The 113,032-nt window shown below is 64.6% G+C and carries 111 protein-coding genes, 3 tRNA genes and 4 pseudogenes (2 of these 118 cut by a window edge); 92 read left to right on the top strand and 26 right to left on the bottom strand.

Translation table 11 applies throughout. The annotated features are described in order from the left end of the window. The 3 genes from RMET_RS11270 to RMET_RS11280 all read left to right on the top strand — a co-directional run. Window positions 1–247: the final stretch of a diguanylate cyclase domain-containing protein gene (locus RMET_RS11270; protein WP_011516948.1), read on the top strand. It extends 1,034 nt beyond the left edge of the window; the window shows 247 of its 1,281 coding nt (coding positions 1,035–1,281); its start codon lies off the left edge, out of view; its stop codon occupies window positions 245–247. A 9-nt stretch (window positions 248–256) separates the two neighbouring features. Continuing rightward, complete coding sequence (locus RMET_RS11275) at window positions 257–760, top strand: OmpA family protein (protein ID WP_008651927.1); 504 nt, start codon at window positions 257–259, stop codon at window positions 758–760. Between the two features lie 285 nt (window positions 761–1,045). After that, window positions 1,046–3,598, top strand: a complete 2,553-nt coding sequence (locus RMET_RS11280) for an EAL domain-containing protein (RefSeq protein ID WP_049799742.1) — start codon at window positions 1,046–1,048, stop codon at window positions 3,596–3,598. Window positions 3,599–3,613: 15 nt separating this feature from the next. Here RMET_RS11280 and RMET_RS11285 read toward each other — a convergent pair whose 3' ends face one another. Together RMET_RS11285 and RMET_RS11290 are read right to left on the bottom strand one after the other, a co-directional pair. Then, window positions 3,614–3,889 (bottom strand): hypothetical protein, encoded by a 276-nt coding sequence (locus tag RMET_RS11285; protein WP_011516950.1) that lies wholly within the window; start codon window positions 3,887–3,889, stop codon window positions 3,614–3,616. A gap of 69 nt (window positions 3,890–3,958) precedes the next feature. Continuing rightward, entirely contained in the window at window positions 3,959–4,807 is an 849-nt protein-coding gene (locus RMET_RS11290; protein ID WP_011516951.1) for a D-amino acid aminotransferase, read from the bottom strand. A 360-nt stretch (window positions 4,808–5,167) separates the two neighbouring features. Here RMET_RS11290 and bcsB point away from each other — a divergent pair, with 360 nt between their 5' ends. The 16 genes from bcsB to RMET_RS11375 all read left to right on the top strand — a co-directional run bounded on the left by bcsB (window position 5,168) and on the right by RMET_RS11375 (window position 24,883). Beyond that, the gene (gene bcsB, locus RMET_RS11295; protein WP_029310056.1) at window positions 5,168–7,420 is read left to right on the top strand and encodes a cellulose biosynthesis cyclic di-GMP-binding regulatory protein BcsB; all 2,253 of its coding nucleotides are present in this window, start codon (window positions 5,168–5,170) and stop codon (window positions 7,418–7,420) included. A gap of 1 nt (window position 7,421) precedes the next feature. Next, on the top strand, window positions 7,422–8,585 hold the full coding sequence (gene bcsZ / locus RMET_RS11300; protein ID WP_011516953.1) for a cellulose synthase complex periplasmic endoglucanase BcsZ: 1,164 nt from the start codon (window positions 7,422–7,424) through the stop codon (window positions 8,583–8,585). Continuing rightward, complete coding sequence (locus tag RMET_RS11305; protein ID WP_011516954.1) at window positions 8,567–12,370, top strand: cellulose synthase subunit BcsC-related outer membrane protein; 3,804 nt, start codon at window positions 8,567–8,569, stop codon at window positions 12,368–12,370. Before bcsZ ends, RMET_RS11305 begins: the two co-directional genes overlap by 19 nt. A 28-nt stretch (window positions 12,371–12,398) precedes the next feature. Next, entirely contained in the window at window positions 12,399–14,147 is a 1,749-nt protein-coding gene (gene bcsE, locus RMET_RS11310) for a cellulose biosynthesis protein BcsE (protein ID WP_011516955.1), read from the top strand. A gap of 3 nt (window positions 14,148–14,150) precedes the next feature. Continuing rightward, on the top strand, window positions 14,151–14,351 hold the full coding sequence (locus RMET_RS11315) for a hypothetical protein (protein ID WP_011516956.1): 201 nt from the start codon (window positions 14,151–14,153) through the stop codon (window positions 14,349–14,351). Then, window positions 14,348–15,103: a cellulose biosynthesis protein BcsQ gene (gene bcsQ / locus RMET_RS11320; protein WP_011516957.1), complete on the top strand. Its 756-nt coding sequence runs from the start codon at window positions 14,348–14,350 to the stop codon at window positions 15,101–15,103. The genes RMET_RS11315 and bcsQ overlap by 4 nt, the downstream gene beginning before the upstream one ends. Next, window positions 15,100–17,673, top strand: a complete 2,574-nt coding sequence (bcsA, locus tag RMET_RS11325; RefSeq protein WP_011516958.1) for a UDP-forming cellulose synthase catalytic subunit — start codon at window positions 15,100–15,102, stop codon at window positions 17,671–17,673. The genes bcsQ and bcsA overlap by 4 nt, the downstream gene beginning before the upstream one ends. A gap of 27 nt (window positions 17,674–17,700) precedes the next feature. Further along, complete coding sequence (bcsG, locus tag RMET_RS11330; RefSeq protein WP_011516959.1) at window positions 17,701–19,263, top strand: cellulose biosynthesis protein BcsG; 1,563 nt, start codon at window positions 17,701–17,703, stop codon at window positions 19,261–19,263. Further along, complete coding sequence (gene bcsR, locus RMET_RS11335) at window positions 19,260–19,487, top strand: BcsR/BcsP family cellulose biosynthesis protein (protein WP_011516960.1); 228 nt, start codon at window positions 19,260–19,262, stop codon at window positions 19,485–19,487. Before bcsG ends, bcsR begins: the two co-directional genes overlap by 4 nt. 220 nt (window positions 19,488–19,707) lie before the next feature. Then, entirely contained in the window at window positions 19,708–20,883 is a 1,176-nt protein-coding gene (locus RMET_RS11340; protein ID WP_035821990.1) for a SpoIIE family protein phosphatase, read from the top strand. Window positions 20,884–20,918: 35 nt separating this feature from the next. Beyond that, entirely contained in the window at window positions 20,919–21,491 is a 573-nt protein-coding gene (locus RMET_RS11345) for a SiaB family protein kinase (protein ID WP_011516962.1), read from the top strand. Window positions 21,492–21,512: 21 nt separating this feature from the next. Further along, entirely contained in the window at window positions 21,513–21,902 is a 390-nt protein-coding gene (locus RMET_RS11350; protein ID WP_011516963.1) for a DUF1987 domain-containing protein, read from the top strand. Between the two features lie 26 nt (window positions 21,903–21,928). Beyond that, window positions 21,929–22,642 (top strand): GGDEF domain-containing protein, encoded by a 714-nt coding sequence (locus RMET_RS11355; RefSeq protein WP_011516964.1) that lies wholly within the window; start codon window positions 21,929–21,931, stop codon window positions 22,640–22,642. A gap of 103 nt (window positions 22,643–22,745) precedes the next feature. Next, complete coding sequence (locus tag RMET_RS11360) at window positions 22,746–23,009, top strand: hypothetical protein (RefSeq protein ID WP_029310057.1); 264 nt, start codon at window positions 22,746–22,748, stop codon at window positions 23,007–23,009. Window positions 23,010–23,070: 61 nt separating this feature from the next. Continuing rightward, window positions 23,071–23,161, top strand: a tRNA-Ser gene (locus tag RMET_RS11365). A 357-nt stretch (window positions 23,162–23,518) separates the two neighbouring features. Next, window positions 23,519–24,883: an O-antigen polymerase gene (locus RMET_RS11375; RefSeq protein ID WP_082219898.1), complete on the top strand. Its 1,365-nt coding sequence runs from the start codon at window positions 23,519–23,521 to the stop codon at window positions 24,881–24,883. Window positions 24,884–25,065: 182 nt separating this feature from the next. Here RMET_RS11375 and RMET_RS11380 read toward each other — a convergent pair whose 3' ends face one another. The 6 genes from RMET_RS11380 to acs all read right to left on the bottom strand — a co-directional run bounded on the left by RMET_RS11380 (window position 25,066) and on the right by acs (window position 33,526). Further along, complete coding sequence (locus RMET_RS11380) at window positions 25,066–25,293, bottom strand: hypothetical protein (protein ID WP_011516969.1); 228 nt, start codon at window positions 25,291–25,293, stop codon at window positions 25,066–25,068. 2 nt (window positions 25,294–25,295) lie between these two features. Continuing rightward, window positions 25,296–25,469: a hypothetical protein gene (locus RMET_RS33560; RefSeq protein ID WP_155877853.1), complete on the bottom strand. Its 174-nt coding sequence runs from the start codon at window positions 25,467–25,469 to the stop codon at window positions 25,296–25,298. A 484-nt stretch (window positions 25,470–25,953) separates the two neighbouring features. Continuing rightward, entirely contained in the window at window positions 25,954–27,450 is a 1,497-nt protein-coding gene (gene fliD, locus RMET_RS11385) for a flagellar filament capping protein FliD (protein ID WP_011516972.1), read from the bottom strand. A gap of 304 nt (window positions 27,451–27,754) precedes the next feature. Further along, a complete protein-coding gene (locus tag RMET_RS11390) occupies window positions 27,755–29,005 on the bottom strand; it encodes an IS256-like element IS1090 family transposase (RefSeq protein WP_011515352.1) in 1,251 nt (416 codons plus the stop codon). Between the two features lie 378 nt (window positions 29,006–29,383). After that, entirely contained in the window at window positions 29,384–31,435 is a 2,052-nt protein-coding gene (locus RMET_RS11395) for a sodium:solute symporter family protein (RefSeq protein WP_011516973.1), read from the bottom strand. Between the two features lie 108 nt (window positions 31,436–31,543). Continuing rightward, window positions 31,544–33,526 carry an acetate--CoA ligase gene (gene acs, locus RMET_RS11400; protein WP_011516974.1) on the bottom strand — a complete coding sequence of 661 codons (1,983 nt, stop codon included), beginning with the start codon at window positions 33,524–33,526 and terminating at the stop codon, window positions 31,544–31,546. Between the two features lie 296 nt (window positions 33,527–33,822). On the opposite strand from acs, the gene RMET_RS11405 reads away from it, so the two are divergent. The 4 genes from RMET_RS11405 to murI all read left to right on the top strand — a co-directional run bounded on the left by RMET_RS11405 (window position 33,823) and on the right by murI (window position 38,062). Further along, complete coding sequence (locus RMET_RS11405) at window positions 33,823–34,749, top strand: DMT family transporter (RefSeq protein ID WP_011516976.1); 927 nt, start codon at window positions 33,823–33,825, stop codon at window positions 34,747–34,749. A 93-nt stretch (window positions 34,750–34,842) separates the two neighbouring features. Then, complete coding sequence (locus RMET_RS11410) at window positions 34,843–35,397, top strand: TIGR00645 family protein (RefSeq protein WP_011516977.1); 555 nt, start codon at window positions 34,843–34,845, stop codon at window positions 35,395–35,397. 152 nt (window positions 35,398–35,549) lie between these two features. Beyond that, window positions 35,550–37,073 carry a fumarate hydratase gene (locus RMET_RS11415; RefSeq protein ID WP_008642400.1) on the top strand — a complete coding sequence of 508 codons (1,524 nt, stop codon included), beginning with the start codon at window positions 35,550–35,552 and terminating at the stop codon, window positions 37,071–37,073. Between the two features lie 176 nt (window positions 37,074–37,249). After that, on the top strand, window positions 37,250–38,062 hold the full coding sequence (gene murI, locus RMET_RS11420; protein ID WP_011516979.1) for a glutamate racemase: 813 nt from the start codon (window positions 37,250–37,252) through the stop codon (window positions 38,060–38,062). On the opposite strand, the gene RMET_RS11425 is transcribed toward murI, so the two are convergent. Beyond that, window positions 38,052–40,367, bottom strand: coding sequence for an AAA family ATPase (locus tag RMET_RS11425; RefSeq protein ID WP_011516980.1), 2,316 nt, complete (start codon window positions 40,365–40,367; stop codon window positions 38,052–38,054). The genes murI and RMET_RS11425 overlap by 11 nt on opposite strands. Window positions 40,368–40,823: 456 nt before the next feature. Here RMET_RS11425 and RMET_RS11430 point away from each other — a divergent pair, with 456 nt between their 5' ends. The 4 genes from RMET_RS11430 to hemP all read left to right on the top strand — a co-directional run bounded on the left by RMET_RS11430 (window position 40,824) and on the right by hemP (window position 43,249). Beyond that, on the top strand, window positions 40,824–41,483 hold the full coding sequence (locus RMET_RS11430; protein ID WP_011516982.1) for an energy transducer TonB: 660 nt from the start codon (window positions 40,824–40,826) through the stop codon (window positions 41,481–41,483). Window positions 41,484–41,536: 53 nt separating this feature from the next. Further along, the gene (locus RMET_RS11435; RefSeq protein ID WP_008642395.1) at window positions 41,537–42,268 is read left to right on the top strand and encodes a MotA/TolQ/ExbB proton channel family protein; all 732 of its coding nucleotides are present in this window, start codon (window positions 41,537–41,539) and stop codon (window positions 42,266–42,268) included. Window positions 42,269–42,300: 32 nt separating this feature from the next. After that, the gene (locus RMET_RS11440) at window positions 42,301–42,714 is read left to right on the top strand and encodes an ExbD/TolR family protein (protein WP_011516983.1); all 414 of its coding nucleotides are present in this window, start codon (window positions 42,301–42,303) and stop codon (window positions 42,712–42,714) included. 208 nt (window positions 42,715–42,922) lie between these two features. Then, complete coding sequence (hemP, locus tag RMET_RS11445; protein WP_011516984.1) at window positions 42,923–43,249, top strand: hemin uptake protein HemP; 327 nt, start codon at window positions 42,923–42,925, stop codon at window positions 43,247–43,249. A 210-nt stretch (window positions 43,250–43,459) separates the two neighbouring features. Here the strand turns inward: hemP and RMET_RS11450 are convergent, their stop codons facing one another. Beyond that, window positions 43,460–43,867, bottom strand: coding sequence for a heme-binding protein (locus RMET_RS11450; protein ID WP_008642389.1), 408 nt, complete (start codon window positions 43,865–43,867; stop codon window positions 43,460–43,462). A 247-nt stretch (window positions 43,868–44,114) separates the two neighbouring features. Next, window positions 44,115–44,441, bottom strand: a complete 327-nt coding sequence (locus RMET_RS11455; RefSeq protein ID WP_011516986.1) for a hypothetical protein — start codon at window positions 44,439–44,441, stop codon at window positions 44,115–44,117. 173 nt (window positions 44,442–44,614) lie between these two features. Here RMET_RS11455 and RMET_RS11460 point away from each other — a divergent pair. Next, window positions 44,615–44,700: transfer RNA gene (locus RMET_RS11460), tRNA-Leu, on the top strand. 8 nt (window positions 44,701–44,708) lie between these two features. On the opposite strand, the gene RMET_RS11465 is transcribed toward RMET_RS11460, so the two are convergent. After that, window positions 44,709–45,797: a YeiH family protein gene (locus RMET_RS11465; RefSeq protein ID WP_011516987.1), complete on the bottom strand. Its 1,089-nt coding sequence runs from the start codon at window positions 45,795–45,797 to the stop codon at window positions 44,709–44,711. A gap of 102 nt (window positions 45,798–45,899) precedes the next feature. Here RMET_RS11465 and RMET_RS11470 point away from each other — a divergent pair, with 102 nt between their 5' ends. Then, window positions 45,900–46,817, top strand: coding sequence for a LysR family transcriptional regulator (locus RMET_RS11470; RefSeq protein ID WP_011516988.1), 918 nt, complete (start codon window positions 45,900–45,902; stop codon window positions 46,815–46,817). Window positions 46,818–46,837: 20 nt separating this feature from the next. On the opposite strand, the gene ybaL is transcribed toward RMET_RS11470, so the two are convergent. The 3 genes from ybaL to RMET_RS11485 form a co-directional block, all read right to left on the bottom strand. Continuing rightward, on the bottom strand, window positions 46,838–48,064 hold the full coding sequence (gene ybaL / locus RMET_RS11475; RefSeq protein ID WP_011516989.1) for a cation:proton antiporter domain-containing protein: 1,227 nt from the start codon (window positions 48,062–48,064) through the stop codon (window positions 46,838–46,840). A gap of 392 nt (window positions 48,065–48,456) precedes the next feature. Continuing rightward, window positions 48,457–48,530: transfer RNA gene (locus RMET_RS11480), tRNA-Cys, on the bottom strand. Window positions 48,531–49,048: 518 nt separating this feature from the next. Next, complete coding sequence (locus RMET_RS11485; RefSeq protein WP_003098996.1) at window positions 49,049–49,549, bottom strand: DUF305 domain-containing protein; 501 nt, start codon at window positions 49,547–49,549, stop codon at window positions 49,049–49,051. Between the two features lie 450 nt (window positions 49,550–49,999). Here RMET_RS11485 and RMET_RS11490 point away from each other — a divergent pair, with 450 nt between their 5' ends. The 11 genes from RMET_RS11490 to RMET_RS11540 all read left to right on the top strand — a co-directional run bounded on the left by RMET_RS11490 (window position 50,000) and on the right by RMET_RS11540 (window position 60,310). Beyond that, entirely contained in the window at window positions 50,000–50,746 is a 747-nt protein-coding gene (locus tag RMET_RS11490; protein WP_003098991.1) for a hypothetical protein, read from the top strand. Window positions 50,747–50,864: 118 nt separating this feature from the next. Beyond that, the gene (locus tag RMET_RS11495; RefSeq protein ID WP_003090093.1) at window positions 50,865–51,077 is read left to right on the top strand and encodes an AlpA family transcriptional regulator; all 213 of its coding nucleotides are present in this window, start codon (window positions 50,865–50,867) and stop codon (window positions 51,075–51,077) included. A 42-nt stretch (window positions 51,078–51,119) separates the two neighbouring features. Continuing rightward, window positions 51,120–51,995 (top strand): ParA family protein, encoded by an 876-nt coding sequence (locus RMET_RS11500; RefSeq protein WP_003098988.1) that lies wholly within the window; start codon window positions 51,120–51,122, stop codon window positions 51,993–51,995. Further along, a complete protein-coding gene (locus RMET_RS11505) occupies window positions 51,979–52,248 on the top strand; it encodes a hypothetical protein (protein ID WP_003050422.1) in 270 nt (89 codons plus the stop codon). Before RMET_RS11500 ends, RMET_RS11505 begins: the two co-directional genes overlap by 17 nt. Continuing rightward, a complete protein-coding gene (locus RMET_RS11510) occupies window positions 52,241–53,920 on the top strand; it encodes a ParB family protein (RefSeq protein WP_004350508.1) in 1,680 nt (559 codons plus the stop codon). Before RMET_RS11505 ends, RMET_RS11510 begins: the two co-directional genes overlap by 8 nt. 14 nt (window positions 53,921–53,934) lie before the next feature. After that, entirely contained in the window at window positions 53,935–54,495 is a 561-nt protein-coding gene (locus tag RMET_RS11515; RefSeq protein ID WP_003090097.1) for a DUF2857 domain-containing protein, read from the top strand. Window positions 54,496–54,498: 3 nt separating this feature from the next. Then, window positions 54,499–55,737, top strand: coding sequence for an STY4528 family pathogenicity island replication protein (locus RMET_RS11520; protein WP_003116837.1), 1,239 nt, complete (start codon window positions 54,499–54,501; stop codon window positions 55,735–55,737). A gap of 429 nt (window positions 55,738–56,166) precedes the next feature. Further along, window positions 56,167–56,958 carry a PFL_4669 family integrating conjugative element protein gene (locus RMET_RS11525; RefSeq protein WP_003116836.1) on the top strand — a complete coding sequence of 264 codons (792 nt, stop codon included), beginning with the start codon at window positions 56,167–56,169 and terminating at the stop codon, window positions 56,956–56,958. After that, window positions 56,955–57,482 carry a DUF3158 family protein gene (locus RMET_RS11530; protein ID WP_003098978.1) on the top strand — a complete coding sequence of 176 codons (528 nt, stop codon included), beginning with the start codon at window positions 56,955–56,957 and terminating at the stop codon, window positions 57,480–57,482. The genes RMET_RS11525 and RMET_RS11530 overlap by 4 nt, the downstream gene beginning before the upstream one ends. Before the next feature lie 73 nt (window positions 57,483–57,555). Then, window positions 57,556–57,996: a single-stranded DNA-binding protein gene (locus tag RMET_RS11535; RefSeq protein ID WP_003098976.1), complete on the top strand. Its 441-nt coding sequence runs from the start codon at window positions 57,556–57,558 to the stop codon at window positions 57,994–57,996. A gap of 283 nt (window positions 57,997–58,279) precedes the next feature. Further along, window positions 58,280–60,310 carry a DNA topoisomerase III gene (locus tag RMET_RS11540; protein WP_003116834.1) on the top strand — a complete coding sequence of 677 codons (2,031 nt, stop codon included), beginning with the start codon at window positions 58,280–58,282 and terminating at the stop codon, window positions 60,308–60,310. A gap of 723 nt (window positions 60,311–61,033) precedes the next feature. Here RMET_RS11540 and RMET_RS11545 read toward each other — a convergent pair. After that, window positions 61,034–61,669 carry a cation transporter gene (locus RMET_RS11545; RefSeq protein ID WP_003098972.1) on the bottom strand — a complete coding sequence of 212 codons (636 nt, stop codon included), beginning with the start codon at window positions 61,667–61,669 and terminating at the stop codon, window positions 61,034–61,036. A gap of 384 nt (window positions 61,670–62,053) precedes the next feature. Between RMET_RS11545 and RMET_RS34155 the strand changes: the two genes are divergently transcribed. Both RMET_RS34155 and RMET_RS34160 read left to right on the top strand, forming a co-directional pair. Then, window positions 62,054–62,290 carry a hypothetical protein gene (locus tag RMET_RS34155; RefSeq protein ID WP_003098970.1) on the top strand — a complete coding sequence of 79 codons (237 nt, stop codon included), beginning with the start codon at window positions 62,054–62,056 and terminating at the stop codon, window positions 62,288–62,290. 24 nt (window positions 62,291–62,314) lie between these two features. Beyond that, on the top strand, window positions 62,315–62,677 hold the full coding sequence (locus tag RMET_RS34160) for a DUF3703 domain-containing protein (protein WP_196495817.1): 363 nt from the start codon (window positions 62,315–62,317) through the stop codon (window positions 62,675–62,677). A gap of 67 nt (window positions 62,678–62,744) precedes the next feature. Here RMET_RS34160 and cadR read toward each other — a convergent pair whose 3' ends face one another. Beyond that, entirely contained in the window at window positions 62,745–63,143 is a 399-nt protein-coding gene (gene cadR, locus RMET_RS11555) for a Cd(II)/Pb(II)-responsive transcriptional regulator (RefSeq protein ID WP_003098965.1), read from the bottom strand. A gap of 91 nt (window positions 63,144–63,234) precedes the next feature. Between cadR and RMET_RS11560 the strand changes: the two genes are divergently transcribed. The 9 genes from RMET_RS11560 to RMET_RS11600 all read left to right on the top strand — a co-directional run bounded on the left by RMET_RS11560 (window position 63,235) and on the right by RMET_RS11600 (window position 71,442). After that, a complete protein-coding gene (locus RMET_RS11560; protein ID WP_003098961.1) occupies window positions 63,235–66,147 on the top strand; it encodes a heavy metal translocating P-type ATPase in 2,913 nt (970 codons plus the stop codon). A gap of 3 nt (window positions 66,148–66,150) precedes the next feature. Beyond that, window positions 66,151–66,651, top strand: coding sequence for a signal peptidase II (gene lspA / locus RMET_RS11565; protein WP_003098955.1), 501 nt, complete (start codon window positions 66,151–66,153; stop codon window positions 66,649–66,651). A gap of 336 nt (window positions 66,652–66,987) precedes the next feature. Further along, window positions 66,988–67,299 (top strand): hypothetical protein, encoded by a 312-nt coding sequence (locus RMET_RS34495; protein WP_003108988.1) that lies wholly within the window; start codon window positions 66,988–66,990, stop codon window positions 67,297–67,299. A 337-nt stretch (window positions 67,300–67,636) separates the two neighbouring features. After that, window positions 67,637–67,849 (top strand): hypothetical protein, encoded by a 213-nt coding sequence (locus RMET_RS11575; protein WP_003116833.1) that lies wholly within the window; start codon window positions 67,637–67,639, stop codon window positions 67,847–67,849. Between the two features lie 21 nt (window positions 67,850–67,870). After that, the gene (locus tag RMET_RS11580) at window positions 67,871–68,263 is read left to right on the top strand and encodes a hypothetical protein (RefSeq protein ID WP_003116832.1); all 393 of its coding nucleotides are present in this window, start codon (window positions 67,871–67,873) and stop codon (window positions 68,261–68,263) included. Between the two features lie 182 nt (window positions 68,264–68,445). After that, a complete protein-coding gene (locus RMET_RS11585; RefSeq protein ID WP_003116830.1) occupies window positions 68,446–69,132 on the top strand; it encodes a hypothetical protein in 687 nt (228 codons plus the stop codon). An 83-nt stretch (window positions 69,133–69,215) separates the two neighbouring features. Beyond that, window positions 69,216–69,953, top strand: a complete 738-nt coding sequence (locus RMET_RS11590; RefSeq protein ID WP_003116829.1) for a DUF5983 family protein — start codon at window positions 69,216–69,218, stop codon at window positions 69,951–69,953. Window positions 69,954–70,050: 97 nt separating this feature from the next. Further along, on the top strand, window positions 70,051–70,329 hold the full coding sequence (locus RMET_RS11595) for a hypothetical protein (protein WP_003116828.1): 279 nt from the start codon (window positions 70,051–70,053) through the stop codon (window positions 70,327–70,329). A gap of 288 nt (window positions 70,330–70,617) precedes the next feature. Continuing rightward, window positions 70,618–71,442 (top strand): hypothetical protein, encoded by an 825-nt coding sequence (locus RMET_RS11600; RefSeq protein ID WP_003098941.1) that lies wholly within the window; start codon window positions 70,618–70,620, stop codon window positions 71,440–71,442. A gap of 261 nt (window positions 71,443–71,703) precedes the next feature. Here the strand turns inward: RMET_RS11600 and merR are convergent, their stop codons facing one another. Further along, the gene (gene merR / locus RMET_RS11605) at window positions 71,704–72,111 is read right to left on the bottom strand and encodes an Hg(II)-responsive transcriptional regulator (protein ID WP_003098939.1); all 408 of its coding nucleotides are present in this window, start codon (window positions 72,109–72,111) and stop codon (window positions 71,704–71,706) included. A 71-nt stretch (window positions 72,112–72,182) separates the two neighbouring features. Here merR and merT point away from each other — a divergent pair, with 71 nt between their 5' ends. The 25 genes and pseudogenes from merT to RMET_RS11725 all read left to right on the top strand — a co-directional run bounded on the left by merT (window position 72,183) and on the right by RMET_RS11725 (window position 91,932). Further along, window positions 72,183–72,533: a mercuric ion transporter MerT gene (gene merT, locus RMET_RS11610; RefSeq protein ID WP_003116827.1), complete on the top strand. Its 351-nt coding sequence runs from the start codon at window positions 72,183–72,185 to the stop codon at window positions 72,531–72,533. 12 nt (window positions 72,534–72,545) lie between these two features. Beyond that, window positions 72,546–72,833, top strand: a complete 288-nt coding sequence (gene merP, locus RMET_RS11615) for a mercury resistance system periplasmic binding protein MerP (RefSeq protein WP_003116826.1) — start codon at window positions 72,546–72,548, stop codon at window positions 72,831–72,833. 10 nt (window positions 72,834–72,843) lie between these two features. Further along, window positions 72,844–74,530: pseudogene (gene merA / locus RMET_RS11620) on the top strand (mercury(II) reductase). An 18-nt stretch (window positions 74,531–74,548) separates the two neighbouring features. Next, window positions 74,549–75,064, top strand: coding sequence for a Tn3 family transposase (locus RMET_RS34500; protein WP_003098931.1), 516 nt, complete (start codon window positions 74,549–74,551; stop codon window positions 75,062–75,064). Next, window positions 75,028–75,546 (top strand): annotated as a pseudogene (locus RMET_RS34505) (Tn3 family transposase); the annotation flags it as partial. The gene RMET_RS34500 and the pseudogene RMET_RS34505, both read left to right, overlap by 37 nt. A gap of 33 nt (window positions 75,547–75,579) precedes the next feature. Further along, a pseudogene (locus RMET_RS11630) lies at window positions 75,580–75,876 on the top strand (DUF3085 domain-containing protein); the annotation flags it as partial. 141 nt (window positions 75,877–76,017) lie between these two features. Next, window positions 76,018–76,468, top strand: a pseudogene (locus RMET_RS34170) (XF1762 family protein). Window positions 76,469–76,778: 310 nt separating this feature from the next. Beyond that, window positions 76,779–77,684, top strand: coding sequence for a DUF3577 domain-containing protein (locus RMET_RS11640; protein ID WP_003116825.1), 906 nt, complete (start codon window positions 76,779–76,781; stop codon window positions 77,682–77,684). Between the two features lie 145 nt (window positions 77,685–77,829). Beyond that, window positions 77,830–78,657 (top strand): DUF932 domain-containing protein, encoded by an 828-nt coding sequence (locus tag RMET_RS11645; RefSeq protein ID WP_003116824.1) that lies wholly within the window; start codon window positions 77,830–77,832, stop codon window positions 78,655–78,657. Between the two features lie 94 nt (window positions 78,658–78,751). Continuing rightward, window positions 78,752–79,441, top strand: coding sequence for a DUF3275 family protein (locus RMET_RS11650; RefSeq protein WP_003116823.1), 690 nt, complete (start codon window positions 78,752–78,754; stop codon window positions 79,439–79,441). A 94-nt stretch (window positions 79,442–79,535) separates the two neighbouring features. After that, window positions 79,536–79,877 (top strand): hypothetical protein, encoded by a 342-nt coding sequence (locus RMET_RS11655; RefSeq protein ID WP_003116822.1) that lies wholly within the window; start codon window positions 79,536–79,538, stop codon window positions 79,875–79,877. Window positions 79,878–79,981: 104 nt separating this feature from the next. Next, complete coding sequence (locus RMET_RS11660) at window positions 79,982–80,389, top strand: hypothetical protein (RefSeq protein WP_003116821.1); 408 nt, start codon at window positions 79,982–79,984, stop codon at window positions 80,387–80,389. Between the two features lie 16 nt (window positions 80,390–80,405). Then, a complete protein-coding gene (locus RMET_RS11665; RefSeq protein ID WP_003090124.1) occupies window positions 80,406–80,666 on the top strand; it encodes a hypothetical protein in 261 nt (86 codons plus the stop codon). A 76-nt stretch (window positions 80,667–80,742) separates the two neighbouring features. Next, window positions 80,743–81,390 (top strand): hypothetical protein, encoded by a 648-nt coding sequence (locus RMET_RS11670; protein ID WP_003116820.1) that lies wholly within the window; start codon window positions 80,743–80,745, stop codon window positions 81,388–81,390. A 40-nt stretch (window positions 81,391–81,430) separates the two neighbouring features. Beyond that, entirely contained in the window at window positions 81,431–82,564 is a 1,134-nt protein-coding gene (locus RMET_RS11675; protein ID WP_223224654.1) for a DUF6094 domain-containing protein, read from the top strand. A 50-nt stretch (window positions 82,565–82,614) separates the two neighbouring features. Further along, complete coding sequence (locus RMET_RS11680; RefSeq protein WP_003116818.1) at window positions 82,615–82,935, top strand: hypothetical protein; 321 nt, start codon at window positions 82,615–82,617, stop codon at window positions 82,933–82,935. Window positions 82,936–83,024: 89 nt separating this feature from the next. Continuing rightward, on the top strand, window positions 83,025–83,330 hold the full coding sequence (locus RMET_RS11685; RefSeq protein ID WP_003116817.1) for a hypothetical protein: 306 nt from the start codon (window positions 83,025–83,027) through the stop codon (window positions 83,328–83,330). Window positions 83,331–83,466: 136 nt separating this feature from the next. Continuing rightward, complete coding sequence (locus RMET_RS11690) at window positions 83,467–85,746, top strand: helicase-related protein (RefSeq protein ID WP_004350563.1); 2,280 nt, start codon at window positions 83,467–83,469, stop codon at window positions 85,744–85,746. A 138-nt stretch (window positions 85,747–85,884) separates the two neighbouring features. Next, on the top strand, window positions 85,885–86,484 hold the full coding sequence (gene pilL2 / locus RMET_RS11695) for a PFGI-1 class ICE element type IV pilus protein PilL2 (RefSeq protein ID WP_011516994.1): 600 nt from the start codon (window positions 85,885–85,887) through the stop codon (window positions 86,482–86,484). After that, window positions 86,481–87,125 carry a hypothetical protein gene (locus RMET_RS11700; RefSeq protein ID WP_003098888.1) on the top strand — a complete coding sequence of 215 codons (645 nt, stop codon included), beginning with the start codon at window positions 86,481–86,483 and terminating at the stop codon, window positions 87,123–87,125. Before pilL2 ends, RMET_RS11700 begins: the two co-directional genes overlap by 4 nt. Window positions 87,126–87,137: 12 nt before the next feature. Next, window positions 87,138–87,875 (top strand): TIGR03759 family integrating conjugative element protein, encoded by a 738-nt coding sequence (locus tag RMET_RS11705; RefSeq protein WP_003098886.1) that lies wholly within the window; start codon window positions 87,138–87,140, stop codon window positions 87,873–87,875. Beyond that, a complete protein-coding gene (locus RMET_RS11710) occupies window positions 87,857–88,447 on the top strand; it encodes a transglycosylase SLT domain-containing protein (RefSeq protein ID WP_003109780.1) in 591 nt (196 codons plus the stop codon). Before RMET_RS11705 ends, RMET_RS11710 begins: the two co-directional genes overlap by 19 nt. Further along, entirely contained in the window at window positions 88,444–88,992 is a 549-nt protein-coding gene (locus tag RMET_RS11715) for an integrating conjugative element protein (RefSeq protein WP_003109779.1), read from the top strand. Before RMET_RS11710 ends, RMET_RS11715 begins: the two co-directional genes overlap by 4 nt. Window positions 88,993–88,996: 4 nt before the next feature. Further along, window positions 88,997–91,186, top strand: a complete 2,190-nt coding sequence (gene traD, locus RMET_RS11720; protein ID WP_004350569.1) for a type IV conjugative transfer system coupling protein TraD — start codon at window positions 88,997–88,999, stop codon at window positions 91,184–91,186. Next, entirely contained in the window at window positions 91,183–91,932 is a 750-nt protein-coding gene (locus RMET_RS11725) for a TIGR03747 family integrating conjugative element membrane protein (RefSeq protein WP_003153644.1), read from the top strand. The genes traD and RMET_RS11725 overlap by 4 nt, the downstream gene beginning before the upstream one ends. A gap of 40 nt (window positions 91,933–91,972) precedes the next feature. Here RMET_RS11725 and RMET_RS11730 read toward each other — a convergent pair whose 3' ends face one another. Genes RMET_RS11730 through RMET_RS11765 form a run of 8 tightly spaced genes read right to left on the bottom strand, consistent with a single transcriptional unit; the run spans window position 91,973 to window position 99,211 of the window. Further along, complete coding sequence (locus RMET_RS11730; RefSeq protein ID WP_003153642.1) at window positions 91,973–94,597, bottom strand: AAA family ATPase; 2,625 nt, start codon at window positions 94,595–94,597, stop codon at window positions 91,973–91,975. A gap of 9 nt (window positions 94,598–94,606) precedes the next feature. Then, the gene (nucC, locus tag RMET_RS11735; RefSeq protein WP_003050273.1) at window positions 94,607–95,332 is read right to left on the bottom strand and encodes a CBASS effector endonuclease NucC; all 726 of its coding nucleotides are present in this window, start codon (window positions 95,330–95,332) and stop codon (window positions 94,607–94,609) included. Between the two features lie 38 nt (window positions 95,333–95,370). Then, window positions 95,371–96,273 (bottom strand): CBASS oligonucleotide cyclase, encoded by a 903-nt coding sequence (locus RMET_RS11740; RefSeq protein WP_003153640.1) that lies wholly within the window; start codon window positions 96,271–96,273, stop codon window positions 95,371–95,373. Next, window positions 96,273–96,773, bottom strand: coding sequence for a type III CBASS phage resistance system CD-NTase-associated protein Cap7 (gene cap7 / locus RMET_RS11745; RefSeq protein ID WP_003090159.1), 501 nt, complete (start codon window positions 96,771–96,773; stop codon window positions 96,273–96,275). Before cap7 ends, RMET_RS11740 begins: the two co-directional genes overlap by 1 nt. Continuing rightward, complete coding sequence (gene cap8 / locus RMET_RS11750) at window positions 96,770–97,240, bottom strand: type III CBASS phage resistance system CD-NTase-associated protein Cap8 (protein WP_003153638.1); 471 nt, start codon at window positions 97,238–97,240, stop codon at window positions 96,770–96,772. Before cap8 ends, cap7 begins: the two co-directional genes overlap by 4 nt. Next, entirely contained in the window at window positions 97,237–98,151 is a 915-nt protein-coding gene (cap6, locus tag RMET_RS11755; protein WP_003050256.1) for a CBASS system CD-NTase-associated protein Cap6, read from the bottom strand. The genes cap8 and cap6 overlap by 4 nt, the downstream gene beginning before the upstream one ends. A 17-nt stretch (window positions 98,152–98,168) precedes the next feature. After that, entirely contained in the window at window positions 98,169–98,744 is a 576-nt protein-coding gene (locus RMET_RS11760) for a PIN domain-containing protein (protein ID WP_003153636.1), read from the bottom strand. Continuing rightward, window positions 98,741–99,211: a helix-turn-helix domain-containing protein gene (locus RMET_RS11765; protein WP_003050245.1), complete on the bottom strand. Its 471-nt coding sequence runs from the start codon at window positions 99,209–99,211 to the stop codon at window positions 98,741–98,743. Before RMET_RS11765 ends, RMET_RS11760 begins: the two co-directional genes overlap by 4 nt. 203 nt (window positions 99,212–99,414) lie before the next feature. Here RMET_RS11765 and RMET_RS11770 point away from each other — a divergent pair, with 203 nt between their 5' ends. The 16 genes from RMET_RS11770 to RMET_RS11845 form a co-directional block, all read left to right on the top strand. Beyond that, entirely contained in the window at window positions 99,415–99,798 is a 384-nt protein-coding gene (locus RMET_RS11770; protein ID WP_003090167.1) for an integrative conjugative element protein, RAQPRD family, read from the top strand. Then, complete coding sequence (locus tag RMET_RS11775) at window positions 99,795–100,028, top strand: TIGR03758 family integrating conjugative element protein (RefSeq protein ID WP_003050225.1); 234 nt, start codon at window positions 99,795–99,797, stop codon at window positions 100,026–100,028. Before RMET_RS11770 ends, RMET_RS11775 begins: the two co-directional genes overlap by 4 nt. 16 nt (window positions 100,029–100,044) lie before the next feature. Next, the gene (locus RMET_RS11780; RefSeq protein WP_003153634.1) at window positions 100,045–100,404 is read left to right on the top strand and encodes a TIGR03745 family integrating conjugative element membrane protein; all 360 of its coding nucleotides are present in this window, start codon (window positions 100,045–100,047) and stop codon (window positions 100,402–100,404) included. Between the two features lie 12 nt (window positions 100,405–100,416). Next, window positions 100,417–100,815 (top strand): TIGR03750 family conjugal transfer protein, encoded by a 399-nt coding sequence (locus RMET_RS11785; protein ID WP_003153632.1) that lies wholly within the window; start codon window positions 100,417–100,419, stop codon window positions 100,813–100,815. Beyond that, window positions 100,812–101,504: a PFL_4703 family integrating conjugative element protein gene (locus tag RMET_RS11790; RefSeq protein ID WP_004350603.1), complete on the top strand. Its 693-nt coding sequence runs from the start codon at window positions 100,812–100,814 to the stop codon at window positions 101,502–101,504. The genes RMET_RS11785 and RMET_RS11790 overlap by 4 nt, the downstream gene beginning before the upstream one ends. Next, window positions 101,501–102,412: a TIGR03749 family integrating conjugative element protein gene (locus RMET_RS11795; protein WP_004350604.1), complete on the top strand. Its 912-nt coding sequence runs from the start codon at window positions 101,501–101,503 to the stop codon at window positions 102,410–102,412. Before RMET_RS11790 ends, RMET_RS11795 begins: the two co-directional genes overlap by 4 nt. Further along, the gene (locus RMET_RS11800; protein WP_004350605.1) at window positions 102,402–103,820 is read left to right on the top strand and encodes a TIGR03752 family integrating conjugative element protein; all 1,419 of its coding nucleotides are present in this window, start codon (window positions 102,402–102,404) and stop codon (window positions 103,818–103,820) included. The genes RMET_RS11795 and RMET_RS11800 overlap by 11 nt, the downstream gene beginning before the upstream one ends. Continuing rightward, window positions 103,801–104,241 carry a TIGR03751 family conjugal transfer lipoprotein gene (locus tag RMET_RS11805; protein ID WP_003149753.1) on the top strand — a complete coding sequence of 147 codons (441 nt, stop codon included), beginning with the start codon at window positions 103,801–103,803 and terminating at the stop codon, window positions 104,239–104,241. The genes RMET_RS11800 and RMET_RS11805 overlap by 20 nt, the downstream gene beginning before the upstream one ends. Next, window positions 104,241–107,132 (top strand): conjugative transfer ATPase, encoded by a 2,892-nt coding sequence (locus tag RMET_RS11810; RefSeq protein ID WP_011516996.1) that lies wholly within the window; start codon window positions 104,241–104,243, stop codon window positions 107,130–107,132. The genes RMET_RS11805 and RMET_RS11810 overlap by 1 nt, the downstream gene beginning before the upstream one ends. 24 nt (window positions 107,133–107,156) lie before the next feature. Further along, on the top strand, window positions 107,157–107,921 hold the full coding sequence (locus RMET_RS11815; protein WP_003149757.1) for a DsbA family protein: 765 nt from the start codon (window positions 107,157–107,159) through the stop codon (window positions 107,919–107,921). Window positions 107,922–108,096: 175 nt separating this feature from the next. Further along, entirely contained in the window at window positions 108,097–108,591 is a 495-nt protein-coding gene (gene radC / locus RMET_RS11820; protein WP_003149760.1) for a RadC family protein, read from the top strand. A gap of 164 nt (window positions 108,592–108,755) precedes the next feature. Further along, entirely contained in the window at window positions 108,756–109,202 is a 447-nt protein-coding gene (locus tag RMET_RS11825; protein ID WP_004350615.1) for a TIGR03757 family integrating conjugative element protein, read from the top strand. Beyond that, window positions 109,199–110,149: a TIGR03756 family integrating conjugative element protein gene (locus tag RMET_RS11830; RefSeq protein WP_004350617.1), complete on the top strand. Its 951-nt coding sequence runs from the start codon at window positions 109,199–109,201 to the stop codon at window positions 110,147–110,149. Before RMET_RS11825 ends, RMET_RS11830 begins: the two co-directional genes overlap by 4 nt. 9 nt (window positions 110,150–110,158) lie before the next feature. After that, on the top strand, window positions 110,159–111,553 hold the full coding sequence (locus RMET_RS11835) for an integrating conjugative element protein (protein ID WP_003149765.1): 1,395 nt from the start codon (window positions 110,159–110,161) through the stop codon (window positions 111,551–111,553). Next, window positions 111,550–111,906: a hypothetical protein gene (locus tag RMET_RS11840; protein ID WP_003149767.1), complete on the top strand. Its 357-nt coding sequence runs from the start codon at window positions 111,550–111,552 to the stop codon at window positions 111,904–111,906. The genes RMET_RS11835 and RMET_RS11840 overlap by 4 nt, the downstream gene beginning before the upstream one ends. Before the next feature lie 15 nt (window positions 111,907–111,921). Beyond that, window positions 111,922–113,032 carry the 5' portion of a conjugal transfer protein TraG N-terminal domain-containing protein gene (locus tag RMET_RS11845; RefSeq protein WP_004350620.1) on the top strand. It continues 437 nt past the right edge of the window, so 1,111 of the gene's 1,548 nt are visible here — the first part of the coding sequence; its start codon is at window positions 111,922–111,924; its stop codon lies beyond the right edge, outside the window.

The raw sequence follows: 113,032 nt of genomic DNA on the forward strand, positions 1-113,032 counted from the left end.
CCGCGCGCCCGAGGACGCGGTTCGCATCGCCGAGCACATCCTCAACGCCATGGCCACCCCTGTGTGTCTGGCCGATGGCACCACCATCTTCGCGCCGCTCAGCATCGGCCTGGCGGTCTACCCGCTGCATGCCCGCAACGGCACGGCGCTGCTCCATTCCGCCGATGCCGCGATGTACGGGGCCAAGCGCCAGTCCGGCGCCACCTGGCACAGCGCGGAGTCCGCGCCACCGGAGCCACATCTCTAGAGGCCGACCATGAGAGCGCCCAGCAGACCCCGCCGCGCTTTCCTGCTGACCACACTGGCCGGTCTGGGCGCGCTGGCGCTGTCCGGCTGCGCCAGCCCCGCCCACAAGCTGACACCCGCGCAAATTGCCGTGCTCAAGAACCAGGGGTTCATGCTGACTGGCAACGGCTGGGAACTTGTCATGCCGGACAAGGTGCTGTTCGGCTTCGACGACGACACGGTCTCGGCCGAGCAACAGAACGCCCTCGCCCGGGTCGCGCGCACGCTGCGGGATGCCGGCATCGACGCCTTGCGCGTGGACGGCCACACCGACAACGTCGGCACGATCGAGTACAACCAGCAACTCTCCATGCGCCGTGCCGAGGCTGTGGCGCGCGTGCTGCTCACCTGCGGTTTCGCACGCGATCATCTCGATGTGCGCGGATTCGGCAAGACCCGCCCCATCGCCGACAACGGCACGGCGCTGGGGCGCGCGGAGAACCGCCGCGTGGCGATCATTGTCACGGTCGAATAGACCCTGTTCCGAAGAAACACTCTAATTCTGGCGTGCCGAGACAATCAGGCCGCAGCGAAAGCGCCTTTCTCGCCCTTTGCCCATGTCCCCAGGCCCGCCCAGCCTTGGTTTGCGGTGGATCGGCCAACGACAGAAGGCCGGACAAACCCTGCCCACGGGCGCAGTGGAACGGTCGTACACTCGCGTGGTGTGCACGTCGATCAGTCGATCAGGTCGATGGGGAGAGACCAGGCAACACCTGGTCGCGCACGTAACACCCGACAAGAACGAGATAGTCAAAAAATAATGCGTACCCAGGCGCTGGAACAGGCGATCGATGCCGTGGTCGCGGTCGACGCACGCAACCAGATCACCCTCTTCAATGCCGCAGCGGAGGCATTGTGGGGTCTGGAACGAACCACCGTGCTAGGCCAGTGCGCGTCCGTCCTGGCGCTTGGCGATCTGCGCGTGGCCAATGGCCAGAGCGGTCAGAACCTCGCCATCGCACGCGCCGATGGCACCCTGCGTCATGTGCGGCTGCACATCGCCATCTTCGGCACGGACGGCGACTCCAACCCAGGAGCGCCTGCGAAGCAGTTCGCCGCTTTCCTGCATGACGACGCCAGCACCGGCAACGAGCCCGGCGCCACGTTGAGCCCGCCGGGGCTGCGTATGCTCTCGCTGTGCCTCGACCACGCCGAAAACCCGGTCATGATCACCGACGCCCACGGCACGATCTGCCACCTGAACGGTGGCTTCACGCGTCTGCTCGGCTACGCGAGGCATCAGGCGGTAGGCCGCCGCTGGCAGGATCTGCTAATGCCGATCAACGCGCGGCCGGAGCAGATCCCTTCGTTGCTGGCGCCGCTGGCGGCCGGCCTGCCGCTGCGCAATGAAGCACTGGTGCCCGACAAGAGCGGGCAGCCGCGCTGGCTATCGGTCGCGGTCAGTCCGATCATGGCGTCGACGCAAAGTGGCGGACTGGTCAACACGGTCTGGGTCCTGACCGACATCACGGCAACCAAGGTACGCGAATCGATCCAGCACCGCACGCTGGACGCCCTGGCGCGCGACCTGCCGACCGCGCAGATCATGAATGATCTGTGCCGTCGCGTGGAAAGAATGGCACCGGGCACGAAGGCCGCTGTCATGCGCGCCTCCAACGGCCATTTGCGGCTGGTGGCGATGCCATCGGCCACCCCCGATCTGCTTGCCGCATTCGACAGCCTGCAGATCGGCCTGCAGTCGGGCTCCTGCGGCGCGGCGGCTTTTCTCGGCCACGCCGTGGCCGTAGAAGACATCGCTCAGGATCCGCGCTGCGAAACGCTACGCGAAACGGCGCTTGCCGCCGGCATGGCCGCCACCTGGTCCACCCCCGTGCGTGCCGCCGACGGGCGTGTGCTGGGCACCTTCGCGCTGTGCTTCAACGAGCCACGCCTGCCGGACGGGTTCCACGAAAACCTTGTGGGTGTTGCCGCCGACCTCTGCGCGCTGGCGCTGGTGCGCGACCAGACGCAGGAGCGCATCCACCGCCTGGCGTACTACGACGCGCTGACCGGCCTGCCGAATCGCCAGTTGCTGCTGTCCCGCGCCGACGATGCCGTGGCGCGCGCCAACGCCCATGGCACCCCGCTCGCCCTGCTGTTCATCAATCTGAACAACTTCAAGCGCGTCAACGACGTGCAGGGTCACGGCGCCGGCGACCGCTTTCTGATCGAAGTGGCATCACGGCTGCAGTTCGCCACTGCCGAACACGCGCGGGATGCCACCGTCGGCCGGTTGTCAGGAGATGAGTTCGCCGTACTGCTACCGGGCCACGGACATGCCGAGGCCCTGGCCATCGCCGATGAGCTGCTGCGCGCGCTCGATCCGCCGATTACCGTCGCACACGGCCTGAGCCCTTCGCCTTCAGCCAGCATCGGCATCAGCATGCTGACCGAGCAGACGCGCGACCGAGAAACGCTGCTGCATCATGCCGACCTTGCGGTCTGCCAGGCCAGGAAGCGCAGTGGCCCGGACCTCGGCAACCAGATCTGTGTGTATGACACCGTGCTGGCGCGACGCCTTGGCGATCGGCGCATGCTCGAATGCGAGCTGCGCGAAGCCATCGGCAGTGGCCAGTTGCAGATGCGCTACCAGCCTCAGATCCATCTGGCTTCGGGCAACCTTTGGGCGGTGGAAGCGCTGGCGCGCTGGCCGCATCCGCACCGCGGCGACATCGCGCCCACGGTGTTCGTGCCGCTGGCCGAAGAATCCGGATTGATCGTGGCGCTCGGATACTGGGCCGTGCGCGAAGCATGTGCACAGCAGGCACGCTGGCGGCGGCGCGGCGCCGCGGTGCCGGCCATCTCCGTCAACCTCTCGCCGCTTTCGATCCGTGACCCAGCGCTGCCGGACGTGGTGGCGCAGGCCCTGCGAACGCACGCGCTGCCCGCCGGCGAACTGACCATCGAGATCACGGAAAGCGTGTTCCTCGATCACACCTCCGAAGCGGAAGCCACGATCGCAGCCCTGCGCAAGCTTGGCGTGCGCCTGTCGATCGACGATTTTGGAACGGGATTTTCGAGCCTGAGCCGGCTCATGCAATTGCCAGTCGACGAGATCAAACTCGACCGGAGTTTCCTGGTGGATCTGGAGACCAGCGAGGCCACGCGCACCCTGGTGGAGGCTGTGATCCGGATTGGCCGCGCGCGGGATCTGACCGTGGTGGCCGAGGGGGTCACCAGCGCACTCCAGCGCCAGTTCCTGCTCGACCAAGGCTGTCACGTAGGCCAGGGATTCCTGTTCGCCCAGCCACTGCCGGCCGCGTCCATCGAGAGATGGCAACCCCAACCGTCCTGGCCAGGGTTGATGCACTAGGGATTCCGCCCCCGCTCAGTCGCCGAACGGGTTCGGCACCCTTGTTGCGGGATCGTCGACGAGATCAAACTCGTCGCGTACTTCATCGACCACGATGCGGATCGATGCCTCGTATCCGCGCGCATTGCCGAAATAGTCCATGTCCCAGTTGCGACCCCGCGCGTCGCGCTCGTGCGGCTCGGGGTCGGGCACCCGGATATGCGCGCCATCGTCGGCAACCTCATCGATCTGATGAATGCGCCGGCTCACCTCTTCCTTGATGGCATGCCGGCTGCGCTCGCGCTTGGCCATGAGCAGCCTCCTTTCGGTGGTTCGTGCGCGCCATCCTAGCACGCGACCACCGCAGGGACATGACGCTTGTCATAGCGCCGACTTGGCTGCCTGATACGCCGCAAACAGGCGCTGGAACACCGGGCCGGGCTTGCCCGCGCCGATGGTCTTGCCGTCGATTGTCACCACCGGCAACAGCTCCTTGCTGGCCGACGACAGCAGGACTTCGTCGGCGGAGAACACCTCGTCGCGCGTGATGCGGCGGGCCTCGAACGGGATGTCCATCGCCGCGCAGAGCTCTTCCATCAGGCCATAGCGGATACCTTCCAGGATCAGGTTGTCCTTGGGCGGCGCATAGACGCGGCCATTTTTGACCAGCCAGACGTTCGATGACGATGCTTCGGTCAGATTGCCATCGCGAAACTGGATCGCCTCGGTGACGCCTGCCTCGGCGGCCACCTGAGCGGCCAGCACGTTGCCGAGCAACGAGGTCGACTTGATCTGGCAGTTGAGCCAGCGGCGGTCCTCCATCGTCACGCAGGCCACACCCTGCTCCACCGATGCCGCCGGCGGCAGTGCCATCGGGTTGGTCATGATCAGCACGGTCGGCGTGACTTCCGTCGGGAATGCATGGGTCCGTTTGGCCACACCGCGCGTCACCTGCATGTAGACCATCTGGTCGCCCAGGCCGTTGGCCTTGACCACGCGGTCGATCAGCGCCAGCCATTCGGTCTCCGAATAGGGGTTGGGGATGCCGATCGAGGCAAGGCTGCGCTGCAGGCGCGCCAGATGCTGAGCGCCACGGAACGGCTTGCCGTTGTAGAGCGGAATCACCTCGTAGATGCCATCACCGAAGATGAACCCGCGATCGAGCACTGGCACGCGGGCTTCGGACAGGGGAAGCAATTCCCCATTCAGGAAAACGACTGTTTCAGACATGGTCAATATTTGGGCAAGGAAGATTGTGAAGTGAATTCTTTCACATGGCGCGGGCTGCCTTTATGCAATTTCGGCATGTCGTCGCGGCATCGCCCCTCCGTCGATGTGACTTCGGCAAGGCGCGCGCCTAAAACTATTTCAACGACAAAGTCGGCCTGTATTGAATATTTTTTAATTCATTGATCTAGCGTGCATTGCCATGCAGCAGACGAAAAACAGCGTGATATATTCGTCACGCGAAACTTCAGTGCGCGACAACGGCATTGCGTTCACGTGCCTTCGCCGTGCCACTCCTACAGGGCGCCCTATATGACGAATTTGGAGTCAGGCCTGCGATGTGGCTGCACGCGGATTGCCGCCATGGCGACGGCCTTCCTGATCTCGACGATTCCTGGCCAGTCGGCCGCCCAGGTCGCGGCCTCTTCACCCGCCGCAGCACCCCCGCCCTCGCCGGGCGCGACAGCGGCTTCTCCGCTGGTCACCCGCACCCAAGTTTTGACACTCGCCCAGATGGGGGCCAACTATCCGATTCCGCTGCGCGGCGTGGACCCGGACCACACACTGAACGTGGGCGTCCGGCTCGACGAAGTGGTCACCGCAGCCCGGCTCAAGCTGGTATTCACCTATTCGCCAGCGCTCGTCTTCCCGCTCTCGCACCTGAAGATTCGCCTCAACGATGAGGTAGTGGCGACGATCCCGCTGGATCAGGAGCACGCCGGGCAACAGGTCACCCGCGAAGTGGATCTGGACCCGCGCTACTTCACGGACTTCAACCGCATCAACGTGCAGATGATCGCGCATTACACGCTCGATCATTGCGAAGACCCGTTCCATTCAAGCCTGTGGGCCGATATCAGTCCGAGCACCACGCTGACGCTGAGCAAGGCCAACGTGACGCTGCCGGACAACCTGGCGTTGCTGCCCGCGCCGTTCTTCGACCGCCGCGACAACAACCGCGTCACCGTGCCGTTTGTGCTGCCTGCGAATACTGATCCCGCCGTGCTGCGCGCCGCTGGCGTCGTGGCTTCCTGGCTCGGCGCGCTGGCAAGCTATCGCGAGCTTCGCTTCCCGGTGTCGCGCACCGCGCCCGGCGATGCGCACGCGATCGCACTGGTCATGCCCAACGCCATTCCGGACGGTCTTCGTATCGACAAGATCGAAGGCGCCTCGGTACGCGTCATGCCGAACCCCGCAAACCCCGCGCGCAAGCTGCTGGTACTGGCCGGGCGTAATCCGGAAGAACTGCAGTTGGCCGCCAATGCGCTGGTCCTGGGCAAGGCCGCCATGGCCGGCGCCAGCACCGGCGTGCAGGCCGTGGACCTGGGCAAGCCGCGCCAGCCCTATGACGCGCCAGCGTGGGCCCCGGTGGATCGCCCAGTCCTGTTCAAGGAACTCGTCACCGATCCGCAGCAACTCCAGGTGGCCGGCGCCAGCCCGGATGCCATCCGCGTTAATTTGCGCGTGCCGGCTGACCTGTTCGGCTGGAACGACCGCTCGGTGCCGCTCAGCATCAAGTACCGCTACACCGCGCCCTCGACGTACAACGATTCAGTGCTCAGCGTCGATATCAACGACCAGCTCGTGCGCTCGTATCGCCTTAAGCCGCTGACCACGCAGGGCGACGAGAACCTCGTCAGCGTGCCGCTGCTGTCCGGCGGCAGTGTCTCGGCCAGCAGCGACATCCTGATCCCCGCGTTCCGCGTCGGCAGCAACAACCAGATGCAGTTCCGCTTCAGTATGGACTCGCAGAAGACCGGCCTGTGCGCGTCGACGGCGACCAACGTGGCGCGCGCGGCGGTGGACCCGGATTCGTCGATCGACTTCAGCGGCTTCTCACACTACGCCGCCTTGCCCAACCTGGCGTTCTTCGCCAATAGTGGCTATCCGTTCACGCGCCTGGCCGATCTGGCCGATACCGCCGTGGTGGTGCCCGACGCCCCCACCACCATCGACCAGGAAGCCGCACTGACCATGCTCGGCCACATGGGCAAATGGACCGGCCTGCCATCTCTGCGCGTGGCCGTGGCACCTGCCAAGGCCATTGACACCGTCAAGGACCGGAACCTCGTCATCATTGGCACCGGCAGCGCGGCGCAGATCCTGACCGGCTGGGGCAAGTCGCTGCCCTTGATGATCGAGCGCGGCAAGACCGAGATCACGCTGCGCGACCAGCGCTCGCACGCGTGGTCGAACTGGCTCAGCGGCACCGACGACTTCGACGTTTCGCCTGCCGGGCGCGCGATCCTCACCGCCGATGGCCCGTTGGCCGCGCTGATCGGCTTCGAATCGCCATTCAAGGCGCAGCACAGCATCGTCGCGCTGACGGCCACGGCCGACGAGCGTCTGCGCGATGTACTCGATGTGCTCGAGGACCCCGGCAGAGTGGCGCAGATCCGCGGCGACCTGACCGTGATCCACCACCGGGACCTGGAAGGCCTGCGCCTGGGCGAACGGTATTACGTCGGCAGCCTGCCCTGGTATGGCCGCTTGTGGATGCGCCTGTCCGGGCATCCGGCGCTCCTGGCGATCGCGGGCATCATTGCCGGCCTGATCGTGGCGCTGACGCTGTTCTGGGCGCTGAGCCGACTGGCGGCACGCCGCAACGGAGGCTGACATGCGTCGGGCAATGGCCTGGCTGTTGCGGGCTACCGTCGTATGCACGCTGGCCGGCACGGTGTTGACCAGTGCCGCGGCCACCTGCGCGTGGCCCGACTGGGATGCCTTCCGGCGCAGCACAATCAGCCAGGACGGCCGCGTGATCGACGACAGCACCGACCAGCAGGTGACGGTCTCCGAAGGCCAGTCGTATGCGCTTTTCTTCGCGCTCGTGGCCAACGACCGCGCCACCTTCGACAAGCTGCTGACCTGGACCGAGAACAACCTCGCGCAAGGCGACCTGACGGCCCATCTGCCCGCGTGGATCTGGGGCAAGCGCACCGAAGGCGAGCACGCAGGCACCTGGGGTGTCATCGACGCCAATCCGGCATCGGACGCGGACCTGTGGATCGCCTACTCCCTGCTCGAAGCCGGCCGCCTCTGGAACGAGCGCCGCTTCACGGCGCTTGGAACGCTGTTGGCGCGCCGCGCCCTGCGCGAGGAAACGGCGGTGCTGCCCGGACTCGGCCGCACGTTGCTGCCCGGGCCCACTGGATTCCACACGTCGCCCGATGTCTGGCGCCTGAATCCGAGTTATGTGCCATTGCAGGTCATGCGGCGGCTGGCAGCCATGCCGGGCGAGGACAGCAGCTGGAAAACGCTAGTCGACACCTCGGCCCGGCTGATCCTGAACACGGCGCCGCACGGCTTTTCGCCTGACTGGGTGGAGTATCACAAGGGTCGAGGCTTCCGGCCTGATACGCAGACACAGGCCGGCGGCTCATATAACGCGATCCGGGTGTATCTCTGGGCCGGCATGATGGCGCCACGCGATCCGCTGCGCACTTCGGTGCTCCAGGCGTTCCGCCCGATGGCCGATTACGTCCGCAAGCAAGGGGATCCGCCCGAGCGGGTCGATACCCAGTCGGGCACGTTCGGACCGAACAGCGGCAACGGTGGCTTCTCGGCAGCCGTCGCGCCCTACCTTGCCGCCCTGGGACAGACCGATGATGCGCGCGCGCAGGCGCAGCGCGCCCGCGACCTGGCCGCGCAGAAGCCCGCCGGCTACTACAGCCAGGTGCTGGCGCTGTTCGGCCTGGGCCATCTTGACGGACATTTCCGCTTCGAAGCGGACGGCACTCTGGTGCCGGCCTGGAAATCCACATGCCCCGCCACGCGCTAGCTCCCACGCTGGCGCTGTTGCTGGCCAGTTCCGCCTTGCCGGCTTTCGCGGCCGATCCTGCCCCAGCGGCAGGTGTGTCGCCGCCAGCCACATCCGCGCAGATGGCGCAGCTGCTGGCCGCCGCCAAAATGTGGGAGGCAAAGAACCGCGCCGATATGGCGCGCGGCATCCTGGAAAAGGCACTGCTGATCGACCCGAACCAGCCCGAGGCGCTGAAGCTGATGGGCCTGATCGAGATCCGTTCGAACCGCCCCGCCGAAGCCGGCAAGCTGCTGGCCAAGCTGCGGCAGTCCGCGCCGGGCAGCGCCGCGACGCTCGAACTCGAGGACGCCTATCGGATCGCCACGCGCGACAAGCGCGAGATGGCCACCATCCGGTTGCTATCGCGATCCGGCAAGGACGAGGAAGCCGTGAAGCGGCTGCTGTTGCTGTTCCCGCGCGGCGCGCCTAGCGGCGATCTGGCACGTGACTACTACCGCATCCTCTCCGGCACGCCGGATGGCCGCACGCGGGCCATCAGCGAACTCCGCAGCCGCACGCGCCAGAACCCCAACGACATGGCACTGCAGCTCGCACTGGGCGATCTGCTGACCGACCGCGCCGGCACCCGCCAGGAAGGTATCGGAATCCTCTACCGCATCACGCAGCGCCCCGATGGCGACCGCAAGACCGCGCTCGACATCTGGCGGCGCACGCTTTACCGCGTGAATGATGACCCGGCCTACTACGTCTGGTTCGAGCGCTACCTCAAGGAAGTGCCCGACGACGACGCCGCGCGGCAAACCCTCGCCGATCTCGGCAAGAAGGTAGAGGAGCAGAAGCGGCTGCAGGCCGACCCCGCCTATCAGGCCCGGCAACGCGGGCTGGCACAGCTCGAGCGTGGCCAGCTCAGTGAGGCCGACATCGCCCTGCAAAAGGCGTATCAAAAGCGGCGGAACGATGCCGAAGTGGTGGGCGGGCTCGGACTCGTGCGCCTGCGCGAAGGCCGGCACGACGAGGCACGCGAACTGTTCGCACGTGCGCAGCAGCTCGACCCGAGCAACAAATGGCGCAGCCTGATGGCCACGGCGACGTTCTGGGGCGTGATCTCCAAGGCACGCGACGCGAACAAGCAAGGCAAGCCGGCCGAAGCGGAAGCGCTGGCCCGCAAGGCACTGGCGCAGCAGCCTGGCAACGACAGCGCGGAAGGCATCCTGGCCGACGCGCTGATCGCGCAGAACAAGGATGCCGAAGCCGAGGCGCTGCTGCGCAAGATGCTGGCCCGCCCCAAACCCGACATGGGCGCGCTGCGCTCGCTGGTCGAACTCCTGCAGAAGGAACATCGCGATGCCGAAATCGACCCGCTGATCGCCAGCGTCGAGCCGCGCATGAAAGGCTCGGAGAGCGAAATGCGCGCGATGCGTGCCGACCTGCTATCCGTGCGGGCGGAACGGCTGCTGGCGCAGCAGAAGCGCAGCCCCGCCATCGCCAACCTCGAGGCATCGGTTCGGCTGCAGCCCGACGACGCCTGGACACGCTTCACGCTAGCCCGCCTCTATCGCGACCTGGGACTGCCCGCGCTGGGCCGCACCGTCATGGACGACGGTCTCAAGGCTGCGCCGACGAGTGAAATGCGCTATGCGACGGCGCTCTACCTGAACAGCGTGGACGACATCGACGCGGCCACTACGGTGCTGGCCGCCGTGCCGGATGCCGAACGCTCGGAAGGGATGAGAAACCTGGGACATAACCTGGCCGCCCAGCGCTTGCTGCGCGAAGCCCGGCTGCGCGTTGCCGAGGGACACGACGACGAGGCACGCGCCCTGCTACATCAGGCCGAGCAGGAGGCCCAGAACGATCCGCACATGCTGGCGTCGATCGGACGCGAATGGATCGCGCTCGGCGAGCCGGAAACCGGTTTGCATCTGGTCAGCGACTGGCTGGCCGCGCACCCGGAGGACCCGCATCTCGACATCCGCCTGCGCTATGGCGAATTGCTGGCAGCGGCCGATCGCGACGAGGCATTGCGCCAGTGGATCGCCGATTCGACCGCCCTGCCCGGGATCACCGACGAACAACGCGCCAGCTTCGCCGACCAGTCACTGCGACTGGCCATCCGCGAGACCGATCGGCGGATCGCCGAAGGCGACTTCAACGGCGCGCGCGACACCCTGTATGCAGTGCCCGAAGCACAGCAACGCGATCGTCGCTGGCTGCTGGAGCTCGCGGACCTGCGCGAGGCCCACGGCGACTTCAAGGGCGCGGCCGATGCGGCGCGTCAGGTGCTGGCCACCGATCCGCACGACGCCAGCGCGCAACTGACGCTGGCGCGTCAGTACGAACGCATGGGCCGCACCGACGAGGCGCTCGACATCGTGCGCACGGTGCTGGCCGAAGCGCCCGAGGACGATATCGACACACGCCTCTCGGTAGCGCGGCGCTTCACCGCGCTGCGGCGCGAGGACGAAGCGGATGCTGTCGTCGATGCACTCGACGCCCGCTTCCCGAATCGCGCCGATATCACCGTGCAACGCGGCCGCATCGCCCAGTCGCGCGGTGATTACAACGATGCGGCGGAGATCTATCGCACCGCACTTGGGCTGGAGCAGCGCGAGAGCGTGCTCCCGGGCCCCGAAGGCACGCCCGCGCAGCGCGCGCTGGCGGGCCTGGAGGCACGTCGCCAGGGCGAAGTGGCGACGGCGGTGTTGCAGTCGAACAAGTCCGGCGACGACGGCATCTCCAAGCTGAACGCCACCGAGATTCCGCTCTATGTGCGGATTCCGAATGGCTATACGGGCCACTATTTTTTCCATGCGGATACCGTGCTGCTCAATGCCGGTACGCTGCAGGCCAACCGCTCGGTCAGTGACCTGCCCTTCGGCAAGATTCCGGCGCTCGGCAACGCCGGGCTCGGGGCGATCGGCCAGACCGACAAGGGTGTGGCCCTGGCCGCCGGCTACGAATACGATGGCGCGTACAACAGCTGGCGCGCCGATATCGGCACCACGCCGCTTGGCTTCACCGAGCAGAACGTGGTTGGCGGCTTCCGCTATCGCGCCGACCTCGGCGTATCGTCGTTCAGCGCGGACATCTCGCGGCGGGCCGTGACGAGTTCGCTGATCTCGTACGCGGGGGCCGTTGATCCCGTCACCGGGGAGCACTGGGGCGGCATCGTGCGCAACGGCGTCCACTTGCGCTATGCGCGCGACGTGGGACGCGTTGGCCTGTTTGCCGACGTCGGCGCCGGCCTCTACACTGGTGACAACGTGAAGACCAATCGCGAAATCACCGTGCGCACCGGCTTCGACGTGCCGGTCTACATGGCTCGAGACCAGAGGGTCTCCAGCGGCCTGGTGCTTAACTACTGGCATTACTCCGACAACCAGCGGTTCTATACGTTTGGACATGGCGGCTACTACAGCCCCCAACGCTATGTGTCGTTCGGCATCCCGCTGGACTGGACCGGGCGGTATCACAAGTGGTCATGGCGCTTCCTTGGCTCGGCAGGGTGGTCATTCACCTACGAGAACGACGCGCCGTACTTCCCGACCCGCCCCGACCTGCAAGCGATGAGCGGCAACGCGATCTACAAGGGCGGTTCGGGCGGTGGCTTCAGCTACACGTTGGGCGCGACGATCGAATACACGCTCGCGCCGCACTGGGTGGTTGGCGCGGCATTCTCGATCGACCGGTCACGCGACTACGCGCCGAACCGTGCCATGGCCTGGCTCCGGTATCTGTTCGACAAGCGGAAAGACCCGGTGCCGTACCCGCCCGCGCCAGTGCGGCCCTACTCGACTTACTGAGCGACATACTGAGCTATCGGGTTCTGTCATGAACGACGTCGAACACTCTGCCCCCCGCCCCTCCCGCAAACCGCTGCTGGCACGGCTGCAGGCGCGCACCCTGCTCGCGATCGAAGGGCTGGCGCCAGCGCTCGGCACGCTGGCCAGCGGCCGCGCGCACGTGGTGTACGCGCAGCCCTCGCCCGCACGCGATGCGTTCTTCTGGCAAACCGCCGCCGTCGCGCTACGCGGACCCGCCAGTGTGCTCTCGACGCGTGATGCCGATGGCATCGCCAAGGTGCTCCGCGAGCATGGGCTCGATATCGACGTCAATCGCGCGCTGCATTCGCGCGCCAATCTCTGTGCCTTGCGCGCCCAACCCGGCCGCGACGGCATCGATGCCCTGATCGACGCGCTTCAGGCACTCACCGATCAATGCGGCGCGCGGGGCACGATGTTCCTGATCGAAGGCGCCGAAGCATTTTTCAGCTGGCAGGATGCGGTCTCCCTGGCGAGCCAAGGCGTTCGCCTGAACGACTGGTGCGCGAAAGAACGCTGTGGCGTGCTGCTCGTGGTCGCGCCGCCACCACTGGCGCCGGGACAATCGCCGCCCGACTTGCAGGCCTTCCACGGCCGTTTTGCCGGTGCGGCGCAACTTTCCCAGCAGCAGGGGCAGTACACCTGGGAAGTCGCGTTCTGGCGCGACAAGCAGTCGGTGGTGGCCGGCGAGGTCTTGCGGCTTCGCTTCGCGCCGCACGAGCAGCGGCTGATGGTGGCGTCCGACACCTACAGCGACCAGATCGAGGAAGCGGGAATGCTGGCGCCCGACGAAGACCGCGTGATCGTCAGCCGCGACGCGGTGCTGCGCGAGCGCTTCGTTCCCGAGAACTGGCGCATCGTTGACAGCAACGAAGCCGCCGTCGCCACGGCCAGCCAGTCCGTGGCCGCGACCGTGATCCTGCATTATTCGGGCAGCCGTGACCTGGAACTGCTGGCCAGCCAGGTGCACCGCCTGCGGCGTAGCGCGGGCCGCGCACTCAAGATCGTGATCCGCGAGGACCGCGAGGCCATGCGCCAGCACTATGAGCTGCTGATGCTCAACCTCGGCGCCAATGCCGTGGTAGCGCAACGCACGCCGTTCGCGCGAATGCAGGCGATGATCGACGCGTTGCAGGGCCAGGTCTTCTCGCGGCCAATCCTCGCCGACTATCACAGCGCCCTGTCGGCCGTGCTGACAACGTCGGCCACCGGCTACGTGACGCCCGACACATTCCTTTCTCTGGTGCGCGATGCGGTGGACCGCAGCCGCCTGATCCGGCTGCCACACGTATTGCTGCAACTGCCGCTGCTGCCCGAAGTGGCGCATATCGACGCGCTGCGCGCCTGCCATATGAATCGCGCCGGCGATCTCTGCACCGCGGGCAGTGATAGCGTGTACGCGTTCTTTTTCGCCTGCCGGCTGGACGATGTTGACGCCGTATGCGCGCGCGTGTTCCAGCGTCCGATGGCCGATATGTTCCAGGGTGATCTGCGCAGCGGCGACAACGAATCGATCGCCGCGACGCTGAGCGAACTGGAGGCCGACATTCAGGCCTATCCGCCTCCCGACTACACACGCTGGCTGGCCCAGGAACCATCGAGCCACACGGAACCGTCGGATGCACCAACGGAGGCATGCCCAACGACACCGGCCCCGGTGCAGACCTTGCCGTTGATCGCGCCTCGCCGGGCACAAGGCGGCGGTGGCCCACGCGCCCTGCCGCGACACCATCCCGTGCCGCTCAAACCACTACGCTGACCCATGCCCATCTTTCTCGGCTACTTCGTCTGGGGACTGATTCTGGCGGCACCGCTTGCGTGGCTGACGTGGCGCTTTGACCTGCTGCGCTGGCTGCCACGCTGGACCGCGCCACGGCCCCGTCGCAGCGTGCGACTACCACCGCAACTCGACGCCCTGGTGATACGTGGCAAGCGCCGTATCGGCGGTGGAGACCAGTCATGAATACCGTGGCCATCGTCTCCACCACGGGCGGCGCTGGCCGCAGCACGCTGACGGCGGAACTGGCCTCGCTGCTGGCCCAGCGCAAGCACCCGGCGCTGGCGCTGGAATGCGATCCCGCCAACGTGCTCGGCTTTCACTTCGGGATGAGAGAAATTCCCGAGGATGGCCTCGGTGCCTATCTCGACGCACCGACCCCTGGCGCGTGGGCACGCGCCGGACAACGCAGCGATGATGACGTGCTGTTCGTGCCCTGGGGCAGCGGCGGCGCCCCCGCCGCGCTGGCAAACGCCGCGCCCGACTGGCTCGGCCGCCTGCTGGCGCAGGTGGATCTGCCACCGCGCGGGGTAACGTTGATCGACTGCGCGCGTTGGCCATCGCCACTTGCGGATCAGGCCATCGCAGCCGCCGATCTGGTGCTTGTCCTGGCCCCGGCGCAACCGGAGACCTGCCTGACGCTGCGCCGACTGGCCGACGCGCTGACCGCGCAAGGCAAGACCGCCCGTTATGTGGCTACGCGGCTGCAGCCTGCGCGGCAACTTCATGTCGATATCGTCGCGCTGTTGCAGGCCATGCTCGGGCAGGACATGCTGCCCTATCACGTGCATGACGACAGCAGCGTGGCCGAGGCGCTGGCCCGCAGCGAGAGTTTCTGCCGCAGCACGCCGCACTCGCAGGCCGCGCATGACATGAATGGCCTGGCGTCATGGTTGTCGGCATGGCTCGAAGCCGCCACACAGGAGTCCCGTCCATGAGCGCGCGCCGCTTCTCGCTAAGCGAACTGTTCTCCGGTGCCCGCGACCGCGTGGCGCGGGCGCTCGGCGTGACGCGCACCGCGAATGCCGGCAACTGGCTGCTCCGCCTGTTCTTTCGTCCACCGCGACCGGGCAAGCGCGACATCCCGGCGGAATGGGCCGCGCAGGTTCACAGACGCGCCATGACCCGGCTCGGCATTGGCAAGCGCCAGGGCACAGGCACGTGGATGTGGCGCCTGTTCATCCGCCCCCCAAGACCTCGATTTCGACTGGCGGCCGATCCACGCAAACAACGTTCGATGGCCGAGCCGGAGCGCGACAACTGGCTGCGCCGCTGGCTCGATCGGGTACTCGAGCCCGTCTGGAATACGACATCGCGACTGCACCACCAGTTCTTGTCGATCCTGCCTCGACCGGACTGGAATCGAGTGGCCTATTCGCTCGAGTCGCTTGCCGCGCAGGTCGGGCGTATTCCATTTGTCCTGCCGATCTCCATGGTCATCGCAGCCATCGCCACCGTCGTCATCGGCACCACGCCACTGACGTTCGCGAGCCAGATGCTGATGTTCGCCGTGGTCTGGGCCATACTGATCGTCGTGCGGCGCATTCCTGGGCGGCTGGCCACGATCACGATGATCGCCGTCTCCATGCTGATGGCCGTGCGTTATATCTGGTGGCGCTCCACACAGACACTGCAGTTCGCCACCACGACCGAGGCCGTGATCGGTTACCTGCTCTACGCAGCCGAGTGCTACACGTGGCTGGTGCTCGCGCTGAGCTACCTGCAGACCGCCTGGCCGCTGCATCGCAAGCCAAAGCCGCTGCCGGCTGACTCGTCCCTATGGCCTACCGTCGATGTCTTCATCCCGACGTACAACGAATCACTCGCCGTGGTCCAGCCGACGGTGTACGCGGCACGCAGCATGGACTGGCCCCCCGACAAGCTGCGCGTCTACATCCTCGACGACAGCCACCGGCCGGCGATGCGCGAGTTCGCCGAAGCGGCGGGCGTGGGCTACATCACGCGCGATAACAATCGCCACGCCAAGGCCGGCAATATCAATCAGGCGCTACCGCGCACCAGCGGGGACTACATCGCGATTTTCGACTGCGACCACATCCCCACGCGCTCGTTCCTGCAGATGACCATGGGCGAGTTCCTGGATGATCCGAAGTGCGCGTTGGTCCAGACACCCCACCACTTCTTCTCGCCCGATCCGTTCGAACGCAATTTCGACACCTTCCGGCGCGTGCCGAATGAAGGCAGCCTTTTCTACGGCCTGATCCAGGACGGCAATGACCTCTGGAACGCCACCTTCTTCTGCGGCTCCTGCGCGGTAATCAAGCGCGCGCCGCTGCTCGAGATCGGTGGCATCGCAGTAGAGACCGTCACCGAGGACTCGCACACCGCACTGAAACTACACCGCCGTGGCTACAACAGCGCATACCTGCGTACCGTGCAGGCCGCCGGGCTGGCCACCGAAAGCCTGTCCAGCCACATCGGCCAGCGCATCCGGTGGGCACGCGGCATGGCGCAGATCTTCCGTCTGGACAATCCGCTGCTTGGCAAGGGCCTGACGTTGTTCCAGCGCCTGTGCTACAGCAATGCGATGCTGCACTTCTTCTACGGCATTCCACGGCTGATCTTCCTGACCATGCCGATCGCGTATCTGTACTTCGGGCTGCACGTGATCAATACGTCGGCGCTGATGATCATGGCCTACGTGTTGCCATACCTGCTGATCGCCAACGTAACCAACTCGCGGCTTCAGGGTCGCTACCGACATTCGTTCTGGGCGGAGGTCTACGAGTCCGTGCTGGCGTGGTACATCGTGCTGCCCACCACAGTGGCCTTCATCAATCCGCGCGCCGGCAAGTTCAACGTAACGGCCAAGGGCGGGCAGATCGCCGACGACTATCTGGACTGGACCATCTCCAAGCCCTATCTGGTACTGCTGGCGCTGAACGTGGCCGGCCTTGTCTTCGGCGTGCTCCGCCTGCTGTTCTGGGGCACCGACGAGCCCGCCACCGTGCTGATGAACATGGGATGGGCAACGTTTAACCTCATCATGCTCGGCGCTGCCGTTGGCGTGGCCCGCGAGGCACGGCAGGTGCGCGTATCGCACCGTATCCCGATGCGCGTGCCGGCGACCCTGCTGCTGCCCGATGGCCGCACGATCGCGTGCAAGACCGAGAACTATTCGATGGGCGGCCTGGGCATGGTGCTGCCAATCGACGTGCCACTGGTCGAAGGCGCGCCGGTGGGCGTATGTCTGTCGCGCGGCTCGCGGACCTATCACTTCCCCGCGGTGGTCACGCGCAATATCAATCGCCACCTTGGGGTGCGCATGGACGATCTGAGCGTTGAGCGCGAAGCACAGCTGATCCAGTGCACGTTCGGCCGTGCCGACGCGTGGATCGACTGGCTCGACGACGAGCGCGTCGATGCTCCGCTGCGCAGCTTCAAGGAAGTCGTTGAAATGGGCTACCAGGGCCTGCTACGGCTCTACGATGCCTTCGTCGATGCCGTCGAGCTGGTGACCGCGCGACGCCGCTCACGTCTGCCCTGACCGCCCCGAACCCCTAAGCGAGACCCCATGGGACTCTGGAACCTCTACTTCCTCGCCAAGATCTACCTGTTCCATACCGGGCAGATGCAACCGATATGGCTGCTGAACCTGGTCTTCGCCCTGCTGCTGGTGATACCGCTCGAGTCGCGCATTCTGCGCGTACTGCGGCAGATCATCGCCATCGGCGCCGGTGCGGCGCTGGCGTGGCGGGAATCCACGTTGCCGCCGTTCACGCGTCTGCTCACGGAGTTTTCCAACATCCGCGCCTTCACGCCCGGATACCTGGTGGAGCTATTCCAGCGCTTCGTGCCGGTGCAGATGGTGGTGGCCGTGGTGCTGGTGGTCCTGGTGTACCTGCTGATCAACCGATGGATTCGCACCACTACGCTCGTCCTGCTTGCGTTGATCGCCATGCCGATCTGGTATGGCACCGGTATCACGTTGCCAGGCGCGAAGGCTCAGCAAGCAACGGCGCAATCCGCCGGATCGGCGCGCGCGGATATCAACGCCACCAACAACTACGACGCCATCCTGGCCGCGTTCCGCCAGCAGGAAACCCAGCGCACCGCCACCTTCTCGCCGCTTACCGCAACGCCTGACGCGCAGTTCGACATCATTGTGCTGCACATCTGCTCGCTGTCGTGGGATGACCTCGACGCGGCCAAGAGCCTCAATCACCCACTGCTGTCGCGCTTCGACTACCTGTTCAAGAACTTCAGTTCCGCCGCCAGCTATAGCGGCCCAGCCGCCATCCGCCTGTTGCGCGCGTCATGCGGCCAGCAGCCGCACAAGGACCTGTACGACCCCGCGCCCGCCGAATGCCACCTGTTCGCCGATCTGGCCCAGGCCGGCTTCACGCCGCGCATCCTGATGAACCACGATGGCCGCTTCGACAACTTCCGCACCTACGTGGAGACCGAGATCGGCATTCAGGGCGTGAAGATGGAATCGACCGAAGGCGTGCCGGTGGCCATGCGCGCCTTCGACGACTCGCCGATCCTGGACGACTTCAATACCTTTGACCACTGGTACAAGCAGCACCTGGCGCAGGACAAGGGCCCTGTGGCGCTCTACTACAACACGGTCACGCTGCACGACGGCAATCGCCTGCCCGACAAGCGCCTGACCAGCATCGAGTCCTACCCGCTGCGCCTGAAGACCTTGCTCGACGATGTCGACCGGATCATCGACACCATCAGCAAGTCTGGCCGCAAGGCCGTGGTGATCTTCGTGCCCGAGCATGGCGCGGCGCTACGTGGCGACAAGAACCAGATCTCAGGGCTGCGCGAGATTCCCACTCCCAACATCATTCACGTGCCCGTGGGCGTGAAACTGGTCGGCCTGCCCACCACGGCAACGCCGCAGCCGGTAACCATCGACGCACCGACGAGCTTCTTCGGATTGTCACAATTGGTGTTCAATCTCGTGGCCGACAGCCCGTTCCGCCAGGGGGCGCCCGATCTGGCCCACTACGTCGAGGATCTTCCGCAGACCCAGATGGTCGGCGAGAACGAAGCCACGCTGACGATGAAACGGACCAACGGCTATGTGATTCACACACCGGACGGCGTCTGGGTGGAGCAGCAATGAGCAAACCCATCGGGTCCCGCAAGGCGGCCACGGCCTACAGCGATATCGACATGCTGGCCCAACATGTCGACGGCTTCGACGCGCAGCAGTACTTCGACCAGCAAGTCGAAGTAGAAACAGTGGCCGCCGCGCAACGCTGGCCTCTGCTGGCCCGGGTGATGGGGTGCGCGGCATTAGCCGAAGCGGAGCCAGCGGTCGCCGTCGGCCCAAGCGGTGGCGGTTGACGGTCGCCCCCCTTCCTCAAAGCAGCGCTACGCCCGCCATCCCTCGCCAGTAGGGAAGCAACATTGGCCTTCGGGGCCGAAGCGTCACGGATTCGTCATATAGCCTGCCTAGACTCTGGGCCACTTTCCACACAGTGTCCCTCCCGTCATGTCTGGCGTACTGGTCGACCCTTCCGCTGCCCGTCCGCGCTTCCGACAGCCATGCGCCGAAGACCTGGCCATGCCGACCCCGTCTGTCACCACCGACCAGACGAACCAGGATGTGCTGGAAGTCTTTGCCGCCCATCGCGACCTGGCCTGCCTGCCCGTCACCGAGCAAGGCAAGCCGATCGGCCTGATCAACCGGTCGATTTTCCTCTCGCAGATGAGCAAGCCCTACCATCGCGAGCTCTACAACCGCAAGAGCTGTATCGCGTTCATGGACAAGGAGCCGCTGATCGTCGACGCGGCCATGAGCATTGACGCGCTGACGTTCCGAACCGTGGAATACGGTGAAAAGGCGCTGGCCGACGGCTTCATCATCGCGCGCGACGACCAGTACATCGGCTTGGGGCAAGGTCTGCAACTGATGCGTGTGGTGGCGGACATGCAGGCCGAGCGCAATCGCCAGATCATGCACAGCATCGACTATGCGAGCACGATCCAGCGCGCGATGCTGCGCGCCTCGCGCGAGATGCTGGGCGCCACGCTACCCGACGCCGCACTGGTATGGGAACCGCGTGACGTGGTCGGCGGCGACTTCTACCACTTCGCCGCCTTCGAGGACGGCTGGTTCGCCGCACTGGCCGATTGCACCGGCCACGGCGTGCCGGGCGCCTTCATGACGCTGATCGCCTCGTCGCTACTCACGCAGGCCATCGAGCAGATCGGCCCGCGCGACCCCGGCGCGCTGCTGATGGCCGTGAATCGCGGCATCAAGCAGATGCTCGGCCAGAACGACCGCGAGCCGCGTGAATCACCAAGCGCGTCGGAATCCGACGACGGCATGGACGCGGCCTTCTTCTGGTTCGACAACGCGACGCGCCAGCTGACCTTCGCCGGCGCGAAGTCATCGCTATTCGTGCTGCAACCCGCCGACGCCGAAGGCGAGATGATCAACGGGGCGCGCATGGGTGTCGGCTACGTCGATACCGATATGGCATTCACATGGCAGAACAGCGTCGCTCCGACCACGTCCGGCACGCTGGTTTTCGTCACCACCGATGGCCTGATCGATCAGATCGGCGGCCCGAAGGAAATCGCCTTCGGCAAGCGCCGGATGCGCGAGGCAATCTGCGCGAATCGCGCCGCATCAGCGACGCAGATCAGCCAGGCCGTGCAGGACGCGCACCGGGACTGGCAAGGCACGCAGCGCCGACGCGACGACCTGACTTTCTTCTGTTTCCGCGCGCCGTGACGCCATCCGGCTGCACCGCGCCCACTCGCCAACACATGACCGCCGCACAATCGATTGACAATGAATATGAGCCCTTCTTCGCGATGGCTCGGGAACGCAACGTGATCTTCTACTACGTCGGCTATTTTTCGCAGAACATCATCGCCGCGATGTCCGACGCGGTGCGCCTGCAGCTTTCCGTCAGCGGCGTGGACGGCACCACGCGTCGCAAGCTGTTCTCGTCGTTCGTGGAGATGGCGCAGAACATCGTGCACTACTCGTCCGATTCGCTGACATCGCCATCGCAAGCCGACGGTCATCTGCGCCACGGTTCCGTCTGCATCAGCATGGTCGACGAACACTACCGCCTGATGTGCTCGAATCCAGTGTCCACCGCGCGCGTGGCGCAACTGCGCGGCACGCTGGAACGCGTGCGCACCATGACGCTCGACGAGATCAAGCGCGCCTACAAGGAAACCCTGCGGGCCGAGGTGCCGGAGGGCAGCAAAGGCGCCGGTCTCGGCATCCTGACGATGGCGCGCGATGCCAGCGCCCCTCTGGAGTACAACTTTCAGCCGATCGATTCCGATCCGGTCTCGACGATGTTCCAGCTCGTCGCCACCATCTGAGCCCATCGGAAAGAGCCCGCCATGGAAAACCTGTTCATCGCCGCCACGCCAAGCTCGCCCGAAGTGAGCTTCGACTTCACGCGGCACGTTCTTTCGCTCAAGGGTGAGTCCTACCCCGAGAATGCCGCGGTGTTCTACGGCGAAGCCGTAGCGCGCCTGCGCAAGTATCTGTCCGACTGCGATGGCGCAGCCGTCACGGTCAACGTCGCGCTGACGTACTTCAACAGCTCCAGCACCAAGATGCTGTTCAGCATGTTCGACGCGCTGAACGAGGCCGCCGAGCGTGGCAACGAGATCCGCCTGCACTGGTTCCACGACGAAGACGACGACACCATCCTCGAGTTCGGCCAGGAACTGCACGCCGATTTCCCCGCCATCGACTTCATCGATGAAGTGACGACCAGCAGTTGAATCCCCCTCTCGCTACCGTCGCCGCCATGCCCGAGCCCGATCTGTTCGAATCGGAGAACAGCGTTCTGGCCCACGCCAGATCCGTGTTCTGCGATGTCGACGCGGGCGAGGAAGCCTATCGTCACACCCTTGGCCAGCTCATCAGCTACTACGAGCGGCTGATGCGCGAGACGCGCCGCTTGATCCGGCGCAGCGACCGTGAAGAGCTGGAAATGAACCGTCTCAACCACCGGTTGCAGGAACTGGCCCAGGAACTCGAATACCGCGCCACGCACGACACACTGACCGGCGCGCTCAACCGCGGCGCCGTCATCGACCGCGCCACAGCGGCGCTGGCGCGCGGCAGCCTCGCGCTGATCGTGATCGACATCGACCACTTCAAGCGCCTGAACGACGACTTCGGCCACCCCGTGGGCGATGCGGTGATCTGCGGCGTCACGGCCTGCCTGAAGGACACGGTCCGCATGGAAGGCGTGATCGGACGCATGGGCGGCGAAGAGTTCGCGGCGCTGCTGCCCGACTTCACGATCGACGCCGCCGCCACGTTGGCCGACCAGATGCGCCAGGCCATCGCCGGACATCGTTTCCCTGCCCCCGTCAACCGCGAGGTCACCGCCAGCTTCGGCGTAAGCTGGTCACCGCAGGGCCGCCCGTTCGAGCACGCCTACGGCCGCGCGGACGAGGCGTTGTATGAAGCCAAGCGAGGCGGGCGGAATCGGGTGACGCAGGCGCGGGAGTGACTGGCATCGTCCAGCCAGTGCCCACTCGTCCGAGGGGTGAAGCAATCGCCGGCACAGCCCGATAGATGAGGTGTCTTGTGCCGCATCCGTTATCCGTCACCTCATGGGCGCTCTCCTCATCATGCTGGGCTACTACGCTGCCGCCTACGGCTGCGTCTGGCTCATCGGCCGAATCTGTCCCCCGCTAGGCAACCTTGTAGTCAGATTCCGCTACCTCGTCGGCCTGGCCATCCTCGTCTACTGGTTCCACTCGCTCTCAGGCTGGCAAGGGAAAGGCGTGCCGTCGACGCTCTTCTTCCTGGCGATCATGTTGTGCCTGCTGCCAAAGTCCCTGAGGTTCGGAAAAGGAAGGCAAGCCAGCGAGTAAGACGTTGCACATGCGCGATGCTGGACAGCCGGAGCGGCTCTGCTATAATCGCGGACTTCCCGGAGAGATGGATGAGTGGTTTAAGTCGCACGCCTGGAAAGCGTGTATGGGTTAATAGCCCATCGGGGGTTCGAATCCCCCTCTCTCCGCCACCTTATTCTGTAAGGCTTTGCGGGTTTTGAGCAAAGCGCTTCTGTCCTATTGGACTTGGTTTGTCCTATTCAGGCGCCAGATCCCCGCAAGAAAAGTGCTATTGGCAACACCGGATCCCGTTCGGTGCGCGCAGCACAAATCCCCTTCAATCCGTCCCCGGCTCCCGCGCATAGAACTCGCACGACCGCCTCGGCATGGACTTACGGTCCTCGAAATCACAGTACAGGTACAGGCGAGGATGGGGGGTCTCCTGTAGCACCTCGATCTTGAGCCGTGAGCATGTGCGGCACGCAGTACCCTCCTCGACCACGTATGGCGGCAAGGGTTCTTCCGGAGGGTTGAAGTAGCCGGTGGACATGAGCGGCACTGTATATCCGAACAGTGCCAGCCAGCAACATGATGTAACCGCAAATGTCCATCGGTGCGCCTATTGCGACAACCTAGACTGTTACAATGCAGCCCGAACAAAGCCACAAACCCCACTAAAAATGCTCTTTGCCTGCGTTCTGATGGCCCTCGTAGGGCTGCTCATTTCAGTGAAGATCGGGCCAGGCCGAGGTAACCCGTTCACCGCCTTCTTTTGCGTATGGTCCGCCGTGACGGTCGGCGCCTTCCTTGCGGAAGACACATTTCTGACGATCTCAGAAGATTTCTGGGCGATGCTCGGCGCCTTCCTGTCAATATATTTGGGGTGTGCGCTTTATTCGTCCTTACGTGCTCGCGTGTTACCAGTTGAGTCGCACATATCCACGATCTCATATCGAGATAAGTTTGTAGATATTGGGCAGATCGTTTCGGTAATAGCACTCCCGATTATCTACCTCAAGGCATCTGAGATCGCCGAAATGAGCGTTTTCTCGCCTGCAGGTTATATGGCGCTCCGCGCTGCTTTCATCGCGGAGGTTGCAGCAAGCTACGGCCCAATCGGATACATCGTCCCAGTTTCGTTTGTCATCGCATCGATCAGGCTCACACAGTTTCTTGACAAGCAGACAAACAAGAAGAATCTCGCAATAGCCATCGCGGTGGCGTTGTGCATGGCTTACCTGACGACAGGTAGAACCTTCTTCATGATGCTGTTCTGTTTTTTGCTGTTCCCGCTAATCTTTCGTGGAAAGATAAAGCTAGGAGGGGTGGTGATTGCAGGAGTGGTACTAGCAGCATCTTTTGTGATGATCGCCCTCCTCACACAAAGGGGAGTCTCGGCAACTGCGTCGGTTGATGACAATGTAGACGGCATAATCAAGACGCTGAGAGTCTATTTCCTCTCCCCCATTTTCGCAATGGGCAGTGTATTCGATGGGAATGGTTCGGCAACATATGGTGATTATACATTTCGCTTCTTCTATATGCTGGCGAATGTCATCGGACTTAATATAGAAATCCCTCCATTAATCCGAGATTATGTTTTGATCCCGGATATGACCAACGTTTTTACGGTGATGGATCCGTACTATAGAGACTTTGGTGTTGGTGGAGTTTTGATATTTGCCGCGCTCTCAGGTCTAGCCCATGACGCCTTGTATGAGAAGGCAAAATCAGAGGGCGGCCCGTACATTTTCATCCATGCCGCATTCATGTTTCCTTTGGTGATGCAGTTCTTTCAAGACATGTACATGTCACTGCTTTCCACATGGATACAGGTAGTGTTCTGGTACATGCTTTTCGTAAGAGTTAACTCAGGCAAAAAAAATCAACAAGAAATACCGCAGAATGTTTGATTCGGCCCGCGCCCTTTCTGCCGCCTGGATTGTAGGAGGGATGCCAGTCCTAGGTCTCTTGTCCTACAAGCTCTCGTCGTTGCACCCGATTTTGATCATCGCGCTTGCGGCATGGGTGTTTGGCCTGATACCGGCAATGAACAAACTGTTCGATTGATCTACTTTGCTCGTGGCTTCCATCCTCAGTCCGGGACCGTTGCATTCGCCCCATCGTCGGGGTTGATCGACAGCTTGCAGTGATCCTTCTGGAACAGGTCAAGGAAGCGACAGAACACACAGGCGAACCGGCTGCCTTTGGCGTGCGCCTTGCCGAGTCGGCTGCTGATCGTTTCGTCCCCGCTGCCAAAGGTGATGGCGTTGGCGAGACGGTCCAGCGCGGAGAGGATGTTCAGCAGGTAGCGTTTGAGCATGGTCAGCCTTCGATGCCATATACCTGCCGGCCGCCTCCGACCAGAACAACACCGCGCAGCGCAGCGCCGACTTCCGGCAGATCGCGCAGGCCTTGCAGAACAATGATCTGAGCGGCGCCCAGCAGGCGCTGGCCAAGCTCAAGCAGGCCCATCATGGCGGCGGTCATCACCATCATGGAGGCGCGGCCCCCGCACAGGCCATTGCGAGCACGTCCTCAGCGGACGCGAGCAATTCGCTGGCGGTCGAAGCGAGCGCCGCGGCAGTGCCGGCTGGCTCGATCATCAATACGCTGGCCTGATTTGCGCCGGTCGTGCGTGGTCCCTCGAGGTCCTCGCCATGACCGGCCGGGAGGCGCGCGGCATGGTGTCGTGTGCCGCACAATCGACACCCTGGATGAAGTTGCTGTCAACCACGTAAGAAAGGCAGGCAACGGTCCCCAGCGACAGGCTGGCGGCGCAGGGCGTCAATGCGACCGGGCTCTTTGACACCCGTGCGGTGTGATCCGGGCGCGTTCTCGCTTTGAGCTTGGCTGCCCGGCAGTTTTCCCACCAATCCATCAGCTCTTTTGCCCTGCCCCCTGGCCGTGACCCTGTGCGTCGGACACAGGGTCACGGCAGGCACCGCCGTCACCAGACGGCAGTGCCCTCGCTCTTCCGACGTTATCCCTTGCTACTACTGGTCGAGAACTGCTGCGTCAGGTAGGCACTGGTGCTCTGCATCTGCGACATGATCACGTCGAGCTGCGTGAATTGCGCCTTGTAGTTGGCGATATCCGCGTTGATTTGCGTCTGCGTCTGATCGTACTGATTGCTCAGATCCTTGAGTGTGTTGTTGATGCCCGCGGTTGCCGTGGTCAGTGCACCGGTACTGCTGGTCAGGTTCTTGACCAACGTGCTGATCTGATTGCCATAGCCACTTACGCCGTCGGTGTTGCCGAACAGGTTGGCCACCGCGCCGGCATTGTTGTTCAGCGCCGTGGTCAGCTTGCTGGTGTCGACCGCCAGCGTACCGTCGTCCTGGAACGAGATGCCGATCTGCGAGAGCGTGGTGAGGGCGTTGTTCGACTGGGGCGTATTCAGCAGGCTGCGCATCTGCGACTGCATGATGCTCAACGTGGAGTCTCCGGTCAGCGGCGAAGCCGTCTGAGTGCTGGGGTCATATGCAGACAGCGAGGCAGAGGTGCTCTGGAGGTTGTTGTACGCGGTGACGAATCCCTGTATGCCCGTCATGATCGAGCTGGTGTCGCGTTGCACCGAGACGCTGCTGGTACCTGTCTGCGCCAATGTCATGGTCACGCCGGCCACCGCGTCGCTCACGGTGTTGCTGGTGCTCTGGATGGCGATATTGTTGACCGTGAGCTGGGAATTCTGGGCAGCAACGGTCTGCTGCAGGTTCTGCGTTCCGGCAGGATCGTATCCAACAAGGTTCGCTAGCGCCGTGCCGCCATCGGTTTCATTGACCGAAAGCCGCACGCTGTTGGTGGCACCCGTATTGTTCGAGTTGATCACAAGGCGGTAGGGTGTGCCGGACCCGTCGTTGATGATGCTTGCGGTGACGCCGGCGTTGGCGTTGTTAATCGCGCTGGCGATGCCCTGCAGCGTGTTGTGGCTGCTGTCGATCGTGATGTCGACGCCGGTGTTGGCGCTGTTGGCCGTGAACGTGGCCCCGGTGTATGTACCGTAGGTGGCGCTGGACGTATTGCTGTCAAGCGTGCCGCCGGAGATCGAGCCGAAATCGACATGGATGGTACCGGTGCCGATGGCAGCGGCCTGGTTGGCCTGTCCCTTCGAGACGAGCGATTGCGCCTGCGCGAGTTGCGTGACGTTGACCGCATAGTTGCCGGTGGCCGCCGTATTACTGCCAGCTGCACTCAACACGGCGGTATTGCTGGAACTGGCAGTCGTTGCCTGGAAGAAGGACTGACTGGCAAGCTGGCTGGCCGAGCCTTGGAATGCCGCCAGCATGCTCTGGATCTGCCCATATGCGGAGAGCTTGGTCTGGTAGCTCTGCTGCTCCTGGGTGATCGCGGTCAGCGGTGCCTGCTCGGCCTGAGTGAGCTGATCGAGCAAGGAGCTCAGATCAAGTCCGGAACCAACGCCGAGGTTGGATATCAGGCCGGAGCTTGAGGCGGAAGTCGTACTGGATGTCGTAGTCATGACTCGCTTCTGGTGAGGGGATATTTCGTCTGTGACGATATCGGGCAGCCTGAGCAATGCCCAGGTTCTGCAACCAGGCTATTGCTTGTTCTGCACGCAATAGCCCGTCATCACCATAGCAACGAGAAACTGGCGCTTATTGATGAACTGGCGCTGCTTCCGCCGGCATTTAACCGGCGGTGACGTTGCGTAACGTACTGCAAGAAGTTGAGGCGCGTGTGTGGGGCTGTCTGACTCAGATCCAATACAAAGTGGAAACATGGCTGGGGGTGTCAGAATTTCCGTGTTCAAGGCGGGTTGAGAATCACACGGATGGTCGAACGAATCGATCCTGGTAGAGGATAGCAAATTGGTTCATTGCGTCCTTCCAATCTTTTGCGGCACGACCCCAGTCAGAGGTGATATTGCGTAGCGCCAGCCAGATAAGCTTAGTCGCTGCCTCGTCGCTCGGGAAGTGGCCTCGGGTCTTGATGATCTTGCGTAGCTGCGAATTGATATTTTCTATGGCATTTGTCGTGTAGATCACCCTGCGCACCGCCGGCGGAAATGCGAAGAACGGGATCACGCGGTCCCAGGCGTTACGCCATGAAGCGCTGACCGTCGGGAATTTCTGCCCCCATGGTCCCGCGGCAAACGTATTGAGCTCAGCTTCGGCGGCTTCCGCACTCGGCGCGGTGTAGATCGGCCGGATCGCGGCGGCTAGCGCTTTGCGATCTTTCCAGCTAGCGTAATTCAGGCTGTTGCGGATCAGATGGACGATGCAGGTTTGCAGCGTGGTCGCCGGGAATACTGCGCTCAGCGCCTCCGGCATGCCCTTGAGGCCGTCGGTCACTGCGATCAGAATGTCGTTGACGCCGCGCGTCTTGAGATCGTTGAAAACCTTCATCCAGAACTTGGCGCCTTCGGTGTTCTCGATCCACAGCCCCAGAATCTCGCGCGTGCCGTCGGGCAGAACGCCCAGCGCCAGATAGACCGCCTTGTTGCGTACGACGGCATCCTCACGGATCTTCACTCGCAGTGCGTCGAAGAACACGACCGGATACATCTGCTCAAGCGGCCTGGCTTGCCAGGCGGTGACTTCGGCCATGACCTCGTCGGTAACCGAACTGATGAAATCGGGCGAGACCTCGGTGCCGTATTGCTCCTGCAGGAAACCCTGAATCTCGCGCACGGTCATGCCCCGAGCGTACATGGCGACGATCTTGTCATCGAAGCCCGTGAAGCGCCGTTCGTGCTTTGGAATCAGCAACGGCTCGAAGCTGCCGTCACGGTCGCGAGGCACCTCGATTCGGATTGGGCCATCTTCGGTCAGAACCGTCTTCGCACCTTTACCGTTGCGCTGGTTGGTGACGGCGGCTGGTTTGGCTGCGCCCGGTGAATAGCCGAGATGATGATTCATCTCGCCGCCCAGGGCTCGCTCGATCAGCGCTTTCTTGAGTGCCAGGGTCGCGGCATGGATGGCTTCGGCCGTCATCGGGCCATTGCCGAACTGCTCAAGCAGCTCGGCGGGGATCGCCGGCAGCTCTGCCAGCGGGGCTTTCGGTTTGCGAGGCATACATTCTCCTTGGGAGCATGTTATGCCTTAAACACGAAATCTCCGACAGTCCCACATGGCCCGTTGCGCGGACGTGCTTTTCGCATTCAAACGCTTCGAAGGCTCTTGGATGACAAAGCGACTACGGCGGTGGCGCGAAAGACTATCGTTCCTGCAGCGTGTGGAATGTCAATTGCGGAAGAGTCCCAGACTAAATTCGGAAACATCAAATAGAACCCCCGCGCACCAGGGAGCAGACTTGATCCGTTGGGCACCTCCCGGTCCCAGCAAGATCCGTTGTGACCCCAACTGATCTATTCCCGCGCGCCCACTGCCTCTCAGGTGTGGGCGTTTTTTTGCCCTATGCGCAATGGACAATGGGCATTAGGCAATACCCTGCTACCCCTTCCGCAGATAATTCACCAACCTGTCGATCACCGGCGCATTCCTCGGCGTCACCAGACTGACCAGGATGGCCGCGGCAAACCCGGCTGGCACACCGAACGCGCCCGATGCAATCGGGTCGACGCCGAACCAGCGGTTGCCGAAGATTCCAGTCATCTTGGTGAAAAACGGGTAGTTGACGAAGATGTAGTAGACCGCCACACCCAGGCCGGTTGCCATGCCGGCTACCGCGCCCGCTGCAGTGGTGCGGCGCCAGAAGATGGCTAGTACCAATACCGGGAAGAAGCTCGATGCCGCCAGCGAGAACGCCGCGCCGACCAGGAACAGGATGTTGCCGGGCCGCAGCGACGTGACATAGGACGCAAATAGCGCCACCCCTAGCAGCACGACCTTCGCGGTCGTCACGCGCCGCTGGTGGCTCGCCTGGCGGTCGACCATGTGGTAGTAGACGTCGTGCGACAGCGCGTTGGCGATGGTGAGCAGAAGGCCGTCGGCTGTGGACAGCGCTGCCGCCAGCGCGCCGGCCGCGACCAGTCCTGAGATCACGTAGGGAAGCCCGGCGATTTCCGGGGCGGCCAGCACGATCATGTCCGGCTGGATCAGGATCTCGGCCCATTGGACGATGCCATCGCCGTTCATGTCCCGGATGCCGAACACGGGTGGGTCGACCTTCCGCCATTGCACCACCCACTGCGGCAACTCGGCGTATGGCGTACCTACCAGATGCTGCAGGAACTCGGCCTTGACCAGCGCCGCGAGCGTTGGCGCGGACACGTACAACAGCGCAATGCAGAACACCGCCCAGGCCACCGAGTTGCGCGATTCGCGTACCGATGGCGTCGTGTAGAGGCGCGTCAGGATGTGCGGCAGGCTGGCAGTCCCGAGCATCAGGCAGAACACCAGCAGCACGAAGTTGAGCCGTTGCGTCTTGCGCTCCTGCTCCGAAGCCGCAGGGTATGGCTCAGTCGAGGGCGTCGAAACCCGGCTGCGTGCGAGCGCATCCTCGCGCATCTGGGTCCACTGTTGCAGCGCGTCCGCCGCATCGACCGGGAATGCCAGGCGTTCGCGCTCCACGCTCTTGATCTCGCGCAGCGGCGCATTGCGCGCCCGCAACTCGAGCAATCTGGCGTCGAGCGCGTTGCGTTCCTCCAGGAACGATTCCGGCAGTCGCGCGATGCGGTCCTGCAGCGCTATGGCCTGCTGCTGAAAGATCTCGCGCACCTGAATTTCGGCCGGATCGCGCTCGATCGCTTTTTCCGTCTGGTCGATCTGACTCAACAACTTGCCATAGCTGACCTGCGGCAGCACTTCGTGGTGGTGCTTCCACGCGATCAGCGACACCGTCAGCAGAAACGCGACGATGAGCATGATGTACTGCGCCACCTGCGTCCACGTCACGGCGCGCATTCCACCCAGGAACGAACAGACGAGAATGCCGGCCAGACCGAAGAACACGCCAACGGCAAATTCCACGCCGATAAAGCGCGTGACGATCAGCCCGACTCCCTGGATCTGCGCCACCAGATAAACGAACGAACATAGCGATGCAGCCAGCACGGCGATCGCGCGCACCGGCATGTTGCCGCCCGGCTTGCCGTTGCCGTACCGCGCCGCCAGGAAATCGGGGATCGTGTAGCCGCCGTACTTGCGCAGGTATGGCGCCAACAGGAAGGCCACCAGGCAGTAGCCGCCGGTCCAACCCATTACATAGGCCAGCCCTTCGTAGCCCGAGACGAAGATGATGCCGGCCAGTCCGATGAAGGATGCCGCGCTCATCCAGTCCGCGGCGATCGCCATGCCATTGAACATGGCCGGCACCCGCCGTCCCGCCACGTAGTACTCGTTGAGATCCGAGGTACGGCAGATCAGGCCGATGCACGCATAGATCGCGATCGTGACGAAGAGGAAGACGTAGCCAAGCCAGAGCGCATCCGCGTTGGAATGCTCCAGCAAGCCCATCATGCCGACGAAACCAAACAGCCCGAGCGTGAACAGGCCGTAGTACAGCATCAACCGGCGGCGAAAGCGCGACTGGGTGTCTGGCATCAGCAAGAAAGAAAATCGTGCCCGCTCAGCATGAAACCGAGGCGGGCACGATGGGTGTCACGGATGCGTGACCGGGACGATCCGTTTTCCGGATCCGCTGGCTGGCCTTTACTGGGCTTGCTTGAGCTGATCGAGAATGGCCGGGTTCTCCAGCGTCGAGGTGTCCTGCGTGATGTCCTCGCCCTTGGCCAGCGAACGCAGCAGGCGGCGCATGATCTTGCCCGAACGCGTCTTGGGCAGATTGTCGCCGAAGCGGATGTCCTTCGGCTTGGCGATCGGGCCGATTTCCTTGCCCACCCAGTTGCGCAGCTCGGCCGCGATCTTCACGGCTTCTTCAGCCGTCGGCCGCGAACGCTTGAGCACCACGAACGCGCAGATCGCCTCGCCGGTGGTGTCATCGGGACGACCCACCACGGCGGCCTCGGCCACGATCGGGTTCGAGACCAGCGCTGACTCGATTTCCATCGTGCCCATGCGATGGCCCGACACGTTCAGCACGTCATCGATACGGCCCATGATCGTGAAGTACCCGGTTTCCTTGTCACGGATCGAACCGTCGCCAGCCAGGTACAGTTTGCCGCCGAGTTCCTCGGGGTAGTAGCTCTTCTTGAAGCGCTCCGGGTCGCCCCAGATCGTGCGGATCATCGACGGCCACGGACGCTTGACGACCAGGATGCCACCATTGCCGTTCGGCACGTCCTGCCCGGTTTCGTCGACGATGGCCGCCATGATGCCCGGCAGCGGCAGCGTGCACGAGCCCGGCACCAGCGGCGTGGCGCCCGGCAGCGGCGTGATCATGTGGCCGCCAGTTTCGGTCTGCCAGAACGTATCGACGATCGGGCAACGCTCGCGGCCGATATTCTTGTAGTACCACATCCATGCCTCTGGATTGATCGGCTCGCCCACGGTGCCCAGCAGGCGCAGGCTCGAGAGGTCGTACTGCTTCGGATGGATCTTCTCGTCGGCCTCGGCGGCCTTGATCAGCGAGCGGATCGCCGTCGGCGCGGTGTAGAAGATCGAGACCTTGTGGCGCTGGATCATGTCCCAGAACCGGCCGGCGTTCGGGAACGTCGGCACGCCTTCGAACACGATCTGCGTGGCGCCTGCGGCCAGCGGGCCGTAGGTGATATAGGTGTGGCCGGTGACCCAGCCGATATCGGCCGTGCACCAGAACATGTCATCGGGCTTGATATCGAAGGTCCAGCGCATCGTCATCAGCGCCCACAGCAGGTAACCGCCCGTGCTGTGCTGCACGCCCTTCGGCTTGCCGGTGGAGCCCGACGTGTAGAGCACGAACAGCGGGTGCTCGGCGCCAACGGGCTCGGCGGGGCAGTTATCGGACTGACCGGCGGCGACGTCTTCCATCGAACGATCACGGCCTTCGGTCCAGGCAACGTTGCCGCCCGTGCGGCGATAGACGATCACGTTCTTGACGGCCTCGCAGCCGCCCAGCGTCAGCGCCTCGTCAGCGATGGCCTTCAGCGGCAGCGCCTTGCCACCACGCATCTGCTCATCGGCCGTGATCAGCGCCACGGCGCCCACGTCCACCAGACGTTCCTGCAGGGACTTCGCCGAGAAGCCGCCGAACACCACCGAGTGCGTGGCGCCGATGCGCGCGCAGGCCTGCATGGCCACGACGCCTTCGACAGACATTGGCATGTAGATCACGACGCGGTCGCCCTTCTTGATGCCAAGGGCCTTCATGCCGTTGGCGAAGCGGCTGACCTTCGCCAGCAATTCCTGGTAGCTGACGCGCGTCACCGTGCCGTCGTCGGCCTCGAAGACGATGGCCGTCTTGTCGCCGAGGCCCTTCTCGACATTGCGGTCGAGGCAGTTGTACGAGGCATTGATCTCGCCATCCTCGAACCACTTGTAGAACGGCGCGTTGCTCTCGTCGAGCACCTTCGTGAACGGCTTGTGCCAATGCAGCAGCTCGCGTGCGTGGCGGGCCCAGAAGCCCTCGTAATCCTTTGCAGCCTCGTCGCACAGGGCCTGGTAGGCCTCCATGCTGGGGATCGCGGCGGTCTTGGCGAACGACGCAGGGGGATTGAAAACGCGATGCTCCTGCATCACCGACTCGATGGCGGACATGGGTTGTCTCCTGTTTGACTTTGACTGCTTTCGGTGCAAGGTACGCTCGACGCCTTACTTAAACCTGACGGTTCAGGCAAGCATCCCACTTGCAACGATGCTGCGTCGCAACAGACCGGTGGGGCCTGATTCGGGAGACGCTGGGGCACAAGTGCAGTCGGCTCTACTAAGTTAGCACAGCTATAATGCGGCGGACCCTATACCTGAACGTCGCGCACGCCCTTTCTGGCGCGCCCTTTCTCCGGCGTCAGTGTTTCCGTCGTCTCCACGTCGCACCCCTTCCTGCCGGACACCCCTTGCCCATCCACGCCTTTTTCCTGATCGCCGCCATGGCCCTGGTTGGCAGCAACGTAGGCCTGGGCAAATCCATCATCGCGGAAGTACCGGTACTGCTGTTCGCGCTGCTGCGCTTCCTGATCGCGATCGTCTGCCTTTCCCCGTGGTATAGGCCAGCGCGGATGCGCCAGGTCTCGCGTGGCGAATGGATCAACCTGTTCCTGATGGCGTTCTTCGGCACGTTCATGTTCACGTTGCTGATGCTGGGCGGCGTGCGACTGACCAGCGCGATGGCCGCCGGGGTGATCACCAGCACGATTCCGGCCACGGTGGCCATCCTGTCATGGCTCTGGCTGCGCGAGCGGCTGTCGCGGCGGACGGTGTTCTCTGTGCTGCTGGCCGTGGCGGGTATCGCGGTGCTCAATATCGCGCGCGGCAGCGGCCATGATGCCGCGACCAGCAGCGGTGGCGGCAGCGGCGCGCTGATCGGCAACCTGATGATCCTGGGCGCGGTGGTATGCGAGTCGATCTACGTGATTCTGTCGCGCCGGCTCTCCCAGACCTTGGCCGCAATCGAAATCTGCGCCTACACACATCTGATCGGCGGCGCGCTGATGCTGCCGCTAGGACTGGTGCCGCTGCTGACGTTCGACTTCGGCAGCGTGAGCGGCACCACCTGGGCGATGCTGCTTTGGTACGCGCTGTCGGCCAGCGTGTTCTCGTTCTGGCTCTGGATGAAAGGCGTCCGCCATGTTCCGGCACAACTGGCCGGCGTGTTCACGTCGGTGCTGCCAGTGGCCGCGGCACTCTACGGCATCGTGGTGCTCGGCGAGCGTCCGGGCTGGGCGCACGGCGTGGCGCTGGCATGCGTGCTCGCAGGCATCGTACTGGCAAGCTGGCCCGGACCGATCGCGCGCCGGGCGTTGGGAGGCGACCCCGGCCGGTGACGTTCGGTTACCGAATCGCGGCGCGAGGTGTCAAATGCGCACGGTACAATCAGAACCCATCCTGATTGTCTTGCTGTACTTACATTCAATTCCATGGCCCACTCCCCGCTTCGCCCGATTCCCCGCATCATCTTCGCCTCGCGCTGGCTGCAACTGCCGCTCTATCTCGGTCTGATCGTCGCGCAAGGCGTCTACGTCTATCACTTCCTGGTCGAGGTCTGGCACCTGCTGTCGCACGTCACGACCTTCGACGAGACCAAGATCATGCTCGTCGTGCTGGGCCTGATCGACGTGGTGATGATCTCGAACCTGCTGATCATGGTCATCGTGGGCGGATATGAAACCTTCGTGTCGCGCCTGGGCATCGACAACCACCCCGACGAGCCCGAATGGCTGGACCACGTCAATGCCGGCGTGCTCAAGGTCAAGCTGTCGATGGCGCTGATCGGCATTTCGTCGATCCACCTGCTCAAGACCTTCATCGACGCCGACCAGCGCAGCGAACATACGATCATGTGGCAGGTCATCATCCACCTGGCATTCCTGCTCTCGGCCGTGGCGATGGCCTGGGTGGACCGCATGGTCACGCATCCGCACCCGGCCGCCGGACCCGGCGCTGCCGGCGGTGCGGCAGAAACGACACACTGACCGCGCGCCGGGACGGTTGCCCGCCACCCGGGTGACGCCTGCGGCCATCCCGCCACCAAACCTCGTGTCGACGGCTGTATGCAAAGCGGCAGCCGTCGCCGCGACGGTGTATGATTCCGGGCTGTGTTTCACCGCTGCCCATCCCCCACAAAATGACAGTCATCAAGCAAGAAGACCTCATCCAGAGCGTCGCCGATTCCCTGCAGTACATCAGCTACTACCATCCGATGGACTACATCACCAGCCTGGGCCGCGCCTATGAGCTGGAAAAGAGTCCGGCCGCCAAGGATGCGATCGCGCAGATCCTGACCAACAGCCGCATGTGCGCCGAAGGCAAGCGCCCGCTGTGCCAGGACACCGGCATCGTGACGGTCTTCCTGAAGGTGGGCATGAACGTGCGCTGGGATGGCGCCACGATGAGCCTGGAAGACATGGTCAACGAAGGCGTGCGCCGCGCGTACAACGACGTGGACAACAAGCTGCGCGCCAGCGTGCTGGCCGATCCGGCCGGCAAGCGCACCAATACGAAGGACAACACCCCGGCGGTGATCAACATGTCGATCGTTCCGGGCGATACGGTGGACGTGATCGTCGCAGCCAAGGGCGGCGGTTCCGAAGCCAAGTCGAAGTTCGTGATGCTCAACCCGTCTGACTCGATCGTCGACTGGGTGCTCAAGACTGTCCCGACCATGGGCGCCGGCTGGTGCCCGCCGGGCATGCTGGGCATCGGCATTGGCGGCACGGCTGAAAAGGCCATGCTGCTGGCCAAGGAAGCCCTGATGGAGCCGATCGACATTCAGGACCTGCTCGCCCGCGGCCCGAGCAACCGCGCCGAAGAACTGCGCATCGAGCTGTACGAGAAGGTCAACGCACTGGGCATCGGCGCGCAGGGCCTGGGCGGCCTGGCTACCGTGCTCGACGTGAAGGTGCTGGACTACCCGACCCACGCGGCCAACCTGCCTGTGGCCATGATCCCGAACTGCGCGGCCACCCGCCACGCGCACTTCACGCTGGACGGCAGCGGCGTCGCCAAGCTGGAAGCGCCGGACCTGTCGCAATGGCCGAAGGTCGAGTGGGCACCGAACACCGAAACGTCGAAAAGCGTTGACCTGAACACGCTGACGCCGGAAGAAGTCGCCTCGTGGAAGCCCGGCCAGACGCTGCTGCTGAACGGCAAGATGCTGACCGGCCGTGATGCCGCGCACAAGCGCATCGCCGACATGCTGGCCAAGGGCGAGAAGCTGCCGATCGACTTCACGAACCGCGTGATCTACTACGTAGGCCCCGTGGATCCGGTACGTGACGAAGTGGTTGGCCCGGCTGGCCCCACCACCGCCACCCGCATGGACAAGTTCACCGAGACGATGCTGTCGCAGACTGGCCTGATCGCGATGATCGGCAAGGCCGAGCGTGGCCCCACCGCAATCGAATCGATCCAGAAGCACAAGTCGGCCTACCTGATGGCCGTGGGTGGCGCTGCCTACCTCGTGTCGAAGGCGATCCGTGGCGCCAAGGTCCTCGCCTTCGAAGACCTCGGCATGGAAGCCATCTACGAGTTCGACGTCAAGGACATGCCGGTGACGGTGGCCGTGGATAGCTCGGGCACGTCCGTCCACAAGACCGGCCCCGCCGAGTGGCAGGCCAAGATCGGCAAGATTCCGGTCGCGACGGCCTAAATCCGGCTACGTGTAGTACGCCCCTCTCCCGCTGCGTGGAAGAGGGGTTGGGGGAGAAGGTGCAGTAGTTCAAATCACGACCTGCCGTTGATGGAACAGCCCGCCCTCTCCCCTTCCCTCTCCCCTTCCCTCTCCCACAAGCGAGAGGGAAGCAAACCTTCCTCGACACTGCGCGCGTGAACCCCTCCCCCGTCGGCATCTTCGATTCTGGCCTTGGTGGCCTGTCGGTCCTGCGCGAAGTGCGCGCGCTGCTGCCGCACGAGTCGCTGCTCTACTTCGCCGATTCCCGTTACGCCCCGTATGGCGAAAAGCCCGAGCGGTTCGTGGAGGCGCGCACGCTGCAGGTTTGCGAATGGCTCGTCGCGCAGGGATGCAAGGCACTGGTGATCGCCTGCAATACCGCAACGATGCATGCGGTGCAGACACTGCGTGAACGTCTTGCCGTGCCGATTATCGGCGTGGAGCCGGGACTCAAACCCGCCGCCGCGGCCAGCCGCAGCAAGGTGGTGGGCGTGCTGGCCACGGCCAACACGCTGAAGAGCGCCAAGTTCAACCGGCTGCTGACCTCGCTCGGCAATGAGAGTCGCTTTCTCTGCGAGGCAGGCGTCGGCCTGGTACCGCTGATCGAGCAAGGTGATGTGTCGAGCGACACGGTCCGCCAAACCCTGGGTACCCTGCTATCACCGATGCTCGAGGCCGGCGCCGACACCCTTGTACTGGGCTGCACCCACTACCCGTTCCTGTCGGAAACGATTGATGACCTGGTCGACGGACGACTGGCGCTGATCGACACGGGCGTGGCCATCGCACGCCAACTCGCACGCAAGCTCGCGGAGTTCGACCTCGCGGCCAGCCCCGACACGGCGCCGAGCGTGCGCTACCTGTCCACCAAGGACGCCGCCCATCTGCGCGAAATGGCCGCAGCGCTGCTTCATGTCGAGGCCAACGCCGAGACGGTCGTGATCGAACCTGCTCCAGCTACTGAATAAAGCCCAGCGGCTTGTGATGCCGCACTTCGGGCTTCACGGCGTGTTCCTGACGTAGCTGCGCCAGAAATTCCTCGGGCGTCAGCGCTTCGCCAAGCACCACGCACTGCCGTTTGACTGTCGCGAAGTCGCCCGGTGTCAGGCAATCCATCCCATCGAGTTCCCGGCGAATGGCGTCGGTCATGTTCGCCGCATCGCCATCGAGTGCTTCGTCGACGAACATCGAGATCCGTTGCGCCGGCTTGAGCGCCTGGAAGCGAATCTTGAACGAGAACCGACGCAGCGCGGCTTCGTCGATCCGATCGAACAGATTGGTGGTGCAGATGAAGATGCCGTTGAAGCGTTCCATGCCCTGCAGCATCTCGTTGACTTCGGACACCTCGTAGTTGCGCACCGCTTGCTGGCGGCTTTGCATAAAGCTGTCGGCCTCGTCCAGTAGCAGCACCGCCCCGTCCTCCTCCGCGCGCGCGAACATGGCCGCGATCTGCTGCTCAGTCTCACCCACATACTTGCTCATCAGGTCGGAGGCGCGGCGAATCATAAGCGGCAGATCTAGCTCGGCGGCGATGTGCTCGGCCAACGCGGTCTTGCCCGTGCCCGGTGGCCCATAGAAGCAGAGCGTGCCGCGCTTGCGCGCGCCGAGGGCCTGCACGATCTTGTTCACCGCGTAGCGCGTTTCCAGATTCAGATTATCCAGGCGGTAGTGCGTCACCACGGGACGCACTACCGCTTCGGGCTGCAATCCCATGGCGCGATCCGCGTGTTCAAGCTGCCGCAGTATCAGCGCTTCCACGGGTTCCTCGACATCGGGCCGCGCCAGCTCCACGAACCGCGCGGCTGACTGTACCTGCGCCGGTGTCAGCGTCTTGCGGGCTGCCAGCGTGGCGATGAAGGCATCACTGACGGCCAGACCGCCCAGGTGCTTGCGGATAATGTTCTCGCGCACCAGCGGCGGCGGGATCTTCAGCTCCAGGTGGAACTGGAAGCGGCGCAGGTATGCCGGATCGATCTGCCGGATCGAATTCGAGATCCAGATCACCGGCACCGGATTCTGTTCCAGCGTCTGGTTGACCCATGCTTTGCCGTTGACCGAACCGCGCGTGTCTTCCTGGCCGAACAGGCTCATCAGCTCGCGCGCGCTGCCCGGAAATACGTCCTCCACTTCGTCGAACAGCAGTGCCGTGCGCGGCCGCCCGCGCAGAAAGGCCTGCGAGACCTGCAGCGACCGATACCGATCCTTGCCCGAAAGACTGTTGCCGTCTCGATCGAAGCAGTCGACTTCATAAAGCTCGCACTCGGCCTCACGCGCGATCAGTCGTGCGAACTCGGTCTTGCCTGTGCCGGGCGGGCCATAGATCAGGACATTGACGCCGGTGGCATTCTGGCGCGTGGCATTGGCCATCAGCGCCGTGAGGTAACGGGCGTCGGCTTCCACATGCGGATAGTCGCTCGTCCCCAGCGTCGGCGGTGCGGCTGGCCGCGTGAACACGGCCATCATGTCCGCCTCGCTGGCGTAGTTGCCAAGCAGGACGTGCAACAGGCGATCGGACAGGCGCATCAAATCGCCCAGATCGGTCACGCTGTTTTCCGGCAGGGGTTGCTCGATCAGATTGAGGGTTTCGAGCCGCGAACCCGGGCGCAGCGAGACGGCAATATCGCCGGGGCTGGCACCAGTCAGGCCCGCCAGGATCTGGAACGCTTCCTGGCTGTGAGCGACCTTGCAGTCGACCATCACCGCGCGAAGATCGCGCTTGTACTTCGCCAGCGCCGCGAACAACAGCAACTTGCGCTCATGCTCGGGCAGGTTGAGCACGTGGCTGAGCATGTCGATGTTGCGCACCAGCAGCACGCGTTCGCCATCGAGCCTCGCCGTAATAGCGGCGGATGAGGCCGCGAACACGGCAAACATGTCCTTGGCGTGGTATTTGACGTACTCGTCGAGGTAGTAAAACAGCGCACTTTCATCGAAGGCACTGTTCCATTGGCCATGGCGATCGAGAAATTCTTCCGGGGAAAGCCTTGCGGCCCCCTTCCACGCCGGCATGTCGGCACAGCGCGCCGACAGAAACCGCTGCACGCGCAGCACCACACCGTAGGGCCAGACCATTTCCTGCGCGCTGACGGTGAGCACGTCATTGATATTGCTGCGCAGATTGAAGCGGGGACCCAGCGCGCAGACCACGCGTAGCGCGAACTGGGCGCACATCCAGTCCAGCGGCGACGTCCCCGCGACGCCGGACGAGGCGCGCAACAGCGTGGTGCGGTCGTCCATCATGCGGTCGTCATCAGCAAAACGGGTAAAGTCCATTGCCAGTTCCCTTCGCACGGGGCGTTCGGCGTCCGGACCGCGGGGAACGCGCTGCACCTGTGCCGTGTCTGCCGCTAATGGCTGTATTTGTTAATCCTAGCGCGGTTTTGCGGGTGTGGAGCATCGGCGAGACGTTGCGTTACGCGAGCTGGCCCACGTAACGCACCCGCAACCCCGGAGTGCCGACTGATGCGGCGCGTATCCGGGGATGGAAAGAATCCCGATCACGCATTGCACAATGCGCAACAAATAAGAATCATTATCGTTTATACTGTCACCCTGATACGCTACCCAAGAGTGGCGCTCCCCCCGGGAACCGGTTTCTTCGAGGTATCTATTTCTGGAGCGTTATCATCATGGAACTGCTATTGAGCCTGCTGGTCGGATGTGGCATCTCGCTGATCCTGTTCTACCGCAAGTGATTGCGCCATCTGGCGTACACCTGTCGTTCTTCACATGTTCGATCAACGTTTCTTCAAGATCACCATCGCGGTCCTGCTGTTCCACGCAGGACTGCTGTATTTGATCCAGAGCGGGCTGGCTCGCAAGATGACGGAAGCTGTCATCGCCCCCGAGATCATTGCCCGCATCATCCCGATGGAACCTCCGCAGCAGCCGCCGGCGCCAGAGCCGCCCAAGCAGCAGCCGCAAACACCGCCCAAGCAGGTCAAGGTCGTGACACCACGCCCGACGCCGCCCAAGCCACAACCCACGCCTACGCCCGTGGCATCGCTGCCGCCCTCGCCTACCGCGATCGAAGCGCCGCCCGCTCCGCCTGCGCCACCGGCGCCCGCACCCGAGCCCGCCGCACCTGCCGCCCCGGCGAATGCCGCACCGCGTGCAGTGGGTATCGGCGAGATCGCATGTTCGCCGCCGCAGGTCACGTATCCGTCGCAGTCGCGCCGGATGGGCGAAACCGGCAAGACCGTGGTGCGTTTGACCACGGACGAAACCGGGCATGTGGTAAAGACTGCCATTGTCACGTCGAGCGGATCGACACGCCTGGATACGGCGGCGGTCAACGCGGTGCAGGCGATGCGTTGCAAGCCCTATATGGATAATGGTCGAGCCGTGGCGGTGACCGCCCAGCAGCCGATCAATTTCGAATTGAACTGATTTCCCGGAATCTTTCCGACACTTCCTTACACTGACCCTTTTCAGGAACCACCATGCAGGACCTCGGACTTTCCCACCTCTGGTCGCAAGGCGATTTCGTCATGCGCGCGACCGCCATCATTCTGCTGATCATGTCGCTCCTGTCGTGGATCGTGATCCTCACCAAGGCGTGGGATCTGATCCGCCTCAAGAAGATGGCGCACGGCGCGGAAAAGCGCTTCTGGCATTCCGACGATTTCGACCACGCGCTCGACACGCTCGGCGCCAACGATGCCAACCCGTTCCGCATGCTGGCCGTCACCGGCCGTGAGGCGGCTCAGCATCACCGCGCCAGCCAGCCGCAATTGCATGACGCACTCGACATCTCGGACTGGCTGACCCGTTCGCTCAAGAGTGCGATCGACGAAGCCGTGGCGCGAATGCAATCAGGTCTGGCCATTCTGGCGTCGGTGGGTTCGACGGCCCCGTTCGTCGGCCTGTTCGGCACCGTGTGGGGCATCTACCACGCGCTGATCGGCATTGGCGCCTCCGGCGTGCCGACGATCGACAAGGTTGCCGGCCCGGTGGGCGAAGCGCTGATCATGACCGCCTTCGGCCTGGCCGTGGCGATCCCGGCCGTGCTCGGCTACAACGCGCTGAGCCGCGGCAACAAGGGCGTCATCAGCAAGTTGAACCGCTTCGCGCACGACCTGCACGCCTATTTCGTGACCGGCGCCCGTGTGCGCCCGACCACTGGTGGCGTCCGCGCCGATGACGCGTCGGTCCGCCTGGCCGTCAAGAACTAAGTCTGCCCGGCAGACGCAGGAAGGAAAGCATCATGGCATTCGGCACGCTCGACGGAGACGATGACGAGGTGATGAGCGAGATCAACATGACGCCACTGGTCGACGTCATGCTGGTGCTGCTGATCATCTTCATCATCACAATTCCCGTCATCAATCACGCGGTGAAGATCGACCTGCCGCGCGCGACTAACCAGCCCAACGACGCCAAGCCGCAGAGCATCAACGTCTCGATCGATGCCCAAGGCAAGGTGTTCTGGAACCAGCAGGAAGTTGACGACGCCACGCTGGATCAGCGCATTTCGGAAGCCGCCTTGCAGCAGCCGCAACCGGAGTTGCATCTGCGCGCGGACCGCGAAGTTCGCTACGAGCGCGTCGCCCAGGTCATGGCCGCGGCGCAGCACGGCGGCCTCGGCAAGATCGGGTTCATTACCGAACCGAAGCACTAGACCGGTCGCGCAACTGTGTCATCGCAACAAGGGCACCCCTCGGGGTGCCCTTGTTTTTTAGTGATCGACGCCTTATCTGCTCAGGAGCCGTGTTCGAAGACTGATGTGGGTGTAACGAATTGCGATCGCGCTTGTAATGATAACAATTCTCATTTATGATCATCTCCATCGTCACCGACACCTTTGAATACTTCGTACGGAGAAGACCATGAGCACCCTGAGCCTGCCGATGTCGCAACCGCGTGAAGTCACGCGCCGCCGTCTGTCACTGCGCCGCGTGGAGGTTGTCCAGCAGGACAGGCGGGAGACGTCGACGGCCTCGTCAGCAATCGAATCGGTCAAATCGGCGGTCGCCGCCCTGCCCGCTCGCCTGGAAGCACTGATGCGCCAGGACGCGCCGGCCGTCGGTAGCACCGCGCAGCCCGTACCGCTAGAAGCCATCATGCACGGCGCGACGACGCTGCCGATTCTGCACAACGGGAACGTCTATACGCTGCGTGTCACGCGCTACGGGAAACTGATTCTGACCAAGTGATCTGGTCAGGTGGCCCGGACCGGAAGGTCGGGTATGCAAAGACTTTTGTGGGGACCGCCCCGTACCGGGGCGTTGGGCAGTAGCCAGTCGATTGGATCCCCGGCATAGCAAGCAACTCCAAACCCCTTGCCGTGCCGACCACGCCAGCCATGCCGCCTTTTTATACCGCCCCGCGGACGTTGCGTTCGCGGGGCTTTTTGCTTCGGGCGATCAGAGGCCCAGCGAAGCAATACCAGCGCGTGCGATCTGTGCGTCTTCGGTCGACTTCACGCCCGACACACCAACCGCGCCCACTACCTGGCCATTGGCGACGATAGGCACACCGCCCTCCAGCATGCCGTTCAGTACCGGGGCAGTCATGAACGAGTAGCGGCCATTGTTGATCATGTCTTCGTAGATTTTGGATTCACGGCGACCCAGCGATGCGGTGCGCGCCTTCTCCGTGGCGATGTAGGCCGAGATCGGCGCTACGCCATCCAAACGCTGCATTGCCAGCGGATGACCACCGTCATCGACGACCACAATCGTGACGGCCCAGTTGTTGGCCAGGGCTTCGGCCTCGGCAGCGGCCATCACCTTCTTCACGTCATCTGCCGTCAGTACGGTTTTTTGCTGCATTACCTCTCTCCATCGATTCATGTCAGGGATGAGGCGCAAGTATATCGCCCCCGGGGCGGGCCGATGCATTCCACGACAGCGGCAAAATGTGAAAGACCTTCACCCGACGCACGACTTGACGCATTGTCACGCACGCAAGACACCCGGCAACCCCGAAGGCACCGCAGAGCACGCCTGCCAGTGACCGCCAGAAATGAAAGAAGCCCCAGTCAGGGGCTTCTTTCTCGGATGACATCCTGCCGGTTAATCAGTCATGCCAGCGACCATGACCGTGGCCGCGACCATGCCAGCCCGGGCCGTAGTAGTAGCGGGGCCCACCGCGGTAGTAACCGTAGCCACCATAGTAGACCGGAGCCGGCCGCACCACGACGGGAGGAGGACCATAGTAGGCGGGTCCAGGCGCGACCACCACCGGCGGCGGCGCATAGTAGACCGGCGCTGGCGGGTAATAGGCCGGAGCACCAATCACCACGCCCGGCACGCCGATCGCCACGCCAACGCTCACATGTGCCATTGCAGCGCCCGACATCAGCGCGGCGGTCACACCGAATGCTGCGAACAACCAACGTTTCATGATCGTGCCTCTTGGAATTTGGGTTCTGATAACCGAATTGTAGAGGCTCACGCTTTTTCAGGTGAAACGGCGGGCGCTACATTGTTACCACCGGTAACAGGCACATCACTTCTGTCGCAAGTTGAACAGCTTGCGTCCGGCAGGCTAAGCCACCACAATACCGGGCTTGCCGTGCGGCCGTGGAGAAATTGGTAGACTCAGCAGACTTAAAATCTGCCGCCTTCCGGGCTTACGGGTTCGAGTCCCGTCGGCCGCACCAGGCTCTACTCAGACCAGCAGCGCGCAAAGCGCAGCACCAACGACCATCAGGAACAGGAAGAGGACGCCCGCCAACGCCAGTGGCTTGCGGCCGGCGCGAAGCAGATCTCCGATGCGGGTGTGCAGGCCGATGGCAAGCATGGCGCAAGCCAGCATCCAGTTATCGAAGCCGATCAGGGCAGGCTTCCAGTCCGCCGGCACCATCTGGGCTGAATTCAGCGCCATCACAGCGACGAACCCCAACGCAAACCAAGGCACCGACCGGAGCAGCCCATGCAGATTGCGCGAGCCACCGGACGCCTGCGACCAGCTCGTGCGAGGCCACAGCGCCATGACCAGCAGCAGGGGGCCCAGTGCGAGCACGCGCACCATCTTCGCGACCACCGCCGCATCGGCCGCGCCATCGCTGACCATCTTTCCCGAGGCAATCACCTGGGCCACTTCATGCAGCGTGGCGCCGGTAAAGATGCCAAAGCTCCGTTCGCTGATGGCAAGGTGCCAGTGTTGCGTGGCGAGCTCGTAGAGCCAGGGGTAAAGCAACATCCCCACCGTTCCGAAAAGCACCACCGTGGCCACCGCCACAGCCGTTTGCCGGTCATCGGTACGCACGACCGACGACACCGCAATCGCCGCCGCCGCTCCGCAAACAGCACTACCGGCGCTGACCAGGATGGCTTCGCGACGGCTCAACCCGAAGAACGACGATCCGACCCACGTGCCGAAGAGCAGCGTGGCGACGAGCATCGTCAGCGGCACCACCACCCCACCGACGCCAAGCGCCGCAATTGCGCCAAATGTCAGGCGAAGACCGTACAGGGCGACACCCAGGCGCAACAGATGATGGCGCGCGAACTGCATCCCGGGGGCAAGCGGCGCGAGCCAATGTTTCGGCATCGTATTGGCAGCCACCATGCCGGCACCCATCGCCAGGGTCAGGGCAGAAAGGCCGTAATGGGCAATCGCGGGGTGATCGGCGAGGACCATGGAGATCCACGCGATGGCGCCAAGCGGTAAGAGCGTGATGAGCCTCATGCGCCAGAGCGCCAGCGCCGACTGCTGAGTCGGGGAAATCGCGGGTGTAGCAGGCGTGGAAGACATGGCGGCAACTGGTTTTCGTTCGATGCCATGTAGGGTATCGACGTACACCTAACCCGTAAAACGGGTAATATTGGTAGTCGTAACCCTAAATATCGATAAATAATGGATCAGCGGCCGCTACGCCTTACCTTGCGCCAACTGCAGGTGTTCGTGGCTGTGGCCCAGCACGGCAGCACAATCGCCGCGGCCGACGCCCTTGCGATGTCGCAATCGGCCGTCAGCGCATCGCTGGCCGAGCTTGAGCGGGCATTGAACGGGGCGCTATTCGACCGGGTGGCCAGACGCCTTGCGATCAATGAAGCGGGACGGCAGTTCTTTCCCCGCGCACTATCGCTACTCGATCAAGCGCAGGAACTGGAGCGCTTCGCCTCGGAAGGTGGTGTCCAGTTGCGCATCGCCGCCAGCAACACCATCGGCAGCTATATCCTGCCCGCCTTGCTGGCGGGATTCCGCAATGCCCAGACTGGCCCATGCGCACTCGACCTCCGCATCGGCAACACGCAGGATGTGTTGCAGTCACTGATGAAGTTCGAGGCCGACATCGGCCTGATAGAAGGCACGAGCCAGGAGCGCGATCTGCGCAGCGTGCATTGGTGCGATGACGAGATGGTGGTGGTCGTTGGGCCTACGCATCCGTTGGCCGTCGCGGGAGAGCAATCGCCGCAGTTTCACGACATGCTGCGCGACGCAGATTGGATCGTGCGAGAACCAGGTTCCGGCACGCGTGAAATCATCGAGGCCCGCCTGGTACCCGAACTGGGCGCGCTGCGCTTTGCACTGGAACTCGGCAATGCAGAAGCCATCAAGCGCGCCGTCATGAGCGGATTCGGCGTCAGTTGCCTGTCGTTGCACGTCGTACGCGACGAAATCGAGCGTGGGCTGCTCGTCGCACTACGAAGCGACCTGCCCCGCGTGATCCGCCCGCTCCAGCTGGTCGTCCATCAGGACAAGTTTCCCACCCAGGGGCTGCTTGCGTTTACCGAGTACCTGCGAGGCGTGGCGCCAAGTCTCGGCGCCTGACAAGATTATGCGGCAACCGATCAGGCAGGTTGCGGATCACCCTGCTTGTCTTCGCGCGCGGTGTAGCGGTCGAGCAGGTGAAACAGCACGGGATTGAGCACGATCGACAGCAATGCACCCGCAAGGATCAGCGCCTGCCCCCGCTCTGGCAGGATGTCCAGATAGACACCGAGGCTGGCCAGAATGAAGGAGAACTCGCCGATCTGCGCGAGGCTCACGGCAATCGTCAGACCGGTCCGGTTATTCAGGCCAAAGGCCCGCACGATGCCGAGCGCGGCGAGCGACTTGCCGACGACGATAATCAGGAGCGTCGCCAGCACCCCCCAGGGGTCGTTGACGAGCACCATTGGGTCGAACAGCATGCCCACCGAGACGAAGAACAGCACCGAGAAGGCATCGCGCAGCGGCAGTGATTCCTCTGCCGCGCGATGGCTGAATTCCGATTCGGCCAGCACCATGCCGGCGAAGAAGGCGCCGAGGGCAAACGACACGCCGAACAACGCATAGGCGCCGAAGGCCACACCCAGCGCGGTGGCCAGCACCCCAAGGCGGAACAACTCGCGACTACCGGTCCAGACAATGCGCTCAAGCATCCACGGAATGAAGCGCCGGCCAATCACCAGCATCACCGCGACGAACGCGGCCACCTTGCCAAGCGTGGAGAGGACCTCGATCAGTACCTCCATCGTGGTCGGCGCTGTCGCATTGGCATCACCGCCACCAAGCAATCGCGCCATGGCCGGCAGCAACACCAGCGTCAGCACCATCGCGAGATCTTCGACGATCAGCCAGCCCACGGCAATGCGGCCTTGTGGCGACTCGATCAAATCGCGCTCTTGCAGCGCGCGCAGCAGCACCACGGTACTGGCCACCGAGAGTGCCAGCCCGTACACGAGCCCTTGCCCCCAGGACCAGTCGAACCCCCAGGCCACCAACATGCTGAGAGCCGTGGCGATGCTGATCTGGACGATCGCCCCCGGAATGGCGATTCGCTTCACGGCCATCAGGTCCTTGACCGAGAAATGCAGCCCGACGCCGAACATCAGCAGGATCACGCCTAGCTCCGCAAGCTCCGGCGCCAGCGTCTGATCTGCCGTGTAGCCAGGCGTATGCGGCCCCACGACGATGCCCGCGCAAAGATAGCCGATCAGCGGTGGTAGCCTGAACTTGTTGGCAATCGCACCCAGAATGAACGCCAGCACGATACCGCCGACGATTGTGCTGATGAGCGGGGTGGCGTGATGCATGCGTCTGGGGTTCCTTTATGGTTGTCTCGATGTTCTGGGGACCACCCGCCCCTCGTGGCCGCCCTTACGGGCATCGCACGACGAGATCATGCCCCCGCGAAGGGCACAAGGAAGAGACGGATAGTACGGGAAGAGCAGACCGCGACGCGCGGGCGCCAATTGCGGCGCAACGCTCCACGGCAAGGAGAGTGCATCGGAATACAACTACGCGAGGTGGATTGCCACGCCAAGCGTCGTCCCGAATGCGGTACGGCCTGACGTAATGTAACACGCGCACCACGCAAGCCAATGTGAGAGAAGTCGCAAAAAATCCGCGATATCCCAAAGAAACTGAATTAGGGAAAGACCGAAAAGCAAAACGGCGCCACATCGGGCGCCGTTTTGCTTGAGACTGGAGGCGGAGGTCGGAATCGAACCGGCGTACACGGCTTTGCAGGCCGCTGCATAACCACTCTGCCACCCCGCCAGGTGACGATGCTGGATTGTATCCGCATTCGTTGCGACCGTCGTCACCGACATGGCCACAACCCGGAGGCAATCCCGAGAAAGAAAAAGGGAAGCGCTGCTTCCCTTTGGGATTGGAGCGGGAAACGAGTCATGCACTAGAGCGCTAAGTCTCTGTTTCCCAATCACTTTCTCCACTGTGGTGATCAGCGAAGAACTCAATTATAGCCTTGTTTTTCGCCCTCGGCAACAAAGTTCATCCAACCACTTCCACCAGCGTCCAAGGATGATCCATCCACCCGTCGTTACGCCTGATGCGTCCAGCTGCTGAGCGGGTTCGCTATCGAACTCCAACTTGCGACGATCATGACTTGCGCTCGCTCCGCAGGCAGCGCGGGGTGGTGTCGCGTGGACTACCTGGCACCTGGACGGCTGTAGGACACAACCGCCGGCATCGGAACACCGCAAGTACTCATCTTTACATCGCTGCGGCTAACTTCGCCGGAGCGCAACGCGGCGCCAGTGTAGTGGCAGCCAGCCTCAACGAAGGCGTGCAGCAATCCGGTTCATCTGCTCGATCTCCGCGCGCTGGCCATCGGAAATCGCTTGGCATAGGTTGACGAGTTCCGGATCTGAGAGCTGCGCCTCGCGGCACATGAGGATCGCTCCCGAATGGTGCGGGACCATAGACGCGATGAACTGTCGATCGCCGATTCCGGTTTGAGCACGGGTAGCGGCAAAAGAACCGAGTGTGAGAACGGCAAACAAGCCGTACAGCACGAGATTGAGCCGCCGGTTTGGAAACATGCCGGGCATTGTCGCTAGCATGAAGATGCCCATTGGCGCCCACATAGTGACCGCCATGTAGAGCATGTTGAGATTGTTTCTGAAGTCCCTGGCGCCGTCGATCATGCTGAACATTACGAAGTACATGACGACGAGGCCCAACACCATGTTCACCCAGAACTTGGCGTATGGTCGGCCGTGCTTACCCATCTGACCGGATGTGTGATGTTGATGTTCATGGGAATGTTCAGCCATCTCCGTCTCCTATGTGCTGGGGCAACCTGGCAGGGTCACTGGTACTGCGGCAGATACTTTGTCGATATATCAGCATGTGGAGCGATGCATCACTAACCGCTGATTTCCAGTCCCCAACTGGACGTAGGGGCGTCGAACGCTTCAACTCGCTGGTCTTGAACCGTCTGGATATCAGACCATACCAAATCGGTCTTGATGGGCTTTGCGCCACCTATGACGCTGGTACCGTGAGCGCCAATATCGAGCTTGCGTCCTCATCGCTCGATGGGCCGGCAACTGATCGATTCTTGCATATCAAGCAAGACAAGGCCACCTGCGGCGGACGCCAATGGCCTCCTCCGCCTTCGCTTAGGGCATCGCCTCAAGCGTCCGTCGCAGGCCATAACGACACAACAGCCCTTGGGCAAGAAAGGAGCCGGTGATGTAGCGCACCCGAAAGGAGACGAAGACATGCACAAGGACATTTCAACATCAAAGGTGTTCTATCGTCCCATCGAGGCGGCCATCCGATGGGCTGGGTTGCTGCGGTATCTCCCGATGATCCTGGCCACGATCGCGTCACCGCGTGTCCTGCCTCGGTCGCTGAACTGCCCTCGATGGAATGAGTGCCGGCTGCACTCGGAACGTATCTATGACGGCATCCTCAACGGAGAGCTGCCCTACGGCAAGAACGGGATCACGCTCAATGATCCGAACCTGCTCAATTCTCTGGATCTGACTGTTCGCCATGTCGATCTAAAACGCTGGATGCGCACCCACTATCCCGAGCACCGGCCAGGATTTCTGTTCAGCCGTGGCGAACGCATGGCGCATCCTTTCATCACCATGGAAACAGGACAGGCGATCCTCGTGGAGCGGCTGGCCCTTCAGGCCGCGCTTGAACAAGCCCGACGTGAGATGCGAGAACTGCAGGAGCAGCACGACACGCTACTCAAGCAATCCTCGGTGCTGTTGGCATCCAAGCAATGCGAGATCAGCGAACGGGCGGAAACGACCTATCTCAACATCATTGGAGGGATGTTGACGCTGATGCTGAGCCAGTCGCCTTCAGGCGTGCCCTATTCCAGCTTCAAAACGCAGGAGGCCCTTGTCTCTGCATTGGTCGCCCACTACGGCGGCACCATGGGCATCACTGAGCGCACCTTAAACGGAAAGTTCGCCAACGCTAAGAGGTACGTTCGTAGCGCAAGCGCATGAGGTTATCCAGCTTGTATGTGCAATCGCGGAGATTGCATTTGCAATGTCTTTCCGCAGCCAGGTCTATTGAATAGAGGTCACGCCAACAAACGCCACCGAGCGTTCAGGAGTGACCGCCATGTCGCAGACCCCTGTACTCCCGCCGAACGAGCGCCGCATCCTGCGGCTCGATGAAGTCGAAGCGAAGTCCGGCTTCAAACGCGCCCACATCTACAACCTGATGAAGAAGCGCCAGTTCCCTCAGGCGCTGCGCCTGGGCGTGCGCGCTGTCGGCTGGGATTCGATCGAAATCGACCAGTGGATCGCCGAGCGCCTCAACCACCGGACCTGACCCGCTCTCCCGCGGACTTCCCATTCCCAGCCGGAGAGCGCCATGCAGGTCGTGTCCATCATTTCAACGAAGGGCGGCGTCGGCAAGACCACGACGGCCGCCAACCTGGGCGGGCTCGCCGCGGACGCGGGCCTGCGCGTGCTGCTGCTCGATCTCGACGTGCAGCCCACCTTGTCCTCCTACTACGAACTGACCCAGCGCGCGCCGGGCGGCATCTATGAGCTGTTGGCCTTCAACGAGCGCGACCTTGGCCAGCTCGTGTCCCGCACGATCATCGCGGGCCTGGACCTGGTGCTGTCCGACGACCACCGGGGCGAGCTGAACACGTTGTTGCTGCATGCGCCGGATGGCCGCCTGCGGTTGCGGCATCTGCTGCCAGCACTTGCTCCCCTCTACGACCTGGTGCTGATCGACACCCAGGGCGCGCGTTCCGTGCTGCTGGAGATGGCGGTGCTCGCCTCCGATCTCGCGCTGTCGCCCGTCACGCCGGAGATCCTCGCGGCACGCGAGCTGCGGCGCGGCACCATGCAGTTGCTCGAAGACATTGCGCCGTACCGGCACCTGGGCATCGAACCGCCGCCGCTGCACTTGCTCATCAACCGCGTCCACCCGGTGTCCGCCAACGCACGGCTGATCCAGCAGGCCTTGCGCGACCTGTTCCAGGACAGCGCCGGCATCCGCGTGCTCGCCACCGACGTGCCGGCCATAGAAGCGTATCCACGTGCCGCAACGCGCGGCCTGCCGGTGCATCGGGTCGAGCACCGCCAGCCGCCCGGCAGAGTCGCCCCTGCCGCGCTCGACACGATGCGCGCGCTCGCCAGCGAGTTGTTCCCGCAATGGCAGGACCGACTGGCTCAAGTATCCGGCCGCCCGCAGCGACCTCTTGATCCTGGGAGGCCCCATGGCGAACGCACATGAGCTGGCCCGCGGCCACAAGCGGCTGCGCGCCCTGATCGAGTTCGCGGTCGGTGAGGGCTGGCACGTCAAGCGCACGCCGGGCGGGCACCTCAAGTTCACCAAGGCCGGCTGCGCGGCGATCTACACGAGTTCGACAGCGAGTGACCACCGGGCCGAATTGAACGCCCGTGCGCAGATCCGCCGCGCCGAGCGAGAGGCCCGCATGGCGCCGGCCGGCGGTCGTGGGGACTGCGAGGGGTGCGGCCATGGCTGACATGACCTCGCAGGACATGGCAGGCAAGCTGCTCGCGGCCGGCTTCGAGCGCAGCGGCCCAGCGGCTACGGCCTTGAGCGACCCGATCGCGGACACGCCCATGGTCGTGACGCTGGACCAGTTGCGGCCCTACGACCATGACCCGCGCATGAAGCGCAACCCGGCTTACGAGGAAATCAAGGCATCCATCCGCGAGCGCGGCCTGGACGCGGCGCCGGCCATCACGCGCAGGCCCGGCGAGGACCACTACATCATCCGCAACGGCGGCAACACGCGACTGGCGATCCTGCGCGAACTCTGGTCGGAGACCAAGGAAGAACGCTTCTTCCGCATATCGTGCCTGTTCCGACCATGGCCGGAGCGCGGTGAAATCGTCGCGCTGACCGGGCATCTTGCCGAGAACGAACTGCGCGGCGGCCTCACGTTCATCGAGCGCGCGCTCGGCGTCGAGAAAGCACGGGAGTTCTACGAGCAGGAGAGCGGCGCCGCCCTGAGCCAGTCGGAACTGGCCCGCCGCCTGGCGGCCGATGGCTTCCCCGTCCAGCGGTCGCACATCACCCGCATGGCCGACGCGGTGCGCTACCTGCTGCCCGCCATTCCCACTGTGCTCTATGGCGGCCTGGGGCGCCACCAGGTCGAGCGGCTGTCGGTCATGCGCACGGCCTGCAAACGCACCTGGGAGCACTACGCCAAGGACCGTTCGCTGCCGCTGGACTTCGACAGTTTCTTTCAGGAGGTGCTGGCGCAGTTCGACACGCAGGGCGACGAGTTCGCGCCGCAGCGCGTGCAAGACGAGCTGATCGGCCAGATGTCCGAGCTGCTGGGCATCGGCTACGACGTGCTGGCGCTGGACCTGACCGAATCGGAAAGCCGCCACCGGGCGCTGGTCAGTGACCCGACGCCACCTGCGGCGCAGCCGGCGTTGCCTTCGCCCACCGCCGGCACGCCGACTCCGCCGGGCGCAGCATCGTCCATCGCCACGCCTGCAGCGGCGGCCGGTCCTCCACCCGCCAGCCCTCCGGCGTCCGAGCCCACCTTGCGCCACGACGACACGGCGGTTGGCGAAGCGGCCACGGGAAGCCAGCCGGCCGCACCGGGCGATCTGCTTCGCGAGCACATCGTCTCGCCAGCACCGACGACAGAACGGCTCCAATCGATCCAGCGCATGGTCGCCGACCAGTTGGGCGATGCGCTGCCGCCCGACTTCTCGGCGAGCGTGCTGCAGTCCATCCCGGTGCAAGCCGGCGGACTCTATCCGATCTCCGACGTCTGGTACATCGACGCCGGCCTGGACACGCCCGATCGGCTGCGCATCCACATCGCGCAGTTCGCGCGCGAGATCGCCGGGGAGGCAGGCCTGGACGAGTGCATCGAGGATCGCGCCGATGGCATCGGGTTTGCGTGCCGCGCCCGCGGCCAAGCCCCGTCGCCGCTCGGCCGCGCGGTGCTGACGCTGCTCACTTCCCTGACGGGTCAGCCCGTCGCCGAAGCGGGCCTGGACGGCGCGCAGCTCGCCGCCGACCTGCCGACCCTGTTGCACGGCCAGAGCCAAGGCCATGGCAGCGGCGCAAGGCGCTTGAGCGACACGGCGTTGGTCAAGCTCTTTCGGCTGCTGCGCCTCGCCCGGCGTCTGCTGGACCTGGAAGCCGGCACCACGGCGCCCGGGACGTGAGCGAGGGAGGCCGCATGTCCACATCGCATCCGCTCAACCAGGCCGTGATTGCCCAGGCGCTGTATGACCTTCGCAACGGCCAACTGCGCCGCTGCAAGGCCATGGGCTTCGGCGAGGCCGAGCTGGATGCGCTCAAGCACCCCGCGCTGATCAGCGTGCTGGCCAACGCCAGCGTCTCGTGGTGCTCGGTCACGGTCAACCGCGAAGTGCTGCAGCGCCTGCTCAACCAGGCACAGGACGTGGAGAAGGAAATCGCCACGGTCGATCGCATGCTGCGGCTGGGGGCCAGCACGGAGATGGTCAGCCGCTTCTATGGCCTGACCCATCAGGAAGTCGCCCTGCGGCGGGAGATCCTCGGCCTGCCCAAGCGCAAGGGGCGCCACCCCGTCCTGGACGAGACCCAGGACACCGAACTGTGGCGGCAATGGAAAGCCGTGACCAGCAGCAGGAACGTCGATCTGGAGGACGAGACCTCGATTCTCGATGCGGCCATGGACCTGGCCGAGGGCATGTCGCTGCCGCTCTCGGTGGTCTGGGCCGCGATCAGGAACTGGGTCGATCAGGGATTGGGCTAGGCCATGGCCGTGGACGACACCGCCCCACGAGCCCAGCGCCCTGGCCCCATCGCACTCGCCGACCTGTTCGACGCTGCGCTGAAGGACCTCGCGCCCAAGTCCAGCTCTGGCGCTCCCGCGTCCCTGCCTGCTCCAACGCCCACGCCTCCTACGTCCGGCGACGCCTTCCTGTTCAGTGGCAATCGGCACGAGAGCGTGCCGCGGCGGCTGTTCCTCGACCGCCGCCTGACACCGCTGGAGCGCAACGCCTGGCAGGTGTTCCGATTGATGCTCAACGACGATGGCGTCACGGCATTTCCCACCTATGAGCAGTTGCGCCCCTGGCTGGCGTCGATGCCCTGCGCAGGCCAGGCCTCCCATGAGACCGTGGCGCGGGCGCTGACGCTGCTGCGCCTGACGCGCTGGCTGAGCCTCGTGCGACGACGGCGCGACCCCAAGACCGGTCGCATCCTCGGCAACCTCTACGTCCTGCACGACGAACCGCTGACGCCGTTCGAGGCGATGCAACTCGACGCCGACTACCTGGCCCTGGTCAGCCAGTCGCTGGGGCATTCGGCCAAGGCCGTCCAGGTGGTGGGACTCAACACCCTCCAGGAGATCGCGGACGACCCGATGCTGTCCGGACGCACCTTGCCGTCGCGGCTGCAAGTGCTCGCCGAGCGCCTGGCCGACCAGGGCATCACCGCCTCCGAAAGTTATCCACAGGAGGATGCGGTCCACGATTCCGAAGAAGGGCCCGCGAGCCTTCTTCGGAATGGCGATCGCCCATCTTCGGAATCCGAAGCAGGGCCGAAACCCGCGCCAGACGGCGCTCTTCGGAATTCGAAGCAGGACCGTACAGTACGTAGTAGTCGTATTGATGAAGTACGTACTACCGCGCAGGCGCGTGCGCTGGGCGACCTGCAATGGCCCAAGCGCTTCGCGGAACTGAAGGCGGAACAGCAGGCCGGAGCCAAGATGGCGTTGCAGCAGGTGGACGCTGCCCTGCGGCAGGCCGTGCTGGACGAATGGGCCGCACGGTGCGGCAAGCATGGCATCCGCAACCCCGCCGGTTATCTGTTCGGCATCATCCAGCGCGCCATGCGCGGCGAGTTCAATGCCTGGGCCAAGCAGACCGGCCCGGCACCGCCAACACCATCGGCGGCGCGAGCGCCACCAACCGAGCCGCCGCGCAACGTCGTGCCGCCCGAGGTGGCCCGGCAGCACATCGAGCGCCTGCGCGATCTGCTGCGCAAATCCTGAGCACAGGGCTTGTCAAAGCCGTGAAGTAGATCTCCATGGCGGTCGGCAGAAACGGTCCCCTGGGGACGGCTGTGCGGTGAAGCGCCGGGCGACGGCGCGACATGCTGCGCAAAACCTGAGTAGAGCGCATGCAAGACCATGAAGCAGACCTCCATGGCGCTCAACGGAACGGTCCCCTGGGGACGGCTGCGCGGCGAAGGATCGTGTCGAACGGCAGCGCGACGTGCGGTGCAGCACGCATACCGTCAACAACCGAGGACGGGAACGCCGATGTGAGTGCCCATCTGCGGAGCGGTCCCCAGGGGACCGTTGCGCGCTGCGCCGCCAGCGCGCACAGAACCGGGGGTCGGCTCATTTCGGTTTGTTGACTGACTGCCTTCCGCTGCATGCGGATGCTGGCGGCTCCCTGTCCACCAGCGAGCGATCACCATGGCAACCAGCAACGAACCATTGCAACTCAACCTCGGCTCCCTGCGCAGCGCGATGTCGCTGACGCTGCACACCCACCACGCCTCGCGCATCTGGCATGGCCGCGCCGCCGCCGAGGGGCGACCCGGCATCGTCGGCCTGAACGGCTACATCGCCGTGATGAACAAGATGAAGCGCGGCTCGGAGCAGGACGACCCGTACAGCGACTGGTGGATGTTGCGCATCGAGGAAAAGCTCGACCAGACCAGGACCACGTTGCAATCGCTGCGCGAGCAGGTTGACCAGGCACTGGCCGGCGTGCCTGCGGCGTTGAGCCTGGGTGAGAACCTCAACGTGCAGCCGGTGAAGCTCCCCTTGTTCGTGAACGCGCAGCTCGGCTTTGCCGCCGTCTATCTGCTGGCCGACTACGACGACATCGCCCGCAAGCTGATCCTCGCCCACCACACCGCGCTGATCGATCGCTCGACGTTGGAGCGCTGGCTCAACGAAGGTGCCCACGCGCTGCGCAGCCTGTTCAGCCTGGCCCAGCAATACCGCTACTCGGGCTGCACCCGCGACGACTTCGCGGCCAAGAACGCCGCAGCTCGGGCAGCATTGGAGAAGTTCGGCGAACTGCCGCAGGACGTGCTCGAAGGCATGCGCCGCTCGAAGTTTGCGCCGCCCGTCGTGCGCCGTGGTCTGCAACAGCGTGGTGATAGCGCTGCCGCAGCCGCATCTCCCACCGACGAAGGCGCTGCCGCCGATTCGGCCGAGGCCAAGTCCACAGCCGCCGGCGAGGACGAACCGGCATGAGCGACCCGAACCGCGAACCGCGCTACTTCCGTCGTCTGGAACAGCCAGCCTTCATGCGGCTGGAACACGCGGCCTCTCTAAAAGGCCTTTTAAAGCCTTTTAAAGGTAAAGGGGACTTCGAGGCCTGGGCCAGCCAGTGCTTCGCCATGCGCGACGAGTTGATTGCCCTGGCGCAGCGACAGGTGCTGCCACAGGCGTGCGGGCATCCCTTCCACCTGCTTCCCGTCGAGCTGGCCCAGCAGACCACTGGCGCAGGCACGACCTTTCTTCGCTGGCGCAAGCACGATCGATCGGCCATGGGCGTGGCGTTGTGGCAGGAGCTGATGGCGAGCCCCAGCACGCCGGTCAACCTGCTGCACGACCTGCACGAGATCGAACTGCAGCGCGTCATGCTGAACATGCAGATCAGCCTGCTGCACACCCTGGGCAGGCAAGCACAGGAATGCGCCAGCAAGGCCGCGCAGGCGGACAACACCTACCTGCGCCGGCTCGCGTCCGTTCCTGCCGCAGTGCGCGATCGGTGATTGCGCCTGCCATCCGAGCACGCGCCCGAGCCCAACGAGGCACGGGTATTTCAACCACCACGGAGATTCCAACATGAGCACACAATTCATCGGCGAGGGCAACATCGGATCGCCTCCCGAGTACCGCGAATTCCCCAATGGCAACGACGATCCTCGCCGGTTGCTCCGGCTGAACGTGTACTTCGACAACCCCGTCCCCACCAAGGGCGGCGAGTTCGAGGACCGCGGCGGCTTCTGGGCGCCGGTGGAACTCTGGCACCACGACGCCGACCGCTGGCAGCAGCTCTACCAGAAGGGCATGCGGGTGCTGGTCGTCGGCCGCATGGAGCGCGACCCCTGGACGGACAACGAAGATCAGCCGCGTGAGACTTGGCAGGTCAACGCGCGCAGTGTCGGCATCCTGCCGTACCGCATCGAGTCTGTGGCCCTCAGCCCGAAGCCACAGGAGGCAGAGCCGAAGCCCCAGGCCACCCAGGAATCGACGGCGCCGAAAGAGACCAAGCGCAGGAAGTGATCGGGCATGGAGGGCGGCTGCCGCAGTGCTTCGCCGCCCTCCATGCGCTGCGAATTATCCCCAGGGGATAGCTCCACCAACGTCCACCGAGTTCCACGCGCGCTCCCGGAAATCGCGGCTCTCGGCCCGCACACTTCCGGCCACGCACCTTCCCCGCACTCGCCATTTCATCGGCGTGAAAGCGGTCGCTGCCGCATGCGGCTTGTTTGCTGCTGCCAGGGGCTGCGCTCGGCATCCTCGATCCCAGCAACTCCATGAACAACAGGAATCGGGATGGACGGATATGCGGCTGTTCTTGTGCGAGAAGCCCTCCCAGGGCAAAGACATTGGCCGGATTCTCGGCGCCACGCAGCGCGGTGAAGGCTGCCTCAACGGTTCCGGCGTCACGGTCACCTGGTGCATCGGCCATCTCGTGGAGGCGGCGCCGCCCGAGGCCTACGACGAGCAGCTCAAACGATGGTCCGTTGAGCAGTTGCCCATCATTCCCCAGCACTGGCGGGTCGAGGTCAAACCGAAGACCGCCACGCAATTCAAGGTCGTCAAGGCGCTCTTGGCGAAGGCGACTCACCTGGTTATCGCCACCGATGCCGACCGCGAGGGCGAATTGATCGCCCGCGAGATCGTGGAGCTTTGCGGCTACCGCGGCCCCATCGAACGCCTGTGGCTGTCGGCGCTCAACGATGCGTCCATTCGGGCGGCACTGGGCAAGCTGCGGCCTTCGGCCGAGACGCTTTCGATGTACCACTCGGCGCTGGCGCGCTCCCGTGCGGATTGGCTCGTGGGCATGAACCTGAGCCGGCTGTTCACGGTGCTGGGGCGACAGGCGGGTTACGACGGCGTGCTGTCGGTCGGCCGCGTACAGACCCCGACGCTCAAGCTCGTTGTGGACCGCGACCGCGAGATCGCGCGCTTCGTGTCCGTACCATACTGGGCCATCGCCGTGTCCCTGTTCGCAGGCGGTTCGACTTTCGCCGCGCAATGGGTTCCACCCGATGCGTGCACCGACGACGCAGGCCGCTGCCTGCGGCAGCCGGTCGCACAGCAGACCATGCAGCAGATCCGCGCTGCGGGCAGTGCCCACGTCGTGTCGGTGGAGACTGAGCGTGTCCGCGAAGGCCCGCCGCTGCCGTTCGACCTGGGCACCTTGCAGGAAGTGTGTTCCAAGCAGCTTGGGCTGGACGTGCAGGAAACCTTGGAGATTGCCCAAGCCCTGTACGAGACGCACAAGGCCACGACGTACCCCCGCTCGGACTCCGGCTACCTGCCCGAGAGCATGTTTGCCGAAGTGCCCACCGTTCTCGACAGCCTGCTCAAGACCGATCCCTCGCTGCGCTCGATCATGGGCCAGCTCGACCGCTCGCAGCGCTCGCGCGCCTGGAACGATGGCAAGGTCACGGCGCACCACGGCATCATCCCGACGCTCGAACCGGCGAAGCTCTCCGCCATGAGCGAGAAGGAACTGGCCGTGTACAGGCTCATCCGGTCGCATTACCTGGCGCAGTTCCTCCCTCACCACGAGTTCGACCGCACTGTGGCCAAGTTTTCGTGCGGGGGGCAGAACCTGGCGGCCACGGGCAAGCAGGTTGTCATCCCGGGTTGGCGCCAGGTGCTCGCCGAGCCGCAGGCCGAAGACGGTGATGGCGAGGGCGATACTGCGGTCCGCGCCCAGGTGCTGCCCGCGCTGCCGAAACTGTATGAGGGCCTGGCATGCCAGGTGGCCGACGTCGATCTCAAGGCACTCAAGACGCTGCCGCCCAAACCGTACACGCAAGGCGAGTTGGTCAAGTCCATGAAAGGCGTCGCCAAGCTGGTGTCCGATCCCCGCCTGAAGCAGAAGCTCAAGGATACGGTTGGCATCGGCACCGAAGCGACGCGGGCCAACATCATCGGCGGCCTGATCGCTCGCGGCTACCTCGTGAAGAAGGGGCGCGCCATCCGCGCCTCGGATGCGGCTTTCACTTTGATCGATGCCGTGCCTGCGGCGATTGCCGACCCTGGCACCACCGCCGTCTGGGAACAGGCGCTCGACATGATCGAGGCCGGACAGCTCACCCTGGACGTGTTCATCGGCAAGCAGGCCGCGTGGATTTCGCAGTTGATTGCGCAGTACGGCAGCGCCTCCCTGTCCATCAAGGTTCCCCAAGGGCCGGCATGCCCGCAGTGCGGCGCACCCACGCGCCAGCGCAGCGGCAAGAGCGGCCCGTTCTGGTCGTGCAGCCGCTACCCGGACTGCAAAGGCACGCTGCCAGTCGAATCCGGCAGCTCCAAGCGCGGCGCCTCGCGCCCGCGCCGTAGCGGCCGCAAAGGCTCCTGACCGCCCCCGTTCCCCGTGAGCCGTGCCCGCCTTCGGCGGCGTGGCCCCTGTCCCGCACTCCGCCGCATGCCCTGCGGGACGCCCAGCGCGCAACGCCTTCTTGATCCGTGTGCGCGTCCCGCCCAGCCGTCCCCGGCCGCGGGACCTGAAGGTAGCTTCTCTGCGAGCCGCACCACGCGCGTTCTGTTGATCTGCGTTTCTTCCGCCCTCTGCGAAGGGTCTCCCGGTGGCTTGCCAGGCTGCACGAGCCACCGGGAGACCCTTCGTGGTCAGCGGTAATCGGTGCCGGTGCCCGCCGGTGCAAAAACGGGCTCCCTTTGTGCGCGGATGTGCGCCAGACGATGCCGGCCCCAGCCACGACATGGGCCGGGTGTGATTGCTTGATGAGCAGACGGTTCTAGCGACGACCGGGCCTGCCAATCAGCCCACGGGTGGTTCCTCTTTTCTCCCGAGCCGAAGGCCGTTGGGCCTTCGGCGCCATTCTCCTGCCCATCAACGTCCCGGCCCGGCCATTGGCCTGGGCCACACGAACAGGAGAGACGACATGCACCCTCAACCTTGCGCACCGCTGCTGTACGGCAGACGGAGGTCGAGAACGGCATGCCCGCCTATCGCGCGGCCATCGCCAATGGTACGCTCGGCTGCAGCCGAGGCCGTAGCCCAAAGGCTGGACTACCTCTTTTGCAGAGGTAAACCTCGGGATGAACTGGGCGAAAACATGCCTTATGTGCCCGCCTTACGGCGAGCTGTTTCCGATGCTTCGCGCAGGATTTCCCGCCCCCCATTCGCTGCGATTGCGGCCACGATGACGCCCAGCACCAGATCCGGGATGTTCGACCCGAACCCCATCACCAGCACCCCGGACAGCACAATCGCACCATTGACGATGGAGTCGTTGCTGGTAAAGATCGCTGACGCCTTGAAGTTCACATCTTCCCCGCGATGGCGGCGCAGTAGTCTGAGGCACACTAGGTTCAAAGCCGCGTTCAGCGCGGCCATGGCCATCATGGCTGGGCCGACAGGCTCTTCCCCTCCAGCGAAGCGGCGTAGGACTTCCAACAGCAGCAGCGCGGCCAGGCCGATTAGCAAGAAACCCGACAAGCGGGCCGCGCCCACCTTGACCGTTGCCGCACGACCGACGGCATACAGGCTAACCGCATAGACCGACGCATCGGCGAGGTTGTCCAACCCGGCGCCCATCAGCGCCGTAGAGCCAGCCCAGATGCCAAGGGCAATGCCGGCGGCGGACTGCGTCAGGTTGATCAGCAACACAGTCAGAAGAATCTTTCGGTCCTTCGCATCGCTCGCATCTAGGCGGCCCAACTCGTCGTTTTCGTGATTTCTGTGGTTTTCAGCCATGCATTGTTCCTTCCAAATCGATGGATGCTGAAGCCTGTAGCGGCTGGAGAGTCAAGGCGCAGATGCAACGAACTTGCCACAGGGTCTTCCCGGACGCCCTTGACTCTACCGTAGCTAGAAGGTTTTCCAATCCAGTCAGAGCTTTAGGACAGAACAGATGAGCACCAATGCGCCCCCTTCATTGCGACTGTCATCCGGTATGGCTGCTATCCACTGATCCGTGGCGCCACTGCGGTTGTGCTCTTCGGCGAGCTCGCGACCGGCCGGCCGTCTTTTCCGACGGAGCTACTCACAGTGATCGTCGCGCTCGCTTGTGCCGCCTTGCTAGAGGGCGGGCGGCCTTTCCACTCCCCGTTGAGCCAGTAGCGGCGTTCCAAGCTGTGGTTGGCCGTCGGCGCATGGCTCGGCTTCTTGGTCGTGCATCTGGCCTTCCAGCACTCCAATCTGGGATACCGGGTCGGGCCGTTGGGATTGTTGATCGGGGTGGCTGAAGCCCATCGCTGGCATCACAAGCGTGAGCACGAAGACGCCCAAGTCAACTACGGCGATTTCTGGATGCCCGGGGGCCACTTGTTCAGCGCTTTCCGGTCGCAAAAGCACACGCTGGGCGCCAAAGAGTGACACTCAAGAAAGATGGACTTTCCAATGGACTACGGCCCGCAGCTTGTCTATCCCTTCCGGAGCCGGCCAGCAGCGGCAAACGCTTGCGCTGCTGGCTATACGATCTTGCCCACGTCGCATTCTTGCGCGAGTCGGGCCTTGCGGCTTCTTGCGAAGCGATCGCGAGTTGCGTGGCGTGCCCATGAGTCGGGCCGCGTCGTGGCGCACTGCTACCTTGGCCTGCACCTGCACCTGCGCAGCCACGCCGCGATGCTCGGTCTGGCCTGGAGAACCCGTAAGGTGGCGGAGATTGCGGCGCGCAGGTCGTCCGGCTCGCGCTGGCTCCTGTGGGCCACGCCCTCGGTCGCACGCCGTCTCAAAACGTCAGAATCGCGCGCTTTCGCATGATGGAGCGCGGCACGTGGCTCTCAGAACTGGACCCGATCACTTCCAGCACCGATGACACGCTCGAGCTTCAGGCGGGCTCGGCCAAGCTGTTGAGAATGCCGCACTCGCGCGAGGTTCGGGCGCTATCGCAGGAGCGTCGCAGATCCATTAACTCGCGCTCCAAGGCGCGCAATTCCTTCATCTTGGTCCGCACTTGCGCGATATGAGCGTCGACCAGCGCGTTCACCTCGCCGCAGCCCAACTCTGGCCGATCCCGTAAGTTCAGCAGTTGACGGATCTCATCCAGCGTCATGTCCTTCGCCCGGCAGCGGCGGATGAACAGCAAGCGCTGCAAATGGACTTCGTCATAGAGCCTGAAGTTGCCCTCGCTACGTGCAGGCTCGGGCAGCAAGCCTTCTGACTCGTAAAAGCGCACGGTCTGCACCAAGCAATCTGCCTTCTTGCCCAGTTCACCGATCCGCATCATGGTTGCTTCCTATAAAAAACTTGACTCTATATCTACTAGAGGTTTTCTAATGATGGCATCCGGGGAAAACCTTGTCAATGAAGAGCGATCTATGAACAAAGAACCTTCCAGCCCATGCGCCTGCTCCGGCGGCAATGGCCAACAGACGGCGTGCGCCAGTGAGCAGGCCAGCACTGAAACCACCGTTTTCCACGTGAGCAACATGGATTGCCGCAATGAGGAAGCACTGGTGCGGCGAACGCTGGAGGGCATGCCCGGTGTCGAGCGGCTCCTGTTCGATCTTCCGCAGCGTTTGTTGACCATTTCGCACCGCGAAGTCTCGGCCGATGCCTTGGAGCAAGCGCTGAATTCGGTGGGCATGAAGGCTCAGGCTGTCCGAGACGCCGCCGTGTCGACCACCTACCGCATCGAGAACATGGACTGCCCGAGCGAGGAGAAACTCATCCGCTCGCACCTCGGGGCAGTCGAGGGAATTCAGGACCTCGACTTCGACCTCGCTGAGCGCACCCTGTCGGTGAAACACCTCGCTCAGGCACGCGCGCAGATGGAGCAGGTCCTGGCCTCGATCGGCATGCGCGCCAAGGAGCAGACCTTCGGCCACACGGGGCCGATCGAAGCCGCGGCTGTGATCCCATCCTCGGCCCTGCAGCAGCAACCAACCGCTGCCGTTTCCGCGCCGCCGATCGGCGAGCGGGTGACGTACCGGATCGAGAACATGGATTGCCCGACGGAAGAAGCGCTGATCCGCGACCGGCTGGGCAAGCTGCCGGGTGTGACCGCGCTCGACTTCAATCTGATGCAGCGTGTGCTGGGAGTCCAGCACACGCTGGCGACCTCAGCGCCGATCGAGAAGGCGCTTGCTTCCATTGGAATGCAGGCTGCGCGGCAGGACATGCAGACAGCCACCACGGTACTTCGCATCGCGAAGATGGACTGTCCGACCGAGGAAAGTCTGATCCGCGGCAAGCTGCAAGGCATGCCGGGCGTGCAGGGAATGGATTTCAACCTGATGCAGCGCACGCTCACGGTTCGGCACACACCCGACGCGATCAAGCCGGCAGTCGAAGCCATCGAATCGCTGGGCATGGAAGCCGAGGTCCAGAGGACTGATGAGCCGCGCGATGCCCCGGTGGCCGCGCACAAGACCAATTGGTGGCCGATGGCGGTTTCGGGCGTTGCGGCGGTGGCCGCCGAAGGCGTGTACTGGGTCAACGACGGCAATCATTGGGCCGTGATCGTGCTGGCACTGGTTTCGATCTTCACCGGCGGCCTCAGCACCTACAAGAAGGGCTGGATCGCGCTGAAGAACCTCAACCTGAACATGAACGCCCTGATGGCCATCGCGGTCACCGGCGGCATGGCGATCGGCCACTGGCCGGAGGCCGCCATGGTCATGTTCCTGTTCGCGTTGGCGGAAGTGATCGAGGCGAAGTCGCTGGACCGCGCCCGCAACGCCATTCGGGGGCTGATGGACTTGGCGCCCGAGACCGCGACCGTGCGGCAGGCCGATGGCTCATGGACAGAGCTGCCGGCCAAGGAGGTCGCAAAGGGCGCGGTGGTCCGCGTGCGTCCTGGCGAGCGCATCGCACTGGACGGCCTGATCACCTCGGGTCGATCGGCCATCAACCAGGCGCCCATCACCGGCGAGAGCCTGCCCGTCGAGAAGGCCGAAGGTGACCAGGTCTTCGCCGGAACCATCAATGAGACCGGCTCTTTCGAATACAAGGTGACCGCAGGCGCCAGCGACTCGACGCTCGCGCGCATCATCCATGCCGTGGAGTCCGCGCAGGGCAGCCGTGCGCCCACGCAGCGCTTCGTCGACCAGTTCGCCCGCGTCTACACGCCGGCGGTGTTCGCGGTGTCCGTGCTGGTTGCCGTCGTGCCGCCGCTCGCCTTCGGCGGCGCATGGTTTGACTGGGTCTACAAGGCCCTGGTACTGCTGGTGATCGCCTGCCCCTGCGCTCTGGTCATCTCCACGCCGGTCACCATCGTCAGCGGCTTGGCCGCTGCCGCCCGACGCGGCATCCTGATCAAGGGTGGCGTCTACCTGGAGGGCGGGCGCAAGCTCAAGGCGTTGGCCCTGGACAAGACCGGCACACTCACACATGGCAAGCCCGAGCAGACCGACTTCGTGCCGCTGATCGGCGAGGCGCAGGAAGTTGCCGCCTGGGCCGCAAGCCTCGCGGCACGCTCGGACCATCCTGTGTCTCAGGCCATCGCCCGCAAGGCGAACCGTGACGGCATCGCGCTGCACGAGGTCGACGACTTCGCGGCGCTGCCTGGCCGCGGCGTGCGCGGCCGCGTCGCCGGGCGCATGTTGCACATGGGCAACCACAGGCTCGCCCAGGAGCTGGGCCTGAGCGAAGCGACGCTCCAGGCTCGGCTGGAGACCCTGGAGCGCCAAGGCAAGACAGCGATCCTGCTGATGGACGATGCGACCGTGCTCGGCATTTTTGCAGTGGCCGACACCGTGAAGGAAACCAGCCGTGAGGCGGTGGCCGACCTGCAGGCGCTGGGTGTGCGCACGCTGATGCTGACGGGGGACAACCAGCACACGGCCGCGGCCATCGCTGCCCAGGTCGGAATCTCTGAAGCCCGTGGTGACCAACTGCCCGAAGACAAGCTCAAGACCATCGAAAGCCTGGTCGGCGGCGAGGGCCAGGTGGGCATGGTGGGCGACGGCATCAACGATTCGCCCGCGCTCGCCCGTGCCGACATCGGCTTCGCCATGGGCGCGGCCGGCACCGACACCGCGATCGAAACAGCCGACGTCGCCCTGATGGACGACGACCTGCGCAAGATCCCCGCCTTCATCCGGCTGTCGCGTAGCACTGCGGCGATCCTCACGCAGAACATCGTTCTGGCCCTTGGCATCAAGGCGGTGTTCCTTGCGTTGACGTTCACAGGGCATGCCACCATGTGGATGGCTGTGTTCGCTGACATGGGGGCAAGTCTTTTGGTTGTCGTCAATGGGCTGCGCCTCCTGAAGTTCAAGGCGGCATGAACAATGGATGAACCATCTCTTCGCAAGACGCAGTGGTACTCACTCGCGATCGTTATATTCGCCGGCGATCAGGCAGCTAAGAGCTACATTGACGCGACAACTCCCTTGGGTTGGTCGCACGAGGTGGCGTCATTCTTCAACCTAGTTCACGCTCTCAATCCCGGCGCGGCGTTCAGCTTCCTTGCTGGCGCGGGCGGCTGGCAGCGGTGGTTTTTTCTGGCGATCGCGTTCGCAATATCGGCATGGCTCGCATGGCTGCTCTCCCGGCCGCTGCGCAAAACGGAAGGCCTTTCGTACAGCCTCATTCTGGGCGGCGCATTGGGCAACGCGTTCGACCGCGCCACGCGCGGGCACGTTATCGACTACATCGACTTTCACCTGCACGGCTGGCACTGGCCCGCCTTCAACATCGCTGACATGGCCATCGTGGGCGGGGCGATCGCGCTGGTGGCCCAGTCGTTCATGAGCGTGGAGAACCCGGCCGCCACAAAGGAGTCCCAGTGACATTGGGACGATCCGGAAATTCGCAATGCACACGGTGCAGGACACCAATCTGAAGAGAACGGCCCCCAGCATGAGCGGCCGCGGCTTGGCCCTCATGCTAGCGCCCACCGCCGCTTTTGCTGCAACGCCCTGTTGCGATGGCGGCGATTGCTGCAACGACGTCGCAATGCCTTGCTGTGAATAAACAGCACGCAAGCCAGTTGACCTGGCAATTATGAAAGTCCATCACGGCGATGCTGGCCTTTTTCGTTCCAATGAGCCGTCACGGAGAGGTGATGATGAAGCTATGCCGGGATCCTGCAAGCTTTAGGACGGTCTTCTTTACCGCATAGCGATATGCTGATGTCACCCGTTCGCCTCGCCTGGCAAGTACAAGTAGTTCGTCGCGGTTTTCTGGCCGTGTCCGCCCGCTTCGCTGGCCCTTTTGCCCCAAACAAGCGCAATCATGCCTGCGTTACCACCAAAGTTCGCCCCCGCCAGTTGCTGTTCCTAAAGGGCATCAAGCTCAACGCCATCGCCGACCGGCCAGCGTATTTCGCATCGCTGCGTGCCCGTCGGGGCCAGCCCATCGTCATCCTCGCAGAGCTGGGACCGGACGAGGCATTCGCCCTGTGGAAGCAGCATGTACTGGGCGACAGGCCTCGCTGACCCAGTTTCGCCTCATCCTCCTGACAGCCCCGCACTTATTGCGGGGCTTTCTTTTTTCCGCGTTCGCCAATCGGGGCTGTTGCAAATGCCGATTTCCGGCTGACGCGGCTCGCCTCGCGCATGAAGCTGCCCGCATGTGTCGCTGATTCGTCAGCACCATGCCAGCAGCCAGAGTTTCCAGGCTGCCGCGGATTCTTTCCGCGCTACCCGCCAGTCCGCCATCGCATCGAGTCTGCGGACGCGCGTCACCCGTGACGCCGATGCTTTTTTCTCAACCGCGTGCGGGAGCTGCCATCCCGTGAGGGACGAGGCCCCGCTTTTTCCAAGGAGCCCGTCCATGTCCCAGCAAGCCTCTTTCGGCCAGTTGGCCTTGATCCATTGCGGCAAGTTCCTGCCGCTCGAAATCCTGCATAGCGCCGCCGGCCACTACATCGGCACGCGCGATACAGAAGGTCCCGTTTCGCGGGAATCCTGCCAGTACTTCCGCAGCTATGCCGCGGCTCAACGTGCCCTCGAAAGAGGCGGCTGGTCCCAGCTCGCCACACCCTGATCCAACTGGAGGAACCACGTCATGAACCAGCTTTTGCCCCAGGAAGTCGTCGATCAGATCATGCGGGAAGAGCAGCATTTCGCCGCCGCGCCCCAAGCCTTCTTCGAGGTCTGGAAGCGCGGCGTCGAGATCGCAGGCCCGCAATGGTTTGGCGACGGCACGCGCGAAGGCCTGAACCAGGCAAAGAGCAAGTGGGATCTGCGTCCCGACATGCTGCGTGCCAACGACGCACTCGGCGTCCTGAGCAGCGGGGAACGCATGTTCCTGTCCGCCATGTTCAGCTTCTACAACGCGCGCGAGGGCGGTGCCATGCTCAAGCGCTGCCACTTCCAAGGACTGTCGGACTTCGATGGTCTCGATCTGCAACGTCGCCAGGTGATCGCCGACCTGCTGCTGAACTACAGCGGTTGGTGAGCCGGTCCCTGGCACACCTTCATCACTGCGTTCACGGGACCCCATGAGGGACATGCGCCTCGTTCGAGGCCATGTCCCTCGCGTTTTCTCCCCGCCCAGCGCCATCCGGCATCAGGCGGTTTCCCCTGCGGATGCCATCGTCCGCAAGGGCTGGCTCCGTTCATTCATCGAAAGGAGCCTTCATGGCCAACAACTACTACGAAGCCACCGGCGTTCTCGTGCTCGACCGTGTGACGCCCGTCATCCAGGCGCTGTTCGGCGCCTTCGCGCTGGACGAGAGCCACCCCGGCAACGGGCAGGCCTACATCGCCCAGATCGCCGAGACCACCAATCCGCAATGGCCGGACGTGCTCGATGGCCTGGAAGACCTGGCCACGCAACTCGGTATTCCGATGCCGGACGACGAAGGGCTGTCGATCCCGCCGCTGCTCGAACTGCTCGCCGTGCACTTCCGTGCCGATGAGGACGAAGAGCTGGGGAACTTGATCGACCGTCATTCGTTCGAGGACACCGCCGATCTCGACGCATTGTTTCTGATCGCCACCCGGTTCGATGACGGGCACCACCTGACCGCCATCCAGTTCGAGGGCTGCTGGTACTGCAGCAAGCCGCGGCTGTTCGAGTTCGGCGGCAACGGCTGCTACCTGAGCCGCGAGGTCCGCTTCATCAGCTCCTCCTCCCAGGCCCTCCAGCTCGGCGACCAATTGCGCAAGACCATTGTGGCCGCCGACATCGAAGAGGCTTCGGCCCTGATCGCGCTGGAGACCATCAATCTGCTGGCGGGCGTCAGCGACGAGCCATTCCGCATGAATTTGCGCCGGCGCGTCGCCGAGCGATTGGCCCAAACGCCAACGATCAGCGTCACCTGACGCTGTTTCCTTTCTTTCCACCCACCGGGGTCAATTCCCGGTGGCGGGGATTTGCTCCATCATTATTCTGTTGGAGAAATCCCATGTCCCAGAATCCCAATCCCTTTCTACGCGGCTACTGGAATCTGAAAATCGTCCGCACGCTGTCCATCAGCTACGAGGACGGAAGCCCGCATGTTTGGCGAAACATCCACCCGAGCCAGCAGCACCTCTGCGACGCGGCGCTGGTTTCTTCTCCTTGCATCATCACCAGCGACTTCGCGGTGGTCAGGACTGGCACCGAACCTGTCGGCGCCGCACTGATCGCCGAATGCGACGCGGCTGAAGGGGGCAGCGGCGAAGGCATGGTGGGTGCCGTGGTGTACGCGATCCACGGCGACGACTTCGACGGCCGCCCCGTCCACATTGGCGACACCTATTCGGCCGAGGCCGCACGGGAAGTCGTGCAGCGGTTGAGCTTCGAGACCGGCTACTACAGCCGGTGCTGGGAAATCAGCAGCGCGCACATCAGCCGCGAAACCGGCCAGTACCTGGCCAACCTGGCTGACCTCGCGACGCCGGAGGCCTTTTTGTTCATCGCGTTCCGGATTCCCTACAGCCCGGCGATCGGCGTCAAGCTGATCTCCACGCCCTGGACGGACCAGCACCTGCAGGACGTCGAGGGGATCGCCGCCGAGCAGCTTCGGCAGGAGCACCGCAGCAAGGGCATGCCGGACGAGCTGGCACAGATCCTTGAACTGGCCGGCCAGGCCGACGTGCGCATCCTCATCCTCGATGCCGACGCACCCGTGTTGCCGGGCCTATCGCTGGCCGGCGAATAGCTGCCACACACATCCCCGGCCTTCCTTGTCCTCACCGCATGCCGGCCCGGTCTCCCGCCAGAGAGCCGGGCCGGCGCACTTTCACAGGAGCGATCCCATGTTCCCCGACCTCATCACACCCGCATCCGACTTCGAGCACCAACTCGGAGCCTGCGTCAACGCCATGAGCCAGGAAGATGCCATCGGCCAGATCCTGGTATTCGAGCGCATGAGCGGCACGCTGCACATGCGCCATATCGCCAGCGCCGACCTGGTGGACACCGACGTGGACGACTACGAAATGGTCGTCTTCGACGGTGGCAACACAAGCGGCGACACGTGGAAACACGTGTTCTTTCCGCGTCAGCGCGAGCACTACTTCGTGTACCAAGCCTGATTCCTCCAGCCCCTTTCGAGGGGCTTTTTCTTGCCCGCAGCACAGGAAAACGGTTGTGGTGCGGTGCCGTTTCCTGCGGGCAGGCAGACCGCCCCAGGGCCATGCTTGCCCCATGTTCGTCGGCGTTGCCGGCACATGCCCAGGCAGTCGAGACCTTCGAGGCTGCAAGCGCGGGAAACCGTGCTGGTCGTTTCTTCCTACGGACCTACCGCGTCCATCCACGCCACCCACAAGGGACCTCTCCCTTGCGGGCGGGGAATCCCTTGTTTTTCCTCAAGGAGTTTCCCCATGGATCGTTCCCTCATCAAATCCATGATGCCTTCGCTGGTCGCAGGCCATGTGCCCCGCAACGTGCGGTCGTTCAAGTACCGCGTGTTCGATGATCAGCCGCTGTCCTCAACGCTGGGCTTCGCCATCGACCCCCAACCCTTCGACGGCAAGGTGGTCGCCGCGACCGACGATGCCATCGTCGTCAAGCTCAAGCCTTCCGAGTTCGCGGTGCTCGATCCCAGCCTGGTGACCACGGTTCCTGCCGAAGGCGCCAAGGTGCATGTCCAACCCTATGCCCGTCGTCGCTTCGACGGACTGCGCGCGGACACGCCGGAGGTCATCACCGAGGAGACTTCGGACGGCACGCCGTACACCATCACGAGGCACATCCTCGGCTCGGCGCCGGCCAAGCTGCCCATTCCCACGCCGCAGTGCATGGAGTTGGGCCAGCTCATCGAGCAGTTGGAGGAGATGCCGGCCCCCGATCGCTTCCGGCGCATCACCCACATGCTGGTGGATGCCGGTGCCCGCGACTTCACCTGGGTCGATCCCACGCCCTCCAAGATCATCGAGACCCCGCCGGCGATCAGCTTCACGGTCTCGACCGCGAAGTTCGAGGGCCGGGTGACGATCCTCTACGACCGCGGCGGAGACACCTACGTGGTGGAACTGCACCGTCAGAACGGTGAATCGGTCGAACTGGTCGATCGGCACGACGAGGTGTATTTCGACATGCTCGGCGAAGTGCTGGAGAGGCTCATCGACGACGGGCGCTGGCGCCAGATCGACGTGAGCATCCTCGACGCGAAAGCGGCCCGCAAGCGCCAGGCCGTCCCGGCATGACGCCCCGCAGCGAAACCGGGCGGTCCTGCGGCTGACCCGAGGCATCCGCCACGGCGTTCCAGCCGTTCCGGCCGCGTGCACTACAGGCCCTTCATCCCATCGGATGGAGGCCTTTCTCATTCTTCCACACAGGAGATTTCATCCATGTCACTGCGATTCAAAGGCGCTGACCTGCGCCCCGTGCTGACCGAAGCCATCGCCAATCAGGGGTCGTCTCAGAAAACGGAAAAAAATCGTACGCTAAGAGCCGAAGTGGGCCCTTTAGCAGCAATGCAAAGCTGCGATCAACGGGCAGGAAACATTGCCATGGTGCGCGTTGCACTCTCTCACTAGCGTCGACAGGGCCTCTTCCATCCGCGTGAGGTCCGCCATGCGTGCGCGCACATCGGCCAGCCGGTGAGCAGCCAGTTCGGCCGCCTCGCTGCAATGGGTGCCGTCCTCCAGTTTCAGGAGCTGGCCGACTTCATCCAGGCTGAATCCCAGGCGCTGGGCTGACTTCACGAACTTCACCCGCGCCACGTCCGCCTGCCCGTAGCGGCGGATGCGACCGTAGGGCCGCTCCGGCTGGGGTAGCAAGCCCTTGAGCTGATAGAAGCGGATCGTCTCCACGTTGACCCGGGCTGCCTTGGCGAAGGCCCCGATGGTCAGATTCTCTTGAGCGTTCTCCATGGCGCTTGACTCCGTAGTTGACTACGGAAGTAACGTTACAGCATCAAGCGAAGTCCCGGAAGGAGAACCTTATGTCGGAACCCAAGAACGGCTGCGGCGCACTGGCGACCGGCGGCGTCGCGGCCGTCCTCGCCTCGGCCTGCTGCCTCGGCCCCCTTGTCCTGGTCGCGCTCGGCTTCTCTGGCGCGTGGATCGGCAACCTGACCGTGCTGGAGCCGTATCGGCCGATCTTCATCGGCGCAGCGCTCATCGCGCTGTTCTTCGCCTGGCGCAGCATCTTCCGACCAGCCCATGCCTGCAAGCCCGGCGACGTTTGCGCCGTGCCCCAAGTGCGGACTGCCTACAAGGTGATCTTCTGGATCGTGGCCGCCCTGGTTCTGGTTGCCCTCGCGTTTCCCTACGTCCTGCCGCTGTTCTACTGAAAGGAGATCACCATGAAGAAACTCACCACCCTCACCACCCTCATCGCCCTGGCCGCCGCTCTAAGCGCGCCCGCCTGGGCTGCCACCAAGACCGTCACCCTGTCGGTGCCCGGCATGACCTGCGCCGCGTGCCCGATCACGGTCAAGACGGCTCTGTCCAAGGTCGCCGGCGTCGAGAAGGCCGAAGTCAGCTTCGAGAAGCGGGAGGCCGTCGTCACCTTCGACGAGGCCAAGACCAATGCCGACGCCTTGACCAAGGCCACCGCAAACGCGGGTTACCCGTCCAGCGTCAAGCAGTGAGGGCGTAATCATGGCCGAGGCGATCACCCTCCACATCGAAGGCATGACCTGCACGTCGTGCGCCGAGCACGTCCAGCAGGCTTTGACGAACGTGCCCGGCGTGCGCGCGGCCTCGGTGTCCTATCCGCAGCGGCAGGCCGAAATCGAGGCGGATGCAGGCGTGAGCGTGGCCCCGCTGGTTGCCGCAGTGGCCACGCTCGGCTATCGCGCACGGCTTACCGACACGCCGAACAAGCCTGCCGGCCTGCTAGACAAGGCGCTGGGCTGGCTCGGTGGCGAAACGAAGCATGTTGGCGGTGAACAAGCGCTGCACGTGGCTGTGATAGGCAGCGGCGGCGCGGCGATGGCGGCTGCCTTGAAGGCCGTGGAGCAAGGCGCCCGCGTCACGCTGATCGAGCGCGGCACCATCGGCGGCACCTGCGTCAATGTCGGCTGCGTGCCGTCCAAGATCATGATCCGCGCCGCGCACATCGTCCACCTGCGCCGCGAAAGCCCGTTCGATGCTGGCCTGCCGGCCGCAGCGCCCGCTGTACTGCGCGAGCGGCTGCTGGCCCAGCAACAAGGCCGCGTCGAGGAGCTGCGCCATGCCAAGTACGAAGGCATCCTGGCAAGCACTCCGGCCATCACCGTGCTGCGCGGCGAGGCCCGGTTCAGGGACACGCGCACGCTGACCGTGGCGACCGCTGACGGCGGCACGCACGAGGTGAACTTCGACCGCTGCCTGATTGCCACCGGCGCGAGCCCGGCGCTTCCGCCAATCCCGGGCCTTGCGGACACACCCCACTGGACCTCCACCGAGGCGCTGGAAAGCAGCTCGCTCCCCGAGCGGCTGGCCGTGATTGGTTCCTCCGTGGTGGCGGTCGAGTTGGCGCAAGCCTTCGCCCGGCGGGCAGCCAGGTCACGATCCTGGCGCGCAGCACGCTGTTCTTCCGAGAAGACCGGCCATCGGGGAAGCCGTAACAGACGCCTTCCGCGCCGAGGGCATCGAGGTGCTGGACCACACCCAGGCGAGCCACGTTGCCTATGCGGGCGGGGAATTCGTGCTCACCACCGGGCAGGGGGAAGTGCGCGCCGACAAGCTGCTGGTCGCCACCGGTCGCGCGCCGAACACGCGCAGCCTGAACCTTGAAGCGGCAGGCGTCGAAGTCAATGCGCAGGGAGCCATCGTCATCGACCGCGCCATGCGCACGAGCGCACCGCACATCTTTGCTGCCGGCGACTGCACCGACCAGCCGCAGTTCGTCTATGTGGCGGCGGCGGCCGGCACGCGCGCCGCGATCAACATGACCGGCGGCGACGCGGCGCTGGACCTGACGGCGATGCCGGCGGTGGTGTTCACCGATCCGCAGGTGGCGACCGTGGGCTACAGCGAGGCGGAAGCGCACCACGACGGCATCGAGACCGACAGCCGGCTGCTGACGCTCGACAACGTGCCGAGGGCGCTCGCCAACTTCGACACGCGCGGCTTCATCAAGCTGGTGGCGGAAGCTGGCTCAGGGCGGCTGATCGGCGTACAGGCGGTCGCGCCGGAAGCGGGCGAACTGATCCAGACGGCCGCGCTGGCGATCCGCCACCGGATGACCGTGCAGGAGCTGGCCGACCAGTTGTTCCCCTACCTGACCATGGTCGAGGGACTGAAGCTCGCGGCGCAGACCTTCAACAAGGACGTGAAGCAACTGTCCTGTTGCGCCGGATGAGGAAAAGGGAGGTGTTCGATGAACGCCTACAGCCGCGCCAACCGCCGCATCTACGCGGCCTTGTCCGATCCCCTGTCGGCCACCCACCGGCACCGCCTCGACGATCTGCTCAAGCGCCACGACAACGGCAAGACGACCTGGCTGGCCTGGCTGCGCCAGTCGCCCGTCAAGCCGAACTCGCGCCACATACTCGAACACATCGAGCGCCTCAAAGCCTGGCAGGCGCTCGACCTGCCTTCCGGCATCGAGCGGTCGGTGCACCAGAACCGCCTGCTCAAGATCGCCCGCGAAGGCGGCCAGATGACGCCCGCCGATCTGGCCAAGTTCGAGGCACAGCGCCGCTACGCGACCCTGGTGCGCTCGCCATCGAGGGCATGGCCACCGTCACCGACGAAATCATCGACCTGCACGACCGCATCCTGGGCAAGCTGTTCAACGCTGCCAAGCACAAGCATCAGCAGCAGTTCCAGGCGTCCGGCAAGGCGATCAACGCCAAGGTGCGGCTGGCCACCTCGATCAAGCAGGGCACGGTGACGGCCTCGCTGATGCTCAGGAAACTCGGCAGCTACCCGCGCCAGAACGGCCTGGCCGTGGCGCTGCGCGAGCTGGGCCGCATCGAGCGAACGCTGTTCATCCTGGACTGGCTGCAAAGCGTCGAGCTGCGCCGCCGCGTGCATGCCGGACTGAACAAGGGCGAAGCCCGCAACGCGCTAGCCCGCGCCGTGTTCTTCAACCGGCTGGGCGAAATCCGCGACCGCAGTTTCGAGCAGCAGCGCTACCGGGCCAGCGGCCTCAACCTGGTGACGGCGGCCATAGTGTTGTGGAACACGGTCTATCTGGAACGGGCCTCAAACGCCTTACGCGGTCACGGCCAGACTGTCGATGACGCCCTGTTGCAGTACCTGTCGCCGCTGGGCTGGGAGCACATCAACCTGACCGGCGATTACCTCTGGCGCAGCAGCGCCAAGATCGGCGCGGGCAAGTTCAGGCCGCTACGACCGCTGCAACCGGCTTAGCGTACGATTTTTTCCGTTTTCTGAGACGTCCCCAATCAGTGCCGCATTGTCCTGGTCAAGGATCAGGGCGTGTACTTCCTCGCCGAGCGTGGGGAGCGTCGCCCGGATGGGCGCCAGGCACTGCTCGCCTACGCCGTCGGATGCAACCCGGACACCGACCCGTTCGATGACTGGTGGCACCTCGCCGGCCGCGAGCTGGGCGGCGATGACTTCGCGGAGTATTTCGACCCGAAGGACGGCCTGTTCACGCGCCTCCAGCACTCGGCGGACGATCTCGTGCTTTCCGCCACCGCCACGCACCTGTCCTTAGCAGTGGTGCCTCCCGCCTGACGCGGCAACCGCCTCGCAGCCCCCGCATCGGGGGCCTTCTTTTGTTCGCACCGCCGCCATCGCCGCGCGTGCGCGTTTGTCTCCAGCCGCCGAGGCACGCCCCGCCGGCCACAACGCCGGCATGCCACCGGAGACAACCGCATGAACACGCCATCGACCTCGCCGAGGCTGCACCTCCTACCGGTGTCGCTGCGCACGGCCAATGCATTCGTTCTGTCGCACCATCGCCACCACCGCCCGGTCCAGGGCGCGAAGTTCGCCCTGGCCGTCACGCTGAGCGACAGCGACCTGATCCACGGCGTGGCCATTGTCGGCCGCCCGGTCGCGCGGCACCTGGACGCTGGAAGTCACGCGGCTGTGCACCGACGGCACACCCAGCGCCTGCAGCAAGCTCTACGGCGCGGCCTGGCAGGCGGCAAGGGCGCTGGGCTACATACGCCTGCTCACCTACACCATGCCCGACGAAGGTGGCGCCAGCCTGCGCGCCGCCGGCTGGCGGCTGATCGGCGCGCGCGGTGGCGGCGCCTGGAGCCGTCCCGGCCGTCCGCGCGCCGATACCCCCGAGCACCTGCGCGGCGCCAAGTGCCTGTGACAGGCGCCGGGTGGCGCGGACAAAGGGAAGCGCCCGGGTGCCGATTGATTGCTGCCGCGCGCGCGAGGCCCCGCCATGCTGGCCCCATGCCTGCTGACGTCGTCAGCGACATGCCAGGCAACCATCGGTCTTCGAGGTTGCGGCGCAGTTCCCACTGCGTGACCGAGCCAGCTCGCACCGCATCCTTCCGCGAGCGGCCACCAGCCTCTGGTGGCGGATGCTTTCGCCTTATCAACCCACCGCGGGGTCACGCACCTTCCCCGCATGCGTGGGCCGGTGTGTCTCCGCTTCATCCCAATGGAGATTCACCATGAACACCACGTCCAACGAGAAATCGTATTTCGACCTCCACACCTCGGGCATCGGCTACATCCAGCGTGTCCGTGAAGTGCCCGTCCGGGGCGGCCGCCGTGCGCAGCCTTTCCTGGCATGCACCATCGCCGCGCTGGTCGGCCCCGCCCGGGACCCCAGCTACCGCTACTTCGACGTCAAGGTCTCGGGTGCCGAGGCCAAGAAGCTCGTTCAGCGCTACATCGGCGTTGACGATCCCAAGCAGCGCCCGCTGGTGCGCTTTCGCCTCGGTGACCTGTGGGGCGATGTGTACATCCGCGACAAGGGTGAGCAGAAGGGTCAGGCCGCCGCGTCCCTCAAGGCGCGACTGCTCAAGGCCGAACTGATCGACCGGGCCGAACTGGCTTCGATCGAGCAGCACGAGTTGATCACCCGCGGCATCGGCTATCTCAATCGTGTGAAGGACGTCACCCCAAAAGCTGGCGACTCGTTCCTCTCTTGCACCGTCGCGGCACTGGCCGGGCCTGTCGATGAACCGGAGTATCGGTACTTCGACACCATCGTCGCCACCCCGGAAGCCGAGCACCTGGTTCGCCGGTGCGTTCAGGCCGTCGAGGGTGACCGCAAGGTGCTGATCGCCTTCCGTCTGAACGACATGAAGATCGATCCGTACATCCGCACCAAGGGTGAGCACGCCGGGGAACCGGCCGCCAGCCTGGAATCGACGCTGGTCCACATCGGTCTCATCAAGATCGACGGCACCCAGGTCTATCCGACGAGCCAGGCGCAAGCCGAGGCGCCGCCGGCCGAAGACGCATCCGCGTCCGAAGCCGACGATGCCATCGACACGGCCACCGAGCCCGCCGAGCGCGAGCCCGAGGCGCAAGTCCAGGAGCAGGAGCCGGCATTGGCTGCTTCGTTCTGATCCGGCACGGCCTCTCACGGGGCCTTGTCGCTTTTCCTCCCCACGTACGCCGCGTCCCCAGGACGCGTGCTTGCGCATTTCATCCCCCGAGTTCCGCGTGGTCTCACGGCCACGCGGTTGTCGAATTTCTCAAAGGAGATCAGCCATGTCTCTGGTATCCCGCTTTGCTCCGCAATCCCCGATCCTGCGCTCTGATCGCCCACTCTCGGACGACCGCATTCGTGCCGTCGTTCCGTCGATCTTCGCCGACGCTCCACATGGGAGCCGGTCCGATCGGTATGCCTACATACCGACCTCGACCGTGCTGACCAAGCTGCGCCAGGAGGGCTTCGAGCCCTTCATGGTGTGTCAGACGCGCGTGCGCAACGAAGACCGGCGCGAGTACACGAAGCACCTCATCCGACTTCGCCATGCAAGCCAGATCAACGGCGACGAGGCGAACGAGATCATCCTGCTCAACAGCCATGACGGCACGAGCAGCTATCAGATGCTCGCCGGCATGTTCCGGTTCGTCTGCCACAACGGCCTGGTTTGCGGTGACACCACCGCAGACATCCGCGTTCCCCACAAGGGCGACGTGGCCAGCCAGGTGATCGAAGGTGCCTACGGAGTCCTCGAAGGTTTCGAGCGCGTGCATAACGCGCGCGATGCGATGCGCACCATCACCCTCGATGAGGGCGAAGCGGAGGTCTTTGCGAACTCTGCGCTCGCACTCAAGTACGACGATCCGGCCAAGTCCACGCCTGTCACCGAGAGCCAACTGCTGGCCCCTCGGCGATGGGACGACCGCAAGAACGACCTGTGGGCCGTCTTCAACCGCGTCCAGGAGAACCTAGTCAAAGGGGGCCTGAACGGACGCACGGCCAACGGCCGCAATCAGCGCACCCGTCCGGTGCAAGGCATCGACCAGAACCTGCGCCTGAACCGGGCGTTGTGGCTGCTGGCCGAAGGCATGCGCCAGCTCAAGGCGTGATGCCACGCGGACCTCGCCCACCTCGGGCGAGGCCATTTCCTCTCATCCACCGGGTGCCGTCGGCGGCCCGTCATTCATCATCAGGAGAACCATCATGGCAACCCCATCGGCTTCCGAGAAATCTGTTGCGCCCATCGTCGTCCCCGGCCAGCTCACGCTGCGTACCATCCGCGGCAAGAACGGCCCGTTCACGGTTGGCCGCCTCGCGACGCACCTCGGTACTTTCGAGGTCAAAGACCCGGAGCTGGAGCAGTACCCCGAAGGCAAGTACGACGGGGAATTCATCATCAGGTACATCTTCCCGAAGTCCTATCCGGTCGGCGGCGGCATGCGGTTCGAGATCCGTGCCAGCCTCGACGGCATGACGCTCAACGGCATCGACAAACTCAGCCGCGACGAAGCCCGCAGCTTCGCCACCCAGGACGTCGATCCGCTCGATGAAGAGCAAGGGGCGCAGCCTGCGGCAACGCCGGCCAAGCCCACCAAAGCGTCCAGGCCCGCCAAGCCCGCACCCGTGCAGGCGTCCGCGGACCCGCTGGTCGATACCACGCCCTTCGGCGTGGATGCGCCACCGCCTGCTACGGCCGCTGCCCCCGGCAGCACCGAAGACGGTGACGCCGCGCTCTTCGGCCTGCTGTGGCCGCTGGGCGAGTCCGTGAAACTGGATTCGACCATCGACCGCCGCACCCTGCGCGCGCAGATCGCCCGCCTGGGCGAGCTGGGCTACGCGCTGGACTTCAAGACGCAGGAGTGGAGCCGCCAGGCCGAACCAAAACCTGCGTGATCGCAGACGCCGCATGCGCGGTGTTCTTCATCCACCCGCCGGGGTTCCTTTCCCATGCGGGGGAGGCCCTGGCCATTTTCTGGAGGTCTCCATCATGTCCACCATCGCTTGCGATACCCCGCGTTCAACGCTGGATGAACCCGCGTGGCGGGACCTTTGCAAAGCGGCCGCCGCACACGCCCAGCGCGGTTGCGGCTTGTCCTACGACCACTACGTGACGCTCTTCAGTTCGGCGATCGACGCACAGGCCAATCGTTTGCCGGATGAGCAACGTGCTCAGGCTCTCGAAATCGCGGCCCAGGAATGGGACTACGCAACACCTGCCGAACGGCAGGAAACCCAGGACTGGAATGCGGAGCATGGCTATTGCTCGCACGGGATCGAGTTCGGCTACTGCCCGGCCGGTTGTGATCGAGACGATGACGACTGGGATTGAGGGCGACGCATAGGTTCCTTCGCCGCAGATGCGGCATTCCATCACCCGCTGGGGGTTCTTCCCCACGGGGAGGCCTTCAGCTCAACTTTTCGAGGAGGCCTCTCATGGGCTGGTATTTCTCAAACCAATCGCGGTCCGAACTGATCGCGGAACTGATCGCACCGCAAGAGACCGAGCGCGCCAGCGTCAAGGTCATCGCTCACACCCTGCGCGGCAACGTGCTGTGGTCCGTCGCCGAAGTGACCGCCAAGGTCGAAGGCGTGCATCGTGATCTCGCACCGGGCCAGTCCCTGCGCTACATCCGCTGCGATCTGCTTGAACGAAGCGGCGGCCAGTGGGGCTACAAGTCCTTGGACGAGTCCATGCACCCGTACTACTACACGTGCCCGCTGTCCTATCTGGACCTCGCACCGGAGCAGTCCGCCGACTGGCGTGCAGGCGTTCGCGCCTACCACGCCCGGCGGCGCACACCCACGGCATCCGCGGCATCCGCCGCGGCGTCGATGGCCTGAGCCAGGAGGAACCGACATGGACCCGATCCTGGCAACGCTTCCGCCCTCGTTGCTGGCACTCGTTGAAGGGAGTTTGTCCAACGACGAAGTGTCCTCCGACGAGGAAATGCTGGCGTACTTCATCGACAACGGCCTCACCGAGGACCAGGCACGGCAGGCACTGACCTACCGCGACCAGTACCTCAACAACATCTACCTGGAAGGCTTCACGCCGATCACTTCGGCGGACGAGCCGCTTCACTTCAACCCGCACACCCGGCAGTTCGAGCCGGACTGAGCGGTTTTCTTCCACCCCCTGGGGCAGTACTTGCCCCAGCGGGCGGTGCTGTTCCCGTTCATCCGAGGACACCACCATGCCCGCAAACACTTCTTCCACGCTGTACCGCATCGACGAATGCCCGGACGTGATGGCCGACGCCTGCGTCGGCGATGACCAGGGCAACCTGATCTTCCTGTCCATCTGGGCGCGGGACACCGCCGTCCAGCAGTTCCTCGCTCGCCTGACCCTCGGGCGCGACGAGCAGGGACTGGACCAGTTCCACGTCATCACCGACCAGGGCGGCAGCGTCCCGGTATTCATCGGCAACGTCGATCGCCTGGAAAAGCGCATCACGCGCGCGTACCGGCGGACGCTGTTCGGCTCGCTGTCCAACGTGTGGCTGTTCGACCGGCGCTGCGTCAAGCCCGACAAGGCCAACGCCAGCGCATTGGCACTGCTGCCACGCGACAGCGCCCACAGGCTTGACCGCCTGTGGATGCTGGTGCGGGACACCTGCCCGTTGCCGCTGCTCGATCACTGGCGCGAGACCGTGCTGGAACTGCTGCAAACCCGCGAGATGCTGGCCCGCCTTCCGTTCGCCCTCGGGCCGCTGGAAGGCCATCGGCTCGCCATCGACGTGCCGGCGCTGACCCTGGCGCTCGGCTCCCTGATCCGCAGCGACGCGCTCACCGCCTATCCGTATCCGGCCAAGATTTGGACGCCGGAAGCGGTAGCGGCTTGACCCACCCTCGGAGGCACGCCTTGGCGTACTTCCGTGTTTCATCCCCGCCAACCAGGAGACTTCCATGGCCCTCATGTTCCCGCGGCTCGCCCGCAATTTCGTCAAGAACGGATATTTCCCGACCGACGAACCCACGCTCGAAAGAGCGCTCAACGCACTGATGCCCAGCGACGGGCCGATGTGCATCCTCGATCCCTGCGCCGGCGAAGGCGTGGCGATCGCCGAAGCCGCCCATGCCCTCGGGCGCGAGCAGGCAAAGGCGTTCGCCGTCGAGTTCGACGCGGAGCGGGCGCGCCATGCCCGCGGCCTGGTCGATCACTGCCTGCACGCGGACCTGATGGACACGATGGTCTCCAAGCAGTCCTTCGGGCTGCTCTGGCTCAACCCGCCGTATGGGGACCTGTCCAAGGACGTCAACGGCAACATCGGCTATCAGGGCCAGGGCCGTGCCCGCCTTGAAAAGCTGTTCTACCAGCGCACGCTCTCGCTGCTGCAATACGGCGGCGTGCTGGTTTTCATCGTCCCCGGCTACGTGCTCGACGCGGAGTTGGTCGGCTGGCTGACGCGCCACTACACGGACCTGCGCATCTACCGAGCGGTGGAGACGCAGTTCAAGCAGGTGGTGATCTTCGGACGCCGGGTGCGCCAGCGCGAGCAGGTGCCCGATGGCGTCAAGGCCGTGCGCAATCTGCTGTTGCAGGTAGGGCAAGGCGAAGTCGAAGCCGAGGAACTGCCGAGCGAGTGGCCGTTCCTGCCGTACATCGTCCCCGCCAGCCCGGCCGAGCCAGAGCATTTCTTCCGCGTGACGATGGAGCCCGAGCAGTTCGCCGATGAGGTTGGCAGGCTGCAAGGCTTGTGGCCATCGCAGGACACGCACCTGGGGGCTGCGCAGCAATCGCTGCGTCCACCGGCGCGGGCCTTGTCCCGCTGGCATCTCGCCCTGGCTCTGGCCGCGGGTGCGATCTCGGGGGTTGTGCGCTCCAAGACCGGGCGCGTGCTCGTCGTCAAAGGTGACACCCACAAGGACAAGACGCTCCAGCGGGAGTTCACCGAACGCGAAGACGGCTCCATCGCCGAGACCCGCATCCTCACCGACAAGTTCGTTCCCGTCATCCGCGCGTGGGACATGACACCTGGCTCCGCGACACGGGGCGAGGTGTTGACCATTCGCTGATCCACCGGACGCGCTGCCGTCCTGCTGTACCAACTCGAAGGAGAAACACCATGATCCCCAATCCGTTCAAGCGGCCTGCGCCGCACAAGCAACCGTTGTTCGCACCGAGTACGTTGAAGTTGAGCGAGAAGGTGCATTGGCTGGCCCGGCGAGGCCTGATCGACCCCTTGGCCTATGTCCAGCGCCATGTGCGCGGGGACTGGGGCGAGATCGATGAGGCCACACGCCAAGCCAACGACGTGGCGATCCAACAGGACAACCTAATGATCTCGCAGTTCAGGATCACGCCGGACCTGGCGCTGATCGTCAAGACCAGCGAGGACCACCAGACCACGGTGGTCCAGCTTCCCGAAGAGCGGGACCTGATCTGAGGCCCCACATCGTCATCCTCATCCACCTGACGGAGCCACTTCACTCCGGCAGGGGTGTCGTGGCTCAATGACTCATCAAGGAGGAGCCCATGGCATCGCATCGCATCGAAACCTACTGCCAGCGGCTGGCGTTCCCCATCGGGGCGCTCATCTTCAGCAGAGGTGTAGACCGCCTGGTCCGCGCGGGTCGCCTGGACCCGATCCCGTACTTCAGGCGCCACACCCGTGGCGACTGGGGCGACGTCAACATCCAGCAATGGCAGACGAACAGCAGCGCGCTTCAATCGGGCGCGTCGCTGGAATCGCACTACGTGATCCATCCGGGGCTCGCCATTCGCATCGTCACCGATTCGCAGCGCTGCGCAACCGTCATCGTGCTTCCGTCCGAAGACTGAGCACGGTTCACCTGCGGGCCGCCCAGGCCAGCACCTTCAACCACCCTCAGCCACGCGTCGATTCTCTTCCCACCACGGGGCATGCCATTGCCCCGCTGGGGGTGGTGCATGCCCCATTTTTCTTTGGAGCATCACCATGTCCCTCGATCTCGAAACCACTGCCGCTGAATCCGCGCCCGTACAGGGCGAACTGCTCGACGCGGAATCTTCCCCTCTGACCCTGAGCCTTCAGGATTTTGTCGGCGAGTTCGGCGACGAACTACTCGACGCCCTCAACAGCGCTAATCCGCCGGTCTATACCGGCCAACCGCAGGCGCACCGGCAACTGGTGGTCGCCAGCCTCAAGCGCAAGCTGTTCCCAGCCCAGGCCGAAGTCGTCCACGCCGCCGCCGAGCTGCTGATCGACCGTGGCGAACGTGCTGCGATCGTCAATGGCGAGATGGGCTGCGGCAAGACGACCGTCGGCATTGCCACGGCCGCCGTGCTCAACGCCGAAGGCTATCGCCGCACTCTGGTGCTGTCGCCGCCCCACCTGGTTTACAAGTGGCGGCGCGAGATCCAGGAGACGGTGGCCGGTGCCAAGGTGTGGGTACTCAACGGGCCGGATACGCTCGTCAAGCTCATCAAGCTGCGCGAGCAGTTGGGCGTGCAGCCCACGGGCCAGGAGTTCTTCGTCCTGGGGCGCGTCAGGATGCGGATGGGCTTTCACTGGAAGCCTGTCTTCACCACGCGGCGCACCCGCCACGGCGACGTGGCGGCCTGCCCGGACTGCGGCACGGTCATCACCGACCTCGACGGCGAGCCGGTCAACCCGATCGCGCTCCAAGCCGAGGAGTGCCGCAGGAAGTGCGGCCACTGCGCCGCGCCCCTGTGGACACTGATCCGCCCGCGCAGTCTGTCCGGCAGCGACCAGTCCTCGGCCGTGCTCAAAGCCTTAAAGCGCATACCGACCATCGGAGAGGTCACCGCGCAGAAGCTGATGCAAAAGTTCGGTGACGGGTTCCTGGCGTCGATGCTCGGCGACAACATCCATGAGTTCATCAACCTCATGGATGGCAACGGCGAGCTGGTGTTTTCCGACCGTCAGGCCACGCGCATGGAACGTGCGATGGCCAACATGGAGTTCGGCTTTGGCGAGGGCGGCTATCAGCCGTCCGAGTTCATCAAACGCTACCTGCCGCAAGGCACGTTCGACCTGCTCATCGCCGATGAGGCACATGAGTACAAGAACGGGGGCAGTGCCCAGGGCCAGGCCATGGGCGTGCTGGCGGCGAAGGCTCGCAAGACCTTGCTGCTGACCGGCACGTTGATGGGCGGCTACGGGGACGACCTGTTCCACCTGCTGTTCCGAGCCCTTCCGGGGCGGATGATCGAAGACGGCTACCGCCCGACCACGAGCGGCAGCATGACCTCGGCTGCGATGGCGTTCATGCGCGATCACGGGGTGTTGAAGGACATCTACTCCGAGAGCACCGGCACGGCGCACAAGACGGCCAAGGGCACCAAGGTATCGGTGCGCACGGTCAAGGCCCCGGGGTTTGGCCCCAAGGGCGTGCTGCGCTGCATCCTGCCGTTCACGATCTTTCTCAAGCTCAAGGACATCGGTGGCAACGTCCTGCCGCCGTATGACGAGGAGTTCCGTGAAGTCGCGATGGACACGGCGCAAGCCGCGGCCTACCGCGATCTGGCGGGTCGGCTGACCGCGGAGCTGAAACAGGCTCTGGCGCGACGCGATACGACCTTGCTGGGTGTGGTCCTCAACGTGCTGCTGGCCTGGCCGGATTGCTGCTTCCGGTCGGAGACCGTGGTGCATCCGCGCACGCGCAACACCTTGGCGTTTGTCCCGGCTCAGTTCAACGAGTTCGAGATCAGCCCCAAGGAGCGTGAGCTGATCGACATCTGCAAAGAGGAGAAGGCGCAGGGCCGCAAGGTCCTGGCCTACACGGTCTATACCGGCACGCGCGACACCACGTCGCGCCTGAAGGTGTTGCTGGAGCAGGAAGGCTTCAAGGTGGCGGTGCTGCGCGCGAGCGTGGATGCCAGCCGCCGCGAAGACTGGATCGCCGAGCAACTGGACCGTGGCATCGACGTGCTCATCACCAACCCCGAGTTGGTCAAGACGGGGCTGGACCTGTTGGAGTTCCCGACGATCGTGTTCATGCAGTCGGGCTACAACGTGTACTCGCTCCAGCAGGCGGCACGCCGCTCCTGGCGCATCGGGCAGAAGCAGCCCGTGCGTGTGATCTACCTCGGCTACGCCGGTTCCTCGCAGATGACCTGCCTGGAGCTGATGGCCAAGAAGATCATGGTCTCGCAGTCCACCTCGGGCGACGTGCCCGAATCCGGGCTCGATGTCCTGAACCAGGACGGTGATTCCGTCGAGGTCGCACTGGCCCGGCAGCTTGTCGCCGCATGACACGTTCCACTTACGGCCCTTCGGGGCCGTTTTTTTTGCCGCTCCCGGTAAATCGGACGCTGCCTGGTTCGCATTGTTTGCTGCCGCTCGCGGCCTGAGCGGCGATGGTGAGGGCTGGATGTTTCAGGACGCCGAGCTATGTGCCCCTCTCCACCGTGGTTTCACTATCCCGAACGCCGCCTTCTGGCGGGATTTCTCGGCCTGCTGTGGTCGGTGCTGGCCGGTGGCTGCGCGACGACGACTGCGCCGGTCGCGCCCGACACCATCGCGGAAGTCTTGGCCGCGCCTGAACCCGAGGCTTCCGAGTACATCCCGGTCGTGCGCTACGCCCGCTACACACTGGTCGAACTGGCACCCTTGGCGGCGCAGCGCGACCTGTTGTTGCAGACCATCGACGTGTCCATGCCCGAGGATGCCCGCGCCACGGTCGGGGATGGGCTTCGGCACGTGCTCAAACGCAGCGGCTATGGCCTGTGCCAGACCGCGCATGCCGTGATCGAGCTGTACGCGCTGCCGTTGCCGGCGGTACACCTGCACCTCGGCCCCATGACCTTGCGCGATGCGCTGCTCACGCTGGCTGGCCCGGCCTGGGAACTGCACGCGGATGACCGCGCACGGCAAATCTGCTTCGAGCGGCCCGGCGATCGCGCGGTCGCCGAGTCCCCATCCGAGCCACCCGCCACCGAGGCGGTGCAGACGTTCCCGCTGGCACCCATGGTTTCGGGAGGCCAGCCATGAACGCCCCGCAACCTGCCCAGCGATCGACCGCCGCCGTGGTGGTGCAGAGCCTGATGTGGCTCTGGTTGATCTTCCTCAGCGTCTTGGCGGCCCTGGGCTACCAGGCCCTCAGCGACCAGGCCGACCAGGAGCGGCTGGATTCCCGCCTGCAACGCCTGGAAGCGCAGGCAACTGGCTTGGCCGAGACGATCGAGGCCATCCAGCAGCGCCCGGCCGTCGCGACGGACGCTGACCTCAAAGACACCCGCCAGATTCTGGAAGCACGCGCGGCCCAGGTCGAGAAATCTCTCAGTGGCTACGCAGCGGCCGACGACCTCCAGGCGCTGCGCGCGGAGGTCGAGCAGATCAAGGCGCGCCAAGCCGCCGCGCGTGCCACCGCACCCGCCCAGCGGCGCGCATCGCGCACGTCCGCCGCCTCCAAGACCGAGCTGCCGCCGCTGCCATTCCGCGTCGTCGGCGCCGAACTGCGCGCCGGCCAGCGCAGCGTGTCCGTCGCGCCGAGCATCGGGGACTTCACGCCCGCCCAACTTCAGGTGCTGCTGCCCGGGGATGCGGTCGGCCCGTGGCGCCTGCAGGCGATCGAGGGCAACACCGCAGTGTTCCAGGCCGGCAACCAGACCCGCCGCGTGGCGATTCCCTGACCGGAGCACCCCATGAAGCCGTCGATCCTCCTTTTCGCGGTCCTGGTGGCGTCGTCGCAATGGCCCGCCTGGGCGCAGCAGCCCGCAACGACCTCGGCGCGCAACGCACAGAGCCAGGAGCGCCCGCTGGCCGCCCGCGTGCTGGACGACCGGGTGGCAACCGAATGGGGCTTGCAGCCACAAGAATGGGCACGCTACCGCGAGCTGATGGATGGGCCGCTGGGTATCTACTCGCCCAACCTGGACCCGCTGTCCGCCCTGGGCATCGAAGCTCGCACGGACGAAGAACGGCGCCGCTATGCGGAACTGCAGGTGCAGGTGGAAGCGCGCCGCGTCGAGAAGCTGCTCGCCTACCAGCGCGCCTACGACGAGGCCTGGCAGCGCCTGAATCCGGGGATGCAGCGCGTGAACCTGCCCGACGACAAGCCGGGCGCCGGCCCATCCAGCAGTCCCTTGCGCGGCAGCGGCCGCATGGCGGTGTTCGTCAAGGACGGCTGCGCAGCCTGCGGACAGCTCGTGCAGCGCCTGCAATCCTCGGGCGCGGAGTTCGACCTGTACATGGTGGGCAGCCGCCAGGATGACGCGCGCATCCGCGACTGGGCCAAGCGCGCGCAGATCGACCCGGCGCGCGTGCGCGCCGGCAGCATCACGCTCAACCACGACGGCGGCCGCTGGCTGTCACTGGGCCTGCCCGGCGATCTGCCCGCCGCCGTGCGCGAAGTGAACGGCCAATGGCAGCGCCAGCCGTAGCCATGCCCCTGCGCGCACTGGTGCTCACTGCCGGCCTGTATGCCGTTGCCGCCCTGGCCCAGGAGGTTCCGCCACCGGCTTACCAGCTTGCCGCCCAGCGCGCAGGCATCCCCTCGACCGTGCTCTACGCCGTGGCCTTGCAGGAGAGCGGCATCCGGCGCAACGGGCGCCTGGTGCCGTGGCCGTGGTCCCTCAACGTCGCCGGCCAGTCGCGCCGCTTCGCCACGCGCGCCGACGCCTGCGCTGGCCTGCAGCAGGCGATGCGCGCCACGCCGCACACGCGCATTGATGCGGGCCTGGGCCAGATCAACCTCGGCTACCACAAGCACCGCTTTACCGGCGCGTGCGACCTGCTGGATCCGTATCGCAACCTGGCCGTTGCCGCCGAGATCCTGAAGGAGCAGCACACCCCCGGCGAGGACTGGCTGCTGGCGATCGGCCGCTACCACCGCCCCGCAGGCGGCGAGCCCGCCGCCCGCTATCGGCGCAGCGTGTCGCGCCACCTTGCCCGCGTGCAGGGCACGCGACCAGCCGCCGCGGTCCTCGCGGCGCGCCAGGAGACCTCCCCATGACGAAACCCCATCCCGCCCATCTCGCGTTCACGGGCCTACTCATGCTGCTGTCAGGCCTGCCGCTGGCCTCGCGTGCCGGCGAGCCACTGATCGTTGTCGAGGACCGTGGCGGCACGTCGGCATTGCCGTACTACGAAGCCCTGAATCTCCAGCCGCGCGCCAACGCACCGGCGCGGCCGTCCATCCCGACGCCCCAGGTTCCTGCCACACGGGCGGACGAAGCCGCGATGCTGCCGGTGCGCAGCGCCAAGCTCACGCCCGGCACCGTCGCGCGACGGGTGATCGAAGCGCCCGGCCTGCGGCCGTTCGTGGTCATCGGCGACGACGAGGCTTCCCGGGCCTGGTTGCAGCGCCGCGCCGCCGCTTTGCGCGAACGTGGCGCGGTCGGCCTGGTCGTCAACGTCGAGACCGCGCAGGGCCTGGCGCGGCTGCGCGCCCTGGTGCCGGGCGTGCCGCTCGCGCCCGTGGCCGGCGACGACCTGGCCGATCGCCTGGGCCTGCGGCACTACCCGGCGCTGATCACGGCCACCGGCATCGAGCAATGAAGCCATGTCGGGCAAACAGCCGGTCGAGGTTCTGCTACGCCCAGCGGTGGAGCTATACACCGTCGCGGCGTGTGCAGGCGCCGCGTTTCTGTGCCTGGTGGCCCCATGGTCGCTCGCGCTGAGCCCGGCCATGGGCATCGGCAGCGCCTTGGCGTTCGGCGCCTACGGCGCGATCCGCTACCGCGATGCCCGCATCATCCTGCGCTACCGGCGCAACATCCGCCGTCTGCCGCGTTACGTGATGACCAGCAAGGACGTGCCGGTCAGCCAGCAGCGCCTATTCGTGGGGCGCGGCTTTCTCTGGGAGCAGAAGCACACGCATCGGCTGATGCAGACGTACCGGCCCGAGTTCCGCCGCTACGTCGAGCCGACGCCGGCCTACCGGCTGACCAGGCGCCTGGAGGAACGGCTGGAGTTCGCGCCATTGCCGCTCTCGCGCCTGCCGAAGCTCACCGGCTGGGACGCGCCTTTCAACCCCGTGCGCCCGTTGCCGCCTGTCGGCGGCCTGCCAAGGCTGCACGGCATCGAGCCCGACGAAGTGGACGTCAGCCTGCCGCTGGGCGAGCGCGTCGGGCACTCGCTGGTGCTGGGCACCACGCGGGTGGGCAAGACGCGCCTGGCCGAGTTGTTCGTCACGCAGGACATCCGTCGCAGGAATGCTGCCGGCGAGCATGAGGTCGTCATCGTCATCGACCCCAAGGGGGATGCCGATCTCTTGAAACGGATGTACGTCGAAGCCCAGCGCGCTGGCCGCGAAGGCGAGTTCTACATCTTCCACTTGGGCTGGCCGGAAATCAGCGCCCGCTACAACGCCGTGGGCCGCTTCGGTCGGATCTCGGAAGTGGCGACACGCATCGCGGGGCAGCTCTCCGGCGAAGGCAACAGCGCGGCGTTCCGCGAGTTCGCATGGCGCTTCGTGAACATCATCGCCCGCGCCCTGGTGGAACTGGGGCAGCGCCCGGACTACATGCTGATCCAGCGCCACGTCATCAACATCGACGCGCTGTTCATTGAGTACGCCCAGCACTACTTTGCCAAGACGGAGCCCAAGGCCTGGGAGGTGATCGTCCAGATCGAGGCCAAGCTCAACGAGAAGAACATCCCAAGGAACATGATCGGGCGCGAGAAGCGTGTGGTGGCGCTGGAGCAATACCTCTCCCAGGCGCGCAACTACGACCCTGTGCTCGATGGCCTGCGCTCGGCGGTGCGCTACGACAAGACCTACTTCGACAAGATCGTTGCATCGCTGCTGCCGCTGCTGGAAAAGCTCACGAGCGGCAAGATCGCCCAGCTCCTGGCGCCGAACTACTCCGACCTGGCCGACCCGCGCCCGATCTTCGACTGGATGCAGGTGATCAGGAAGCGCGCCGTCGTCTATGTCGGCTTGGACGCGCTGTCCGATGCGGAGGTCGCCGCAGCGGTCGGCAACTCGATGTTCAGCGATCTCGTCTCGGTGGCTGGGCACATCTACAAGCACGGAATCGACGATGGCCTGCCGGGCGCATCGGCTGGTGCGCGCGTGCCGATCAACGTGCATGCGGACGAGTTCAATGAATTGATGGGTGACGAGTTCATTCCGCTCATCAACAAGGGCGGTGGCGCGGGCCTGCAAGTCACCGCCTACACGCAAACGCTTTCGGACATCGAGGCCCGCATCGGCAACCGCGCGAAGGCCGGCCAAGTGATCGGGAATTTCAACAATTTATTCATGTTGCGCGTGCGCGAGACGGCCACCGCGGAACTGCTGACGAGGCAGTTGCCGAAGGTCGAGGTCTATACGACCACCATCGTCTCGGGCGCGACGGACAGCTCAGACATCCGCGGCGCGACGGACTTCACGTCGAACACCCAGGACCGCATCAGCATGGCCAGCGTGCCGATGATCGAGCCGTCACACGTCGTCGGTCTGCCCAAGGGCCAATGCTTCGCGCTGCTGCAGGGCGGCCAGCTTTGGAAGGTGCGCATGCCGCTTCCGGCGCCAGACCCCGATGAAGTGATGCCGACGGACTTGCAGCAACTGGCCGGGTATATGCGCCAGAGCTACAGCGAGGCCACGCAGTGGTGGGAGTTCACCAGTTCCGCAGCCTTGCCGCATGCAGCCTTGCCCGACGACCTGCTGGATGACGCCGCTCCAGCCGAGCCTGACGCGGTGGCCACCGGCGCCGACGACAGCACCGGCGAGGCCGCACCATGAAGGATGCCGCCTCGACCGCGCAGCGGGAGCAGAACCAGCGCCAGGGGCTGATCGTCGGCACCATCACCTTGCCGTTCCGGCTGCTCGGGGTGCTCATCGGCTCGCTGCTGTTCTCGATCGTGGTGGAGTGCGTCGGCATGCACCTGTTCTGGAAGGACCAGGGCTGGCGCCACTCCCAGCAGATGCTGCAGTACGAACTCGGGCACCTGTCCAACCACTTCACGCGCAGCGTGGTGGTGCAGGAGCCCGGGCGCACGGCGCACGAGCTGGTGGATACCGGGTACGAGTGGGTGTTCGTGCGCTCGGGGTTGCTGGAGCGCATGAGCCAGACCGCCGAGCGCGCCCGCGCGGCCAGCCACGGGCAGAGCCGCAACTTCCGCTACTACATCAGCCAAGTCTATGTCTGGGCCGAAAGCTACCTGATCGCTGCGGCCTTCACGACGCTCACCTTCCTGGTGCGCCTGCTGGTCCTGGTACTCACGCTGCCGCTGATCCTCACTGCAGCATTCGTCGGCCTGATCGACGGCCTGGTGCGACGGGATGTGCGCCGGTTCGGCGCGGGCCGCGAATCCGGCTTCATCTACCACCGCGCGAAGGCCAGCCTGATGCCGTTGGCCGTGCTGCCTTGGGTCACCTATCTCGCACTGCCCATAGCGGTGCATCCTCTGGTCATCCTGCTGCCCAGCGCGGCGTTGCTGGGGATGGCAGTCAGCCTGACCGCAGGCAGCTTCAAGAAGTACTTATGAGGTGACACGGGCGGCACTGCTCTGCAAAGCCGTGTGCCGTTCATCGGTTCTGCAGGGTATCAAGAGCAGCATCCAACGCCGTAACCGCCTCGACGACCGTTCTTACCGTCGCCCGATCGAACTCATGATCGCGCTGAGCGTCGTGCACACCGCTATTGAGGTAACCCCATTCAATACTCGTACCGCTGACATTGAGCAGCCTGACCAACGCCCCTACGGCATCCGGCGCACCCGCATGTTGCGCCGCGATACGCTCGACGGCCGACCGCAACTTGGTGCATTTATTGTTCAGCTCCCAAGGCGCGCGGGGCCCGCTCAGCTTGATGTCGATCCGGCCGTCCGCCCGCCGACCCAGCCACGTCCACAGGCGGTCCGTCAGACTCTCCAGCGCCGGCCGGGCCTGGCGCAGTGCCTCGCGTTTCTCGTCAGCCGCCAACGCCTGCTGGGCCAGAAGAACATAGTTCTTCGCTGGCGGGTCGCTGTCGACCCGCAGTTCGTGCTCTCCCTGATGCGGGAGAAACTTGTAGCGCTTGATGGCCGCGGCGCGGCGCACGCCCAACTCCTGCTGGATGCGGTGCAGGAACTCCTCTGCGTGCGAGGTGAGGATAACCTGCTTGCCGTGGAGCAAACCGTCCTCGAAGAAGGTACGCCAGATGCCATCGCGATGGTCGTCGTCTATCGCATTGACGACGTCATCGAAGATGACCACGGGGCAGCCCTGCGCGAGGTTCTTGGCAAGCAGAATCGCCAGACCCAAGCATTTGATGTGCCCTTCGCTGAAGACGATCAACGCGTCGTAGCGCACGCCCGGCTCGCCGGCGAACTCCACCTCGATCTTGCCGTTCTCGGCCACGGGCAACCACAGCGCGTGCAGCAGATCGCCGGGCGGATCGGCCCGGTTGAATGCGTTGTAGAGATGGCGGGCTTGGTCTCCCAGCCCCTGTAGCAGAACCCCCGGCAGAGCGGTCAGGTATGCCTGAATCTCGGGTAGGAAGCCGTCGTAGGCGGCCTTGACCCGCTGATGGTGCACCACCACCGGCATTTCGTCCGTGGCCGCCTGGATCAGGCCGCGGTTCGCGTCGTCGAATTGGGCCACGGTTTGGCGGGCGGCCGCCAGCTCCTGATCCGCAGTCGTGCGCATGGTCCGCAGCCGTTCGATCTCCAGCTGATGCTGTTGCAGGCGGTCCCGCTCCTGGGCCATCGCGCCGCGCTGGGCATGCACGTCGCGCGCCTGCGCGTCGAAGCCTTCGATGATCTGTGCGATCCGTAAGAGGGCTTGCCAGGCGCGCTGGTCCCCATTCACCCAGCCGCCGAGCCAATTGCCCGCCGACGTGGGAGGCAGCAGTGGCAGGCCCGCGGCCTGCGATTCGGCAGGACAAGCGACCCCAGCCGCCGCCACCACGCGGCGCATTTCGTCCCACAGCGCTCGGACCGCCTCGCTCAACTGCGTCCGATGCCCGGCCTCTTGCTGCTGCAGGACGGCCAGTTGCGCGAGCTGCTCCAGGCCCATTCGCGCCCTGGCGAACGGGTCCTGTGCCACAGCGGCCAGTCCGGTTCCACATGCCGGACACGCGGTCGCCCCGTCCGCCAACGCTTGCACGGCCTCGTAGAGCTTCGCGTACGACACCTCGCCCGCGCGGGCCGCGAGTTGCGCGGAAGACGCTTGCCACAGTCCCTGGACGCGGTAGGCCTCTGCCAGCAACGCTTGCAGGCGGGCCTGGGTCACCTCGTGAATGGCAGGCGGGTTGGCGTCCAGCTGAGCCTGGACATACGGTAGCCGTCCTTGCTGCTGCGGCGTACCCAGCAGCCAGTCCACGCAGGCTTGATAGGTCGCGCCAGGTGACATGCGCTGCGCCAAAGCTTGTTCCAGGCCCTCGACCGCTGCGATCTTCTGCGGGTAGGCGGCGATGGTCTGTTCGGAGTTCGCCAACCGCAGGCGACGCTGCGCCAGCTGCGCCGCCTGCACGCCGGCAAGCATCAGGTCCTGATCGAGCGAGGGGTTGAAGCCGCGCACGAACTCGCTGAACTGGTCCACGCCGAACAGGGTGGCGATGAGCTGGCGCTGATCGCTCGGGGTCCGCGCGGCGATTCGGGCGAAATCGTCGAGGCGGTTCTTCTCGATGAAGCAGAAGCGATACTCAGCTTCGTCGGGCTGGACGGCCTGCGCTTCGCCCGCCGCCGTAGACGACAGGACTGGCGCGACGTGGCGGCGCAGGCGAGCGTTGTTGCAGTACGTCCGCTGGTCGACCCGCTTGGCCTGCGCTTCGCTGATCGAACCGAGCATCGCCACTTCCAAGGCTTCGCAGAAGCTGCTCTTGCCGGTGCCGTTGGCACCGTAGACCAAGGTGATGTCATGGCTGAGGTCGAACGTCTCCTGCCGCATGAATCCTCGAAACGGCCCGACTTCGAGCTGGTGCAGTCGCCCGAGCGCCGGCCCGTTTTCGGGGCCGCGCGCGTCCCCGTCGTAGGCGACAGGCATCTGCGCCAGATGCGCGATGGCCAGCGGCGCCAAGCGCGTGGAGCGCCCCCGGCGTGCAGCACCGACCTCGGCCAGTGGCTGCAGGTGATCGAGCACCAGGTGCGCCAGCCGGCGCACGTCGTCGTGCACGTGCCGCTGCGCCAAGTGCGCCAGGAACCGGTGGTACTCCGAACGTATGCTTGCCACAGCGCCCCCTCACTTGGTCAACCACTGACCGTAAGCCTCCACATCGATCATGGGGACCGTTCCACTGAACTGAAGCTGCGCGATCAGCTTGAAAAGAAACGCGGTCGCCGGCTTGTTTTCGTTGGTGTAGCTGTACGCGCCGCTGGCTTGGTCATAGAAAAAGTGCCCGTGGGCGGCAACGCATCCGATGTCCAGACGCCCCTCGGTGAGGTTTGCGTTCAGCGCCTTGTCCATGGATGGACCCAATGCAGGACTCCATTCGCTCTCGAAGGTGAGCAAGCCACCCAGAATCGGAATCAACGGCTTCGCTGGGTAGGTCCCGCCAGCGTGCGGGATCGGCAGGCTCGTGCGGTGCAGCCTGCGCACACTGGCGACCTTCTCCTGGGCATAGGCCACAAGCCCCGCGTCAGCCGTCTGCTTGGCCTCGAAAACGGCGTACACGCTTTCGGCTGGAATGATCGTCTCGTTCTCGTAGGTGAAGATAAAAGGCGAATATTGCCGATCAAACACCACCACATCGATCTGCTGGCTGAAGTTCCCCAGGCTGTCCACCACATGCGCCTTGGCCGCCTGGTACCGTTTGGGCAGATAGGTATCCAGCATGTCGATCCAGACGTTCTCGCTCGCATCCCCCTTCGTACCCGGGTGACCGAAGGTCTTGCGTACTACGGACAAGCGCTGCTGGATGTCCTCATGCAGGGACGACAGGAGCTGGGAAAGCGACCACTGGGACATGCTGTACCTCGATGGGACGTGTATGGAAGCCGATGGAATCAGGACAGTGGGAACTTGGGGCCAAACAGTGCGCGCCAGGCGCGAAGCGCTTCGATATTGCGACCACGACGCGCGTGGTCGATGGCGATGCTTGCGTCTTGGCTCGCCTGGAACAGCAGCTGCTGCGCGCGCTGCTTGCGCGCGGCATCCATATCGTTGCTGATCGCCGGGCCAAGTCCGGCGGGATCCGGCCACTCGTCATGAACTCGATCGGCAAGCGTGGCAAAGAACGACTGGATCTCGCGATCGAACGATCCTCCCCAGCCGCCGTAAAGACACTCAAGGGCCATTACCTCGATCAGGAACGAGGGCTTCACCGGCTTCAGATCGCCGTGCTTGGGATTGTTGTTCCAGTACTTCACCATGCGCACGAGACCTTTCCACTCATTGCCATAGGCTTGGTGCGCTGCGGTCGCCTTGTCCTTATGGATCTCCGGGTCCGTCTTGATCCACTTTCCGGACGCCGTATCGGGGATCTCATACTGGTCGCCGGTATCGAATGCGGGCACCGCATCCACGCTGACCACCCGGTAGTCCGTGTTGTCCTCCGCGTCGATGTGAACACCGAAATCCACGTTGATCGAGCGCGCCTGTTTGCGCACGGCCGCCGAACCGTATTTCTCCACCAATGCAGAGTGGAAATCATCCAGCACTACCGATGCGGCCTTGCCGTGGTAATGCTTCTCCGAGTCCTTCAGCACGAAGAAGATGTCGATATCCTTGAGCGGCTTCGTCTTCGTGTATCGAGCATAGGAACCGGTCAGGAAGCTGCGCGCAATGCCGAACTTGGTCTGCAGGTAGTCCCGCACTTCGTTCTGGCGTTGCGAGGCATTCTTCTGTTCGCGTTCGTTGAGTTCCAGACGCGACTTGAACTTGCGAAAAGCTTCATCGATCGACAGCATCAGCGTTGCCTCCAATATCCGGCCTGACCCGCCAGGCCGCTGTGTTCGACAGTCGAGCCTAGGCTCTGCTTGACCATTCCATCCGTCGAGCGATAACTTCCTTTGCTCCATCCCTCCACATCAGGTCGCCCTGGCTTTGTATCGAGCATTAACTTGTACTTGGCCTGCGATGGCAGCAGCCCAGCTTTCTTGATCGCGTACTTCAACTGCTCGGTATCTGTCCAGAAGCTGCCGTCGCCATCGGACCACCCATACACGATGTCGATATCCCATCGGGTCACGAGCTTGTCGGTTGCCGGGTTGTAGATCTCCAGAATCACCTTGCGCAGATCACCGGTCCCGAGCCACGTCTTGATGGCTCGGGTATTGCTCTCCCAGCGATCCGCAAAGTGCTCAGGGTCCAGCCCACTGAGCAGGATGATGTCTTTCAAGCTCTTGAGGATGTTGTCGGTCACATAGGTAACCGAGTGCGTGTACGAGTAGGTGGCGACGGTGCTCATGACTTGAGGAAACCTCCGAGGTCGAGCGACAGCGCTTGCCCAGCATCGGCCTGCGCCTGCGTGGCAATTCCTTGGCTCAAGTCCCGTGCAATGATGCGAGAACTGTGCTTTTTGAGCGCGCTTTGCACCCAGCCGAGCTGCTCCTTCGGACACGGCAGCGAGACTCCCCAGTCTCCCTTCAACGGCTCGAACCCCAAGACTTCTTCGTTGGCATCATCACCATAGATCGCGTCTTCGTCGAAGAGGCAGTAGATCCTGGTCCGTGGTCCATCGCATGTCGCAACGATGGGCGCGCTCTTGGGTGCCTGGTCGGCGATCAAGCTGGCGGCCACGCCCGTCACGGCCCTGAGTTCAGAGCGAGCCGTGCCGTCCTTGCCCTGAGTGAGCAGTTCGACAATGGCATCCCATGTCTGCAACGCATCGCGGTGCGGCGAGCTGCGAAACGTCCGGCTGACAACGGTGGTCATTTTTGCTTCCCTCCTTGAAGGCGCATTTGCTTTGCCTGTCGTATCGCACTGCGCAAGTGCTCTACGGAAAGCTTGTTCGGATCGATAGCCACTTGCGGGTCGGCCGCGAGGGCGTTGGCTACGACCTTGCGAATGGCCCGACCATCCAATCCGACGCACTCGCCAGCGCACGCGTCGAACTGGTGAGCCGAGGAAAGCTTGCCAATCCCCGGAAATGTCTTTGCCAGGCCATTCAGGCAGTCCACTAGGATCTGCTTGCAGGCATCCTTGCCGGGCAGTGGCACCTCCATCACCATGTCGCAACGAGATAGGAAGGCACTGTCGACGGCCTGTGGGAAGTTGCTGGTGGCCACGAACAGCAGATGCGGGTTGCGTTCGGCCAACATGTCCAACTGCACCAACACCGCGTCGGTGGCCCGGTGCACATCAACCGGGTTGGCTTCCAGGCTGAGCTTCGCTCGATCAGCCGCAAGCGTTTCGACCTCGTCCAGAAGGACGATCGTCGGGCCCGCCGCTGCGGATTCTGCGATCGATTGCGAGAACAGGTCTGCCACGGCGCGTTGAGTCTTTCCCATTGCAGAGCTCGTCAGCGTGTGAGGCTCCACTTCCAGCAATCGAAACTTCGCAGAAGAAAAAGATTCGGCCACACGATGCGCCAAGCCCCGTGCCAAGGAGGTCTTCCCAGTCCCCGGCGGGCCGACCAACAAGATCACGCCGTGCAGGGGGAGTACCGTGCGCTCCACCTTGGGGCGCACCGTGAAGTTGACGATCGCTTGTGACAGCAACTGTTTTTTGATGGCTTCGTCCATCACGATCGAATCCCACAAGTCACCCAGCGACTTATCCGGCAGCTTCCAGCTTCGATGGATGCCTTTCGGCAAAGTGGCGTCTGATGAAGGATTCTTGGTCATCCGTGGCTCTCGGCGGGTCAGAGAATGGTGCGATAGGTCGCCAGCACCTTGGTCGTTTGCACAAGGCCTTGGCGCAGCAGGATTTCGAGATAGCGGTCCACATCGATCGGCGGATGCTTGAGTTGGGCACGCTGGCGCTGCGCAGCCGACACTACGGCGGCCGCATCCAGATCCAGCAGGTTGTCCACAAACTCATCGGGGTGCTGCGATTCGATGCCGTACGGAGCCAGCAGATCGTTCGGGAAATCACGTTCGTTGAACGTCACAATCACGCTCGCACCGCAGCGAATCGCCGCAGCCAGGACGTGCCGATCGTTCGGATCGGGTAATGTCAGGCCTGCCACGAGCGCTTCGTAGCCCTCCACCAAGCCGTCCGGAATGGCCCTGTCCATGAGATCCGACGTCCTGTCGACCTGAACCCGGGTGAGATCGGGGCGGTTGATCAACAGATTGCGTTTCCACTCCTCATGAATGGCTTGGCTCCACCGCGCCCGGAAGCGGCCAGACAGGCCGAGCCACATCAGGAAATCCCGCAGTGGCGCGGGATATAGAACGCACGCGTCGTAGACGGCGGTGAATGGGGAATGCCTCATTCGTATCCCATTCCCAACTCTTGCGACTGCTGAGCGAGTTCGGCCATCGCCTGCTCACTGGCGCGCTCGCGCGCTTCCTTGTACTGCATCAGATCGGCGAACCTCACCCTGCGGTGCTTGCCGGTGCGATGAAATGCCAACACCCCATCTTCTAGCAGCTTGACGAAATGGGGACGGGACACGTTGAGCAAGTCCGCCGCCTCTTGGGTCGTCAGCTCTGCATGGACGGGCACCACCTTTACTGCATTGCCATCGGCCAACTCGGCCAGGATGTCGACCAGCAGGCGTAAAGCCGAGGTAGGCAGTTCCACCTGATGAGCCTGTTTGTGGTCATCAAAGATCTGGATGTGCTGCGTCTCGAACTGGGTTGCGAGGTAAGCCGCCAAGGCACGTTGACCCTGGACGGCTGCCTTAACCTCTCCCGCGGCGGGAAGGGTCATCTTGGATTGGGCAGTGGCGGTGGTCATGGGTAGCTCCTAAGCGAAAACGGTTGCAGAGCCGATCATATTCGAAACACTCGAAAAACGCAATAATCGAAACTCCACCCGGGCTTTTGTAGGTTCGCTCGCGGTATGCCCAATCCGGTCGTCCGCCAGTTCCTATTGTTTGCGGCCTAAAACAGCCCTGATCTCCACGATCACCCCATTGCTGATCACACAGGAATGGCGCGATGGTGGCTTCGATCTGGCTGCGCGCCGCGCATCGCGGCGTGCCCACTTTTCTCGTGACGGCCCTCCTGCTGGGTCAGTCCCAGATGGCCTTGGCCGAGTCTCCGGCACAGCGCCAGGAGCTGGTCGCCGCACTGCGCCAGCTCGACGCGCTGGAGCGCACCGTCGCGGACAGCGCCGCGCATGCCCCCATCCAGCCGGGCGAGCGCTACCACTTCGACTACCCGCGGCTGCTGGCTGACCTGGCGCGCGTTCGCGCCGGCATCCAGTTTCACCTGACGCCATCGCGCGCTCAGCCGCGCGACCCCTCCGAACTGGCCGGCGACTACCGCACCGAGCGGGCGGCCGAGCCGCTGCCGGCGACGACTGCGGGGGGCAAGCAATGAACGGCGCCCAGGTCTCGGCATTTCAAGCCAACAGCGGCATCGCGCCTTCCGCAATGGCGACCGTCCTGGTCGGCGTCGTGTTCGCGGTCCTGCTCGTGTGGGGCGTCTGGGCCATCCGAACGGCCTACGTGGGGTGGTCCGAGAGCCGCCTCAACCAGCGCCAGTTCCTCGGCGTCTGCATCCGCTTCGTCGCGATGTACCTCGTCCTGAGTTTCTTCCTTCTGTCCTGACCTGAAAGGCCCGACCATGCACAACCGCATCCTCACTTCCCGTCTCGCCCAGCGCGCCGCCATGGCCCTGGGCGCCGCCGCGCTGCCCGCGCTGTCGTTCGCGCAAGGCCTGCCGCAGTTGGAGAACCCGACGCGCGGCACCGGCAACGGCATCATGGAGACGATCCGCAACTACGGCTACGACATCATCATGCTCGTGGCCCTGCTGGTGGTGGCGTCGATGTTCATCGGCGTCTGCTACCACGCCTACGGAACCTACGCGGAGATCCACACCGGCCGCAAGACGTGGGGCCAATTCGGCCTCACGGTCGCCATCGGCGCCGTGTTGCTCGTGATCGGCATCTGGCTGCTCACCGAAGCCACGGGCATCCTGTAAGGCGAGGCCGGTATGTCCGAGCAGCAGCACGTCCGTGCGGACGGGACGGTCACGTTCCTTCCGCACCGGCTCAACCGCCATCCCGTTGTCGTGCGCGGCCTCACCGCCGACGAGCTGTGGATCTGCTGCGGCCTGTCCGGCGCCGCCGGCCTGCTGGTCGGCGCGCCGCTTTCGTGGGTGTTCCGCACGATCGCCATCGCACCGACGTTCGTTGTCCTGGGCGTGGCCTTGGGCGTGTTCATCGGCGGCGGCATCCTGCGCCGCCTCAAGCGTGGGCGCCCCGACACCTGGCTTTATCGGCAGTTGCAGTGGCGCATCGCAACGGGCCATCCGCTGATGGCCGGCTGGGTGGGCGGCCACGTGCTGATCTCGCGCTCGGGCTTCTGGTCCACCCGCAGGAGCATGCGATGAGTCGCTTCAAGAACGAGATCGCCCACCTGCAGGCGCACATCAAGACCTTGCGCCTGGGCGCGGGCGCGCTGGTCATTGTCGCCCTGGTCATGGGCGGCGGCTGGTGGAGCGCGCCGCGCGACCTGACCATCCACGTCCCGCCCGACCTGCGCTCTGGCAGTACCCGCAAGTGGTGGGAAGTGCCGCCCGAATCGGTCTATGCGTTCACGTTCTACGTGTTCCAGACGCTGAACCGCTGGCCGACCAATGGCGAAGAAGACTACTCGCGCAACCTCCACACGCTCTCGCCGTACCTCACCCCGTCCTGCCAGGCCTTCCTTCGCGCGGACTACGACTACCGCCGCTCCACCGGCGAGCTACGCCAGCGCGTGCGCGGCATCTACGAGATTCCCGGCCGCGGCTATGGCGACGACCCCACGGCGCGCGTGCGCACCGTGTCCGATCGCGACTGGGTGGTGACGCTGGACATCACGGCGGACGAGTACTACGGCGCCGAGCAGGTCAAGCGCGCCCTGGTGCGTTATCCGATCAAGGTCACGCGGGTGGACGTCGATCCCGCCCGCAACCCGTTCGGCCTGGCGCTGGACTGCTACGAAGGCGCGCCCCAGCGCATCAGTGCACCGGAGCCGGCGCGCCCGGCGTCGAGTGGCCTGTCTCCGCAAGCGCCTCAAGGAGGAAACACCCCATGAAGCATCCTGTACTCGCGCTGCTGGGGCTACTGGCCGTGGCCGCGGCACCCGTCGCCCAGGCGGTGGAGATCCTGCGTTGGGAACGCATGCCACTGGCAGTGCCGCTGAAGGTCGGTCAGGAACGCATCGTGTTCATCGACCGGAACGTGCGCGTGGGCGTGCCCGCGGGCGTGGGCGAACGCCTGCGCGTGCAGAGTGCGGGTGGCGCGGTGTACCTGCGCGCCAGCGAGCCGATCGAGCCCACGCGGTTGCAACTGCAGGACGCCGACACGGGCGCGCTGATCCTGCTGGACATCGCAGCCGAACCGCCCAAGGACGGGGAAGCCGAGCTGGAGCCGGTGCGCATCGTCGAGGGTGACAGCGCACCGGGACGCTATGGCGAGCAGGCCGACAGTGCCGAGGCCCCGGCACGCGCCCAGGGCCAGGCAGGTGCGCGGACCGCGCGGCGCGAAACTCCGGTCCCTGTCGTGCTGACGCGCTTCGCCGCGCAGAACCTCTACGCACCGCTGCGCACCGTCGAGCCGCTTCCGGGCGTCATGCGGGTCAACCTGCCCCGCGACCTCGACCTGGACACACTGATGCCAACGCTGCCGGTGCGCGCGGTCGCGCTCGCGTCGTGGCGCCTGGAAGACCAATGGGTGACTGCCGTGCGCCTTACCAACACCGGCGCCGACTGGGTCGCGCTCGACCCGCGCGTGCTGCAAGGCGATTTCCTCACCGCCACCTTCCAGCACGAGGCGCTGGGCCCGCGCGGCACGCCCGAGGACACGACCGTCCTCTACCTGGTCACGGGCGGCCGCGGCCTCGCGCAGTCGCTGCTGCCGGCGATTCACCGCTTCGACCCTGCCGTGCATCTGCCGCAGCCGGACGGCGACGAGAACGCCAAGGAGGCCCGCCATGCGCAGTAACGGCCTGCTCAAGTGGCTGATGATCCCTGTCGCCATCCTGGTGCTGTTCGTCGGTATCCGGCTGTTCTCGGGTGGAGGCAGCACGGCGCCACCCGCGGCGGACAACGGCGCCCAGCTCACGCCCGAGGAAATGAAGGCGCTGGGCATCGAAGGCGACACCCCGCGCGACACCGTGGCGACGCTCGTTGCCCAAGTGAAGCAGTTGCGCACCGAGCTTCAGACCGCGCTCTCGGACAACAAGTCGCAGCGTGAAGAGAACCAGCGACTGCGCCAGCGCGAGAACTCCATCGACCAGCGCATCAACTCGGCGCTCGAATCCGAGCGGTCCAACCTGCGCCGCGACCAGGAGCAGGCGGCCAGCGCGCGCCAGCAGACCGAAGGGCTGCTCGCCGACCTGCAGCGGCGCCTGGACAGCATCGGCGGGCGCGGCGGCGGCCATGCGGACCTGCCCGTGGGCCTGGGGCTGCAGGGCGGCGACGAGGCCGGCATGGAGGGCGGCGTGCGGTGGGTCGAGCCGGACGACGCAAAGCCCGCCGAGGGGCGCAACGGCGGTCGTGGCGCGAGCGGCGGAATGAGCTTCCCCACGAGCTTCGGCCCGGCGCAGAGCACGCTCGAAACCACCGCGGAAACCGTGGCCAACGCGGGCGCCCGCGCCTCTGGGGTCAAGAGTGCCAAGCCGGTCTATACCGTGCCGACCAACTCCACGCTCATGGGTTCGGTCGCCATGACCGCGCTGATCGGCCGCGTGCCGATCGACGGCACGGTCAACGATCCCTATCCGTTCAAAGTCCTGGTCGGGCCGGACAACCTGACCGCCAATGGCATCGACATTCCCGACGTGGCCGGCGCCGTGTTCAGCGGCACCGCATCGGGCGACTGGACGCTTTCGTGCGTGCGCGGCCAGGTGCGCAGCATCACGTTCGTCTTCAACGACGGCACGATCCGCACGATCCCCGAAGACCGCGAGGGCAACCAGCAGAACAACCAGCAACGCGACGGCTTGGGCTGGATCAGCGACCCGCACGGCATCCCCTGCGTCAGCGGCGAGCGGCGCAGCAACGCCCAGCAGTACCTCGGCTCGCAGGCCCTGATCACCGCGGCCGGTGCCGGCGTGGCCTCGCTCATCGAGAGCGACAGCGGCCGCATGTCCTATGTCGGCTCGGACGGCTCCATCGGCACCGTGGGCATCACCGGCCAGGAAGCGGTCGGCCAGATTCTCGCGGGCGGTGTCCGGGACATGTCGGCCTGGGTCAACAAGCTCTACGGCCAGGCGTTCGCCGCCGTCTATGTGCAGCCCGGCGCCAAGGTCGCCGTCCACCTCGAAAAACCGCTCGCCATCGACTTCGATCCCGAAGGCCGCAAGGTCGATCACCGCGCAGGAGAAAGCCATGCTCTCGAACTCGATTAAGGGCCTGGTGCTGGCCCTCGCCGTCGCGGTGCTCGGCGGCTGCGCCACCAGCAAGGAAAAGCTGCTGACCCACGGTGACCGCACGATGATGGACATCTGGCAGCAGGAGGCCGGCGACGGCGGTGGCGCAGCCGGACGGAACGCCGGCCGCCAGCTGCTCGATGCGCGCCAGAGCCTGCGTCGGCCCCTGACCGACGCCGACGTGCAGGCCGCACCTGTCGAGCAGATGCGCTACACGCGCACCGCGCGCAATGAGGTCCACCGCCAGTTCCAGCGCCTGCCCAATCCCGATCTCGTGATGTACGTGTACCCGCATCTGGCCGGCACCGATCCCGTGCCGGTGCCCGGCTACACGACCGTCTTCCCGCTCTACCAGCGCATCCAGTACGCGATGCCGGGCGAGCGCGTGGAGGACTACTGATGCGGTGGAAACTCCCATGGCCGAAGCTGGCCGGCGCCGGCTCCAGTAGCCCGGCTAGCGATGAGCAGCCGGACAGCTGGCAGCGCCACGTCGAGGCCTTGCGCCAGGCCGGCATCCCCGAACCCGGTTCGGCAGTCCACGGCCGCAAGCCAGCGACCGTGGCCGACGAGCAGGCGCTGTACGACGTTGCGCCGTCCTTCGTGGAACTGCTGCCCTGGGTGGAGTTCTTGCCCGGGTCGAAATCGATGCTCCTGGAGGATGGCCAATCGGTGGCGGCGTTCTACGAACTGGTGCCGCTGGGCACCGAAGGCCGGGAACCCGGCTGGCTCGCGCATGCCCGCGACGCCCTGGAAAACGCGCTTCAGGACAGTTTCGATGAACTGGACGAGAACCCGTGGGTGCTCCAGCTCTATGCCCAGGACGAACCGAGCTTCGACCAGTACATGCAGACCTTGCGCGATTACGTGCAGCCACGTGCGCGCGGCTCGGCGTTCACCGAGTTCTACTTGCGCTTCTTCGGCCACCACCTGCGCGCTGTGGCCAAGCCCGGCGGCCTGTTCGAGGACACGGTGGTTACGCGGCTGCGCTGGCGCGGGCAGACGCGGCGTGTGCGCATGGTGGTGTACCGCCGCGCGAGCGGACAGGGACAGGCAAACCGCCGCGGCCAGACACCCGAGCAGATGCTGGGCATCGTCTGCGACCGCCTATGCGGCGGCCTGGCGAACGCCGGCATCCAGGCCCGGCGCATGGTTGCAGCGGACGTTCACGACTGGCTGCTGCGATGGTTCAACCCGCGCCCCACGCTGCTCGGCCCTGGGGTGGAGGACCGGGAGCGCTTCTACGCGTTGGCGCGCTATCCGGACAGTACCGAGGAAAGCGAGGCCGGCGAGATCGAGTTGGCGAGCGGGCGGGATTTCAGCCAGCGGCTGTTCTTTGGGCAGCCGCGCTCGGACGTGGCGCAAGGGGCCTGGTACTTCGACGGCATGCCGCACCGCGTGCTGATCACCGACCGGCTGCGCATGCCGCCCGGCACCGGGCACCTGACCGGCGAGACCCGCAAGGGAGACGCGATCAACACGCTATTCGATCAGATGCCCGAGGACACCTTGATGTGTCTCACCATGGTGGCCACGCCGCAGGACGTCCTCGAATCGGACCTCAACCATCTGGCGAAGAAAGCTGTGGGCGAGACGCTGGCGTCGGAGCAGACGCTCAAGGACGTGCATGAAGCCCGCTCCCTGATCGGCAGCGCGCACAAGCTCTACCGGGGCACTCTGGCGTTCTACCTACGCGGGCGCGACGAGGCGGAACTGGATCGGCGCGGCCTGGACCTCGCGAACGTGATGCTCAACGCCGGCCTGCAGCCGGTGCGCGAGGACGACGAGGTGGCGCCGCTCAACAGCTACCTGCGCTGGCTGCCGTGCTGCTACAACCCCGGCAAGGACCGGCGCCGGTGGTACACGCAACTGATGTTCGCCCAGCACGCGGCGAACCTGTCGCCGGTGTGGGGCCGCGCCCAGGGCACGGGGCACCCCGGCATCACGATGTTCAATCGCGGAGGCGGCCCGATTACGTTTGACCCCTTGAACAGGTTGGATCGGCAGATGAATGCCCATCTGTTCCTGTTCGGTCCCACGGGCTCGGGCAAGAGCGCCACGCTCAACAACCTGCTGAACCAGGTCACCGCGATCTATCGGCCGCGCCTCTTCATCGTGGAAGCCGGCAACAGCTTCGGCTTGTTCAGCGACTTCGCCAGGCGCCTGGGGCTGACCGTGAACCGGGTCAAGCTGGCACCCGGCTCGGGCATCAGCCTGGCGCCGTTCGCCGACGCACGCCGGCTGATCGAAACGCCCAGCGACGTGCAGACGCTCGATGCCGATGCACTGGACGAAGACCTGCCACCGGATGCCTCGGCCATGGAGGCGGACGAGCAGCGCGACGTGCTGGGCGAGCTGGAGATCACGGCACGGCTGATGATCACGGGCGGCGAAGACAAGGAAGAAGCGCGGATGACGCGGGCCGACCGCTCGCTGATCCGCCAGTGCATCCTCGACGCGGCCGAACATTGCGTGGCAGAGAAGCGCACTGTGCTCACGCGCGATGTGCGCAATGCGCTGCGCACCCGCGGCCAGGACCCGACGTTGCCCGAGATGCGGCGCGTGCGGCTGCTGGAGATGGCGGACGCGATGGACATGTTCTGCCAAGGCACGGACGGCGAGATGTTCGACCGCGACGGCACGCCGTGGCCCGAGGCCGACATCACGCTGGTCGATCTGGCGACCTACGCCCGCGAGGGCTACAACGCGCAGCTCTCGATCGCGTACATCAGCCTCATCAGCACGGTGAACAACATCGCGGAGCGTGACCAGTATCTCGGCCGCCCGATCATCAACGTGACCGACGAAGGCCACGTGATCACCAAGAACCCGCTGCTCGCGCCGTATACCGTGAAAATTACAAAAATGTGGCGCAAGCTGGGGGCCTGGTACTGGCTAGCTACACAAAATATTGACGACCTACCGCGCGCCGCGGAGCCGATGCTCAACATGATCGAGTGGTGGATCTGCCTGTCGATGCCCCCCGATGAAGTGGAGAAGATCGCGCGGTTCCGCGAACTGAGCCAAGCGCAGAAAGCGCTGATGCTCTCGGCACGCAAGGAAGCGGGCAAGTTCACCGAGGGCGTCATCCTCTCCAAGAGCATGGAGGTGCTCTTCCGCGCCGTGCCGCCGAGCCTGTATCTCGCGCTCGCGCAGACCGAACCCGAAGAGAAGGCCGAGCGCTACCAGCTCATGCAGCAGCACGGCGTCAGCGAGTTGGATGCCGCCTTCAAGGTGGCCGAGAAGATCGACCGGGCACGCGGCATCGAGTCGCCGGCCCTGGACCTGCCCTGAATCTGCCGTACACCGGAGAACGCCATGGAACAGAAACGCCCATCCATTCCGATGCAGGTCCAGGCGTTCCGTCGTCGGCGCTGGCAGTTCCGCTGGCCCTGGGCATTGGCCGCGGTGCTGGTTGCGCTGCTGCTGATCTGGCTCGTGTCACGTTCGCCAGGCGGGTCCACACCTCAGACTTCGGCGCCAGTCAGCGACACGCAGGTGGCTGGGCCTCCGTGGCAGATGGGCAATCCGGAAGGGCGTTTCACGCTGACGCTCTACGCGGACCTCGAATGCCCGTTCTGCCGGTCCTATTTTCCAGTGCTCAAGCGTTGGGTGGCCGGCAATGCGGACGTGACCTTGCAATGGCACCACCTGCCGTTGGCCGCGCATGAGCCAGCCGCGTCCGCCGAAGCGCGCCTGGCGGAATGCGCGGGCGAAGCCGGCAGCCATGCCGCCTTTTGGCAGGCCGTCGAATGGGTCTATGCCCACACGCGGAGCGACGGCCAGGGCTTGCCTGAAGGGCTGCGCTACCCCGACCTCACTCCAGCGATCGAGCAGTGTCTGGCGAGCGAGCGGCCCGATGCACCGATCCGCGCCCAGACGGCGGAAGCCACGAACAGCGGCGTGATCGCCACGCCATCGCTGCGGCTGCACGATCGCGAAACCGGCAAGGCGATCCTGCTGCAGGGCCCGATCGAGGGCGATGCCTTGCTGTCGGCCATGGACATGCTCGCGGCCGGCGATCCCGCCGCCATACCCACATCGGAAATGCCTGCCGACGTCGTCGGCGACATGCCCAGGTAGCCCCGGTCTTCAAGGCTACGGCGCAGTCCGCTGCGCTGACCGCAACCCGTTCGCCTCGCATCCTGGCCGCGAACGATCACCGCCACCGCGGTGATGGATGCACCTTGTTCGTTCCCCAGGAGGGCTTGCCCTCCCCGGGCGCGCGCCCTCCGATCTCACCATTTGGAGGTTCGCCATGTCTTTCGTCGTCAATGACTCCTGCCTGGAGTCGCTTTCCGCCATCGCTGCCCAGCACGAGGACTGGATCATCCAGCAAGCCATTGCGCTGCTGGAGAAGCGGGTTTTCAAAGCGGGTCCGAAACTCCTCGACCCCACGGCCGTGCGCGACTACCTGCGCGTGAAGCTGGTGGCCGAGCCCAACGAAATATTCGTCGCTGTGTTCCTGGACAGCATGCACCAGGTACTGGCCTACGAGCCGCTGTTCAGGGGCACGATCAACGCGACTTCGGTCTATCCGCGTGTCGTTGTGCAGCGTGTTCTGCAGTTGAATGCGGCCGCGGTGGTCTTCGCGCACCAGCACCCCTCGGGCATTTCCGAGCCGTCGAGCGCGGATCGCATGCTGACCCAGCAACTGCAGGCCGCGCTGGCGCTCATCGATGTGCGGGTACTGGACCACATCATCGTCGGCCAGGGTGCCCCGTTCTCCTTTGCGGAGTCCGGCCTGCTGTAAGGGTTGTACTGCTTCGTTGATCAGCGCGGAGGCTTCGGCCTCCGCATTTTTCTGCGCGGCGACACAAGCAGGTATGCGGGGTGGCCGCGATGCGCATTGTTTGTTGGGGCCGCATGGGGTTCGGCGTTTGACTATGGCCCTGATCAACTTCCGGGGTGCAAGACATGCCAGGAGCTTTTACCCGGTTCGCACCAGGCTGGCGAACCCTTGGCCTGGCCATCGTGCTGCCGGCGTCGTTCGCGGCATTCAGCCCGGCCGCGTTCGCCGCCGACGTGGTGGTCGTCACCGACAGCCGCCACCCGGTCAAGACCATGGGCGGCGAGCGGCTGATCGAGCTGGACCGGGCATCCGGGCTCGAAGCAGAGCTTTCCGCAGATCTGCCAGCCGACCCCGAGCGCGCAGCAGCCATCGTCCGGCAACGCCTGAACCAAGGCGGCACCGACCTTCAGCGCCGCATTGGCACCGCCTACCAGGGCATCACCGACGCATGGAGTTTGGGTGTCACGACCATCCCGGCCGTCGTGGTGGACCAACGCTATGTGGTCTATGGCGAGCCTGACGTGGCCCGGGCCGTGTCCTGCATCGAGCAGCACCGGAGGAGGCAACCGTGACCTATCGCCCATTCGACCTGCTGCGCCGCCTGCGCGTCGCCGTGGCCTCGCTGCTGCTGGTCAGCGCCACGGGCAGCTACGCCCTGAACACCGTCACCATCGTGTCCTCCGTCATGTCGCCGGACTGCCTGGAGTACCGGGTGGTGGGCATCTGCTACTGGCTGTATTGCACCTATGGCGGCTGCTCGGTGCGCACGTCCACCAAGGTCCGGCACTACGTCCCCGATGCGGTCGTCTCCAGCTACAGCAACACCGGAGAGAACCCCTGGGTCGAAGTGCGAGCGATGAGCATGCCGAACGCCTCGGCCCAGGCAGGCGGCGACGGCACCACCAACGAAGACCACGAAAACAACCTCGCCAAATTCAAGAACGCCGATGTCATCGGCCATCCCGGCGGCGAGGTGTTCAACCAGTTCGCCTCGTCCTCGGGCTATTTTTGCCAAGGCGCGGGAACGGCCTTCATGCCGTATCTGCTCAGCACCTTGGACACGCTGGCCTGGCGCTACAACGTGCCCGAGATGGCCTACCCGGAGGCGCTGATCCCGGGCCGGCGCGAGGTCGGTGCGCGCACCACGATGAACCTCTGGGGCAATGTCTATCCGCGCGGCGGCTTCCTGCACCAGACCGACGACCACAAATCCGGGGCGGTCGTGGCTCAGCGCGCCGGTGACGTCGTCACGCGGCGCGGGCAGTTGCACGTGTACCAGCCGCTGCTCGCCAACGCGCGTGATGGCTACTGGCCGGCCGGCGCGCTGATGGAAGGTGATGCCTCGACCGGCAAGTGGCAGGAACTGACGCCGCGCCTGTCGAACACCTGCGTGGTGTTCCCCCACAGCGGCACGCTGACCCAAGCCCAGCAAGGCGACTACGCGTGGGCGCTGTGGCGTCCGTATGCGTGCTGCGAACGCCGGGGCCAGGTGTTCCTCGGCAGCGTCGATTTCCTCTGAGGTGCCACGATGAAGCGTCCTGAACCGAAGAACCTGTCCACCAAGGCGTGCCGCCTGCTGCGCCCGACGGCACTGGCCGGCACGCTCGCCCTGGTCTGCGGCCTGGCGTGGGCACAGGTCGGATACCAGAACAGCGGCCCCGTCATTGGCGATGACGTCATGTACTCGATCGGCGGCGGCAGCGCGGTGTCCATGGGCCGCGCGGCCGGCATGCGCTCCATCGGGGTCGGTGTGGGGTGGAACAGCAACCTGATCTGCGGCGACATGAGCATCCAGACCACGCTGCGCAATCAGCTCAACGGCATCACGAACGGCTTTCAGCAGATCATGAGCAACGTAATCCAGAGCGCCACCAGCGCGGTAGCGTCCCTGCCGGCGCTGATCATTCAGCGCGCCGATCCGGGCCTGTACAACCTGCTGACCAACGGCGTGCTGCAGGCGCGGCTGGACTTCGACCGCTCCAAGCTGACGTGCCGCGCCATGGCGGAGAAGATGGCCGAGACAGCGGGTGGCCAGCTTGGCTGGAGCCAGATGGCCGAAGGCATGGCCTTGCGTGACGCGGTTGGCAGCAACGATGCCGTGTCGGCCGTCGAGCAGGCCGAGACGCGCCGCGGCAACGACGGCGTGCCCTGGGTGGGTGGCAGCAATGCTGGTGGCGCAGGCCAGTCCGCCATCCGGGTGGTCGGCGACGTCACCCGCGCGGGCTACAACCTGGTCAACGGTCGTGGCGTGACGGACACATCCTCCATCGCGTCCGCCAGTTGTGCGAGCCTGTCCTGCCAGACCTGGACGTCGCCGCAGCAGGCGACCGAATGGGCCACGCGGGTCCTCGGAGAGCAGGTGCAGCGCACCTGCGACTCCTGCACCAAGACCGAGACGGTGCCCGGCGTCGGGCTGACGCCGCTGATCCAGGAAGAGTACGAGGCGAAGCTGGAGGTCCTTCAGGAGCTGGTTTCCGGCACGCGCACTACCACCTTTGAGAACCTGCGCGAGGCTGGCAGCACGTCGCTGCCAATCACGCGTGGCGTGATCGAGGCGCTGCGCGACGAGCCGGACCAGGACCTTCTGGCGCGGCGCCTCGCGTCGGAGGTGGCGCTGTCGTCGGTGCTGGAAAAAGCGCTGCTGCTCCAGCGCACGCTGCTCACGGGCAAGAAGGAGCCCAACGTCGCAGCCAACGAACTCGCGGTCAAGGCCGTGAACCACGAGAGCGACACGCTCGACCGGGAGATCCGCAACCTGAAGACGGAGCTGGAGCTTCGGCGCGAGCTGGCAAACAACTCACCGATGGCCATCATCCAGCGGCACGGTACGCGCGCGGCAGGCTCGCGCGGCATCTACGAGGGTGATCCGGTACCCGACCGCCTCGACCAGTTGCAGAAGGGCAATCCAGGAGCCAGGCCATGAGCGCGGCGCGCATGACTTGGCGCCCCTTGCGCTGGCTGTTCAGCCGGCGCGCGGCGAAGGCGCTGCTGTGGACGGTGCTGATCGTTGCCGCCGCGGTCGCGGCCAACATCGCCGGCATCTACCTGGTCGGCAGCGTTGCCGGCTGGGAGCGGTGGCTCGCCGCCGCTGCGGGTTACTTATTCGTGTGGCGGCTGTGTCTATACGGGGCGACGGTGTACGGGTGGATCTGGATGCGCCGCCGGCTGCTGGTACGTGAGGACGACGCCCAGGCGCGGCACCGCCTGGTGCGCACCGAGATCGCAGGCGTCGTCGCCATCGTGGCGCTGGAAGCCAGCCTGTTGATGCAGGGCTGAGAGGAGATTCGGGCCATGACTCTGTTCACGACCGACTACCTGGAGTATTACCTTACGCTGGTGTCCTGGATCGTCAACAACGGCATCTGGGCCGTGCTGGTATCCAGCGGCGTCTTCGCGCTGCCTTTCGTGGCGATCATCGTGCAGGAGTGGTTGAAGGCCCGTGCAGAAGGCGCCGACGAGGGCAATAAAGGCGTGCTGAGCGCCGCCCGCATCGAGAACCGGGTCTTCGTCGCCATCGTGGTGGTGATGTTCGCGGGCATCCCGTTCATCGACGTGGACCTCAACACCATCCAGTACGACAGCTCGCGCTCGGCGCAATGCCAGGTCAGTGTGCCGCAGCCCTCGAATACCGGCTGGTCGCAATCTTTCAGCACCATCAACAACCAGTCGGCGAAGGTGCCGGTGTGGTGGGCGTTCATGCACGCGCTCTCGCGCGCCGTCACGGGCGCTTCAGTGGCAGCGATCCCGTGCGGCACGGACCTGCGGCAGATGCGCATGGAGATCGACGCGACTCGCATTGACGACCCAGTGTTGGCTCAGGAAGTAGCGGATTTCTCGCGGGATTGCTATGGGGCTGCGCGGGCGAAATTGTTCATGCAGCGGCCTCAACTCGATGAGCAGCAGCTGCACGACGTAACCTGGATCGGCTCACGCTTCTTCACGGACACGAACGGCTACTACGACACATACCGTTCCAGCACCCCGCGCGAGGACTGGCCCTATGACAGCACGCGCGACGCAGGGCTTGCGCAGGTGGCCAGCGGCGGCGGCTATCCGACCTGCAGGCAATGGTGGGCCGATGGCAGCAATGGACTGCGGGCACGCTTGCTGGGTCAGGTGGACCCGAGCCTGCTCAATCGCCTGGCGGGCTGGGCTGGCTTCCTGAGCCGTGCCGAGGTGGACGATTCGGTGATCCGCGCGATCGCGTCACCGCGACAGCAGAAGCTGAACCAAGGCAGCGTCTATACGGACTACGGTGGCCAGATCGAAATGACCGACCCAAACATCATCACCCGGGCGGCGGCCGACGTAGGACTGGCGGTAGGCTCGCTGGGCTACTTCCCCTCCATGGATGCAATGCGCCAGGCTCTTCCGATGGTGCTGGCGCTCTTGAAGATGGCGC

This window comes from Cupriavidus metallidurans CH34 (assembly GCF_000196015.1).
Classification (GTDB): domain Bacteria; phylum Pseudomonadota; class Gammaproteobacteria; order Burkholderiales; family Burkholderiaceae; genus Cupriavidus; species Cupriavidus metallidurans.

Excerpts from the sequence above, each read along its gene's own strand:
- RMET_RS11275 (WP_008651927.1), top strand. The coding sequence starts at position 257 with ATGAGAGCGCCCAGCAGACCCCGCCGCGCTTTCCTGCTGACCACACTG.
- RMET_RS11280 (WP_049799742.1), top strand. The coding sequence starts at position 1,046 with ATGCGTACCCAGGCGCTGGAACAGGCGATCGATGCCGTGGTCGCGGTC.
- RMET_RS11285 (WP_011516950.1), bottom strand. The coding sequence starts at position 3,889 with ATGGCCAAGCGCGAGCGCAGCCGGCATGCCATCAAGGAAGAGGTGAGC.
- RMET_RS11290 (WP_011516951.1), bottom strand. The coding sequence starts at position 4,807 with ATGTCTGAAACAGTCGTTTTCCTGAATGGGGAATTGCTTCCCCTGTCC.
- bcsB (WP_029310056.1), top strand. The coding sequence starts at position 5,168 with ATGGCGACGGCCTTCCTGATCTCGACGATTCCTGGCCAGTCGGCCGCC.
- bcsZ (WP_011516953.1), top strand. The coding sequence starts at position 7,422 with ATGCGTCGGGCAATGGCCTGGCTGTTGCGGGCTACCGTCGTATGCACG.
- RMET_RS11305 (WP_011516954.1), top strand. The coding sequence starts at position 8,567 with ATGCCCCGCCACGCGCTAGCTCCCACGCTGGCGCTGTTGCTGGCCAGT.
- bcsE (WP_011516955.1), top strand. The coding sequence starts at position 12,399 with ATGAACGACGTCGAACACTCTGCCCCCCGCCCCTCCCGCAAACCGCTG.
- RMET_RS11315 (WP_011516956.1), top strand. The coding sequence starts at position 14,151 with ATGCCCATCTTTCTCGGCTACTTCGTCTGGGGACTGATTCTGGCGGCA.
- bcsQ (WP_011516957.1), top strand. The coding sequence starts at position 14,348 with ATGAATACCGTGGCCATCGTCTCCACCACGGGCGGCGCTGGCCGCAGC.
- bcsA (WP_011516958.1), top strand. The coding sequence starts at position 15,100 with ATGAGCGCGCGCCGCTTCTCGCTAAGCGAACTGTTCTCCGGTGCCCGC.
- bcsG (WP_011516959.1), top strand. The coding sequence starts at position 17,701 with ATGGGACTCTGGAACCTCTACTTCCTCGCCAAGATCTACCTGTTCCAT.
- bcsR (WP_011516960.1), top strand. The coding sequence starts at position 19,260 with ATGAGCAAACCCATCGGGTCCCGCAAGGCGGCCACGGCCTACAGCGAT.
- RMET_RS11340 (WP_035821990.1), top strand. The coding sequence starts at position 19,708 with ATGCCGACCCCGTCTGTCACCACCGACCAGACGAACCAGGATGTGCTG.
- RMET_RS11345 (WP_011516962.1), top strand. The coding sequence starts at position 20,919 with ATGACCGCCGCACAATCGATTGACAATGAATATGAGCCCTTCTTCGCG.
- RMET_RS11350 (WP_011516963.1), top strand. The coding sequence starts at position 21,513 with ATGGAAAACCTGTTCATCGCCGCCACGCCAAGCTCGCCCGAAGTGAGC.
- RMET_RS11355 (WP_011516964.1), top strand. The coding sequence starts at position 21,929 with ATGCCCGAGCCCGATCTGTTCGAATCGGAGAACAGCGTTCTGGCCCAC.
- RMET_RS11360 (WP_029310057.1), top strand. The coding sequence starts at position 22,746 with ATGGGCGCTCTCCTCATCATGCTGGGCTACTACGCTGCCGCCTACGGC.
- RMET_RS11375 (WP_082219898.1), top strand. The coding sequence starts at position 23,519 with ATGAGCGGCACTGTATATCCGAACAGTGCCAGCCAGCAACATGATGTA.
- RMET_RS11380 (WP_011516969.1), bottom strand. The coding sequence starts at position 25,293 with ATGCTCAAACGCTACCTGCTGAACATCCTCTCCGCGCTGGACCGTCTC.
- RMET_RS33560 (WP_155877853.1), bottom strand. The coding sequence starts at position 25,469 with ATGATGGTGATGACCGCCGCCATGATGGGCCTGCTTGAGCTTGGCCAG.
- fliD (WP_011516972.1), bottom strand. The coding sequence starts at position 27,450 with ATGACTACGACATCCAGTACGACTTCCGCCTCAAGCTCCGGCCTGATA.
- RMET_RS11390 (WP_011515352.1), bottom strand. The coding sequence starts at position 29,005 with ATGCCTCGCAAACCGAAAGCCCCGCTGGCAGAGCTGCCGGCGATCCCC.
- RMET_RS11395 (WP_011516973.1), bottom strand. The coding sequence starts at position 31,435 with ATGCCAGACACCCAGTCGCGCTTTCGCCGCCGGTTGATGCTGTACTAC.
- acs (WP_011516974.1), bottom strand. The coding sequence starts at position 33,526 with ATGTCCGCCATCGAGTCGGTGATGCAGGAGCATCGCGTTTTCAATCCC.
- RMET_RS11410 (WP_011516977.1), top strand. The coding sequence starts at position 34,843 with ATGGCCCACTCCCCGCTTCGCCCGATTCCCCGCATCATCTTCGCCTCG.
- RMET_RS11415 (WP_008642400.1), top strand. The coding sequence starts at position 35,550 with ATGACAGTCATCAAGCAAGAAGACCTCATCCAGAGCGTCGCCGATTCC.
- RMET_RS11425 (WP_011516980.1), bottom strand. The coding sequence starts at position 40,367 with ATGGACTTTACCCGTTTTGCTGATGACGACCGCATGATGGACGACCGC.
- RMET_RS11430 (WP_011516982.1), top strand. The coding sequence starts at position 40,824 with ATGTTCGATCAACGTTTCTTCAAGATCACCATCGCGGTCCTGCTGTTC.
- RMET_RS11435 (WP_008642395.1), top strand. The coding sequence starts at position 41,537 with ATGCAGGACCTCGGACTTTCCCACCTCTGGTCGCAAGGCGATTTCGTC.
- RMET_RS11440 (WP_011516983.1), top strand. The coding sequence starts at position 42,301 with ATGGCATTCGGCACGCTCGACGGAGACGATGACGAGGTGATGAGCGAG.
- hemP (WP_011516984.1), top strand. The coding sequence starts at position 42,923 with ATGAGCACCCTGAGCCTGCCGATGTCGCAACCGCGTGAAGTCACGCGC.
- RMET_RS11450 (WP_008642389.1), bottom strand. The coding sequence starts at position 43,867 with ATGCAGCAAAAAACCGTACTGACGGCAGATGACGTGAAGAAGGTGATG.
- RMET_RS11455 (WP_011516986.1), bottom strand. The coding sequence starts at position 44,441 with ATGAAACGTTGGTTGTTCGCAGCATTCGGTGTGACCGCCGCGCTGATG.
- RMET_RS11465 (WP_011516987.1), bottom strand. The coding sequence starts at position 45,797 with ATGTCTTCCACGCCTGCTACACCCGCGATTTCCCCGACTCAGCAGTCG.
- RMET_RS11470 (WP_011516988.1), top strand. The coding sequence starts at position 45,900 with ATGGATCAGCGGCCGCTACGCCTTACCTTGCGCCAACTGCAGGTGTTC.
- ybaL (WP_011516989.1), bottom strand. The coding sequence starts at position 48,064 with ATGCATCACGCCACCCCGCTCATCAGCACAATCGTCGGCGGTATCGTG.
- RMET_RS11485 (WP_003098996.1), bottom strand. The coding sequence starts at position 49,549 with ATGGCTGAACATTCCCATGAACATCAACATCACACATCCGGTCAGATG.
- RMET_RS11490 (WP_003098991.1), top strand. The coding sequence starts at position 50,000 with ATGCACAAGGACATTTCAACATCAAAGGTGTTCTATCGTCCCATCGAG.
- RMET_RS11495 (WP_003090093.1), top strand. The coding sequence starts at position 50,865 with ATGTCGCAGACCCCTGTACTCCCGCCGAACGAGCGCCGCATCCTGCGG.
- RMET_RS11500 (WP_003098988.1), top strand. The coding sequence starts at position 51,120 with ATGCAGGTCGTGTCCATCATTTCAACGAAGGGCGGCGTCGGCAAGACC.
- RMET_RS11505 (WP_003050422.1), top strand. The coding sequence starts at position 51,979 with ATGGCGAACGCACATGAGCTGGCCCGCGGCCACAAGCGGCTGCGCGCC.
- RMET_RS11510 (WP_004350508.1), top strand. The coding sequence starts at position 52,241 with ATGGCTGACATGACCTCGCAGGACATGGCAGGCAAGCTGCTCGCGGCC.
- RMET_RS11515 (WP_003090097.1), top strand. The coding sequence starts at position 53,935 with ATGTCCACATCGCATCCGCTCAACCAGGCCGTGATTGCCCAGGCGCTG.
- RMET_RS11520 (WP_003116837.1), top strand. The coding sequence starts at position 54,499 with ATGGCCGTGGACGACACCGCCCCACGAGCCCAGCGCCCTGGCCCCATC.
- RMET_RS11525 (WP_003116836.1), top strand. The coding sequence starts at position 56,167 with ATGGCAACCAGCAACGAACCATTGCAACTCAACCTCGGCTCCCTGCGC.
- RMET_RS11530 (WP_003098978.1), top strand. The coding sequence starts at position 56,955 with ATGAGCGACCCGAACCGCGAACCGCGCTACTTCCGTCGTCTGGAACAG.
- RMET_RS11535 (WP_003098976.1), top strand. The coding sequence starts at position 57,556 with ATGAGCACACAATTCATCGGCGAGGGCAACATCGGATCGCCTCCCGAG.
- RMET_RS11540 (WP_003116834.1), top strand. The coding sequence starts at position 58,280 with ATGCGGCTGTTCTTGTGCGAGAAGCCCTCCCAGGGCAAAGACATTGGC.
- RMET_RS11545 (WP_003098972.1), bottom strand. The coding sequence starts at position 61,669 with ATGGCTGAAAACCACAGAAATCACGAAAACGACGAGTTGGGCCGCCTA.
- RMET_RS34160 (WP_196495817.1), top strand. The coding sequence starts at position 62,315 with ATGGACTACGGCCCGCAGCTTGTCTATCCCTTCCGGAGCCGGCCAGCA.
- cadR (WP_003098965.1), bottom strand. The coding sequence starts at position 63,143 with ATGATGCGGATCGGTGAACTGGGCAAGAAGGCAGATTGCTTGGTGCAG.
- RMET_RS11560 (WP_003098961.1), top strand. The coding sequence starts at position 63,235 with ATGAACAAAGAACCTTCCAGCCCATGCGCCTGCTCCGGCGGCAATGGC.
- lspA (WP_003098955.1), top strand. The coding sequence starts at position 66,151 with ATGGATGAACCATCTCTTCGCAAGACGCAGTGGTACTCACTCGCGATC.
- RMET_RS34495 (WP_003108988.1), top strand. The coding sequence starts at position 66,988 with ATGCTGATGTCACCCGTTCGCCTCGCCTGGCAAGTACAAGTAGTTCGT.
- RMET_RS11575 (WP_003116833.1), top strand. The coding sequence starts at position 67,637 with ATGTCCCAGCAAGCCTCTTTCGGCCAGTTGGCCTTGATCCATTGCGGC.
- RMET_RS11580 (WP_003116832.1), top strand. The coding sequence starts at position 67,871 with ATGAACCAGCTTTTGCCCCAGGAAGTCGTCGATCAGATCATGCGGGAA.
- RMET_RS11585 (WP_003116830.1), top strand. The coding sequence starts at position 68,446 with ATGGCCAACAACTACTACGAAGCCACCGGCGTTCTCGTGCTCGACCGT.
- RMET_RS11590 (WP_003116829.1), top strand. The coding sequence starts at position 69,216 with ATGTCCCAGAATCCCAATCCCTTTCTACGCGGCTACTGGAATCTGAAA.
- RMET_RS11595 (WP_003116828.1), top strand. The coding sequence starts at position 70,051 with ATGTTCCCCGACCTCATCACACCCGCATCCGACTTCGAGCACCAACTC.
- RMET_RS11600 (WP_003098941.1), top strand. The coding sequence starts at position 70,618 with ATGGATCGTTCCCTCATCAAATCCATGATGCCTTCGCTGGTCGCAGGC.
- merR (WP_003098939.1), bottom strand. The coding sequence starts at position 72,111 with ATGGAGAACGCTCAAGAGAATCTGACCATCGGGGCCTTCGCCAAGGCA.
- merT (WP_003116827.1), top strand. The coding sequence starts at position 72,183 with ATGTCGGAACCCAAGAACGGCTGCGGCGCACTGGCGACCGGCGGCGTC.
- merP (WP_003116826.1), top strand. The coding sequence starts at position 72,546 with ATGAAGAAACTCACCACCCTCACCACCCTCATCGCCCTGGCCGCCGCT.
- RMET_RS34500 (WP_003098931.1), top strand. The coding sequence starts at position 74,549 with ATGAACGCCTACAGCCGCGCCAACCGCCGCATCTACGCGGCCTTGTCC.
- RMET_RS11640 (WP_003116825.1), top strand. The coding sequence starts at position 76,779 with ATGAACACCACGTCCAACGAGAAATCGTATTTCGACCTCCACACCTCG.
- RMET_RS11645 (WP_003116824.1), top strand. The coding sequence starts at position 77,830 with ATGTCTCTGGTATCCCGCTTTGCTCCGCAATCCCCGATCCTGCGCTCT.
- RMET_RS11650 (WP_003116823.1), top strand. The coding sequence starts at position 78,752 with ATGGCAACCCCATCGGCTTCCGAGAAATCTGTTGCGCCCATCGTCGTC.
- RMET_RS11655 (WP_003116822.1), top strand. The coding sequence starts at position 79,536 with ATGTCCACCATCGCTTGCGATACCCCGCGTTCAACGCTGGATGAACCC.
- RMET_RS11660 (WP_003116821.1), top strand. The coding sequence starts at position 79,982 with ATGGGCTGGTATTTCTCAAACCAATCGCGGTCCGAACTGATCGCGGAA.
- RMET_RS11665 (WP_003090124.1), top strand. The coding sequence starts at position 80,406 with ATGGACCCGATCCTGGCAACGCTTCCGCCCTCGTTGCTGGCACTCGTT.
- RMET_RS11670 (WP_003116820.1), top strand. The coding sequence starts at position 80,743 with ATGCCCGCAAACACTTCTTCCACGCTGTACCGCATCGACGAATGCCCG.
- RMET_RS11680 (WP_003116818.1), top strand. The coding sequence starts at position 82,615 with ATGATCCCCAATCCGTTCAAGCGGCCTGCGCCGCACAAGCAACCGTTG.
- RMET_RS11685 (WP_003116817.1), top strand. The coding sequence starts at position 83,025 with ATGGCATCGCATCGCATCGAAACCTACTGCCAGCGGCTGGCGTTCCCC.
- RMET_RS11690 (WP_004350563.1), top strand. The coding sequence starts at position 83,467 with ATGTCCCTCGATCTCGAAACCACTGCCGCTGAATCCGCGCCCGTACAG.
- pilL2 (WP_011516994.1), top strand. The coding sequence starts at position 85,885 with ATGTGCCCCTCTCCACCGTGGTTTCACTATCCCGAACGCCGCCTTCTG.
- RMET_RS11700 (WP_003098888.1), top strand. The coding sequence starts at position 86,481 with ATGAACGCCCCGCAACCTGCCCAGCGATCGACCGCCGCCGTGGTGGTG.
- RMET_RS11705 (WP_003098886.1), top strand. The coding sequence starts at position 87,138 with ATGAAGCCGTCGATCCTCCTTTTCGCGGTCCTGGTGGCGTCGTCGCAA.
- RMET_RS11710 (WP_003109780.1), top strand. The coding sequence starts at position 87,857 with ATGGCAGCGCCAGCCGTAGCCATGCCCCTGCGCGCACTGGTGCTCACT.
- RMET_RS11715 (WP_003109779.1), top strand. The coding sequence starts at position 88,444 with ATGACGAAACCCCATCCCGCCCATCTCGCGTTCACGGGCCTACTCATG.
- traD (WP_004350569.1), top strand. The coding sequence starts at position 88,997 with ATGTCGGGCAAACAGCCGGTCGAGGTTCTGCTACGCCCAGCGGTGGAG.
- RMET_RS11725 (WP_003153644.1), top strand. The coding sequence starts at position 91,183 with ATGAAGGATGCCGCCTCGACCGCGCAGCGGGAGCAGAACCAGCGCCAG.
- nucC (WP_003050273.1), bottom strand. The coding sequence starts at position 95,332 with ATGTCCCAGTGGTCGCTTTCCCAGCTCCTGTCGTCCCTGCATGAGGAC.
- RMET_RS11740 (WP_003153640.1), bottom strand. The coding sequence starts at position 96,273 with ATGCTGTCGATCGATGAAGCTTTTCGCAAGTTCAAGTCGCGTCTGGAA.
- cap7 (WP_003090159.1), bottom strand. The coding sequence starts at position 96,773 with ATGAGCACCGTCGCCACCTACTCGTACACGCACTCGGTTACCTATGTG.
- cap8 (WP_003153638.1), bottom strand. The coding sequence starts at position 97,240 with ATGACCACCGTTGTCAGCCGGACGTTTCGCAGCTCGCCGCACCGCGAT.
- cap6 (WP_003050256.1), bottom strand. The coding sequence starts at position 98,151 with ATGACCAAGAATCCTTCATCAGACGCCACTTTGCCGAAAGGCATCCAT.
- RMET_RS11760 (WP_003153636.1), bottom strand. The coding sequence starts at position 98,744 with ATGAGGCATTCCCCATTCACCGCCGTCTACGACGCGTGCGTTCTATAT.
- RMET_RS11765 (WP_003050245.1), bottom strand. The coding sequence starts at position 99,211 with ATGACCACCGCCACTGCCCAATCCAAGATGACCCTTCCCGCCGCGGGA.
- RMET_RS11770 (WP_003090167.1), top strand. The coding sequence starts at position 99,415 with ATGGTGGCTTCGATCTGGCTGCGCGCCGCGCATCGCGGCGTGCCCACT.
- RMET_RS11775 (WP_003050225.1), top strand. The coding sequence starts at position 99,795 with ATGAACGGCGCCCAGGTCTCGGCATTTCAAGCCAACAGCGGCATCGCG.
- RMET_RS11780 (WP_003153634.1), top strand. The coding sequence starts at position 100,045 with ATGCACAACCGCATCCTCACTTCCCGTCTCGCCCAGCGCGCCGCCATG.
- RMET_RS11785 (WP_003153632.1), top strand. The coding sequence starts at position 100,417 with ATGTCCGAGCAGCAGCACGTCCGTGCGGACGGGACGGTCACGTTCCTT.
- RMET_RS11790 (WP_004350603.1), top strand. The coding sequence starts at position 100,812 with ATGAGTCGCTTCAAGAACGAGATCGCCCACCTGCAGGCGCACATCAAG.
- RMET_RS11795 (WP_004350604.1), top strand. The coding sequence starts at position 101,501 with ATGAAGCATCCTGTACTCGCGCTGCTGGGGCTACTGGCCGTGGCCGCG.
- RMET_RS11800 (WP_004350605.1), top strand. The coding sequence starts at position 102,402 with ATGCGCAGTAACGGCCTGCTCAAGTGGCTGATGATCCCTGTCGCCATC.
- RMET_RS11805 (WP_003149753.1), top strand. The coding sequence starts at position 103,801 with ATGCTCTCGAACTCGATTAAGGGCCTGGTGCTGGCCCTCGCCGTCGCG.
- RMET_RS11810 (WP_011516996.1), top strand. The coding sequence starts at position 104,241 with ATGCGGTGGAAACTCCCATGGCCGAAGCTGGCCGGCGCCGGCTCCAGT.
- RMET_RS11815 (WP_003149757.1), top strand. The coding sequence starts at position 107,157 with ATGGAACAGAAACGCCCATCCATTCCGATGCAGGTCCAGGCGTTCCGT.
- radC (WP_003149760.1), top strand. The coding sequence starts at position 108,097 with ATGTCTTTCGTCGTCAATGACTCCTGCCTGGAGTCGCTTTCCGCCATC.
- RMET_RS11825 (WP_004350615.1), top strand. The coding sequence starts at position 108,756 with ATGCCAGGAGCTTTTACCCGGTTCGCACCAGGCTGGCGAACCCTTGGC.
- RMET_RS11835 (WP_003149765.1), top strand. The coding sequence starts at position 110,159 with ATGAAGCGTCCTGAACCGAAGAACCTGTCCACCAAGGCGTGCCGCCTG.
- RMET_RS11840 (WP_003149767.1), top strand. The coding sequence starts at position 111,550 with ATGAGCGCGGCGCGCATGACTTGGCGCCCCTTGCGCTGGCTGTTCAGC.